This window comes from Paenibacillus sp. B1-35, assembly GCF_050474385.1.
In the GTDB taxonomy this organism is placed as follows: Bacteria; Bacillota; Bacilli; order Paenibacillales; family Paenibacillaceae; genus Paenibacillus_B; species Paenibacillus_B alvei.
In genome coordinates, this window is record NZ_JBCHVJ010000004.1 from 288,356 (window position 1) to 403,698 (window position 115,343).

94 protein-coding genes, 1 tRNA gene, 2 pseudogenes and 1 riboswitch (2 of these 98 running past the window's edge) are annotated in these 115,343 nt (G+C 46.4%); of the genes and pseudogenes, 48 read left to right on the forward strand and 49 right to left on the reverse strand.

All coding sequences use genetic code 11. The annotated features are described in order from the left end of the window. Positions 1 to 788, forward strand: the 3' portion of a protein-coding gene (locus tag ACQ5BJ_RS15560; RefSeq protein ID WP_430111591.1) for a diacylglycerol/lipid kinase family protein. 136 nt of this gene lie to the left of the window's left edge; the window shows 788 of its 924 coding nt (coding positions 137-924); the start codon falls outside the window, past its left edge; the stop codon is at positions 786 to 788. Positions 789 to 861: 73 nt separating this feature from the next. Beyond that, on the forward strand, positions 862 to 1,341 hold the full coding sequence (gene mscL / locus ACQ5BJ_RS15565) for a large conductance mechanosensitive channel protein MscL (RefSeq protein WP_005543473.1): 480 nt from the start codon (positions 862 to 864) through the stop codon (positions 1,339 to 1,341). 129 nt (positions 1,342 to 1,470) lie between these two features. Here mscL and ACQ5BJ_RS15570 read toward each other — a convergent pair whose 3' ends face one another. From ACQ5BJ_RS15570 to ACQ5BJ_RS15580, 3 genes are all read right to left on the reverse strand, one after another. Continuing rightward, complete coding sequence (locus ACQ5BJ_RS15570) at positions 1,471 to 1,782, reverse strand: hypothetical protein (RefSeq protein WP_005543475.1); 312 nt, start codon at positions 1,780 to 1,782, stop codon at positions 1,471 to 1,473. 241 nt (positions 1,783 to 2,023) lie between these two features. Next, entirely contained in the window at positions 2,024 to 2,806 is a 783-nt protein-coding gene (locus ACQ5BJ_RS15575) for a TrmB family transcriptional regulator (RefSeq protein ID WP_005543476.1), read from the reverse strand. Positions 2,807 to 3,035: 229 nt separating this feature from the next. Continuing rightward, a complete protein-coding gene (locus ACQ5BJ_RS15580) occupies positions 3,036 to 3,785 on the reverse strand; it encodes a zinc ribbon domain-containing protein (RefSeq protein ID WP_040734904.1) in 750 nt (249 codons plus the stop codon). 247 nt (positions 3,786 to 4,032) lie between these two features. Between ACQ5BJ_RS15580 and ACQ5BJ_RS15585 the strand changes: the two genes are divergently transcribed. The 3 genes from ACQ5BJ_RS15585 to tlp all read left to right on the forward strand — a co-directional run bounded on the left by ACQ5BJ_RS15585 (position 4,033) and on the right by tlp (position 7,537). Further along, complete coding sequence (locus ACQ5BJ_RS15585) at positions 4,033 to 6,315, forward strand: ATP-dependent helicase (RefSeq protein WP_005543478.1); 2,283 nt, start codon at positions 4,033 to 4,035, stop codon at positions 6,313 to 6,315. A gap of 151 nt (positions 6,316 to 6,466) precedes the next feature. After that, positions 6,467 to 7,150 carry a GTP pyrophosphokinase gene (locus ACQ5BJ_RS15590; protein ID WP_005543484.1) on the forward strand — a complete coding sequence of 228 codons (684 nt, stop codon included), beginning with the start codon at positions 6,467 to 6,469 and terminating at the stop codon, positions 7,148 to 7,150. A 162-nt stretch (positions 7,151 to 7,312) separates the two neighbouring features. Continuing rightward, entirely contained in the window at positions 7,313 to 7,537 is a 225-nt protein-coding gene (gene tlp, locus ACQ5BJ_RS15595) for a small acid-soluble spore protein Tlp (protein ID WP_163974592.1), read from the forward strand. An 88-nt stretch (positions 7,538 to 7,625) separates the two neighbouring features. Here tlp and ACQ5BJ_RS15600 read toward each other — a convergent pair whose 3' ends face one another. The 6 genes from ACQ5BJ_RS15600 to ACQ5BJ_RS15625 form a co-directional block, all read right to left on the reverse strand. Then, positions 7,626 to 8,498: a M15 family metallopeptidase gene (locus tag ACQ5BJ_RS15600; RefSeq protein ID WP_171417050.1), complete on the reverse strand. Its 873-nt coding sequence runs from the start codon at positions 8,496 to 8,498 to the stop codon at positions 7,626 to 7,628. 170 nt (positions 8,499 to 8,668) lie between these two features. After that, positions 8,669 to 10,057 (reverse strand): dicarboxylate/amino acid:cation symporter, encoded by a 1,389-nt coding sequence (locus tag ACQ5BJ_RS15605; RefSeq protein WP_197267493.1) that lies wholly within the window; start codon positions 10,055 to 10,057, stop codon positions 8,669 to 8,671. 132 nt (positions 10,058 to 10,189) lie between these two features. After that, entirely contained in the window at positions 10,190 to 10,504 is a 315-nt protein-coding gene (locus tag ACQ5BJ_RS15610; protein ID WP_430111387.1) for a DNA alkylation repair protein, read from the reverse strand. A 161-nt stretch (positions 10,505 to 10,665) separates the two neighbouring features. Further along, the gene (locus ACQ5BJ_RS15615; RefSeq protein WP_268620886.1) at positions 10,666 to 11,964 is read right to left on the reverse strand and encodes an ABC transporter substrate-binding protein; all 1,299 of its coding nucleotides are present in this window, start codon (positions 11,962 to 11,964) and stop codon (positions 10,666 to 10,668) included. 251 nt (positions 11,965 to 12,215) lie between these two features. Beyond that, positions 12,216 to 13,052: a carbohydrate ABC transporter permease gene (locus ACQ5BJ_RS15620; protein WP_430111390.1), complete on the reverse strand. Its 837-nt coding sequence runs from the start codon at positions 13,050 to 13,052 to the stop codon at positions 12,216 to 12,218. Further along, the gene (locus tag ACQ5BJ_RS15625) at positions 13,052 to 13,933 is read right to left on the reverse strand and encodes a carbohydrate ABC transporter permease (RefSeq protein WP_005543499.1); all 882 of its coding nucleotides are present in this window, start codon (positions 13,931 to 13,933) and stop codon (positions 13,052 to 13,054) included. The genes ACQ5BJ_RS15620 and ACQ5BJ_RS15625 overlap by 1 nt, the downstream gene beginning before the upstream one ends. Before the next feature lie 167 nt (positions 13,934 to 14,100). Here ACQ5BJ_RS15625 and ACQ5BJ_RS15630 point away from each other — a divergent pair, with 167 nt between their 5' ends. Both ACQ5BJ_RS15630 and ACQ5BJ_RS15635 read left to right on the forward strand, forming a co-directional pair. Next, on the forward strand, positions 14,101 to 15,987 hold the full coding sequence (locus tag ACQ5BJ_RS15630) for a cache domain-containing sensor histidine kinase (protein ID WP_430111393.1): 1,887 nt from the start codon (positions 14,101 to 14,103) through the stop codon (positions 15,985 to 15,987). Further along, positions 15,959 to 17,677 carry a response regulator gene (locus ACQ5BJ_RS15635; protein WP_430113407.1) on the forward strand — a complete coding sequence of 573 codons (1,719 nt, stop codon included), beginning with the start codon at positions 15,959 to 15,961 and terminating at the stop codon, positions 17,675 to 17,677. The genes ACQ5BJ_RS15630 and ACQ5BJ_RS15635 overlap by 29 nt, the downstream gene beginning before the upstream one ends. 168 nt (positions 17,678 to 17,845) lie before the next feature. Here the strand turns inward: ACQ5BJ_RS15635 and ACQ5BJ_RS15640 are convergent, their stop codons facing one another. The 4 genes from ACQ5BJ_RS15640 to ACQ5BJ_RS15655 all read right to left on the reverse strand — a co-directional run bounded on the left by ACQ5BJ_RS15640 (position 17,846) and on the right by ACQ5BJ_RS15655 (position 22,077). Continuing rightward, positions 17,846 to 18,979, reverse strand: coding sequence for a GerAB/ArcD/ProY family transporter (locus ACQ5BJ_RS15640; RefSeq protein ID WP_005543505.1), 1,134 nt, complete (start codon positions 18,977 to 18,979; stop codon positions 17,846 to 17,848). 29 nt (positions 18,980 to 19,008) lie between these two features. Next, complete coding sequence (locus ACQ5BJ_RS15645) at positions 19,009 to 19,248, reverse strand: hypothetical protein (RefSeq protein WP_262866383.1); 240 nt, start codon at positions 19,246 to 19,248, stop codon at positions 19,009 to 19,011. Next, the gene (locus tag ACQ5BJ_RS15650) at positions 19,248 to 20,441 is read right to left on the reverse strand and encodes a Ger(x)C family spore germination protein (RefSeq protein ID WP_005543507.1); all 1,194 of its coding nucleotides are present in this window, start codon (positions 20,439 to 20,441) and stop codon (positions 19,248 to 19,250) included. Before ACQ5BJ_RS15650 ends, ACQ5BJ_RS15645 begins: the two co-directional genes overlap by 1 nt. A gap of 94 nt (positions 20,442 to 20,535) precedes the next feature. Beyond that, positions 20,536 to 22,077: a spore germination protein gene (locus tag ACQ5BJ_RS15655; protein ID WP_430111400.1), complete on the reverse strand. Its 1,542-nt coding sequence runs from the start codon at positions 22,075 to 22,077 to the stop codon at positions 20,536 to 20,538. A gap of 199 nt (positions 22,078 to 22,276) precedes the next feature. Between ACQ5BJ_RS15655 and ACQ5BJ_RS15660 the strand changes: the two genes are divergently transcribed. From ACQ5BJ_RS15660 to ACQ5BJ_RS15670, 3 genes are all read left to right on the forward strand, one after another. After that, positions 22,277 to 22,741: a MarR family winged helix-turn-helix transcriptional regulator gene (locus ACQ5BJ_RS15660; protein WP_005543511.1), complete on the forward strand. Its 465-nt coding sequence runs from the start codon at positions 22,277 to 22,279 to the stop codon at positions 22,739 to 22,741. A 128-nt stretch (positions 22,742 to 22,869) separates the two neighbouring features. Then, the gene (locus tag ACQ5BJ_RS15665; RefSeq protein WP_005543512.1) at positions 22,870 to 23,268 is read left to right on the forward strand and encodes a DoxX family protein; all 399 of its coding nucleotides are present in this window, start codon (positions 22,870 to 22,872) and stop codon (positions 23,266 to 23,268) included. Between the two features lie 108 nt (positions 23,269 to 23,376). Beyond that, entirely contained in the window at positions 23,377 to 24,096 is a 720-nt protein-coding gene (locus tag ACQ5BJ_RS15670) for a pirin family protein (RefSeq protein ID WP_005543513.1), read from the forward strand. A 112-nt stretch (positions 24,097 to 24,208) separates the two neighbouring features. Here ACQ5BJ_RS15670 and ACQ5BJ_RS15675 read toward each other — a convergent pair whose 3' ends face one another. Together ACQ5BJ_RS15675 and ACQ5BJ_RS15680 are read right to left on the reverse strand one after the other, a co-directional pair. Next, the gene (locus tag ACQ5BJ_RS15675) at positions 24,209 to 24,883 is read right to left on the reverse strand and encodes an N-acetylmuramoyl-L-alanine amidase family protein (protein ID WP_268620880.1); all 675 of its coding nucleotides are present in this window, start codon (positions 24,881 to 24,883) and stop codon (positions 24,209 to 24,211) included. A 153-nt stretch (positions 24,884 to 25,036) separates the two neighbouring features. Then, positions 25,037 to 25,750 carry a response regulator transcription factor gene (locus tag ACQ5BJ_RS15680; RefSeq protein ID WP_268620947.1) on the reverse strand — a complete coding sequence of 238 codons (714 nt, stop codon included), beginning with the start codon at positions 25,748 to 25,750 and terminating at the stop codon, positions 25,037 to 25,039. Between the two features lie 140 nt (positions 25,751 to 25,890). On the opposite strand from ACQ5BJ_RS15680, the pseudogene ACQ5BJ_RS15685 reads away from it, so the two are divergent. Beyond that, a pseudogene (locus ACQ5BJ_RS15685) lies at positions 25,891 to 26,654 on the forward strand (class I SAM-dependent DNA methyltransferase). A 180-nt stretch (positions 26,655 to 26,834) separates the two neighbouring features. Beyond that, positions 26,835 to 28,553 carry a phospho-sugar mutase gene (locus ACQ5BJ_RS15690; RefSeq protein ID WP_430111405.1) on the forward strand — a complete coding sequence of 573 codons (1,719 nt, stop codon included), beginning with the start codon at positions 26,835 to 26,837 and terminating at the stop codon, positions 28,551 to 28,553. 177 nt (positions 28,554 to 28,730) lie between these two features. Here ACQ5BJ_RS15690 and ACQ5BJ_RS15695 read toward each other — a convergent pair whose 3' ends face one another. Beyond that, positions 28,731 to 30,587 carry a cation:proton antiporter gene (locus ACQ5BJ_RS15695; protein WP_171417041.1) on the reverse strand — a complete coding sequence of 619 codons (1,857 nt, stop codon included), beginning with the start codon at positions 30,585 to 30,587 and terminating at the stop codon, positions 28,731 to 28,733. Positions 30,588 to 30,783: 196 nt separating this feature from the next. Between ACQ5BJ_RS15695 and ACQ5BJ_RS15700 the strand changes: the two genes are divergently transcribed. From ACQ5BJ_RS15700 to ACQ5BJ_RS15710, 3 genes are all read left to right on the forward strand, one after another. Next, the gene (locus tag ACQ5BJ_RS15700; protein ID WP_021256256.1) at positions 30,784 to 31,863 is read left to right on the forward strand and encodes a M42 family metallopeptidase; all 1,080 of its coding nucleotides are present in this window, start codon (positions 30,784 to 30,786) and stop codon (positions 31,861 to 31,863) included. A 559-nt stretch (positions 31,864 to 32,422) separates the two neighbouring features. Then, positions 32,423 to 33,007: a peptide-methionine (S)-S-oxide reductase MsrA gene (gene msrA / locus ACQ5BJ_RS15705; RefSeq protein ID WP_051135073.1), complete on the forward strand. Its 585-nt coding sequence runs from the start codon at positions 32,423 to 32,425 to the stop codon at positions 33,005 to 33,007. Between the two features lie 95 nt (positions 33,008 to 33,102). Continuing rightward, positions 33,103 to 34,428, forward strand: coding sequence for an SMI1/KNR4 family protein (locus tag ACQ5BJ_RS15710; RefSeq protein ID WP_430111409.1), 1,326 nt, complete (start codon positions 33,103 to 33,105; stop codon positions 34,426 to 34,428). A 183-nt stretch (positions 34,429 to 34,611) separates the two neighbouring features. On the opposite strand, the gene ACQ5BJ_RS15715 is transcribed toward ACQ5BJ_RS15710, so the two are convergent. Further along, complete coding sequence (locus ACQ5BJ_RS15715; RefSeq protein WP_268598882.1) at positions 34,612 to 34,779, reverse strand: hypothetical protein; 168 nt, start codon at positions 34,777 to 34,779, stop codon at positions 34,612 to 34,614. Positions 34,780 to 35,678: 899 nt separating this feature from the next. Here ACQ5BJ_RS15715 and ACQ5BJ_RS15720 point away from each other — a divergent pair. Together ACQ5BJ_RS15720 and ACQ5BJ_RS15725 are read left to right on the forward strand one after the other, a co-directional pair. Next, positions 35,679 to 36,998, forward strand: coding sequence for a S1 family peptidase (locus ACQ5BJ_RS15720; RefSeq protein WP_430111411.1), 1,320 nt, complete (start codon positions 35,679 to 35,681; stop codon positions 36,996 to 36,998). Between the two features lie 27 nt (positions 36,999 to 37,025). Continuing rightward, on the forward strand, positions 37,026 to 37,484 hold the full coding sequence (locus ACQ5BJ_RS15725; protein WP_289356913.1) for a hypothetical protein: 459 nt from the start codon (positions 37,026 to 37,028) through the stop codon (positions 37,482 to 37,484). Positions 37,485 to 37,939: 455 nt separating this feature from the next. On the opposite strand, the gene ACQ5BJ_RS15730 is transcribed toward ACQ5BJ_RS15725, so the two are convergent. The 3 genes from ACQ5BJ_RS15730 to ACQ5BJ_RS15740 form a co-directional block, all read right to left on the reverse strand. Beyond that, positions 37,940 to 38,914: a diaminopimelate dehydrogenase gene (locus ACQ5BJ_RS15730; RefSeq protein WP_005543524.1), complete on the reverse strand. Its 975-nt coding sequence runs from the start codon at positions 38,912 to 38,914 to the stop codon at positions 37,940 to 37,942. Between the two features lie 121 nt (positions 38,915 to 39,035). Further along, positions 39,036 to 40,475 carry an ATP-binding protein gene (locus ACQ5BJ_RS15735; protein WP_430111413.1) on the reverse strand — a complete coding sequence of 480 codons (1,440 nt, stop codon included), beginning with the start codon at positions 40,473 to 40,475 and terminating at the stop codon, positions 39,036 to 39,038. Next, a complete protein-coding gene (locus tag ACQ5BJ_RS15740) occupies positions 40,472 to 41,179 on the reverse strand; it encodes a response regulator transcription factor (protein ID WP_367667829.1) in 708 nt (235 codons plus the stop codon). Before ACQ5BJ_RS15740 ends, ACQ5BJ_RS15735 begins: the two co-directional genes overlap by 4 nt. Before the next feature lie 328 nt (positions 41,180 to 41,507). Between ACQ5BJ_RS15740 and ACQ5BJ_RS15745 the strand changes: the two genes are divergently transcribed. Further along, positions 41,508 to 41,846: a L,D-transpeptidase gene (locus tag ACQ5BJ_RS15745; protein WP_005543528.1), complete on the forward strand. Its 339-nt coding sequence runs from the start codon at positions 41,508 to 41,510 to the stop codon at positions 41,844 to 41,846. Between the two features lie 188 nt (positions 41,847 to 42,034). Here the strand turns inward: ACQ5BJ_RS15745 and ACQ5BJ_RS15750 are convergent, their stop codons facing one another. From ACQ5BJ_RS15750 to ACQ5BJ_RS15775, 6 genes are all read right to left on the reverse strand, one after another. Further along, positions 42,035 to 43,036: an ABC transporter ATP-binding protein gene (locus ACQ5BJ_RS15750; RefSeq protein WP_430111416.1), complete on the reverse strand. Its 1,002-nt coding sequence runs from the start codon at positions 43,034 to 43,036 to the stop codon at positions 42,035 to 42,037. Continuing rightward, entirely contained in the window at positions 43,033 to 44,040 is a 1,008-nt protein-coding gene (locus ACQ5BJ_RS15755) for an ABC transporter ATP-binding protein (protein ID WP_268598886.1), read from the reverse strand. The genes ACQ5BJ_RS15750 and ACQ5BJ_RS15755 overlap by 4 nt, the downstream gene beginning before the upstream one ends. After that, positions 44,007 to 44,990 (reverse strand): ABC transporter permease, encoded by a 984-nt coding sequence (locus ACQ5BJ_RS15760; RefSeq protein ID WP_005543531.1) that lies wholly within the window; start codon positions 44,988 to 44,990, stop codon positions 44,007 to 44,009. The genes ACQ5BJ_RS15755 and ACQ5BJ_RS15760 overlap by 34 nt, the downstream gene beginning before the upstream one ends. Next, complete coding sequence (locus ACQ5BJ_RS15765; RefSeq protein WP_005543532.1) at positions 44,987 to 45,955, reverse strand: ABC transporter permease; 969 nt, start codon at positions 45,953 to 45,955, stop codon at positions 44,987 to 44,989. Before ACQ5BJ_RS15765 ends, ACQ5BJ_RS15760 begins: the two co-directional genes overlap by 4 nt. A gap of 109 nt (positions 45,956 to 46,064) precedes the next feature. After that, a complete protein-coding gene (locus ACQ5BJ_RS15770; protein WP_430111593.1) occupies positions 46,065 to 47,765 on the reverse strand; it encodes a peptide-binding protein in 1,701 nt (566 codons plus the stop codon). Between the two features lie 302 nt (positions 47,766 to 48,067). Further along, positions 48,068 to 48,835 carry an N-acetylmuramoyl-L-alanine amidase gene (locus tag ACQ5BJ_RS15775; protein WP_430111420.1) on the reverse strand — a complete coding sequence of 256 codons (768 nt, stop codon included), beginning with the start codon at positions 48,833 to 48,835 and terminating at the stop codon, positions 48,068 to 48,070. A 354-nt stretch (positions 48,836 to 49,189) separates the two neighbouring features. On the opposite strand from ACQ5BJ_RS15775, the gene ACQ5BJ_RS15780 reads away from it, so the two are divergent. Next, entirely contained in the window at positions 49,190 to 49,819 is a 630-nt protein-coding gene (locus ACQ5BJ_RS15780) for a hypothetical protein (protein WP_289356909.1), read from the forward strand. Between the two features lie 217 nt (positions 49,820 to 50,036). Here ACQ5BJ_RS15780 and ACQ5BJ_RS15785 read toward each other — a convergent pair whose 3' ends face one another. Both ACQ5BJ_RS15785 and ACQ5BJ_RS15790 read right to left on the reverse strand, forming a co-directional pair. Next, on the reverse strand, positions 50,037 to 50,144 hold the full coding sequence (locus ACQ5BJ_RS15785) for a hypothetical protein (protein WP_005543536.1): 108 nt from the start codon (positions 50,142 to 50,144) through the stop codon (positions 50,037 to 50,039). Between the two features lie 178 nt (positions 50,145 to 50,322). Next, positions 50,323 to 50,430, reverse strand: a complete 108-nt coding sequence (locus ACQ5BJ_RS15790; protein ID WP_005543537.1) for a YjcZ family sporulation protein — start codon at positions 50,428 to 50,430, stop codon at positions 50,323 to 50,325. A gap of 289 nt (positions 50,431 to 50,719) precedes the next feature. Here ACQ5BJ_RS15790 and ACQ5BJ_RS15795 point away from each other — a divergent pair, with 289 nt between their 5' ends. Beyond that, positions 50,720 to 51,550, forward strand: coding sequence for a DUF2935 domain-containing protein (locus ACQ5BJ_RS15795; RefSeq protein WP_268622702.1), 831 nt, complete (start codon positions 50,720 to 50,722; stop codon positions 51,548 to 51,550). A 1,602-nt stretch (positions 51,551 to 53,152) separates the two neighbouring features. Here the strand turns inward: ACQ5BJ_RS15795 and ACQ5BJ_RS15800 are convergent. Both ACQ5BJ_RS15800 and ACQ5BJ_RS15805 read right to left on the reverse strand, forming a co-directional pair. Continuing rightward, positions 53,153 to 53,890 (reverse strand): hypothetical protein, encoded by a 738-nt coding sequence (locus tag ACQ5BJ_RS15800; protein WP_430111425.1) that lies wholly within the window; start codon positions 53,888 to 53,890, stop codon positions 53,153 to 53,155. Positions 53,891 to 53,905: 15 nt separating this feature from the next. After that, positions 53,906 to 55,690, reverse strand: a complete 1,785-nt coding sequence (locus ACQ5BJ_RS15805; RefSeq protein WP_430111428.1) for a hypothetical protein — start codon at positions 55,688 to 55,690, stop codon at positions 53,906 to 53,908. Positions 55,691 to 56,086: 396 nt separating this feature from the next. Between ACQ5BJ_RS15805 and ACQ5BJ_RS15810 the strand changes: the two are divergent. Then, a pseudogene (locus ACQ5BJ_RS15810) lies at positions 56,087 to 56,253 on the forward strand (tyrosine-type recombinase/integrase); the annotation flags it as partial. Between the two features lie 109 nt (positions 56,254 to 56,362). Here the strand turns inward: ACQ5BJ_RS15810 and ACQ5BJ_RS15815 are convergent. Then, positions 56,363 to 56,437 (reverse strand) — tRNA-Thr (locus ACQ5BJ_RS15815). A 162-nt stretch (positions 56,438 to 56,599) separates the two neighbouring features. Further along, entirely contained in the window at positions 56,600 to 57,091 is a 492-nt protein-coding gene (locus ACQ5BJ_RS15820) for a GAF domain-containing protein (RefSeq protein WP_005543545.1), read from the reverse strand. Between the two features lie 158 nt (positions 57,092 to 57,249). On the opposite strand from ACQ5BJ_RS15820, the gene ACQ5BJ_RS15825 reads away from it, so the two are divergent. From ACQ5BJ_RS15825 to ACQ5BJ_RS15840, 4 genes are all read left to right on the forward strand, one after another. Beyond that, positions 57,250 to 58,194, forward strand: coding sequence for an alpha/beta hydrolase (locus tag ACQ5BJ_RS15825; protein WP_289356907.1), 945 nt, complete (start codon positions 57,250 to 57,252; stop codon positions 58,192 to 58,194). A 98-nt stretch (positions 58,195 to 58,292) separates the two neighbouring features. Then, the gene (gene namA / locus ACQ5BJ_RS15830) at positions 58,293 to 59,303 is read left to right on the forward strand and encodes an NADPH dehydrogenase NamA (RefSeq protein WP_289356906.1); all 1,011 of its coding nucleotides are present in this window, start codon (positions 58,293 to 58,295) and stop codon (positions 59,301 to 59,303) included. A gap of 382 nt (positions 59,304 to 59,685) precedes the next feature. After that, a complete protein-coding gene (locus tag ACQ5BJ_RS15835) occupies positions 59,686 to 60,711 on the forward strand; it encodes a carbohydrate-binding family 9-like protein (RefSeq protein WP_430111433.1) in 1,026 nt (341 codons plus the stop codon). Positions 60,712 to 60,748: 37 nt separating this feature from the next. Continuing rightward, a complete protein-coding gene (locus tag ACQ5BJ_RS15840; RefSeq protein WP_430111436.1) occupies positions 60,749 to 63,355 on the forward strand; it encodes a transglutaminase domain-containing protein in 2,607 nt (868 codons plus the stop codon). Between the two features lie 142 nt (positions 63,356 to 63,497). On the opposite strand, the gene mgtA is transcribed toward ACQ5BJ_RS15840, so the two are convergent. Further along, a complete protein-coding gene (mgtA, locus tag ACQ5BJ_RS15845) occupies positions 63,498 to 66,176 on the reverse strand; it encodes a magnesium-translocating P-type ATPase (RefSeq protein WP_430111438.1) in 2,679 nt (892 codons plus the stop codon). A gap of 602 nt (positions 66,177 to 66,778) precedes the next feature. Next, positions 66,779 to 66,948: riboswitch (M-box (ykoK) riboswitch) on the reverse strand. 258 nt (positions 66,949 to 67,206) lie between these two features. On the opposite strand from mgtA, the gene ACQ5BJ_RS15850 reads away from it, so the two are divergent. From ACQ5BJ_RS15850 to ACQ5BJ_RS15895, 10 genes are all read left to right on the forward strand, one after another. Then, the gene (locus ACQ5BJ_RS15850) at positions 67,207 to 67,935 is read left to right on the forward strand and encodes an amino acid ABC transporter ATP-binding protein (RefSeq protein WP_005543555.1); all 729 of its coding nucleotides are present in this window, start codon (positions 67,207 to 67,209) and stop codon (positions 67,933 to 67,935) included. 107 nt (positions 67,936 to 68,042) lie between these two features. Beyond that, the gene (locus ACQ5BJ_RS15855; protein WP_262866386.1) at positions 68,043 to 68,849 is read left to right on the forward strand and encodes a transporter substrate-binding domain-containing protein; all 807 of its coding nucleotides are present in this window, start codon (positions 68,043 to 68,045) and stop codon (positions 68,847 to 68,849) included. Positions 68,850 to 68,955: 106 nt separating this feature from the next. After that, positions 68,956 to 69,627 (forward strand): amino acid ABC transporter permease, encoded by a 672-nt coding sequence (locus tag ACQ5BJ_RS15860; RefSeq protein WP_268620369.1) that lies wholly within the window; start codon positions 68,956 to 68,958, stop codon positions 69,625 to 69,627. Continuing rightward, on the forward strand, positions 69,627 to 70,277 hold the full coding sequence (locus ACQ5BJ_RS15865; RefSeq protein WP_268620368.1) for an amino acid ABC transporter permease: 651 nt from the start codon (positions 69,627 to 69,629) through the stop codon (positions 70,275 to 70,277). The genes ACQ5BJ_RS15860 and ACQ5BJ_RS15865 overlap by 1 nt, the downstream gene beginning before the upstream one ends. A 109-nt stretch (positions 70,278 to 70,386) precedes the next feature. Continuing rightward, positions 70,387 to 71,640: an ATP-binding protein gene (locus tag ACQ5BJ_RS15870; RefSeq protein ID WP_268594205.1), complete on the forward strand. Its 1,254-nt coding sequence runs from the start codon at positions 70,387 to 70,389 to the stop codon at positions 71,638 to 71,640. Positions 71,641 to 71,656: 16 nt separating this feature from the next. Then, a complete protein-coding gene (locus ACQ5BJ_RS15875; protein ID WP_005543561.1) occupies positions 71,657 to 72,577 on the forward strand; it encodes a response regulator in 921 nt (306 codons plus the stop codon). Positions 72,578 to 73,349: 772 nt separating this feature from the next. Next, positions 73,350 to 75,701, forward strand: coding sequence for a ribonucleoside-diphosphate reductase subunit alpha (locus ACQ5BJ_RS15880; RefSeq protein WP_412071009.1), 2,352 nt, complete (start codon positions 73,350 to 73,352; stop codon positions 75,699 to 75,701). Positions 75,702 to 75,943: 242 nt separating this feature from the next. Beyond that, a complete protein-coding gene (locus ACQ5BJ_RS15885) occupies positions 75,944 to 76,975 on the forward strand; it encodes a ribonucleotide-diphosphate reductase subunit beta (RefSeq protein ID WP_193372981.1) in 1,032 nt (343 codons plus the stop codon). 233 nt (positions 76,976 to 77,208) lie between these two features. Then, on the forward strand, positions 77,209 to 79,077 hold the full coding sequence (locus tag ACQ5BJ_RS15890; RefSeq protein WP_430111443.1) for a bifunctional metallophosphatase/5'-nucleotidase: 1,869 nt from the start codon (positions 77,209 to 77,211) through the stop codon (positions 79,075 to 79,077). 317 nt (positions 79,078 to 79,394) lie between these two features. Next, the gene (locus tag ACQ5BJ_RS15895; RefSeq protein ID WP_005543566.1) at positions 79,395 to 80,984 is read left to right on the forward strand and encodes an FAD-dependent oxidoreductase; all 1,590 of its coding nucleotides are present in this window, start codon (positions 79,395 to 79,397) and stop codon (positions 80,982 to 80,984) included. A gap of 241 nt (positions 80,985 to 81,225) precedes the next feature. Here the strand turns inward: ACQ5BJ_RS15895 and ACQ5BJ_RS15900 are convergent, their stop codons facing one another. From ACQ5BJ_RS15900 to ACQ5BJ_RS15945, 10 genes are all read right to left on the reverse strand, one after another. Beyond that, complete coding sequence (locus ACQ5BJ_RS15900; RefSeq protein ID WP_005543567.1) at positions 81,226 to 81,966, reverse strand: hypothetical protein; 741 nt, start codon at positions 81,964 to 81,966, stop codon at positions 81,226 to 81,228. Positions 81,967 to 81,988: 22 nt separating this feature from the next. After that, positions 81,989 to 82,201, reverse strand: a complete 213-nt coding sequence (locus ACQ5BJ_RS15905) for a hypothetical protein (RefSeq protein WP_262866387.1) — start codon at positions 82,199 to 82,201, stop codon at positions 81,989 to 81,991. Between the two features lie 458 nt (positions 82,202 to 82,659). Continuing rightward, positions 82,660 to 84,129: an extracellular solute-binding protein gene (locus ACQ5BJ_RS15910; RefSeq protein ID WP_268620365.1), complete on the reverse strand. Its 1,470-nt coding sequence runs from the start codon at positions 84,127 to 84,129 to the stop codon at positions 82,660 to 82,662. A gap of 47 nt (positions 84,130 to 84,176) precedes the next feature. Continuing rightward, entirely contained in the window at positions 84,177 to 85,052 is an 876-nt protein-coding gene (locus tag ACQ5BJ_RS15915) for a carbohydrate ABC transporter permease (RefSeq protein ID WP_268620435.1), read from the reverse strand. 172 nt (positions 85,053 to 85,224) lie between these two features. Beyond that, positions 85,225 to 86,181 carry an ABC transporter permease gene (locus ACQ5BJ_RS15920; protein WP_430111446.1) on the reverse strand — a complete coding sequence of 319 codons (957 nt, stop codon included), beginning with the start codon at positions 86,179 to 86,181 and terminating at the stop codon, positions 85,225 to 85,227. Between the two features lie 159 nt (positions 86,182 to 86,340). Continuing rightward, a complete protein-coding gene (locus tag ACQ5BJ_RS15925; protein WP_430111450.1) occupies positions 86,341 to 88,038 on the reverse strand; it encodes a response regulator transcription factor in 1,698 nt (565 codons plus the stop codon). A gap of 103 nt (positions 88,039 to 88,141) precedes the next feature. Further along, on the reverse strand, positions 88,142 to 89,980 hold the full coding sequence (locus ACQ5BJ_RS15930; protein ID WP_430111452.1) for a cache domain-containing sensor histidine kinase: 1,839 nt from the start codon (positions 89,978 to 89,980) through the stop codon (positions 88,142 to 88,144). Positions 89,981 to 89,988: 8 nt separating this feature from the next. Beyond that, entirely contained in the window at positions 89,989 to 91,530 is a 1,542-nt protein-coding gene (locus ACQ5BJ_RS15935) for an extracellular solute-binding protein (RefSeq protein ID WP_430113408.1), read from the reverse strand. 259 nt (positions 91,531 to 91,789) lie between these two features. Continuing rightward, the gene (locus ACQ5BJ_RS15940; protein ID WP_430111458.1) at positions 91,790 to 93,268 is read right to left on the reverse strand and encodes a methyl-accepting chemotaxis protein; all 1,479 of its coding nucleotides are present in this window, start codon (positions 93,266 to 93,268) and stop codon (positions 91,790 to 91,792) included. A 90-nt stretch (positions 93,269 to 93,358) separates the two neighbouring features. Then, positions 93,359 to 93,928 (reverse strand): hypothetical protein, encoded by a 570-nt coding sequence (locus ACQ5BJ_RS15945; protein WP_430111460.1) that lies wholly within the window; start codon positions 93,926 to 93,928, stop codon positions 93,359 to 93,361. Positions 93,929 to 94,296: 368 nt separating this feature from the next. Here ACQ5BJ_RS15945 and ACQ5BJ_RS15950 point away from each other — a divergent pair, with 368 nt between their 5' ends. Both ACQ5BJ_RS15950 and ACQ5BJ_RS15955 read left to right on the forward strand, forming a co-directional pair. Beyond that, on the forward strand, positions 94,297 to 95,340 hold the full coding sequence (locus ACQ5BJ_RS15950) for a LacI family DNA-binding transcriptional regulator (protein WP_289356894.1): 1,044 nt from the start codon (positions 94,297 to 94,299) through the stop codon (positions 95,338 to 95,340). Positions 95,341 to 95,638: 298 nt separating this feature from the next. Beyond that, entirely contained in the window at positions 95,639 to 96,628 is a 990-nt protein-coding gene (locus tag ACQ5BJ_RS15955; protein ID WP_005543591.1) for a glycoside hydrolase family 130 protein, read from the forward strand. Between the two features lie 177 nt (positions 96,629 to 96,805). Here the strand turns inward: ACQ5BJ_RS15955 and ACQ5BJ_RS15960 are convergent, their stop codons facing one another. From ACQ5BJ_RS15960 to ACQ5BJ_RS15970, 3 genes are read right to left on the reverse strand one after another with little or no spacing between them, the layout of a single operon-like run. Beyond that, entirely contained in the window at positions 96,806 to 98,752 is a 1,947-nt protein-coding gene (locus ACQ5BJ_RS15960) for an ABC transporter permease (RefSeq protein WP_430111463.1), read from the reverse strand. Further along, a complete protein-coding gene (locus ACQ5BJ_RS15965; RefSeq protein WP_005543593.1) occupies positions 98,724 to 99,497 on the reverse strand; it encodes an ABC transporter ATP-binding protein in 774 nt (257 codons plus the stop codon). The genes ACQ5BJ_RS15960 and ACQ5BJ_RS15965 overlap by 29 nt, the downstream gene beginning before the upstream one ends. Before the next feature lie 32 nt (positions 99,498 to 99,529). Then, positions 99,530 to 100,492, reverse strand: a complete 963-nt coding sequence (locus tag ACQ5BJ_RS15970; RefSeq protein ID WP_005543595.1) for a D-alanyl-D-alanine carboxypeptidase family protein — start codon at positions 100,490 to 100,492, stop codon at positions 99,530 to 99,532. Between the two features lie 244 nt (positions 100,493 to 100,736). On the opposite strand from ACQ5BJ_RS15970, the gene ACQ5BJ_RS15975 reads away from it, so the two are divergent. From ACQ5BJ_RS15975 to ACQ5BJ_RS16010, 8 genes are all read left to right on the forward strand, one after another. Further along, a complete protein-coding gene (locus ACQ5BJ_RS15975; protein ID WP_005543597.1) occupies positions 100,737 to 100,976 on the forward strand; it encodes a hypothetical protein in 240 nt (79 codons plus the stop codon). Between the two features lie 244 nt (positions 100,977 to 101,220). Next, positions 101,221 to 101,451, forward strand: coding sequence for an aspartyl-phosphate phosphatase Spo0E family protein (locus tag ACQ5BJ_RS15980; RefSeq protein ID WP_430111468.1), 231 nt, complete (start codon positions 101,221 to 101,223; stop codon positions 101,449 to 101,451). A 173-nt stretch (positions 101,452 to 101,624) separates the two neighbouring features. After that, entirely contained in the window at positions 101,625 to 103,079 is a 1,455-nt protein-coding gene (locus ACQ5BJ_RS15985) for a helix-turn-helix domain-containing protein (protein ID WP_430111471.1), read from the forward strand. Between the two features lie 954 nt (positions 103,080 to 104,033). Further along, entirely contained in the window at positions 104,034 to 104,471 is a 438-nt protein-coding gene (locus tag ACQ5BJ_RS15990) for a hypothetical protein (RefSeq protein ID WP_430111473.1), read from the forward strand. Between the two features lie 87 nt (positions 104,472 to 104,558). Further along, positions 104,559 to 105,104, forward strand: coding sequence for a hypothetical protein (locus tag ACQ5BJ_RS15995; RefSeq protein WP_430111476.1), 546 nt, complete (start codon positions 104,559 to 104,561; stop codon positions 105,102 to 105,104). Positions 105,105 to 105,623: 519 nt separating this feature from the next. Further along, positions 105,624 to 105,884: a hypothetical protein gene (locus tag ACQ5BJ_RS16000; RefSeq protein ID WP_430111478.1), complete on the forward strand. Its 261-nt coding sequence runs from the start codon at positions 105,624 to 105,626 to the stop codon at positions 105,882 to 105,884. Between the two features lie 107 nt (positions 105,885 to 105,991). Then, positions 105,992 to 106,546: an SMI1/KNR4 family protein gene (locus tag ACQ5BJ_RS16005; RefSeq protein WP_430111481.1), complete on the forward strand. Its 555-nt coding sequence runs from the start codon at positions 105,992 to 105,994 to the stop codon at positions 106,544 to 106,546. Between the two features lie 453 nt (positions 106,547 to 106,999). Further along, entirely contained in the window at positions 107,000 to 107,263 is a 264-nt protein-coding gene (locus tag ACQ5BJ_RS16010) for a hypothetical protein (RefSeq protein WP_430111484.1), read from the forward strand. A 281-nt stretch (positions 107,264 to 107,544) separates the two neighbouring features. Here ACQ5BJ_RS16010 and ACQ5BJ_RS16015 read toward each other — a convergent pair whose 3' ends face one another. From ACQ5BJ_RS16015 to ACQ5BJ_RS16025, 3 genes are all read right to left on the reverse strand, one after another. Next, entirely contained in the window at positions 107,545 to 108,669 is a 1,125-nt protein-coding gene (locus tag ACQ5BJ_RS16015) for a sensor histidine kinase (protein ID WP_163974839.1), read from the reverse strand. Continuing rightward, positions 108,650 to 109,354 (reverse strand): response regulator transcription factor, encoded by a 705-nt coding sequence (locus tag ACQ5BJ_RS16020; protein WP_268594209.1) that lies wholly within the window; start codon positions 109,352 to 109,354, stop codon positions 108,650 to 108,652. Before ACQ5BJ_RS16020 ends, ACQ5BJ_RS16015 begins: the two co-directional genes overlap by 20 nt. A 104-nt stretch (positions 109,355 to 109,458) precedes the next feature. Beyond that, positions 109,459 to 110,334 (reverse strand): LysR family transcriptional regulator, encoded by an 876-nt coding sequence (locus ACQ5BJ_RS16025; RefSeq protein ID WP_005543615.1) that lies wholly within the window; start codon positions 110,332 to 110,334, stop codon positions 109,459 to 109,461. Positions 110,335 to 110,445: 111 nt separating this feature from the next. Between ACQ5BJ_RS16025 and ACQ5BJ_RS16030 the strand changes: the two genes are divergently transcribed. The 3 genes from ACQ5BJ_RS16030 to ACQ5BJ_RS16040 all read left to right on the forward strand — a co-directional run. Further along, a complete protein-coding gene (locus tag ACQ5BJ_RS16030; RefSeq protein ID WP_005543616.1) occupies positions 110,446 to 111,558 on the forward strand; it encodes a citrate synthase/methylcitrate synthase in 1,113 nt (370 codons plus the stop codon). Between the two features lie 569 nt (positions 111,559 to 112,127). Next, positions 112,128 to 113,393, forward strand: coding sequence for a Glu/Leu/Phe/Val family dehydrogenase (locus tag ACQ5BJ_RS16035; protein WP_005543617.1), 1,266 nt, complete (start codon positions 112,128 to 112,130; stop codon positions 113,391 to 113,393). A 272-nt stretch (positions 113,394 to 113,665) separates the two neighbouring features. Continuing rightward, positions 113,666 to 115,343 carry the 5' portion of a glycerophosphoryl diester phosphodiesterase membrane domain-containing protein gene (locus ACQ5BJ_RS16040; RefSeq protein ID WP_430111488.1) on the forward strand. 137 nt of this gene lie beyond the right edge of the window, so only the first 1,678 of its 1,815 coding nucleotides appear in the window; it begins with the start codon at positions 113,666 to 113,668; the stop codon falls past the right edge of the window.

The following is a 115,343-nucleotide window of genomic DNA, read 5'->3' on the forward strand; positions in this document are numbered from 1 at the left end:
ACGTTCGTGCACATCTAACACAATATCCCCATTCTACGATTGCAGTACTCGGCGGAGATGGAACCATCCATCGTCTACTGCCTATTCTTTTAGAAACCCAAGCTGCATTAGGAGTCATTCCCGCCGGTTCAGGCAATGATACCGCCTGGGGTTTCCATATACCTATTGAACCATTGCAAGCACTGAATACCATTCTTCATGGGCAGCGAACTGCTGTCGATCTGATACAGGCCAACAATAAGTGGACATTAACCGCGCTCGCGACAGGCTTTGATGCGGAAGTGGCAGAAGCCGTCAACGAGAGCCGCTACAAGCGCTGGTGTAATCGACTCGGTATCGGCTCCGCTGCCTATGTGATTGGCGCGCTGATCACAATGTTCAAATTCAAGCCTTCGAGAGCAACGATAACAATCAACGGTACTATACATCAATATGATAATGTCTGGTTAACGGCTATTGCCAATTCGACCTCCTATGGAGGGGGAATCCGAATTTGCCCACAAGCTGACCCTGGCGATGGCGAAGTGGATGTGTGCATCGTACACGGCTGCAGTCGTTGGACCTTAATGAGACTATTCCCAACTGTATTTTCCGGCAACCATGTAAACCTGCCATATGTTTCAATGCTGCGTGGATATGATGTTCATATTACATCATCCATTAATCGCGTTGCATACGGTGATGGGGAACGGACAGGCACTACTCCACTCCGGGCTACAATCAGGAGACATAAGCTATTCTTGCTTCAGTCAACAACAAGCTATCATCATGAATCGAAGATTGTGTAAACAAGCTGTTTCTGTATTACGTATAAGGGTAAGTATTACATGGTAATGCCTACATGAGAAAGGGGAACCATTCGTGGGAGAATCTAAAGTCAAATCATTTTTCGCAGAATTTAAGCAATTTGCAATGCGAGGCAACGTTATCGATCTTGCAGTCGGTGTTATTCTCGGCGGCGCCTTCAATAAGATCGTCACTTCTGTTGTCAACGATCTCATTATGCCGCCGCTTGGATTATTAATGGGTGGAGTAAACTTTAAGGATCTGTTCATCAATCTGAGCGATCAAGACGTAACGTCATTGGCACAAGCACAAGCCGCAGGACTTCCTGTTATCGCATACGGCCAATTCATCAGCATCATTATCGACTTCATCCTTGTTGCCTTCTCTATCTTCTTGCTTATTAAAGGCATCAATGCATTCCATCGCAAGAACCCAGAAGAACCGGCAGAAGAAACAACAAAGTCTTGCCCATACTGCCTATCGGAAATTCCTAAGGCGGCAACTCGCTGCGGACACTGTACTTCTGTACTGAGCGAATCCGAAGCGAAAGCGTAACGAACAACATACGCTGTTCCTGTTAGAGAACAACGATAAAAGGCCTTCTTGCTGCACCACACCATCCTAATGATGATGTCTGCAGGAAGAGGGCCTTTTCCTTTTTCATACGAACAGAATAGAGCCGACTTAGATTGAGCGGTTCGGCTTACTCATTAACTGTTCTGCAATCGCACGGAGCTGCATATCAGGTGTATATACTTCTTCGCCCGTGTCTATTTTCTTGATCCGAATTTCCTCCACATCGGTGCCTGCGCGATCCGGCTCGAATCGAAGCGCATCCTCATCCGCGATATGAACCTCATATCCCATCATACGCAGCATATCCTGCATATCATCCACAGTGGGCTTTTCTTTATCCGGTGTCATAACCAAGCCACGAAGCTTTGCGATATCATCAGTTCCGCGATGAACGACTTCAAAATGTACAATGCACTCCATACGATGTCCTCCTCTTGCTGTCTCTGGGCGCAGCTGTCTTCCCTCGTATCTTCTCCGAAAGAAGATCGGCGCATACCATGCATATGAGGGTTCTTCAACATACATGTGTAATTCATCTAATTACCGATTCTCCTTGCCGGTATTTACGCATGTAGATATACTACTTTACGATAAGGTGCATTGACCGGTTTCACATTTCGGTCATTTTTAGCAAGTTGTCGCAATTTAGACAAAATTAATACTAATCGAAATAGGATGAAATCACCGATTGCATCCGCTTATTGAAGGACTCAACATCTTCTGTGCCCATTTCACTTTTCCACTCGTATAACACCAGATCCTGCACGAATTTGTCCAATACAAGCCGGGTGATGGCCGCGTGCTCGGTCAACAGCGCCTTCGTTGCTGCACCTTCCCCCATGGAACCGACAAAAGCTTCCTTCCGGTCTATAATAAAGGCAAATGGCCGCGTTCGGCGTGAATCCCCGCAATTGAACAAGGACGGCATCCGAACGCTTGCATTGTCATCTGTGCCCGCTATGGACCAGAGAACCTTGACTCCTCGCGACTCCGCTAATGCCAAGTGCTCCCGTATGAGCGCAGCATCCTCTGGCCATACATCTGCAATAATCTCCAGCTTGGCCTCCTGCAATACCCGCTTCATCGTTTCAACTACGGCACGCTCGCCTTCGATACTAAAGAACGATGATTCATCGGCCTCTGTGACCGGCATATGCTCCCGAACATAGTGAAGCGAGGCATCCAAGCGCGATGCTAATATTCGTGTTAACTCTTCCGGCTGTAATGCGGTATATTGCGAGGGGTCGCCATTCCGATGCAAAATAACCCCCTGATCCACCAGCCGCTGAAGTGCAGCATATACATTGGAACGCGACACCCCCAATTTCTTGGCAACCTCATATCCCGTCATCGCGCCTTGCTCGGACAAGCTAACAATGATCTTGCCTTCCATTTCAGTAAATCCCAATGAACGTAAATGTGAAATAAGACCTTGACCTTCCATCGTACTCCTCCTGCTCTAGGTGTCTTCTTCTCCTGTAGTTCAAGGCCATATCACGAAGAAAAGAACCTCTTAACGAATCTGCGATACAAACAAAAGAGGCCGCCGTATTCCATTACGGACAGGCCTCTTTTATAGCTCTACGATACACAACCCGACACTTCTTGTCCGTGAGCTGCTGCCTGTCAACAGGCTGCCGCCAATCACTTCGAGCATGTACGTCTGTTCGTTCTTATACGAATGGCGTCCCACATCGTTCACACCATTTTGCTTCGTCATCTGCCACACTGTTGCAGTTCGAGCAGCGGCGCTGGGACAACTCTTCTTCTTTCATAATCGTAATTCTGCGTCCGCCGACCGTTACATTTAAGTCCTCTCGATCCAGATTGACTGTCCCGCCTTGCTTATTTTCGCTTTGTTCGGAAGCCGTGCTATTCTTAGAGGCTTCAGCAGTCGACTTCAATACGATCTCTTCTTCCTCATCATATTCATAGTCATGTTCGAAAGTGGGATGAACCGTATAACGTAACTGCTCCTTCGCAGCTGCCGCCTCCTCCTGCTCTTCCCGCTTCGCCTGCAGGAAGGCCATCCCAAGTTCATCAATCTCTTCTTCCTCAATTTGCGGCGGTTCTGGCAGCTTGCGTCCACATACTGAACAATAATTAGCCGTGAATGGAGCAATCTCGCCACATTCGCAGCGTTTCTGCCTGCGAAGCTCGCTTACCTTCCAATCGAGCATCTTTATATCCTCTTCAACGAGCATATTCAGCTTGGCAATTTCCTTCAAGCCTTCCTCAGCCAGTGTTAAGTCGTTCTTTTTATAAGCATCATATACGAGTTCGCCAATATCATAGACATTTTGCTTCCATTCCTTGCGCTTTGCGGCAATTTGGGCTTGAACCCGGTTCATTTCCATTAGGTTATGCGCTTTTTCCGATGCCTTGGAAGCACTATCTTTTATTTTTTGTATAAAGCGGTTCATTCCCAAGTCTCCTTTCAACTGCCAGTAGGGCAGAACTTCTCTGTTACACTTATTAACACAGACTAAGCGATAGTGAAACGTCTCTCGATAGCCATATGCCCTGTTCTTTATATGCTTGTCATGAAGGATGCCTTCAACAACAACGTATGCATGGCTCAGGCAAAACATGTATTCCTGTCCGCTTCCGTGCAGGAACATGTATAATAGCAATTATCGCTTATTTCTATCATAAAGGAGATACACCATCATGACCACTCCTTCTTCATCAGAAGCGGTCAAAGCCCAGTGGCGTTCCCGCCCATTAGGTATAAAGAGGGAGCAGCCTGTTCCCACAGCAGATTCGGCAGATCCGTTCGTAGGCTCTAATCACAATCATTCTCACCATCGTTCCGGTGGCGATTATGACTCAACTGCATCAGCAGACTTCTTTGCAGCGCTGGAGCGCCAAGGCATACGGCTGCACAACGCACAAAAGGATGCAGTATGCCACATCGATGGCCCACTTCTGTGCTTGGCAGGAGCCGGATCAGGCAAAACATCCGTGCTGACCGCGCGAGCGGCCTACTTAATGACCGTTGGCGGCGTGTCGCCGGAGTCTTTGTGGCTGGTCACCTTTACCAATAAGGCCGCGCAGGAGATGCGTATACGGCTTGCCAATCTGCCAGGCGTGACACGCGACATGGCGCGCCGGGTGCAAGCGCGCACCTTTCATTCGTTTGCCCTGAGGCTGCTGCAAGCGTATGCGCCTCCTTTCCAACTGCTGGCTGAGGAACGCAGACGCCACGGTATGATGAAGCGCGTACTAAGAGAATTGGGACTGCACGACACCCTGCAAGCCGAAACGGCACTGGCCGCATTGTCCTCGCTCAAGTCGCGCCGACTTATGCCTGCTGACTGGAGAACCACGAATGCAAGTGAATTGGATATGAGACGTGCCTTGCTTCGCTTCGAGGAACAGAAAGTCCAGCAGGGCTGCAAGGACTTCGATGATCTGCTTATCGATCTGCTGCAACTGCTGGAGGAGGACTCCAATTTGCTCGAGCGTCTTCGCCGCCGTTTCCAATATGTCCTGGTTGATGAATTCCAAGATACGACGCCAGTTCAATATGAATTACTTCAACAGATTACCGATAAGCACCATAATTTAGCCGTATTCGGGGATGATGACCAGACCATATTTACTTTCAATGGAGCATGTCATCGCTACATTACTGAATTCAAAACGCAATACCCTACAGCTAAACAGATTACGCTCGATTTCAATTTCCGTTCCACCCCCGCCATCGTCGGACTCGGCAATGCGGTTATTTCCCATAACGAGGAGCGGCTGCCAAAGCGGATGCGAACCCCGTCTGAGGCACAAAACATATCGAGAACTGTTAATACACCGAGCGTACCGCAGTATCTTCGCCCTCGTGACGCGGAAGAAGAAGCACAGGTCATTGCAGATCGTATTCATGCAGCCGTGAGCTCCGGTACACATTCATGGCGCGACTTCGCCATATTGTACCGCACTGCAAATACGAGCCGCGCATTAGTTGAATACTTCACCATGAGCGGTATTCCGTTTCGTCAGTTCGGTGCAGAGCCGTTTTTCTATGACCATAATCTTGTTCGGCCGCTCATCGATCATCTTCGTCTGTCTCTTGCGCCACGAGAGTTCGATGCGCTGGGCAGTGCTGTGGCAGCATTATATATCCCGCGGGAGACGGGTTTGCGCTACCTGCTGGAGGCAGAGCGCAGCAAGGCTAAGAAATACCCGCTTATTCATTTGCAAAGCTGGGACAAGCTGCCCTCCTTCCAACGCGAGGCAATAAAGCCGCGCATTAAGCTGATCAAGAAGCTGGCTGCCATGAAGCCTTACCTCGCCATTCGGGAGATGAGGCGTGAATTTTATGACAAGTTCACGGCAGCCGCCTCTGGTGATCGTGCAACCGCCCATCAGGAAGGGGCTGCGGATACACTCGAGGAGCTGGAATCGTCAGCGAAGCGCTTCGATACTGTCGAGGTGTTCCTAAAACATATTGACGAATTGAAGGAAAAATATGTTGCCATGCATCCTGAATATGCAGCACAGCACCAAAATGGCACAGACTTGGCTTCCGCGCATCCGGCGAGACAAACAGGAAGGCGGTCACCAGCCGCTATACGGCAAGCAGAAGAGAACGATGTGGATGATTCTGTCACCTGCATGACGATCCATCGCGCTAAGGGTCTGGAATTTCCTGAAGTTTTTCTAATCGGTGCAGCCGACGGAATCCTCCCTCATCGCACTGCCCTTCGCAAGGGAGCTCCGCCAGATCGTGCGGCTGCACTGCGAACAGGTGCAAATACGGAAGATGCACATTCCTCTCCCCCTCAACAGGCATATGACCTCAAAATGAATGATGCATTGCTGGAAGAGGAGCGCAGACTTGCTTATGTTGCCGTGACAAGAGCGCGTGAGCAGTTGTATATCAGTTCTCCAGCACTTATTCACGGACAGAAAGCCGAAGTGAGCCAGTTGCTGCGCGACGCTTGGAAAATATAAAGTTCGGTACAAATACCATAGGGTGTGTTTTGAAATCATCCCCCTTTTTCCGGTACAATAAGATCAGTTGAAATGTTTTTAATTATGAATTGCATTAAAAAAATCTACGAATAGCAGATTACGATACCGTGCTATATTGAGGGGATATTTCATGTCCAAAACCGATATGATTATGAAGCAATATGAACAGGTAAAGCAGCTGCCTACCTTATATCAGCTCGCATTGGAAGAATTGGAGACCAAGATTAAGGTTATTCAAGCCGAATGGAAAATACGCAATGGCTATCCGCCAATCGAACATATTAAGACACGTCTGAAGGAGCCGAACAGCATCTTCAGCAAGCTGCAGCGCAAAGGATACCCGCTTACATTGGACTCCATCGTGGATAAAATATATGACGTAGCAGGCATGCGTATCGTCTGTGCCTTCGTTAAGGATATTTATCTCATTCTCGAGCATCTGAAGACGCGTGACGATATTCGCATCGTGGAGATTAAGGATTATATTAAAAATCCGAAGAGCAACGGATACCAGAGTCTCCATGTCATCGTTCAAGTGCCGCTTGTATTATTCGAGGATACACGCTGGATCTACGTTGAAATTCAGCTTCGTACGCTCGCCATGGACTTCTGGGCAAGTCTTGAACACATTATTTACTACAAATTCGAACAGCAGGTTCCGGCTCATGTAACGGAAGAGTTAACCGAAGCTGCAAGAGCAGTCGATGAGCTGGATCGAAAAATGCTGGAGCTGCGCAAAGAAATATTATCGTACAATCATGAGGATTGGGCGAACACGATTCAGCGGGGCTTGCCTTGGGAGGATGCCCAATAGTAAACTCTCAGCGGCTCATCATGTCAGTTCACTGTAGGTCAAAATGGAGCTTGGATAAAACCGGCTCTATTTGCGCATCGTAACGATGACGCCGGAGAACGTGGCCTGCCATATTCATCGGCGTCCATACGATAACTGTCATGACGAAGGAGGACCACGAACATGGCCAAGCCCGATGATCGCTCTAACAATGCAGCTCGTCTGCAGAATGCCATTGACAACACATCAAGCAAGCTGCATAAAACCGAGCAGTATTTGACAGAGCATGCTGAAGAGATTAGCGCGACAGAGCGTCATGCTTTGCAAGCCAAGAATGAACGCCGTCGCCACAGCATCGAAGGGTTTGCCGCTGAGAAGCGCGACGAGCAATCGAACGCTTCCTCGTAGTAAGCCAATCGTTGACAGATGGATCGCAAAAAGAGGCGGAGCTTGAATCAAGCTCCGCCTCTCTTTATAAAATGGTTATGATTTTAAATTATTGCAATAGTTGCTCCAACGTTAGCTTGCCGTCATAGATGGCTTTGGCTGCTTCTTTGCCGACATAGCGGACATGCCATGGCTCGTACACATAACCGGTAATGCTCTCTCCATCCTTCGGATATCGAATAATAAATCCGGATTCATGAGCGTGCTCAGCTACCCACTTGCCTTCTTTCGAATCACCAAATACCTCTTCCAGTACATCGCCTACACTTGGACTCGACAAGTCCATCGTAAGTCCCGTCTGATGCTCACTCGTTCCAGGAACTGCACTCACGCGAGCGGCATATTCCTTGCCTTGCGTATCCACATAGTGATTGAACAAGGATTGCTGACGCTTGAAGGAACGATAGCCCGATACCGCATGCAGTGTAATGCCTTCATCCTTGGCCTGCTTAAACATCTCCTCAAGCGCCTCTGCTGCCTCCTTGCGCAAATGACGCTTCTCATGCGCTTCCTCGAAGGAGAACTTCACATTCGGCTCTACAAGATCCGGCGGCTCATAGCCATCAGGCAAGTAGCGCTCCTTATTGACTACAACCAGAATAGACTCTGGATTGGTAACAACAGCCTTGTCGCCCTGCTGTTCAATCGTAGAACTAAGTCCATATTCCGATTTCAGCTTGGCTGCAACTGATGCTGCGTCATCTGTGCTGGCAGAGCCTGCTTCACCTTGGCCCTCACCATTTGCTTCTCCCTGCTTATTATTATCCGGCGGCGATGTTAATGCCGGGTCGACTTGTTCTTGTCCAGATGTTACTGCTGTCTCGTCTCCGCTCTTCGGGTCTGCGCTCTGGCATCCACTGAGCAGAATCGCTGTCCCAAGTGCAAATACGAGACACTTTGCAGCCATGTTGTGTTGACTCATTGGTATTTCCCCTCTCCCAATCTATGACTAGTAGATTGAGAGTCTATTATATCGCAATAGATTGCCTATTGCGAATAGTAGAGACCGTACCAGAGCAACCCCCGTCTAACCCACGATAGGCAACGGGCGCCTGCTAGCTGTATGCTTGCTGACGCCCGAATCCTTAATTCCTATACGGTTACGGTACTGGACTTATGCTTCACTTCTTGCCCTACTTCAATATCAGCATCTTCATCCCGATTGAAGGCTTCTCGATCGAACTCGCCTTCACTTTTACCGATAAGCAGGGAGGCAACAGTCGTTCCTGTGGCATTGACTGCTGTACGCGCCATATCCACGATTGCATCGATCCCAAGAACAAGTCCAAATCCTTCGATAGGCAAACCTGCCTGAACGAGGACGACTGTCGTTGAAATGGACGCCGGCCCTGGAACACCCGCCACACCAACAGATGCTAGTGTTGCCGCTCCAACGATGAGCAAATAATCAGCAATATTGAGATCAATGCCATACACTCTTGCAATGAAGACAGCGACAATCGCTGGATAAATTCCGCCGCATCCATTCATATTAATCGTTGCGCCCAGCGGGGCAACAAAGCTTGCAATTCGATCCGATACCTTCATCCGCTTCGTGATCACTTCCAAATTCACGGGCAGTGTTGCATAGCTGCTTCGTGTCGTAAAGGCAACCGCAATCGTTGGATATGCCTTCTTGAAGAAACGAATCGGATTCACACGCGCACCGAAGGCGACAAGCGAGCCAAAGGTTACAATCATATGAATCAAGCACGCTACATAGACGGCAATAATGAACCAAGCAAGCTCCTTCAGTGTAGACAGCCCGTACTTGGCTGCCATCGACGTCATTAATCCAAACACACCGTACGGCGTTAACTTAATAACCAGCTTCGTTACACGGAACATCACATGAGAGAAGGACTGGAAGAAGGCGCGAATCGGCTGCACCTTCTCTGGATTGCGCAATCCCTCCAGTGTAATCGCCACTGCAATAAAAGCTGCAAATATAATCACCGGCACAACCTTGCCCTGTGCCATCTCATTGATCGGATTAGAAGGCACAAGATCAAGCAGCACTTGCTTGAAGGTTGGAATTTCACGCTGCTCGAAGCCCTGCGCCGCTTCTGAGCTCTGGGCGATACCGGAGCCAGGATCAATGACCACAGCAGTTCCCAGGCCGATAACAGCCGCAATCGCAGTCGTAATCAAGAACAGCGCGATCGTCTTCGTTCCAAGCTTCTTCAAAACATTTGGATCCTTCACGGAAGTAATACTCGATATAATTGCTGCAAAGACGAGCGGCATGACAACCATCTTAATCAAGCTGACATAGATCGATCCGAGAATACTGACATCTGCAGCAGCCTTGCCAAATACGGCACCAAGAGTTAAACCAAGCGCCATAGCGAGTAGTACGCGAAGTCCGAAACCAACCTTCTTCTTCGCCAACCACCATAGCAAGATCACAAGCAGCAGTGCAGCCCCCCAGCTCGCATAGACATTCCAGTCCTGCAGAGTGATCCAGTTCTGTTCTTTCATCATGACAACCCCTTCGTCTATTTTATTCTCATAATTCCAACCTGTTTTATTGGTATTATAAAAATGGGGACGGAACTCGTCAATACTTTTTTATAAGAAGGATGCTATGGGTGTAAGATATGTCTTCAAAATTCAAAGAATCCCCGTACGGTTCAGCCACATCTGATCCGCATGGATCCACCGATTCGCATATTCCTCCCAAGCCTCAGGGTATCGCTTCATCAGCCCTCCTACTGTACAGGTCGCCAGCCCATCCACCGTATCCCACCAAGAACGTATTATGATAAATTGCTCAATTCTATGTATATGTGACAAATTCAAAAACTTAACTCCACCGTCCAACAGCCCCATTGCTAGATAAGCGAACCACTCCTCCAGCTCCCATAAATATTGAGCAGCATATAAACGGAAGGCATCAATAAGTGGCTCGAGCGGATAAATATTCATAAGCGATTATCCCCAGTGCTATAATTTATAATCATTGCGAGGTACAATGAGCTATACTGCAATTCCAATGATGTAAAAGTCCTTATAGATATTCTCCGCAAAGCTGGTTCCTAAAACAACAACAAAGCGGCCTCTACCTTCGTAGAGACCGCCCATGCAACTTACTTTTTCAAATTATCCCATGCCTTCTGGAAGTCAGCGAACATTTTATCCTTATCCGACTTGCCAGCAATGTAGGCTTGAATCGCATTGCCGAATTCTTGCGTTGCGCCATCTGGGTACTTGAACCAGTTCCAGCTTAGCACTTTATTGTCTTGGCTGTACTTCACTACTTCTGCAGCAATGTCGCCAAGATCTTCCGCTGTCGCTTGAATCGTTGTCATCGCCGGGATGAACTTGAACTGCTTCGCAATGTATTCCTTGCCGATATCGGAGGATACCATCCAGTTCAGGAATGTCTTCGCTTCTTCCTTCACCTTGGAGTTCTTGTTCACAACCCAGTTGTTCGGCACGCCAACGAGAAGCTTATCATTTTTCACCGCATCATCATCTATTGGCATCGGAAGCACGCCAAGATTCAATTTCGGATCAATACTGTCAATTTGCACCTGTGTCCAGTTGCCTTGTTGCATCATAGCAGCCTCGCCCTTGGCAAACAGCGTTACTTGAGTATTATAGTCCGTTGTCAGTGGGTTCTTATTGCCGTATTTCACCGTCAGATCGAGCATCTTCACCCATTTCTCGAATTCCGAATTTCCTTGGAACTTCGCGCTGCCATCAGTGAGTGCCTTAATGAATGCATTTGGATCCGCTTGCTGTGCAAACGCCACGTTCAAGTTGTGAATACCGAGGATCCACCATTCCTGATAACCGTCAGCGAATGGAGTAATGCCTGCTGCCTGAAGCTTCTTCGCTGCATCCTCAAGCTGGGTCAGCGTTTTTGGTATTTCGGTAATGCCTGCCTTCTGAAACAAATCCTTATTGTAAATGAAGCCATAGCCTTCCAAGTTCATCGGCATGCCGTACAGCTTGCCATCCTTCGTCATTGGCTCCTTGGCAAGAGGGATTACATCCTTCACCCATGGCTCGCCAGACAAGTCTTCCAAATGATCCGCCCATGTGATCATTTCTTGATAGCCGCCATTATTGAAAATGTCCGGCGCATCGTTGCCAGCGAACTTCGCCTTCAATGCAGCGCCATAATCAGCACCGCCGCCGACTGTCTGGATATCCAGCTTAATATTCGGATAAGTCTTCTCGAACTCGCCCTTCAATCGGTTTAGCGCTTCAGCAATTTCGACTTTGAACTGAAAAATTTTAACGGTCTTTACTTCTTGACTGCCGGTTCCTTTATCGTTACCGGAGCCAGATGCACCTTCATTGCTCTTTGAACCACAGCCCGCCAGCATAACAGATACCGCCAACAGCATTAACAAAGACCATTTCGCGACTCGCTTCATTGCAAAGACCTCCCTTTGTCTGTGTACGCTCTTCATTACTGTTCGATCCCTGATCCTATCTTCTTCGTGTACCATTTCCACATTTTTCGCAAATCATACGATGGAACTGACTCACTGCTACCTAGTGGAACTAGCCATTCATCCACCATATTGCTGTTTGCACCTCGATTATAACCCCTTTCTTGCAAGCGGTTACAGAGAGAGTATTGACCAATCAGGTGGAATTCGTTGATCAGTTCTATTTGATTCGATTATCCCTTTACCGAGCCTGCTGTGATTCCTTCGATAATATATTTCTGCATAGAAAGAAAGAAGATGATGATTGGCGTAATGCCGAGCACTAGCGCAGGAAGCGCCAAGTCCCATTGTTTTGTGAACTGGCCAAAGAAGGCATAGGTCGCCAACGGAATCGTCCGCAGACTTGCACTTTGCAACATCAGCGAAGGAAGCAAATAGTCATTCCATATCCATAAACTGTTCAAAATCGCCACCGTTACGAACATCGGCTTCAGCAGCGGGAATACGACCTTCCAGAACACGCCGTAGGGCGTACAGCCGTCAACGACCGCCGCTTCCTCAATTTCAAGCGGAACTGATTTCATAAATCCATGGAACAAAAAGACCGACAGCGGAGCTCCAAAACCTAAGTAACATATAACCAGTCCCGTCATACTGTCCATCAAATTCAATGTGCCTGTAACCTTAACAAGCGGGATCATAATAGATTGGAATGGGATGACCATCGCCGCCACGAACAGCATGAACAAGGTCCGATTGAACCGCGTATTATGACGCACCATCCGATATGCCGCCATCGCGCTGGTCAACCCCACCAGCAGAACACTCACCACTGTAATGAGCAGTGAATTGGTAAACGCCTGTGGGAATTTCGTTATTTCCCACGCTTTCTGATAGTTCACCCATTCGAACGATGCGGGCCAGCTTGCCGCGTTAGACAGCAAATCCCCGAAGGACTTCACAGAATTCACTAGCAAAAAGTAGAACGGGACAAGAAAGATAAGACCTACAATGACCATCACAAATTCTAATATCAATGTTCGAACATGATATGATTTAGTCGCTCCCATTACATTTCAACCTCCTTGCTCTTCGTGATGCGCACTTGGATGAGCGTAATGGCGGAGACAATCAAGAAGAATACGAGCGCCTTGGCTGTACCGAGACCGTATCGATTATTCTGGAATGCCTCCAAGTAAATATTAAGGGCAACCGATTCGGTTGATTTGAACGGACCGCCCTTCGTCAAGGACAGGTTCAAATCGAACATCTTGAATGACCAGGAGATAGCTAAAAATAAACATACCGTTACAGCCGGCATAATCAGCGGCACAATAATGTTGCGCAGCACTTGTCCACGGGTTGCCCCATCTATTTCTGCGGCTTCCAGCACGTCTTGGGGCACATTCATCATCGCTGCAATATAGATAACCATCAAGTATCCGGCAGTTTGCCAGACAAATACGATAATAATGCCCCAGAATGCTGTTGTCTCGTCACCAAGCCAAGGCAGGTTGAAAAATTCAATTCCCGTCAAATCTCCTACTGCTGCAAATCCCTTAATGAAAATAAACTGCCAGATGAATCCGAGCAGCAATCCCCCGATTACATTCGGCATAAAGAATACGGTTCGCAGCATATTGCGCAGCTTCAGTTGTCTTGTCAAAATATAAGCAAGACCAAAGCCGAACAGGTTCGTCAATACAATGCCGACGATTGTAAAGCGTGTTGTAAACCAGAAGGCCGGGAAGAAATCTGAGTCCTTCGCAAATATTTGAATGAAATTATCGAGCCCTACCCATTTCACAGTTCCGGAAACTCCATTCCAATCCGTGAATGAGTAGAACATGCCGAGCAGGAATGGAATGATGATAATAAGGGTGAAAAAGAATGCCGCAGGTCCGATGAAGAAGACTTGCTGCAGGGCTTGAGATGCTCGTTTGCGCGACATCCGAATCTCTCCTTTTCAACAGAAGTTATAGAGATTATGAAATCTTGTTGCTTTCAGTATGCACGCGAATGTAAACGGTTACCACAGATGGTCTTGAACGAAAAGGTGGAATATATTGACCCTCTCCTTATGTAAGCGTTACACTGTGGATCTGAGGAGGCGATTGTATGAAATGGAACAGTATTCGCACCAAACTTATCTTATTTATGCTCATTGCGACCATAGTCCCGACTGTCGCTACAATGATCATTTCGTACAGCTACACGACCGATTCACTGAAGAAGCGCGCCATTGAACAGAACCATCAGCTCATGTTCCAAGGGAAAACGAACTTAGCCAATTTCATTGATAATTTGAACCGCGCCTCCTTGACCATTTATACCGATTTTGAATTTTATCGCCAACTGGACAGAGGATATGACGACTATACGTTTGATTCCTACACCTATATCACCCTGCAAAATATCGCATCATCTATGAATGGTATCTGGCAGGTATACTTCTACCGTACCGAAACGAAGCGAGCATCGCTGGTCATTCAAAGCATTCCGCGGCGCATTTACGATGCAAAGGTACATGAGGATACAGCCCGCTATACGAAGGACGGCATTCAGATGCAGCCTACGCATTTGAGCCATACGTATGGATTTTCTTCATCACCGTTCTTCTTCCCGAGTGTCCAGGTGTTCACCTTGCATCGGCCGATCTACCGCATTCCTTCCAATGAACGCTTAGGAATGCTGTCCGTTGATGTGAAACTTGATTCACTTGCTCAAATTGTGGATCAGTTGTACGTCAAGGAGCAGGAAAGCATCTATTTGCTTGATGATTTGGAGCACGTGTTTTATGCGGACGACCGGCAGCTCATTGGACAACAGCTGCAGGACAGCTGGTATGATCGAGATCAATTCAACAAACAGGAAAGCGGCCATTTCGAGCAGGATGGGGCCATCTTCATTCATGAGCGCGTCTCAACACCGCTGACAAATTGGACGATCGTGAAAAAGATACCGAAGTCGTATTTGCTTCAGGGGGCGAACCAAGCGGCAATCATTAATATAATGCTCATTGCCTTGTCCCTTATCGTCATTATCATTGCCACGATTATCGTATCTTTCCGCATTACGAGGCCGGTACGTCAGCTCGTTCGCTACATTAACCAAGTACAGACCGGGAACTTGCGTGTAGATATTCAACCCGTCAGCAATGATGAGATTGGCGTCGTCTTAAAGCGGTTCCGCAATATGATGGACATGATTAACAACCTTATTTTGCGGGAATATCAGCTTGAGCTCGCGAACAAGTCGAACCAGCTTAAGGCGCTGCAAGCGCAGATTAACCCGCATTTCATGAATAATGCGCTGCAATCGATTGGCACACAGGCGCTGCAGCATAATGCGCCACATATTTATAAACTTGTTACCGCACTGGGCAAAATGATGCGCTACAGCATGTACACGGATCAGAGTACGGCAACTGTCCAAGAAGAGATTGATCATGTGAAAGCCTATCTGCAGTTGCAGGCACAGCGATTTGAAAATACGTTCCAAGCTGTATTCGACATTGACGAGCGAACACTGGACATTCATCTGCCGAAGATGACGCTTCAGCCTCTCGTAGAGAATTATTTCAAGCATGGAATAGACCGTTCTGTACCGAGCGGACAGCTTACGATCCGTTGCAGTTGCATGCAGCGAACGGAACAACAGCAAGACGAAGCAGAGGTTCAATATTTGCAGCTTGTGGTAGAAGATAACGGGCGAGGCATGACCTTGATGCGCCGGATCGAGCTGAACGAAAAGCTTCAAGAGGTGCATCCCGAGCTGTTGGGTACACGGACAAGCCATGCCATATCACGAGATGAGTTCGTATCGGACAACGCTGCTGGCTCCTCGTCCAGTATTGGACTCGTCAATGTGCTTGCCAGACTACAGCTATTCACGGATGGCCGTTCAACAATGAAGGTGGAGGAACAGGTACCTCATGGTACTCGCATTGTCATAGAGATGGGATTGGAGCGTGAGAATGAACATGAAGGCACTGATCGTAGATGATGAGAAGCATGTGCGGGATGCAATCCGGTTGCTTGTCGCTTGGGATACGCATGGAATAGATACGATTATGGAAGCTGCAGACGGCGAGCAGGCAGTCCAATTGATTAAGCAGCACAAGCCCCAAGTAGTCATGACCGATATGATGATGCCCGCCATGAGCGGAACAGCTCTTATGGAGTGGATGAGCCGTCATGCTCCTTCGAGCAAAATCATTGCCATCAGCGGACATGATGATTTCGCACTCGTTCGCCATGCAATGCAGCATGGCGGCATGGACTATATATTGAAGCCGATCGACCCAGATACAGTGAATGCTGCCATCCATAAAGCGGTAATCGCATGGAAGCGCGAGGAGGAGAACCGCCAGTCAAGCCAGCGGCAGCGTATGCAAGCCAATGAATTCAAGCCTATGCTGGCTGAGAAGCTGTGGTCTGGGTTGCTGGACGATCCTTGTGTATATGAGGGAAATGTACGTAGGCTGCAGCAAGAGCTCCACCTGCCTGCCGCCATTACGAGCGCTCGGCTTGCAGTTGCGCGGATCAACGCGACACATGCCAGCCTGCGCGGAAGGTTCGGCGACAACAGACAGCTTCTATTCTATTCGCTCGTCAACATCGCCGATGAGCTGCTGAACGGTCACGCCTGCGCATCGAATGAACCGCGGCAGTATGCTTCTGCAAGCGGAACCGCCTTCCGCTATGGAGCCGCTTCCGATGAGCTTATCATCATTATGTGGGACTCCCCGCAACGACTGGAATCGTTCTTGGAGCAATTGAATGCAGGATTGGAACAGACCTACAAGCATCGACTGCACTTCGGGATATCGAAAACGTTCTCCCTGCCCTTAGGGATAACAGACGGGTATTCTGAGGCCAAGAGCGCGCTGATGCAGCGCAATCTGCTCATACACGGAGTTCATATCCATACTGTACAGAATAGCGCTGGTGCGGAGGAGTTGACTCGAAATGCCCCTCCTACCTTACATGGAGGAACAGGCAAGCAGATACGACTCGCCTCCTTCGAGGAAGAGTGGAGGCTCGCCCTGTTAAGCGGGCATGAAGAGCAGCTGCGGCAGGCTGTCCACGCCTTCATTCAGGCGCAGAAATTGCTGCCTCAGTTGACACCCGATATGCTCGTCGGCTGGATAAAGGAATGGGAAGCCCTGCGTGTACGTATGACTCAAGCCGCTGCTCCCGATGCTGACGCAGCCGATAAACTGCTGGTTGACTCACAAGACCAGTTGTTTATTCCATATCATTGCCCAGAATGCTTGGATCATTTCGCATGGCAGGACTGGGAGCAATCGTGGCTGTCAGCGATGAAGCAGTTGGCTTGCCTCCTGCTGCAGCAGAAGAAGGAAGCACAGCATATCATCTATGATATCGCCAAGTATGTGGAGCAGCACTATCATGAGGAGGTATCGCTGCAGGATATCGCTCAGCGCTTTTATGTCAGCCGCGAATACATTTCCCGCAAATTCAAGCAGCAGTTTGGCATCAACCTGTCCGATTACATGACGAATATTCGTATGAACAAGGCGCTTCGCCTTCTGCTCAACCCTCACCTTCGTATTGCCCAAGTAGCCGAAATGGTAGGGTACCAGGATGAGAAATACTTCAGTAAAGTGTTCAAAAAGACACAAGGCATGTCACCGAACATGTATCGCAAGCGGCAAACGAATATGCAGTAGTGAAAAAACACGACAACAAGGGCGTCCTTATGGGCAGGCTGTACAGATTGCTCATTGGGACGCCCTTTCTTATGTCTAATGTTATGAAGGAGGTACAGAGAATCAATGCCGTAGATCCGCTGCGACATTATTTCTACATTGCAGCGGCATGATTAGAAGTATGTAACTTCAATCGCTTTTTTCATCGAAATTGCGGCTTGAATCTCTTCTTTTCCAATGTTGGGCTCGTCTCCTCTTCCACCATGCGATGATCAGAAGCAACAGCGGATACAGCAGCAGCATAGTTGCAGAAAATAACGGTTCTGTGGTCATAAACAAATCCACCATGTCCTGTAAATTATCGGAAATCCAGAAACTCATCGCGATGATGAGAACGCCGATCGGAAAAATGATTGGCCGATAATCCTTTAGCCTCAGCCACTGAGCGGTTCCAAGCACAAGCACGTAATACCAGGCGGCAATTTGCACGAAGCCGCCCATTACCCACAGAACGACTACTATCGCTTCCACATGCTCAAAGAACCCTGCAAGGCTGATATAGCGAGATGCCACAAATACAGGGAAGGTAAACATCGATGTCAGCGGGCCAAATAAGAACAAGCAAACTAAATTGGTAAGTACCATGGTAAGCAGCGTAAGGATTAGCGGTGATAAGCTCCATTTTATACGGCTGCGGTTACCGATTGCATAAGGAAGGAAAAATCCGATTAGCAAAAATCCCAAAAACCAAGTTGCTGGTGTAATCGAACCTTCCAGAACAAGCCTCCATCCATTGTTCAAAATCGGAAACATCTCAGTCGCACTTAATTCGGGAAGAAGAAATAGCGGGATCGAGAGCAACAAAATCATAAACAACGGAGCAATGAGCAGGGCAAATTTGCCGATGACTTCGATTCCTCCACGGATTGCTACGGCGCATACAAATATAAGGGCAGTATTAATAACCGTCTCAGGGGTGCGAATGAGCAGGGATCCAACGATAAATTCTCCATATTCCCTTACAATGAGCCCTACATTATGCAGCAGAAAAAATAGAAATACTCCGTTCACTATCATACCGGCCCAGCGTCCAATGAGCTGGGGTGCGTATTCGACCATCGTCATTTCGGGGTAGTACCGATTTAGACACATAGCAATAAACAATGTGATAAATCCCGCCACTGAGCCGATGATCGATGTCATCCACGCATCTCGGCCCGCGATTTGGGAAGCTACCGTTGGAATCACGAGCACGGCTGTGGCGCACACCATCAAATAGGTCAGCATGCACAGCTGCGGCCAAGTTATTCGTCCTCGTTCCATACCCTTTCCAACTCCTTCTTTTAACAGGATCATGCTGGATGCTTCAACCATAACAACAGCGGCTTGTATACGAAATCAATCCATTGTCGGGGCGACGTCCATGGAGGGAACTGGCTTATAGAGATGACAACGATCCAGGCGAGCCCCCACAACACAAAAAACGCCTTTTTTTCTCTGTCACTCCGCTTGGAAAAAGTACCGATCTTCCATTCCCAGATCAAATTGATAATCAACAGCAGGCTCATTCCCGCTAGAAAATGGTTCCCCATTAATGCACACCCGCCTTCTGCTCAATGGTGCTTGTGATGCTGCCTGGCCGCTCAATCAGAGCATGTACGCGAATTTCAATTTTCATATTGGCATAAATATGATCCCAATTCGGCCCTATCTGCTCTTTCCATTGTGATGGGTACTTTCGGTGTACGCGCGCTGCGAAATCGAACACATCGGTGGACAGCTTCTTTTGTGACATTGAAATGGATTGCTTAATGATCTGTTCGATGTTCGCTTCTATCTTGGTTTCTGCTTGACGTGCTTGATCCGAATCGGATACGTCCAGCTTGGTGCTATTTTGTGTCATATCCATGAAGGCAACCAGCTTCATCCGCATTGTCAACTGCTTCCCATCCCAATACGGATCGAACGTCAACGTATTGTGGCGAACCCGAAGCGACAAACAGTCCTTTCCATCCCCTTCCTTGCATAAAGAGACCGTTAAACGCTTCTTCTCCCCCCGCAGCCACATCACGCCAATCACATCTTTACCGCCTATTTCTCCAACATAATGATCCTTTTTGAAGACGGACAGCTTATCTATCGAAGGGACACGGACACCAAGCTCGCTCGTCTTCCATTCCACAAACGGAGCAAACCCCATCGATGAATCTCCGGCCATCATCTTCATATAATCGAGCAGCGTAACATCCCATATAGAACGCGACTTGCCAAGATCCTTGAACATCTCTGCGACGTTCTGATGGAGTTGAGGCATTGACTTAAGGAAATCGCTTGCTTCCCCATCTGTAATAAATATAAGGGCATGCTCACGCGGATTCTGATATCGCAGGAAGAAGTCGAAATGTTTGAGAAGCCCCTCTTCTGCAAGCTTTTTGCTAATCACGTATACTTCGGTTTGTCCCCAAAATATATATCGTGGCATCTTATTTTGCAGCTCAAATACGGCCTCGCCAAGTGTTTTGCCATTCGCCGAAAATACAGTTGTTGAGCCACCTTTTCCACCCTCCTTGCCCCCGCTGGAAGAAGAAGAAGCTCCTCCTTCTTTAGGGACGTATACCTGCAATGTCGTCTTTATTCCCCCATCCCCGTCCTGATCCAATCCGGCAGCAAGAATAATGGAGAGCTGCTCAATTTCAGTCCGATCCCAGCAGCTTGCAAGCAGGGGCACCAGCAGACAGAGAAGAATTGTGCTGGCTATATATCGAATCATTCGAGTCAAACGCATACTCCACCTCTATTCTCCATGAGAATGATCAACCCTATAGGATTACCTACACGGCAGTATCCCGCTTCTTATTCTCTGCCTATCAAGCTACCTTCTAGGTACTGGCACCCCCTCTGCCTCTGCTATCCCCGACTTCCATTCGCGCAGATACACCACGCTCCATTTGGGTGTCCTCCGTCCATACGGGGACACGAAGAAAAATATCCTTAAGCTCTTCTTTGCGCATTGGTGCAATTCCTGACATATAAGGGATACCGAACGATCGCAATGTAAACAGGTGTGTCATCAGCAATATGATCCCCATCATTAATCCCAACATGCCCAGCATGCCCGAGAGGATCATCATAGGAAAGCGCAGCAGCCGCACAGCGATTCCCAAATTGTAATGCGGAACTAAGAATGAGGATACCCCTGTAATCGCGACAACCATAACCATCGGAGCAGAGACGAGCCCTGCAGTTATTGCGGCCTGACCAATAACGAGAGCGCCGACGATGCTGATTGCAGAACCAACCTGCTGTGGCAGCCGCGCGCCCGCTTCACGAAGCGCCTCGAACATAATCTCCATTAAGAGCGCCTCTACAAGCGCCGGAAATGGAACTTGGCTGCGGGCTTTAGCCATCGTTAATATGAGAGCAGTTGGGATCATCTCCTGATGGTAGGTGATAATTGCAACATAAAGAGATGGCCCAATTAGTGAAATCACGAGGCAAATGTAGCGCAGCCAGCGGATGATGGTGCCGAAGTGATGGCGCTCATAGTAATCCTCAGGAGATTGCAAGAACGATGCCCACAATCCTGGCGCAATGAGGGCAACTGGCGACCCATCAACTAGAATGACGATACGTCCCTCAAGCAAATGGGAGGCAGCTACATCTGGACGCTCTGTAGTAAGTAGCTGGGGAAATGGAGATGCTGGCATATCCTCCAAACATTCTTCCACATAACCGCTATCTAGCACGCTTTGCAACGACATGCCTTCCAGACGCTTCCGTACTTCAGCCAGCAATTGGGGAGCTACAATGCCTTCTATATAGGCATACCGGATTTCTGTAAGAGTCAATTCGCCACGCTTCAGCGACTCCATCTTCAACCGCGGTGTTCGAACACGCCGACGAAGCAAGGCTGCGTTTGTTTGCAGCGTTTCTACGAATCCATCCCTTGGGCCGCGTACCACCGATTCCGCAGATGGCTCTGATACGCCACGCTTGTCGAACTTGATCGCATCAATCGTAAATCCGGCAGATGAACGGTGAGGAATAAGCAGGGTTAAGCCTGCTAATATTGCTTCCATTGCCGCCTCCATCGAGTGAGTCGGCGTCACCTTCACAGCTGTAACGGTTCGCAGGATATCCTCTACCAGTACATTAGCGGAGTCAGGCTTGTCCGGATAACGCTGCTTCAGCGGTTCAATAATATGTTCGTCCAGCATCGTCGAGTCCGTCAGCCCGTCTAGATAGCATAAGGTAGCCTTCTTGCCTCCCTGTAATTCGAAGGTGTAAAAAATCACATCTTCACACTGTTGAAAGCAATCTTTTAAGAAGGCAACATTGCTCCTTCCATTGGAAGACCATTCTGCATTTTGCGGCATGCCTGCTTGTGCAGTTCCGTTATGTTGTTCTTCTGTTGTAGGCATATACTCCTACCTCCTTCGAAGTTCCCCGCACCGAACATCGACTCTGTAACGAGTCTCCGTCTTCTCCCAATATAGGTTTGCATGTACAACTGAAAATTATGAGTTGACAGTTGAAAATCATCATGATATAGTTATCTCGAATTAAAGATATTATTTTTCGAGACATTAAGTTCCTTATCGTAAAGGTGGTGAATGACAGATGACCAACCCTCGTACGGATGCATTTGATCCCGAGATTCAGCAGTCGCTAAAGCTATTCATTGTATTGTCCCGCGCCTCTAAGGCCCTTATGGACTATGCCCAGCAGGACATGAAGCATTATGAGCTTAATCCGTCCGAATTCGCGGTCATGGAACTGCTCTACCATAAGGGGGCTACCCCTATCCAGCAGATCGGCGGTAAAATATTGCTTGCCAGCGGCACGATGACCTATGTAATCGACAAACTTGTAAAGAAGGGATTCCTGCAGCGAAGACCTTGCGAGAAGGATCGTCGCGTCATCTATGCAGAGCTGACGCCTGAGGGAGAAGCTGTTATTGGCGACATCTTCCCTCGACATGCGAAGGCTCTTCACGAAGCGGTTAACGGAATGCCTTTGGAAGACAAGGAACAACTCATTGGCTTGTTGAAAAAGCTGGGACAGAACATCCCTTCACCAAAGTAGCCCTTTAAAGTAGCCCTTTTCAGTAGAGAAGGGTATCCCTTTGGCCATATATCTCGAATTCAAGACTCTCACATTACGCATTTTATTTTAAAAGTAGTTTACTTCATACCTATTAGGAGGAATATTACATGTTGGCAGATTACGGATTATTATTAATTCGTCTCGTTATTGGATTGACGATGATGGGACACGGAGCACAGAAGCTGTTCGGTTGGTTTGGCGGTTACGGTATTAAAGGGACAGGAGGATGGTTCGAGTCTATCGGTATGCGGCCTGGGCCACTTATGGCACTTATGGCTGGATTGACTGAGCTTGCTGGAGGCTTGTTGTTCGGTCTCGGATTCCTGACTTGGCTAGGCGCAGCTTTCATTGTCGGTACGATGCTTGTCGCCATTGTGAAGGTGCATGGCGCGAACGGATACTGGGTAACCTCGAATGGTATTGAATACAACGTAATGCTGATTGCTGCCGCAATTGGAGTAGCTTTAATTGGTGCAGGAGCTTTTTCTCTAGATGCATTGATGTAACCCTTTTTTCAAGAATTCGATCATTCGAACTTATTAACAACGTATACACTTACGAAATGCAATGGCACGACGATCATAACATACGAATCATAACAGGAGGACTATACAATGAATTCAACAATGAAACGTTCCATTCAACGCGCTGGCGATCGTTATCACAATGATCATGGCTGGCTGAAGACATCCTTCAGTTTCTCCTTCGCTGATTACTATGATCCAGACAATATGCACTTCAGCTCACTGCGTGTGTTGAATGACGACCATATTGCACCTGGAACTGGATTTGACCTTCACCCCCATAAAAACATGGAGATTGTTACGGTCGTATTGAAGGGTGAGTTGGAACATCAGGACAGCACTGGCAATCGCGAGATTATCGTCCCAGGCCAAATTCAGCGCATGAGCGCTGGAACAGGTATTTACCACGGCGAAGCTAATGCGTCCAGCTCTGAGCCGCTTGAGCTGCTGCAATTGTGGTTCATGCCGGAACGTCTTGGCATCACACCATCATATGAAACGCATACGTATGGATTGGAATCCATCCAGAACCGCCTGCTTCCAGTCGCATCCAATCATGCGAAGGAGCTTGGCACAGCCCATATTCATCAAGATATGACGATGTACTTGGGTCACTTCCAAGACGGTGAGGAAGTGACGATTGAACAACGCCCAAACCGCTCCCTCTATATATTCGTAATGGAAGGTGAAGTCGGCTTTGAGGATGGTGAAATGCTGAACCGCCGTGATGCAGCCCGTATTGAAAATGCTGGTTCTCTAACGCTCCAATTCAAGCCTGGGACACATGTCATGGTTATTGATTTGCCTTAATAACATTTTATCCCTGAATATTTTCTCTTTCTTGCACCCCCTTCCCTATATATAAAAAAAGAGATGCGCGATAATCGCGCATCTCTTTTTTTGTGGAAGCTAATTACTTCTTTCATGTTTCCAAATAATCAATGATACCATTGACGACCGCTTCGGCTGCTTGCTTCTGGAAGTCCTGCGACTTCATTCGCTGTTCGTCATTAGGATTGGAAATGTACCCGAGCTCAAGCAATACAGACGGTCTCGGATTTCTCCGCAGCACATAATAATCCCCAAATTGGACGCCTCTATCTCTCATTTCCATGTTCTGCTGCTCAAGATTAGCATGTATCGTATTGGCAAGCTTCTGATTACTATCTTGATAATAATAGGTCGTCATTCCTTCAGCCTCAGCCGTATCGAATGCATCATAATGGATACTCACATAGAGATCTGCTGATTTCCGTTCAGCTATGGCAACTCGTTCCTGCAAAGATACCGTGTCATCCTGTTCACGTGTTAGCACAACTTGTGCTTTTGTCCGACGCTGGAGCTCCTGTTGTATTGCCTTGGCCGTCTGCAGGGTCATCTTCTTCTCCAGCGTGCCTTGGCTTCCCAAGGAACCCGAATCTATTCCACCATGCCCCGGATCAATTACAATCGTTTTTCCCTTCAAATATTTTGGACCTTCTGGCGCCTTCATCATGGCATGCACCTCAGTTGCCCCATAGTCATACTGCATATACACATAAACGGAGAGCCCCACAGACAGGAGCACCGATAAACCTATTGTGGCTATTTTTTTCATCTATTGCATTCCTCTTCCCTTCATTCAATCTAGTAATGAAGCTAGTTTACTAGCTTCATATCAAGATGAGATAAAGGCGAAGCCAATGCAAAGAGCCACTTTCTTGGAGAAAATGGCTGATTTTGCGCTTTCCTTGTTATTGCTTCCTCTTGTTCAACTCGAAGTCGGACATTCGAATTTATATCCAATTCGTACAACAGTCGTAATTAGCTTGCCCTTATCGCCTAGCTTTTGGCGAATATTGCCCATATGCGTATTTATCGTCCGATCGTGGCCCGCATACTCATAACCCCATATTTTCACAATTAACTGTTCTCTTGTGACGACGATTCCTTGATTCTGCATTAAGTGCAGTAAGATCTCGAATTCTGTATAGGTTAAATAAACACGTTCCCCATCCACCATGACCATTCGTGAAGGGAGATGAACATAAATGCCGCAACAGGATATTACATCTTCCGATCCTTGCGCCGTTTGCTCCTGAACTGGTGATACCATTTGCCGTGGCCTGCTGTTCAGCAGCCGTTTCGCTCTAGCCATCAATAGCGGAGGGCTGTATGGCTTCGTAACATAATCATCAGCCCCTAACTCAAATCCAAGCAGCGCGTCCTGTTCGTCCTCCCGAGCAATCAGCAAAATGATGGGTACATCAGATATTTTTCGAATATGTCTGCATAAATCCCAGCCGTTCAGCCCAGGCAGCTTCACATCGATTACGACTAAATCAATGGCATGTGCTTGGAACAGCTCCAGACCTTCTTTCCCGTCTGATGATTCCCACACACGATGTCCCTCATTCTCGAAATGATTCTTCAATAATTTCCGCAATAGCGACTCATTCTCTACGACAAGTATCGTACGCTGCATCATATCTGCTCCTATAGGTGCCGCCACTCGCAGCAATCGTGTTTATGCGCACAGCTCCACATTCATTTGACACATCTTCTAACAGCAATTTACAATCCAACCATATTTATAATTATATTTTGTATATTAAGGAGGATATTATGAGCTTCACGGAATGGGATTTATCTGAATATGAAGATCCTTCATTATATGATAGGGAAAATCAGGGCTGTCCAGAACTCCCCTGCTTCTCTCATGGCTTCAAAAACAAGAATCCGGTGCAGTTCTTGATCTAGCCTGTGGAACAGGAAGACTGACGCTGCCTGTCGCTGAAGCAGGATACTCAGTGATCGGTGTAGATCTTCACGAAGGGATGCTTGAACAAGCTCGTGCGAAAGTTTCGCCAGCATTTGATATTCAATGGATTCATCAGGATCTGACGACATTAAATCTGCAATGCAAAGCACCGCTTGCCTATATGGTAGGCAATTCATTTCAACACTTCTTAACGAACGAGCTTCAAAATCGTTTGCTTCAATCGATTGACAACCAACTTACAGATACCGGAATCTTCATATTTGACATGCTCTTCCCTACTGCGGACGAACTGCTTCAGCCGCAAGTGGAAGAATATTGACGCACCATACAGTTAGATTCACATCTTCATTGCGATGTATATACGATCGCTGCTTACGATCCATTGGCGCAAATACAGCACTATACAACGATTCGCCGTTTTCGGGAGCAGGATCGTCTCGTGCGGGAACGCACAACAACCATCGATCTTCGATACACTTATCCGCAGGAGTTGTCGAGATTGCTCGAGCTTAACGGATTTGACCTGCTTCATGTGCACGGAAGTTGGTCTGCGGAGCCGCTTCAAGCCTCTTCCTCATCGATGGTTGTCATCTGCCGCAAGGCTTAGGTGCCGATACAAAAGCATCAAGTCGCTTGGTAAATCATATATTGGTTCCATTGTTCAACTGATCATACACATACAGGAAGGAACAGGAATATATGATTTTTACACATGCAGGAGGCTTCATTATCCAGTACAATAGGGTAAGTAACCATCAGGTAAATGAGTTAGAGGAGGATGTAACGAATGGACACTGCACTGCGTGCACAGCAGGCTTACGATGTGTGGTTGAACGATGCGCACATCGATGAGGCGACAAAAGCGGAATTGCAGCAGATTGCTGGCAACGAACGAGAAATTACTGACCGTTTCTATAAAGACTTGGAGTTTGGTACAGGCGGCTTGCGCGGCGTCATCGGCGCAGGAAGCAACCGCATGAACGTATATACAGTAGGCAAGGCGACTCAAGGTCTTGCGCAATTTTTGAAGGCAGAGGAAGACGCTTCTTCCGTGGCAATTGCCTACGACTCGCGCCATTTTTCTCCGGAATTTGCGCTTGAGGCAGCATTGGTTCTGGCCGGCAATGGCGTTAAGGCGTATGTATTTGAGAGTCTACGCCCTACCCCTGAGCTGTCCTTTGCCGTGCGGAATTTGAAGGCAAGCGCCGGCATCGTAGTCACAGCAAGCCACAACCCGCCGGAATATAACGGATATAAAGTGTACGGCAATGATGGCGGTCAAATTACTCCGCATACAGCTTCACGCGTCATTGCTGAAATTCGCGGCATCGAATCATTCGCCAATATTCAAAAGCTTAGCCGCGAGGAAGCCGAAGCACAAGGTTTGCTCGTATGGCTCGGCCAAGAGATGGATGAAGCATACATAAGCGCTGTAGCTTCCGTCAGCCAGAATGAAGACATCATTCGGGCATCCAGCGATTCATTCCGTGTGCTGTATACACCGCTGCACGGTACAGGTAACAAGCCGGTACGCGCCGTTCTGGATCGCATTGGATTCCAGCAGGTTCGCGTCGTGGCAGAGCAGGAGCTTCCAGACGGCAGCTTCCCTACGGTGAAATCGCCGAACCCAGAAGAGCGCGAAGCCTTCAGCATCGCAATCGAACAAGCAAAAGCTTGGGATGCTGACATTATTATGGGTACGGATCCAGATGCAGATCGCATGGGCGCAGTCGTGAAGGATGCGGCAGGCGAATATGTTGTACTGACAGGCAACCAGTCTGGTGCCATTATGGTACATTATTTGCTGGATGCGATGAAATCCAAGGGCACCTTGCCAGCAAACGGAGCGGTTATTAAAACGATCGTCACCAGCGAGCTTGGCGCAGCTATCGCTAAGTCCTTCGGCATGACAGTGTTCAACACGCTTACGGGATTCAAATACATTGGCGAGAAAATGACCGAATTCGACCGCACAGGTGAGCATGCCTTCATCTTCGGCTACGAAGAAAGCTACGGTTACCTGGCAGGCAATTATGCGCGCGATAAAGATGCAGTCATTGCCGCTATGCTCATCTGTGAAGCTGGCGCTTATTACAAAGCACAGGGAAAAACACTGTACGAAGTGCTTCAAGAGCTGTATGCCCAGCACGGCTACTATCTGGAAGGCTTACAAACACGCACCTTAAAGGGAGTGGAAGGTGTGGCCATCATTCAAGGCATTATGAACAATTGGCGCGAAGAAACGCCTACTACTGCCGGCGGTGCCAGCATTACGCTGACTGAAGACTTCGCACAAGGTCTGTACGACCTGCCGAAGGAAAATGTACTCAAGTTCCACTTAGAAGACGGCAGCTGGTTCTGTCTCCGTCCATCCGGAACAGAGCCGAAGATTAAGATGTACTTTGCAGTAAAGGGCTCGTCCAGCACAGATGCTGCGGATCGCTTGCAGCGTGTATCCGAGGACGTCATGTCACGAATAGACGCATTTATTGAAGCACAATCGTAATCATCATCCATAAATTATGGCTACAGACATCTGTCACGCCGTCCCTATGATTTTTTCTTGGGACGGCGTTGTTTATTGAGACGGCGTTGGTTATAGGGATGGGGAATAAACAAACAGCAGTTCCAGAAGCCGGCTATCACTTCCTGGAACTGCTGTTATTCATAGCGGCTGCTTTCGCTACATACTAAGCTCCAATTCCCTCTTCAATTCTTCCACATACTCGACTGAACCCGTGACAATCAAGCGATCTCCAAGTCGAAGCGCTGTATCCCCGTGCGGAACGATCGAATCCTGCTCCCGGAATAAGCGAACAAAAATAACATCTCCCGTGAATGGGAATGAACGAATCCGCATGCCGTTATACTTGCGGTTGTTCAAATTGATCTGATACAGTGATGTCTCCTGATTCGTCAGGATGCGAATGACACTTGGCGATTCAATTAATGCCTGAAGCAGCGTCTTCGCGGAGAACAATGCAGAAAATACGTCGATATCGCGATTGCGCAGCGACTGTTCCAATTGCGGTGATGCTACTGCCGCGATAACACGTTCAACTCCTGCAGCCTGTGCCCATACCGCCAGCTCGGCATTGCGACGCTCCTCGCCGGTCGCAAAGACGATAATATCCGCATCCAGAACTCCGGATCTCTCCAGCGTATGCGGAGAATAATCCGGAATATTAGCAACAGCCTGCAAGGAAGACGAATGACCATTCATTTCTTCATCGGTATCCTCTGCCGTGCGATACATGGCCGCTTCATACAGGTTCTCGTTCAGATCCCGCATGGCCAGCATCGTCATCTGGTTGGCTCCGACAAAAGCAATCTTCTTCCGTGTCTCCACCTGCTTTACGCCCGGGAAGATCTTCTTGAAGCCAATGGGTGAGATGATACTCGCAATTACAGCGACAAGGATAAGCGCTCCCGACATGCGAGCATCGATGATTTCAAGCCGCTCGCCGATCTTCGCCGCTGCAATAACAAGCGACAGCGTGGATGTCAGCAGGAACCCGGCTGCAAGAGTTGTTCGCATATCATACCAGCGTTTCAGGACGAGTGATGGCAACACCTTGGACAACAACAGCGCCAAGAACAGCAGCGGAATTAAAATGTAGATCGACGTATCGCCGAACAAGCCGAGAAGATCCATTTCCGCTCCAACCATAACGAAGAAGATTGGAATAAAGAAGCCATAACCAAAGGAATCCAGCTTTTGCACCAAATCATGGTTCGGCGACAACAGGGAAACTAGTACCCCTGCTAGGAAAGCTCCTAAAATATTTTCAGCGCCTAGTGTTTCCGACAATGCTACAAGCACCATCATTAAGGTGAAGACGGCACGAATGCCAATCTGCACTGTTCCTGTAGACAACGCTGCAAGGAACGAGCGGTTTTTGAACCGTTTGCCGACAAAGAAGAACAGCACGCCCACCGCAAACAACAAAAGAAGCAGCCAGGAATTCGTTCCTTCCTCTCCGTAAATCGCTGCAAAAACCGCGAGCAAAACCATCGTGACCAAGTCGGCAATAACGGCAACAAGGAGAATTATTTGCCCAATATTGGTCTTCATAATATGAACATCCTTCAAGGTTGGCACGACGACGCCAAGGGATATAGTCGAAATAATCAACGTCATCAAGAAGGCATTATCAATGAATCCGGCTGACACGAATAAATAGGACAGTCCCAATGACAATACGAACAGCAGCGCAAATATGATGAACGATGTCCCTAGCGGATGCGGCGCTGTTTTTCCGCTCTCAAGCACCTCACGCTTTTTGTTCCCTACAAATGCTGCGAAATCGATCTCTAAGCCGCTCAAGAACATTAGAAAAATAAACCCGAGTGTGGATAGCATAGACAGCCATTGATCCGGCTGAATAATGTCAAGACCGCTCTTCCCGATAATAAGCCCGACAACAATTTCCGCGACGACGACAGGAATAATCGCCAGTCTAAGCCGATGCAGGACGATTGGCGTCAGGAAGGCAACAACTAGGACAATAACTAATGATGTTAACGAATGATGATCCAATCCAGTTCCTCCTTACTCTAAAGCTTCATGCGTTCCCTAGTGCAACATCATGAAACAATGATTGAAAATGTACATTTTTGCTTTCCATTTCATAGATCAATATGAGCTATGACCTCTTGTTGCACGCTTGCATCCTGGATCAAATCGGTTCATACTTAAATGATGAACATGCTTTACTGATGAAAGGAGCAACCCCATGCAACAGGAAACGTTAGAACTATTCCGCACGCTGACGGAATTCCCTTCCGCTCCCGGCTTCGAACGGGAACTGCGTGCCTTGGTAAAAACCGAATTATCCAAATATACAGATGAATTCGTGCACGATGCGCTAGGCAGTGTCTTTGGCGTTATGCGCGGCGACGAGCAAGGCCCTCGCGTCATGGTAGCCGGACATTTGGATGAAGTCGGCTTCATGATTACGCAAATTACACCGAACGGTATGTTGAAGTTTCAACCGCTCGGCGGATGGTGGGGACAAGTCGTCCTAGCCCAGCAGGTTGAGGTTATTACTCCTAACGGCCCGCTTCCAGGCGTTGTAGGCTCTATTCCGAAGCATCTGCTTGATGAAGCTACAGCGAACAAGCCTGTAGATGTGAAGCATATGTACATCGACATCGGTGCAGACAGCCGCGAAGAGGCTGAACAGGCAGGCGTTCGCCCAGGTCAGCAAATCGTTCCGGTTTGCAAGTTCACTCCACTGCTTAATCCTAAAAAAATTATGGCTAAAGCATGGGACAACCGTTATGGCGTCGGCCTTGCTATTGAATTAATGAAGGAGCTTCATCGTGAGCAATTCAAGCTGCCGAACACCTTGTTCTGCGGTGCAACTGTTCAGGAGGAGGTTGGTCTTCGCGGTGCGCGCACATCTGCCAACTTGATTCAGCCGGATATCTTCTACGCGCTGGACTGCAGTGCTGCGAATGATATGACTGGAGATGTGAATTCCTTCGGCCATCTCGGTAAGGGCGCATTGCTTCGCATTCTCGATCCAACGATGATTACGCATCGCGGCCTAGTAGAGTTTATCCAAGATATTGCGGATACGTATCGCATCCCTTATCAATATTTTGTCTCCCCAGGCGGAACAGATGCAGGCCAAGTGCATTTAAGCAATAAAGGCGTGCCTTCTACCGTAATTGGCGTATGCGGACGCTATATCCATACACCAGCATCCATCGTTCATACTGACGATATTGATGCAGCCAAGGAACTTCTTGTTCAATTGGTGAAGCATACAGACCGTACAACATACAACACGATCGTGGAACGTTCGTAACGTTATTTCTTAAACCAAATCGGCTGGATGTAAACGAGGTTGTACACAAGTCGATTGCAACGAGAGCGCAGCCCTGTTCCCTGAACAGCAGCTGCGCTCTTTGTTGTATGGCCTCATTCCAGCCCAAGCTATATTGTTCATTTCGCATAATGAAGCTCGTCCAGCCCTGAGAAATAGTTCATACTGATCTCCTATTCCACTCCTCTCCCAGACTGGCTATGCATAGTATATGGGAATGTTCATATGCTCATTCACATTCTGATATGCTGTATATTCGAATCCCCTCTTCATTCAACTGCCATATCTCCACATTCAGCTAAATAAATATTCATGTGTTCGTTCCTCCTTGGCAGGTGAATCGTCTCGCGGTACACTGAAACATAAAGCTAGTGTTCCATCGATATATACTGAAACATAACGGCGTTCGCGTGGTTATGCTCTACACGCATCGGTCTATGATTTCAAATCATCCAATGCTCCATATTCATTTTTCTTCTTATAGCAGACTTCAAAAAGACAATCACATAATCTAATAACTAGAACCGGGAGGGCAACTATGATGACAACGCCTGCTGATCAATCTACATTCGGGGAGTCGAAAGCACAAAATAATAGGACGGAAATTGCCACCTTCGCTGGTGGATGCTTCTGGTGTATGGTGAAGCCATTTGACCAGTGGGATGGCGTACATCGCGTCATATCTGGCTATACAGGAGGACATATTCCGAATCCGACGTATGAGCAGGTCAAATCACAAACGAGCGGGCATCTGGAGGCGGTACAAATCACATACGATCCGGACATCATCTCCTATCATACAATGCTGGAGCTGTACTGGGCACAAATCGATCCAACCGATGAGGGCGGCCAATTCCAGGATCGCGGTGAATCGTATACAACAGCTATCTTTGTGCATAGTGAGGAGCAGCGCCAACTAGCTGAAGCATCCAAGTTGGCTCTTGCGGAAAGCGGGCGCTTCGACAAGCCTATCGTGACGCCAATACGTGATGCTGCCCCCTTCTATCCTGCAGAAGACTATCATCAAGACTACTATCGCAAGGATCCGGAGCATTATAAGGAAGATCGTGCCAAATCAGGACGCGACGAATTCATTTCTCAATATTGGATAGCAACGGATAAATAAGCGTGTTCTAGAATTGAAATCATGTTGGTTCGATATGTAATGAAACGGAGGAACGAGCGATCGATACGGAACAATTTGTGCGGGACTTTACCCAATTGGTACCACGCCAAACAATGGCCGATGGCGCGGGAGCAGAAGATTTCAAGCCTATTGAAAGCATTACAGGATACGTGCTGCCCGATAATTTCAAGCAATTATATAGCATGCATAACGGCGAACGGCCTGGCGAGCATCTGTTGATGCTAGGGTTCTACTGGTTGACCCTGCAAAATATTGAATATGAAATCCGTCTTCAACTAGAGATTGCCGCCGATTATGAGTTTGACACGATCTCGTACCAGAAGGATCATATCCAAGAGGTCACTTGGAATCCCGGCTGGATTCCGTTTGCTGCCGATGGTTCTGGCAATTTCATCGCGCTTGATCTTGCACCTGGCCCAAAAGGCACAAAGGGACAGATTATTAGCTGTGGCCGTGATGAACAAGAAATGGTCGTCATTGCCGATTCGCTGGAATCCTTTTATTCCTTTATCCTTGAGCAGTTCCAGGCAGGGCGCTGCGGTTACGATCAAGAGAATCAGCACGTTCTATGGAAAACAGGCCATTTGTTCGATGAATTGAAGGAACTTCTACTTCCCTCTGACGGTACGAATGAAGCAGATTTTACTAACTGGTGGAGTCACTTGGATGCACAATGGAAACAGGAAATCATGCGCGTCCTCGGCAAAGAACCAAGCTCCTTCACACAAATCAAGGCTGTACGTTTCTTTTTTGTATGCGACGAGGAAATTACTGACCTGTCGCCCCTCTCTACATTCAAAAACATCAGAGAATTGTGCCTGCTTCGCCAATCGATCCAAGACATCAGTCCGATTATGACTTTGGTAGATTTAAAAAAGCTTAGTCTAGCACAAATGCCGTCGATTACGGACATTTCGCCATTGGCATCGCTTCCTGCATTGCAGGAGCTCAGCTTGTATAAGTCTGGCGTATCGGATATTCAATCACTGTCCCAGTTCCCAGTTCTTAAGAAGATAGGGCTGGAAGGCTTGCAGCTGGATTCGCTGGAACCACTCTCTCAGTGCAAAAAATTGCAGGAATTGTCCCTCTCCCATATCCCTGAGTCTGCGTATGAAGTGCTCTCTCGCCTCAAAAATATGAAGCAGTTGGAGATAGAGGGAACGGTCAGAAACATTGATTTCTTAGCGAATATGAAGAAGCTCGTATCGTTGAAATTAGAAAAGGCGGAAGATGGCTGCTATGATATATTGGCGACGCTGCCGAAGTTGAAACATCTTATATGCTCCTACGAGGTATTCCAAGCTACGCATTCTCTATTCGGGCAAAAGATTCAATATACATTAATGGGCAACACGACTGAGGCTGAAATGAAGACATACCACGATTACGTCTTGAATTAAGCAGAACGACTAGGTGCCCTCGTTATGGCAGCAATCGAGTAGGAGGCTACCCATAAGTTGAGTAGCCGACCTCTGACCACCGTACGTACCGTTCGGTATACGGCGGTTCAACCGTTTGAGTGCAATTGACGCAGACGCTCGTACTGGGCAGGGAAGTCATAATACCCTGCCCGATCGAGCTTTTCATTTGTAATCGAGTGGTGCAGGATTGCGCTTCCGGCTATTCGCCAGTAGCCACGTCGGGTGTCCCCACATTGGTAAGCCTGCCACTCCTGCGTCCCCAACTTCCGCAGGTTCTGCACCTTCGTTCTCGGCATCTTCCATTGTTTCCAGATGTACATGCATCCGCATTCGTAATGGTCAACCACTTTTTTAGGACAGCGTTCTCCATATCGAGCTACTAAACATATCGATTTTCATCAACGTATTCTTTTCGCTTTCCGCGAGTATCTGTAAGCCCGAAATCAATCATTAGTTTATATCGGCGCATCCATACCTTTAACCGTCCTACATCTAACTGGGTGTTTTTCCAATATCCACAATAAGGGGTGCAATTCAATTAGGATGAGGGGGTTCTTCGTAATATTCGGCTAAGATTGATTCATGACGAGCTTGGTCAACATGACTGCTTTTTAAGTCCTTACTGCCATAAAGCTCCATAATATGCGTTTCCAGATGGATGACAGAATACCAAAGAGTTTGTCATTACCGCGCTCAAAATACCAGAATCAGCTTAACAAATACGAGATAAGCTATAAGATAAGCAGCAAGGGGAACTGCTATAAACATTGAATTCATACATATCGTTCTGAATAAAGAACTCATCTATCTAAAAAAAATCAAGACGAGAACGCAAATGTTGCGAGCGAAAACTCTCGTTTGCAGCGTGATTCTCTCGGTTTTATGTATCAAATCTATTGACAAAATCCAGTATCCTTATTTTAAAAAACTGTATACCTTTATGATTATGATCTAATATGTTAGAATATGAAATAATAGGGATATAAGCCAATAATCACCTCAATTATTTTTAAGCCAGCCCCCTTATGTTTATTCTAAGAGACACTTCACTTCTTGAGACTTTATCTTTTAACTCATCCGAGAGCTGTATGATTCAACAATCACGGTGCATCCAACTTACAGTAATCTTCAATGAAATTTTCAGTTTGAACTGCCGTTTGCATTCAATTAATTAAGTCGTGGAGGTTTCATTAAATGAAAAAAATACTAAGTGGTGTAGTTTTTTTTTCGTGTTTATTCTATTTACCCTTTCTGGGCATGCTGCTAGCGTAGTAGAAGATCACCCAATAGACAGTTCTTCAGATATCATCATTAATGAAGATGAACTTGCAAGAAACCTTGATTATCGAAAAGCTTTTTCGTTAGATCAAAATGAAGAAAATGTGCTTCGTATTATGAAACATAAAGAATATCAAAATTCTATTGAAGTTTATGGTGTTGCTTTATCAGATAAAGAATTAAAGGAGATGACTATACGTAGTAATTTGTTAAAAGAAGCAGTTGCTATAAAAAAACCGGGTAAAGAATGGTCGAAAATTTTTGCTGGGGTTTACATGGATCATGAACACGGAGGTGTTATTAATATTGGAATTGTAGATATAGAGAGCAATATGGAAATTACCAAAAAAATTAGAACTTATTTCACGAATGGAGATAGGATTCAATTCTTCCATGCTAACTTGACAGAGGAAGAGCTTGAAAACCTTCAAGAGAGACTCAATGAGTTGATGTCGAGGGGTAACCTACATATAAATTATACGGATATTTCAATTCCGAATAATAAAGTGATTGTTGGAATTGATCACTATGATGAGGAAATTATAGATAGTATTTTATCCATTGACCCTAAAAATATTGAAGTGAAGGTTGATTCCATTAAGGTTGAAGATAACACTAGGAATGCTAAAACCCGTCCATTAGTTGGAGGACTTGCTATCGATCATGATGTAGGTGATGGTTATGTTGCGACATGTACTGGAGCATTTAGCGCCAAGGTTTGGGGCCCGACGAGTAATCAAGATGTTCATTTCTACATAACTGCAGGACATTGTGGTGATATATTTTCGGAGTGGAAACAAGGTGGGAGCACAATTGGATATATGTCAAAAAGAAATTATGAAGGAAACTCAGATGTAGGGGCAATTGAAATATACTCATCAGATTCCTCATATAAGCTTTATGAAGGGAAATCATCTGACTTGGAGTTTTCAAGATACCAATCTGCATCTGACGATGTGGTTGGTGATAATGTTTGTATATCAGGCAGAAACTCAGGAAATGTCTGTGGTAAAATTGTAAGCAGAAATTTAAGCTTTACGCAAAATGGTGTACTATTTACCAATATAAGAAGCGCTACTTTTTCTGGAATGCCTGGTGATAGTGGGGCTCCTGTATTTAACCAACAGAGTCGTGATTCGGCTCATGAACGCACAATTTATGGAGTATTCAAAGGTGATGTAACTTATTCAGATGGACATAAAGAAAGAATTTATTCTCAAGTTCAGTATATCTTTTCTGATTTGAAAATTAATCAGATTATTGTCAATTAATTTTTAAAAATTAAAGGAGCAAATGATGTGAAAAAAAAATATCACTTCATTGTATTTTTTAATATTTTATTTTTGTCATTATTCATTTATGGGTGCTCCAATGACGAACCAAAAGAGAGTACAATGGTGAAAGAAAAACTTGATGGATTTGAAGTGAGCTTGGAAGCAACTCCGATAAGCAACAATCGAATCTCCATTCAAACAAAGTTGAAGTATATCGGTGAAGAAGAAATACGAATAGAGCACTCTAAACCTCTAGTATCTATCGCCTCTTCTGAAGATGGTAATGAGCGTTCTGCAGCACATTTTTTTGATGATGTGGGGTTTTCAAAAAAGCTGGTCAAGGATGAGGAATACACTTTTGATGAGCCGATTATTATGAGTCGGAAACAGAAAGAAAGACTGACGGTTACAGCATTAGCGAAGTTTAATGCGAATACAAAAAAATATAGTATCCCAATTACCTTGGTATTAGCAGAGGAATAGTCAAAAAAAGTTGTTAAAAATATGTATGATACTGTATGTGTATAATATAAAGAAGATTGCAGCGCCAACTGCGACCTTCATCCCACAATAACCGCATGAAGAGCGGTTGGCTTTTATAAGATGCGAAAGTAGACCGCAAACCTTGGTGAGGGCGGTCTACTTTTTCTTTAAGTAAGTGAGCAGAGCAAGAATGAACATTTAGGCTACGATAATATTGCAGCAGCCCGGTACTTTGCCCCTTTTCATTCCATTCCATGCATTTGCGGCATCCCGAATTACTTCAGAATGCTCCGTATTCAGCTTCGGCATCATCGGCGTGAACGCAGTAGTTACGTTGTCAATGACCTTTAGCGGAACTGCTGGACATGGAACCGCCCCTTGTAAGCGGACTGTTCGCCTTTTTCTAGCACGTCAACAAAAGGTGAGAACGTTTGTCCGCAAGGAATTCCTATATATTACAGCAATTCCTTGCGGAGCTGCTCTGGAGACTTCGGAGACAACAAGCCGAATGGAATGTCGAATACAGTGCGAGCACCGGATTCACCGCGTTTTGCCAGACGAGATACGGCACGTGCATAAGCAACGAGCACGCTAGCTGTGAACTCAGGGTTGCTGCCCAAATTCAAGCCGAACTCCATAATTTGTGACGTGCCTTCACCTGTTACGCCGCTGCGGAATACGAGACCGCCATGCGGCATTGCAGAATGGTTCGCCTTCAACTCTTCTTCACTGATGAAGTTCACGATTGTATCGTAATCTGCGAAGTAGTTCGGCATAGATTTGATTTCTTGCTCGATGCGAGCTTTATCAGCGCCTTCTTCTGCTACAACAAAGCATTCACGAAGGTGCTTCTCGCGAGTGGACAATTCAGGGTTTTCCCCTTGGCGTACCCTCGTTACAGCTTCCTCGGAAGGAATTGTGTACTGCACACCGTTCTTAACGCCCTCTACACGGCGGATCGCATCGGAGTGTCCTTGGCTCACGCCACGTCCCCAAAATGTATATTCATTGCCTTCTGGAAGCACGGATTCGAACAACAGACGGTTCAAGGAGAATACACCTGGATCCCAGCCTGTCGAAATGACAGCTACATGTCCGTTCGCTTGTGCAGCTTCATCTACAGATGCAAAATATTCTGGGATACGCGCGTGCGTATCAAAGCTGTCTACGGTGTTGAACATGCGTGCAAGTTCAGGACCTTGCTCTGGAAGATCTGTTGCAGAACCTCCGCACAAGATCATAACATCTACTCTATCTTTGTAAGATTCCGCATCGTTGAGCGAGATGACAGGAACCTCTGCTTGAATGGATTCTGGGCTGCGACGAGTGAAAATACCTACAAGTTCCATATCTGAATTTTGGCGGATCGACTTCTCTACGCCCTTACCTAAGTTACCGTAACCTACAATACCTATACGAATGGATGACATGAGGTTGCTCCTCTCTATTTCTGAAATCATGGACTAGTATAATATATAAAGCAGATTTGCACAAAATGACATAGATTATTCGCCAAACTTGTTGCATTCTGCTGCTACTTCTCTGTAGCTGTCATTTCGTAGGGAAGCTAAACACAATACGCGCTCCCCCGCCTGGCACGTGCTCTGCTCGTATTCGCCCGCCATGCTTGACCATAATCAGCTTGGCCATATACAGCCCTAGTCCTGAATGCCCTTGATATTGCGAGCGCGAGGCGTCTCCTTGAACGAACTTGTCAAATATGGAGTCCAGCATATGTGCCGGGAATCCCGTTCCCGTATCCGTAATCGACATCTGCAGTTCACGTGCTCTCCATTCTGCCTCCCAGATAATTGCGCCTCCCGCTGGAGTGAAGCGAAGGCTGTTCGCAAGCAGGTTGTCCATAAGCTGTCTCAATCGATCCCCGTCGAGGAGCAGCGTTCCCTCCGCCTGCCGATCTGCAGGTGGACGACAGCAGAATTCAATCTGCTGCTCCGCGCACATTCGGTGCATATCCTGTGCAGTCTCCTCCATGAAGCGATTAATATCAATCGGCTTACAATTCAAGCTGAACTGTGGAGACTCCATTTCTGATACCAGATTCATTTCCTGCACGAGACGGACAGCCCGCTTCGTATTCTTATCGATCGTAGACAAATATCGCTCCAGACGATCAGGGCGATTCATCCCGCCATCCAGCAAGCCTTCTACATGACCTTGCACGATCGCAAGCGGAGTACGCAGATCATGAGCCAGTGCAGCAACCATCTCGCGCCGCCGCTGCTCCATCTTCCACTCGCGCTGCAATGACAAATAGAGTTCACGCCTCATCTCGTCGAAAGCCTTCATAAGTTGTGCCATTTCAGAGGTGCCTTCATAAGAGAAGCTAAAGTTTAGATCCCGCTGCTGTACCCGCCTGGTGCCTTCAATTAACTCTTCAATCGGGCGGCTCAGCTCACGGCCAAATCTTTTGCCGAACAACCAAGAAAATAAAATAACAAAAAGAAAGGGCACAAATAGAACTCCTATAACTAGGAATCCAAAATAGGGTCTTAGCTTGGATTTCTCAGTGACACCAGCAGACAGTATATAGTTGAGGATGACCGCACCTTGCAATTCCTCCTCTTGATTTATGATCGGCAATACGTTACGGGCATGTCCCATACCTGTCATTCCACTTGCCTTGAGAAGCTGAATCAGCTCCCGCCCACCGCGTACTTTCGGGTCGGTCAGCGACCCATACACATACTTCCCTTTACGATCAACAACCGCGTAGCGCATGCCCTTCTCATCTATCAGTTGTTCGAGGCGCGCCTGATTCCCCTTATTCAGTAAGCGATCTCCTTCTGTTTCTACTAACTTACGTATGGGCGGAATTTTCTTTTCGTAGTAATTGGCCGGCCTGAATGTGCCGCTATCATAGGATTGAAGCCATATGAAGCCTCCCCACACGACAATTGTAAATACCAGACTCGCTCCAATTACCCATACAAAGTAAGTAATAAACTGACGCTTAAAGGAGTGCATCCTCATTCCTGCACCTTCCATTTATAGCCGATGCCCCATACGGTTTCGACCCAGCGGGACTGTGCATGGGCTGCTGCCATCTTCGCTCGAATGTTTTTCACATGCTCAGTTACAGTTGTATCGTCTCCAAGAGCTTCTATGCCCCATATTTGCTCATAAATATGCTCGCGAGAAAATACTTGTCCCGGATGGAATGCAAGCAGCTCCACAATTGCAAATTCACGGTTCGTTAGCGGCAATCGCTTCCCTTCGCAGCGAAGCTCCCTACCCTTTGCATCGACTATAAACACACCATATGAAAGTATCCCCTCATGATGATCCTGCCTCTGCAAATGACGGCGTTCCCTTCTCAGATGCGCTTCGATGCGAGCCTTCAACTCACGCATGCTGAATGGCTTGATCATATAATCATCGCCGCCTGCTGCCAACCCGTATATCCGATCCGCCTCACTTACTCTCGCACTAACAAATAGAATAGGACAAGTGACAATATCTCTAACCTGCCTGCACCATTCCACCCCATCCGTACCCGGCATCATCACATCAAGTACAATCATATCCGGCATCTGTTTCGTAATAAGCTGCTGAGCTTGCTCGGCATGATGTGCCGTGCGTACCGTGTATCCGGCATCCTCCAGTGAATCACGCACGAACACCGTCATTTCTTCCTCATCATCTACAAGCAATATATTGATTTCTGAACGTTCCATGCTTCTGCTCTCCCTCTTCCTTGCAGTACAAGATTGCATTTCTGTACGAGTTATCTCTATTCCTCTTCAGAAATTACTCCTGTTAATTATGATCCTCATTAAATAGGAGCCATATTAAATAGAGATCGATATTAATCATATTCAATATAAATCATGATCACTAATAAGTATGATCTCCATTAACTATACTCCCTATTAATCAAGATTTTATAAACGAATCACTGTATTATCATTCTTTCTACATACACGTTGCGTCTTCAGAGCTTTACTTACAATATGAACCCCTATCTCCGCATCTGCATATGCTGATCAAGAGGAGTTGGGCGATATGCCGCAATATCGAATTATTGTCGATCTGACTGCACGCAGGCTGTACTTGCTGGATGGCGACACCGTTGTCCGAGAATATCCTGTTGGTATCGGCAAAATGCTCACACAAACCCCCACAGGGGAATATACCATCATTAACAAAGCCCCGAACCCTGGAGGGCCGTTCGGCGCCTTCTGGATGGGGCTGTCGAAACCCCATTATGGCATTCATGGCACGAATGATCCTGCTTCTATCGGCCATCTCGTATCTCACGGCTGCATACGCATGTACAATGAAGATGTTCTGCAACTCGCTGCATTGGTTCCTATTCATACACGGGTCACGATACGACCATAGTGCCTACTGTGTGAACTGTATTATCCCTAACAACCGTACCTTCCCTAATAAAATAATGCCCCTTTCCTGCTGCAGAGAAATAAGTTCTCGTAACGCAGCAAGAAAGAAGCATTATTCACAATAACCCCATCAGCACTTTCTCGTATTTCAACATTCGATACTCTAACTCGATTAAGTTCTGAGTTTTTCTATTGAGCCGCAATAGAAGTTGGATCTGCCTCCAACGGAAAATGGCAGGCTACTTGCTGATCAGAGCCAATATTCACTAACTCTGGTGATACAAGCTTGCACTTCTCTTGCACAAATGCACACCGCGGATGGAAGCGGCAGCCCGAAGGCGGGAACGCCGGAGAAGGCACATCCCCCTGAAGTACGATTCTTTCCTTCTTATGGTGCGGGTTCGGTCTAGGAATCGCTGACAGCAGCGCTGCGGTATAAGGATGCTTAGGGCTTGCAAACAGTTCCTCTGTGCGGGCTACCTCAACTAATTTTCCTAAATACATGACGCCGACTCGATCTGAAATATGCCGTACCACATTCAGACCATGTGCAATAAAGAGGAAAGTAAGGCCAAGCTCCTTTTGCAGCTTCATGAGCAAATTCAGCACTTGAGACTGAACCGACACATCTAGAGCAGATACGGCTTCATCCGCTACGATAAAGCTCGGATTAAGCGCAATCGCCCGGGCGATGCCTATCCGCTGACGCTGACCGCCAGAAAACTCGTGCGGATAGCGGTTACGTCTAGCTGGATCCAATCCAACCAGTTCCATCAATTCGACTACACGCTTATTAATCTCTTTAGAAGATGCCTTATGATGCACGCGCAGCGGCTCTCCTATGATGTTCTGGATATGAATGCGTGGATTCAAGGATCCGAAAGGATCCTGAAATATAATTTGCATATCCTGCCGCAGCCGACGCAGTTGCTTCGTATTCATATTTTGTATTTGCTTTCCGTCAAAAAAGACAGCTCCGCTTGTTGGCTTCTGCAATTGGAGAATGGCTCTGCCAAGTGTTGATTTGCCGCAACCCGATTCCCCAACAAGACCAAACGTCTCCCCTTTGTTAATAGTGAAGGTTACATCATCTACGGCCTTAACGTGGCCGACTACTCGGTTGAAGAGACCTGTCTTGATCGGGAAATACTTCTTCAGGTTGCGAACTTCAATTAATGATTGATCCATCATGCTCGCTTCACCTCGGATTGTCCGTCATTATCGCTGTGGTACAACCAACATGCCACCTGATGATTGCTCCGGATTTCTCCTAACGCAGGTTCGTGCTGTCGGCATTTATCCTCCACCTTCGAACAGCGTGGATTGAAGCGGCATCCCGAAGGCAGGTTGTTAATTCCCGGAATTGTCCCTGGAATCGTGTATAATTCCTCGCCTCTTGCTCCTTCCAAGCCTGGAATCGACTGCAAGAGACCAATTGTATAAGGATGAGAAGGATGGTCAAATATTTCTTCTACGCTTCCTTCCTCTACAATTTTACCGGCATACATAACCGCGATGCGGTCAGCCATTTCCGCGGCAACACCCATGTCATGGGTAATGAGCACGATCGCCATGCCGAGCTCCTGTTGAAGGCGCTGCAGCAAATCCAAAATTTGTGCCTGCACCGTTACATCCAACGCTGTCGTCGGCTCATCCGCAATGAGCAGCTCTGGTTTGCATATGAGCGCCATCGCGATTACAACCCGCTGCCGCATACCGCCTGACATCTCGTGCGGATACTGCATGGAACGCATATCTGGATCAGGGATTCCAACCATACGCAGCATGTCAATCGCCCGCGCCCAAGCTTCCTTCTTGCCTATCTTCTGATGAAGCTGCAAGCTTTCCGCGATTTGATCTCCGATCGTAAATACCGGGTTAAGCGCCGACATCGGATCCTGAAAGATCATCGAAATCTTTTCCCCGCGAACGTTAATCATTTCCTTTTGCGATTTGGCTGACAGATCTTCGCCATTAAAATGAATGCTGCCTTCGAAAATGGTTCCTCCTGCGTAATCAATTAATCGCATAATTGAAAGAGAGGCGACACTTTTACCGCTTCCGGATTCCCCTACGATACAAAGTGTCTTGCCCTTTTCCACGCTAAGGGATATTCGATCTGTTGCCTTCGCAATGCCCTGCTCTGTCACAAAGCCTGTCGTCAGATTTCGGACTTCAAGAAGTTTTCGCGCCATTGCCGCATCCTCCTACGTGGAATTTTCTCTTTCTTGCGTGGGTCAAACGCATCACGGATTCCGTCTCCAATAAAATTGACCGCCAGCACCACGATAAAAATGCATGCTCCTGGATAAAGCGCTTGCGTTGGATCAACCAGCATAAATTGCTGCGCATTGCTCAGCATCAAGCCCCAGCTCGTATCAGGAAGCTGTACCCCTAAACCGAGGTAAGATAAGCCTGATTCAGCAAGTATCGCCCCGCCTACCATTAAGGTAGCGTTTACGATAATAGGAGCCGTCGCATTGCGAAGCAAATGCCTGCCGATAATCCCCCAACTGGACACACCGATCGCCTTGGCAGCTTCTACATATTGCATTTCCCGCAGCTGAAGGAATGTCCCTCTCACAAGCCTTGCCGAGCCCATCCAACTCGTAAAGCTTAAAATCATGATCATATAGCTGAACTTTGCGCCAAAGATAGCCAGTACCAAAATATTCAGGAACAAGGTTGGAATAGAGTTCATAACGTCAACGAGTCTCATAAAAATCGTATCGATCCAGCTGCCAAAGTATCCAGAAATCGAGCCGATAATGGTTCCAATTACAACAGAGATAAAGGCAACAGAGAAGCCCACCGATAACGATACTTGGCTGCTGTAAATAAGCCGTGACAAGATGTCTCGTCCCAATTCATCCGTTCCAAGTGGATGACCAGGACTGCCCGCTGGCAAACTTGACTTCAACATATCGATCGCGGCTGGGTCATATGGGGCAATATATTTGGCAAATACAGCAATGGCGACAAAGAACAATAGAACGATGGCTCCAGCCACTGCAAATGGATTGCTCATAAATTTCTTCCATGCCATTAAGGTCATACTTGTCGGCTTCTCCGACTTAGGGTCAATCTCTCTCGTCTTGCCGCGTCCAGGCTCGAGCTGAGCATCCTCCAAACTCGTTACACTCATGCTGATGCGCCCCCTTTGCCTATTTGTACACGCGGATCAACAATCGCGTACAAAATGTCTGCAATCAAGTTGCCAAGGACAACGATAACCGTTGTAATTAAGGTAATCGCCATAAGCACCGAGTATTCCCGTGACACAGCCATATCGACGAACAGCCGCCCCATTCCCGGCCAGTTAAACACACTTTCTGTAATGGCTGCTCCCGCTATGAGTATCGGCAAATCCAGACCAAGTATAGTAATGATTGGGATAAGCGCATTCCGCAGAGCATGACGGGTAATGACTCTTCTCTCCTTCATTCCCTTCGCTCTCGCGGTTCGAATGTAGTCCTGTCCTAGTACCTCAAGCATGCTGGATCGGGAATATTTCACATAGGAGGCCAGGAATCCTAGTGTAAGAACGGTGACAGGCAGGATCAAATGCATGAATAAATCCTGAATATCGCCTTCCTTCCCCATCGTATACATGTCGGATAAGGGCAACCAGTCCAACTTAATGGAGAAAAAGCTTTGCAAGAGAATACCGAACCAGAATGTCGGCATCGCAAACCCAATATAAGAAATTAATGAAGCAGTCTGATCAGATAGCCCATACTCAGCCGTACTATTGTATATTCCCCACGGGATCGCAATGATTAAGGCCAGCAGCCATGCAACTCCCATCAGAACAACGGTATTCTTCACCGTAGGCCAGAGTATTTCACTTACCGGCAGGTTATTCTTGAAGGTATGTCCTAAATCACCCTTCAGCAACCCGCCCACCCAACGAATATATTGAATATAAATCGGCTTGTCTAAGCCGAGGTTCTTCGCTTGAATTTTGCCTGCTTCCTGAGACAGTCCCGGCGAAAGAAAAATTTGCGTTGGTCCACCCGGTGCCGCGTGGATAAGTCCAAAGGTTACGATGGATATAAGAAATAGCACCAAGAGTGACTGCAATATACGGCGGATCAGATACTCCGTCATGGGAATCCTCCTAAATCATCGTGTGATATATAAGCACTCTCATACATAAAAGAGAGAAGGGGCAAGTACCCCTTCCCCTCATCTTGCATATTCAAATATGCTCGGTGCCTTATTCTACCCACCAGTTAATCATGCGGAACATGTATCCATATGCGAGTCCAGGTTCAGGTCGGTCCTCTTCCGCATATTTCACCCGAGGGTTCAAGCCCTGTGGTGTACCATATTGATACATGAATACATAAGGAAGATCCGTTGTGATTTCTTTACCGATCTCTGCGTATACCTTCTTGCGCTCGTTCTGATCAGCGACAGAGTAGCCTTTTACCCACAATTGATCAATTTTCTCGTTTTTATACCAGCCCGCGTTTTGGTTCGGCGGGAAGAATTTCGAGGAGAAGATGCTCTCCGCGTTCGGATCTGGATCATTTAACGACCATGCCGCCAAGACCGCTTGGTATTTACCCGGATTAATGTTCTGTTCCTGCCAAGCAGCGAAGTCAATGCCTCTCGGTTTCACTTCAATGCCCACATCTTTCAGGTTTTGTTGAATAACAGCCGCAACCTGCTCACGGCGACTGTTACCTGTATTGTATTGAAGTTCAAAGGAGAACTTGCTGCCGTTCTTCTCCAAGATGCCGTCAGTGCCAGCTTTCCAGCCATCTTCAGCCAACAGCTTTTTCGCCAATTCTACATCATAGTTATATACAACAGCCGTTTCAGCCGGATCAGCCCATGATCCAGGCAGGAATGGCGAGTTCAACAGCTTGCCCGTTCCCTTAAGAATATTGTCAACCATGCCTTGGCGGTTAAGCGCGTGAGCAATCGCCTGTCTTGTTTTCTGTCCGGCAAAGAAGCTTTCTTTATTGTCAAAGTTCATTTTGTTAAAGTTGAAGCCCATGTATTCGTATTGTGGTCCTGGAGCTAATATGACTTTGAGGTTATCGCGAGCTTGCACAGCTGCGAGTTGGGTGACTGGAATCGCTGATACAGAATCGATATCTCCCTTGATGAGAGCTTGCACTTCTGTATTTTGATCTGCGTAGATTTTGTAGATGACTTTCTGGATGTGAGGTTTTTTCGCTCCCCAGTAGTTCGGGTCTGCATCGAAGCTTAAAAATTGCTTTTGCTTCCATTCTGTCCATTTCCATGGACCGTTTGTTACGGTTTTCTCTGGTTTGGAACCGTATGGATGCTTTTTCAATTCTGTAATCGGAACATCTTTCAGGATGTGATAGGGCACTGGCTGAAGTCTAAGAGAGTAGAGGAATGGGGCAAATACTTGTTTTAACTTGATCTGAACCGTGTGGTCATCGATCTTGGTGACGGTGTCAACATGTTCGAATTGGCTAATTCCTGGGGAGCCTGCTTTTGGGTTGCGAACTGTATTAATAGTAAAAATCAAATCATCAGCGGTTACAGGTTTGCCGTCGCTCCATTTCGCTTCCGGCTTCAATTTGACTGTATAGGTCTTCGAATCTTCGCTGATTTGAGGAGGTTCAGCGGCCAGAGACCACGGTTCAACGACTACGTTCGCTTGCCGATCAAGATCGTACAGGCTGGAAAAGATCAAGTTGATAGCGTCTCCAGAAGAAGTGTCACTAGTGAATAACGGGTTGGATGACACGATATCGGAGAAAGTACCTAATGTGATCGTGCCTCCATCCTTCGGCGTCAGTGCCGTATTGTTGTCCTTCGATCCTTCCGTTTTCGCTGGTTCGGCAGTTTTCGGTTCTTCTTTAGGCGGATTCGCCGTATTGCCGGAACCTCCGCACGCTGATAACAGCGATCCCATTAGTACCAAAAGCAGCATGAATGAAATCCACTTCTTTTGTGCCACATAATTCCCCTCTCTCATTTTCGATTTTTTTGTGAAGGATATATTTTCCTACACATTGTATCACCAGAATCATTGCGCAGGTAGTAAAATGATGGAAAATATTTATAATTACCGATTATATTTTTCATTTTATTGATTACTTTTTTTAATTAGACTATATAGAAAGAAAAAAGAGGCGAAATCCGCCTCTTTACCACTTTACCCCAGTAAATCAACCTTTGGTATACGAGTTGCTTACAACTTCTATCTGCCGCTTCAACGAATGCCCTTATTTCTTACACTTGGATGCTGACGCTTCTATCATTTCCATTCCAAGTCACTTTCGCACCTATCGATTCAGCGATTGCCCGCACAGGTACGTAGGCGCTGCCATTTATAATCATATTCGCAGTTTGAGGAATTTCATTGAGATATGCGACCTTGCTCGTATTATCCCATCGAACAGGGAGACCCAAGGCAGAAGCAATATCACGAATTGGCACGTAGACAACATTGTCCTTCATAATCCCCTTCGTTGCTTCATGACCATTTACAATAATTTTGATTCCATTTTGAGCTTGAAGCTGCTGTACTTGTCCCTTGATCTGGTTTATAAATTGATCCCAGTATGGCAAAATCTCAGAAGGGCACTGCTTGCCTGACCATTTCTTGTGCGGCACGACCTGATCGATGGTTAGCTTGTCGCGCAAAAGCAAACTTGCCACGAGCCACGCAGCGTTATTCCATGCCACGTCTTTGTTCATGCCCGTATACATACATACTTCAATGCCGAGGCTTGTTAAGTTGCCTGGTCCATTTCCATCTCCCGCATGCCATCCCTGTTCGTTCTCACGCAAATGCTGGTAGATATCCTTATCATCCACGGTATAATGCCAAGATGCTTGTCTTCCACCGCTTCCATCTAGTATATATCTCGCGTGCGATTCGGCTGTGCCGCTCAAGTTGTCCGTGTTGTGGATCGTAATCCATTGCGGAGCCATGGGCTTGTTCGGCTTGTTCGGGCTTCCATCTGGAAGCAACCTTTGTTGAATGACGATGCTCATCGTTCATCAGCTCGCTTCTGCATAGTGTACACATAGAAGACCTGCCAAGCGTGCTGTGAAAGCTGATCTATCACCAAAAAGCGTTCAAATCCGTTGAACGCTGCTTGGATTTTTGCCGTTTATGAATATCATGTTCGTCAATTCCCCTAGTTCAACGAGCCGTCGCAAAAATCTTCTATAGTAAAGAATATGTACAATGCTAGAATCTTGGCTCTGGCAATCGCCTGAGGGAAATGCTTGTTTTGGTTAAAATTTCACTTTTATTAGGCTCCGGCCCAAAAGGAAAATGATACAATGATTTCGTGCTTTCAAGGTGTTTACTTCATGTGAATTTATTATTTAGGAGAGATACATATGGATCATGAATGGATACTAGAGCAGGAAACGCCTAATACCGGAAGAAAGTCACTCTCTACCGGCATCTTCATCATCTCTATCTTTGCAGCATGCTGTGCGATCGGCATGTCTATTTTTACTTTGGCACATAGTAAGAAGGCGAATGATACAGCAGAGAAACTGCAGCAATCCCTCTCTAAGTTGCAAGAAGACTATGAGGAACTAAAAAGAACCAGCAGCAAACAAGGCTTTACAATCAATCAGTTGCAGAACAATCTCTTGTATGCAAATATCCAGCACGACATGGAGGAGTCTGTTGCATCCGAGCATTTGATATTGGATAAAATCTACTTTGATGATATAGCCTATCGCAAAGGAACGAGCGGTGCGACCATAGATGTTCGTAATCAGCCTGACTTTGCAAATAAATATTCAGGATCCGGTAAATTCTCTATATCAAACAAGGAATTAAGCACTGTTATAACCACATTCATGGAAGCAGCCGAGGAGCACTATGCATGGTGTTTGGATAAGTACAGCATGGAGGCCGTCGCACCAGATTGGAATGATCTTACGCACACGATCTCCGTAAACAACTACGAGATTGGAACGTATCACAACGGTGTATTTACGCCTCTTAAAAAATGAGTCATGTTATAGAAAAAGCGCGATCTCCGATTGCTCGGAAACCGCACCGTTATCCGACATTACATACTGCTGGAGGGATTTGAATCTCCAGTCCACGGAGCCGTGGGGCGCCCCCCTCAACGGCCCTTTTTGCTTACCGGCGTTCCGATTCGACACCAGTAGATCAAACATAAACGCAATGTAAAGATACGGGGCTATGAAATGAATCGATTAAATGCTAAAAAACAAATGCACGAGAAACGATAACCAACAAGATGAACAAGACCAAGATTACACCAAGAGAGGTGAAACCTCGAAATCCACAACCTCCAACAACTTCACCCATATGAGTTAGCCTCCCTTCGTTAGTTAGCACATATACATAATATAGGAGTTACCTTCATTCTGACTCAGCTATGTCCTATACTGAAATTAATTAGGCAGTGTTAAGCGTTCAGATATAAATTTGATATTCATGGGCTGCGCCAATGACGAGCATTGCTGATTCAGATCCTTCAAATCAATTAAATAAAGCAACTACAAGCTACGATAACCAACAAAATAAACAGAACCAGTATAACGGCTGTAGAAGTAAAATGATGATGATGACGGCGATGTTCAAATTCACCCATTGAAATAGCCTCCTTCCGCTAGTACATTCATATCATATTAGGGTTGTTAAATATTTGACTCGGCTGCGTCCTATTCGCGTAGAAATAATTCGAGCAAAGAGTTTATGACTACAAAAAAGAAGTCGTGAAGACAAGCAGCACAAAGTAAAGGGACAAGCCATATAGGTTTGTCCCTTTACTTGCATGCGAGAAGAAGTACACCCCGGTTCATGCGCTGCCTAAATCATAAAAATGATTTGTCATTATTATATATAAACAAAACGGCGTTTTTTACCTGGGAGGGGTGCTTTTGTCAAACGGATTTGTCATTCGTTCATTAGACGAAATCAGATTTTGGTCTCGAATCATGAAAGAGCATTCACTTTTTTTAAAACTAGGCTTTAGGTGTGAAGATACTCAGCTCATTCAAGAAGCGAATCATTTTTATGCTATTTTTGAATCAATTGAAGCCAGGTCTCACACCTTTGATGCTGAAGCAGATCCCCAGATCATTCTAAGATTCAATGCGGAAGTGCATTCAGCGGTCTCCCATATTTGGGCATTCAAACGAAAGGTCCTCGGCTTAATTTTACATTGTCAGTTGCCGGGACAGAACAATTTCCCTCTGCTTGTAGATCACGTCAGCAGAGAGGCTTTTTACTTTAGAAATCGCCTTGAACAACTCAATACTGGTAATTTAGACCCCCTACCAGATGCGATTATCAATGAAAATGTTTTTTTCTTAAGAATAATGGCGGATCATGCCAAGTTTATCGGTCATCTGCTCGATCCTTCTGAACGTAAGCTTGTTGAACAAGCGCAACAATTCAGTCATGAATTCGATCAGTTATTATTTCAAGCAAGAGACTTGGATTCCATGCGGCCTCAATCTCAAACGGCTCCACTTCTCGACCAATTTTTAGATCAAAATAGAGTTTCCGTTAAATCATTACGTGATTTCAAGAAAACAGCTCGCGAATTAATTGAGGCATGTCGAATAAAAAGCATCATTCATCCACTGCTCGCCGATCATGTGTTCCGCGAAGCAGAAAGATTTCTGGTCATTATTGAAATGTTTGAAAGCACACTCACAGGAACTCCGGTGTCACCCCAACAAATGATGGAACTTGATGGACATTAAATCTATGCAATGCTTGCGCGGAATCGACGATTTGGCCATAGTCCATACGATCATTGTTGAAAAAAATATGGGATAAGCACTCCATCCGATTGAGTTAGCGAGTACAATAGTCTAATAAGCAAAAATGAAGGGATCACGCATAAGATCGTCAGCCTTCATTTTTTTGTTTATGCCGACTTATTACAAGTCTGCATGGACATCCTCATCCATGAAATATAGTCCCGCAGGAATGTTTGAATCCGAACAACGTCCGAATCGCTAACCTGTCGAGGCACGTCTGTCCGGACAAATACAAACAAGCTCGCAATTGTATTCGGTACTTTTGATCCTTGATCCTATTACTGTTCTCGCCCTCTTCCCTCTCTGTCACATCACCCAAGTTAAGATCCCCCGGCCAGAGGGGAGAACCATCAATACATTCTTATTAATTTTATGTACAAATATCATTTCTGCAGTTTTTTCGGTTTTGTTGCCTGGTTGAACTACAAAACAGCAATTGTGAATACTACGAACAAGAAGTAATGCAAAAGGGACAAGCCATATAGGTTTGTCCCTTTTCTTCATGCGAGTATACCCCGGTTCATGCGCTGCCTATATGCAGCCGTGTGTGCGTCCCCGCCTTTTTTTATGTTTCATGCTATCACGCGAATACCGTCATGTGGTACTCAACTTTGTATCAAGGTACTTTCCATACATGTTCACTTTACGATCAATATCCCTTAATTTGCTTATCCTGTTTAAAAGCAATTGATGATTGTTAAGTTAAACGAGCGTGGCAGTGAACCTTGTCTATTAAATGAGGTTCACTGCCAGAAACTATTTTTAGCGGTGTCTTCTGTGCTTTCTACACTTAACTATTACTTTTTGTCCAGGTCTGAGGATCACAACAATCACCTTTTTATGACGATGTACCATGCAGCATCCCCCCCTTCGAAGAAGAGTTAATACATAATATGCAGGTCGCTAAAAATGAAGTGTGCTAACAAGCAAATGAAATGTCTCAATTTTATTCAATTAGCTCCAATCGCGAACGAGCCGTTTCTCCTTCCTACAAAGCGGAAAACCCCACTTTATTAGACTAAAGGTTAGAAGAATGTTAGAATTCAGCCCTAAAAAGGGAAAAAGCGCGATCTCCGATTGCTCGGAAACCGCGCCGTTATCGACATTACATGGTGCTGGAGAAGGGAATTGAGCCCCCGACCCACGCATTACGAATCGTTTACCGATAATCCTCGTTAATCCCAGATGGTCTTCTATGCGGCTTTAGCTGTGTGTTATTCATTTGAAGTATTTGGCCACATAACCATCATAAAGCACAAGTCTAAGAACTTATTATCTTTAAAATCAAATATGTAAGCAACATCCCTTTCGACTATATACAGTTAGCGTAAGCTTTATGGGTGCACCAGTTGCCGGGAGTCTTTTGATACTGACAAAGTAAAATTCCCCCTTCACGATTTGCCGGATTTACTAACACCTCCAAAAATAACAATCAGTAATCCGATAAATCCAAAAATCAAAGCTACTAAATCCATTCCTGATGTGCACAACTTAAACAAAATTGAAAAAAGAATTATACCAATACCTACCATAAATCTTTTCCTAAAAAACACTGAATTTAATATAGGTTACAGGACGGTATACTCTGTTATTAACGTAAACATCCCCGTTTTCACTAAAGGAAGTAGCCCAGGAAGTTCCACTAACTTTCATTCCTGCAAAAGATGCTCCAGCTACATTATCTTTTATGGGTTGAGATTGCCATGATCCTGAAGTAGAACTACCCGATACACCTGGGGGCCATGATACTGTAACACCTATTCCACTTACGGAAATATTTTGATTTAATACTATGTAGCTCGCATTTCCGCTACCGTTCCAAGCCGAGGATTGACCTCCTTCAAAATTGTTATCCCAGTTACCGGCAGTATTTATTTTCCATGCATATGACATTGCATTACCATCTGTTTGAGTATCATTTTGATACTCCGATTCTCCCGGCAGTAAACCAACCGGCTGAAAGACTGCCCCTGTATCGCCAGTTAATTTATTTATATACGACATGGCCGCCTGTCGGTATGAAGGATCTTCCACATCAAAACCGTATACTGTAACACCGTTGTCATTATATTGTTTAAGCGTGAATTCTTTGCTTTCAGTGCTTGTTGTTGCTAAACTTCTTGTTGTTTCATTTGTTGCTTCATTCGTGACTGTAAGCCGAACCATTTCTTCTGAAATTAGCTGAGTCTCATTGGTGTCAGTGCTAGCAAAAACTGAACCCGGAACCATCAAAACGGTACCTAAAGCTAATGCTGATAACGTCTTAGAAAATTTCTTCAAAATAATCATTCCTTTTCATTTTTGATAGATAACCTTTTGCAGAAACAGCGCATCGTAGGTACTTCGGAAACTTACTACGTCCTCAGTGGCATCACCTCCTTTAAATAGGCCAGATGTATGTTGTGCATTAATCAGTGTGTCTCCCACAATTTTTATTACATTATTTGGAATCTTATAATCCAAATCCTGCAAAAGATTTAATGCCTTACTCTGTACATGCAATTTATTACTCAAATCAAGGTCATTAAGATGTACTATATTACTAATTATCTCGTTACATAAAGGTTTGATTTCATCCCGATCCGGATTAATTAAGTTTATAAATGTAGCGAGTTCAATTAAGTTCATAGTATTTTGAGGCACGTTGTCGATTTCAGTAAAACTATCAATCATTTCATCTACTTGTGTTTTACTAAATGACCAATTTCGTTCTAAAATTTCTAAAGCACGTATAATAGCATTGACATATGGCAACTTCTTTGCTGTTAAAGTTTCTTTAGCTAATATATCATCCATGGATGAAAATAATCCGTCTACTAGTTCTTGCTTTTTATTGTCTATGATGTGCAACAAATTATGTTTCTGCAGTAATTCCAAAAAGTTATTTATGACTATTGGATCGCTCTGCAAAATATCATCTCTTTTTTCATAGAGATACAAATCAATACTATTAGGAGATTCTATTTCTAAAACATTGGTTATTGCATCTACAAAATAGGTATCAACAAAGTTCGATTCAGTATATCCTGGGGTAATGTATGTTGATTCATCCAGCAAGAATGAATTATATACATCGAATACATCACTGAAATTCGGACTGGTTTTAAAATCATAACCTGCTAATTTTAAGGAGTATATTGCAGCATATAAGCCTAAGGGATCATAGGCCTGTATGACTCCATCTTTAATTTCATTTTCATCAGTGATACTGTCTATTATTAGATCGTGATAATCTGAGCTATCGATATTCAATAATAAACTAAAATCCAAATAATCCATTAAATATATAGGTAAATAAACTTCATTGCTTTTAATTAATTCTGCTATATTGTCTAAATCATTCTCAAACATAGTCTTTACCATATCAGATGATATTTTTGATAACTCTATGTGATGAGATTGCATCAATTTCATCATCATTACATAAGCGCTAGAATTTTTTCTAGTAATAGTATTAGGTTGTAGCAACTCTGTCGATGCTTCTTTTAACCATTTGTCAACAGATTTTGTTTTTAAATTTAGCAATGCAGCTACTTGCTCAACTAAAAATGTTGGATACACATTTTCTGCATATATTTCACTGTTATTACTATTAGGCAAACGGTAACATCCAATTCTATCGTCGTACAAAGAATCAAAATACTTAGAGATATTCTCCTTTGCTAAATCAGATATACCTTCTAAATCATTAACTAGCATTACTGTGGTAAAAATATCTGTAAGATCCATCGCTGATTCATTTTCAAATTTCCTCAAAAAATCTGGTGTCATTGTTATGTAATCATCAATAGAAATTAACCCCGAATTTTTTTGGGCTTCACGAATATAATATGTCGCAAAGGAACTGATTTGACTAGAATATTCAGCATTCGCAAATCTATACCCAAAATCCGACATTTTACTGCGCTCAATTTGCTCGACAATTCCTTTTGTATTTATAGTTAATAGTTCTGGCAAAATGTTACCGCTTTCATAACTAAATGAGTTTAATTTTGCAGTACAACCAACAAGAGATAAACTTAATAAAAATAAAACTATTCTAAAAAAATGTTTATTACTATTTTTTCGAGCATATCCCATTGTGTTCACGTCCCTATTTGCATTCTTCTAATAAGATTACTTACTGCTTTAGTAAGCACCAAAACAGTAGAACTGAACCATAAAAAATCTCACAGCCTTACTCCCAATTCTGAATATATTAAATAATCTATACCAAGCTTTAAAGCTTTAGTTAATATTTCTTTTAAACAAAAAATAGAGGAGATTAGCTCATATAATGAACTAACCATCCTCTATTTACGTTACTTAAATTAACCCGGTCTAATACTTTTTTTCTTCAAACATCAAAAACTCAAGAATGAAGCTGCACATAAGGAAAATATCGAAATCGAAGGTACGCCCGTTAACCAAAGGAATCTGATGCGCAATTATTATCGAATCATAAAAGAAATCTAAAAAGATCATCCGGACTTCCCTAAAATACGATTCCATGATCTTCGGCATACTCATGCCACACTATTACTCAAGGCGGAAATACATCCAAAAATTGTTCAGAACGACTAGGCCACTCTTCGATTAATGTTACCTTGGACACATACTCGCATGTACTACCAAATCTTCAAGAAGCCGTACTTAAAAACTAAAACTTCACTTTATTAGACTAAAGGTTAGAAGAATGTTAGAATTCAGCCCTAAAAAGGGAAAAAGCGCGATCTCCGATTGCTCGGAAACCGCGCCGTTATCGACATTACATGGTGCTGGAGAAGGGATTTGAACCCCCGACCCACGCATTACGAATGCGTTGCTCTACCCCTGAGCTACACCAGCAAATTTTGTTAACACCAAATATTATAGAGAAGTTGAAAATTTGTTTCAACCCTAAAATAAAATTACCTATATTTACTATATGGTGCTGCAGAGGTATTCTAGAACGATAATCCGCTCCTTCATGCAGCACCATACCCTATTTTACGCATCCACTCATATTTTCTATAGTTTGCTTTCGGCTAAAATAGCGCTCACCAGTTGCTCCAACGCTTCCTGATCCTGTTCGTTGAAGCGATCCGTAATCGGGCTATCGATATCCAACACACCGATGCACTTGCCCTCCTTCATCAGAGGGACGACAATTTCAGAGCGTGAAGCCGCATCACAGGCAATATGTCCGGGGAATGCATGGACATCCGGAACGATTACTGTGCGCTGTTCCTTCGCTGCTGCCCCACATACTCCACGTCCAAGTGGAATTCGAACACATGCCGGCAGCCCTTGAAACGGCCCAAGCACAAGCTCCCCTCGCTCATCATCCATCAGATAGAATCCAGCCCAGTTAATGTCCTTCAGCCCCTGCCATAATAGCGCGGACGCATTGGACAAATTTGCAATAAAATTCGGCTCTCCTGCAATTAATGCGGACAGCTGCCCAATAATAACCGGATAATCCTTATCCCGCTCGCCTGTATAAAGTGTTTGTGTGAACATCTGACCGCCTCCTATTTTCGTATTTGTAATGTATCATACCATAGTCAGGCGATTTCGGCGCAACGCCCTGTTCAGAAAATAACGTGGCTTTCGTTTCAAAGCTCTCGATATAATGTAAGTAAAGGATAACGGAACAATAGCCGATAAGGAGGCTTCTCATGAGAACGAACACCTTTCACTTTCTAGATGAAGAAAACGTGCGTATTCACGTCTACCACTGGTTGCCCGATGAAGCCATTGAAATCCAAGGCGTTGTACAAATTGCTCACGGAATGACTGAAACCGCGCTTCGTTACGAGCGCTTTGCCGAGGAACTTACTGCCGCCGGGTATGTGGTATACGCCAACGATCATCGCGGACATGGCCGCACAGCAGCTACTGAGCAGGACTTAGGCTATATCGGCGAGAACGGCTTCATATGGATGGTGCGCAATATGGCGCAGCTCACTAAGATAATCCGCGAACAACATAGCAATCCCCCACTGTTTCTGTTCGCGCACAGCATGGGGTCTTTTCTGGCACAGCAATATATAACAGAACACGCGGACTTGATTGATGGCCTCATCCTATGCGGAAGCAACGGCCCTCGTGGCCCGGAACTGCTCGCAGGCGTCAGTGTCACGAAGCTGATTGCCTCGATGAAAGGCTCCCGCCATCGCAGCGCCTTCATTGATAAGCTGGCTTTCGGCAGCTTCAACCGTAAGTTCCAGCCTGCCCGCACACAGGTAGACTGGTTAAGCCGAGATCCGAAGGAAGTAGACAAATATGTGGAGGATCCATACTGCGGATTTCTGAGCACAGTAGGATTTTATCGGGACTTTTTCAAACTGCTGCGCAATATTCATCGCCCTGAAGTCATGAGCCGTATTCCGAAGCAGTTGCCTATACTGCTCATTGCAGGCGACGATGATCCGGTAGGCAATTATGGCAAAGGTGTGCGCAAGCTGGCAGATCAATATCGGCAACTTGGTCTGGAGCAAGTGGAATGCAAGCTGTATGAAGGTGCGCGCCATGAACTGCTCAATGAAACGAACCGGGATGAGGTTACGGCGGACTGCCTTGCATGGCTGCAACGTCAGACCCTGAGTTCGGCTGACTCCTAAAGTTTCGCTAGTCTGTCATTTGTACCCACAATCTGGATCAGCGTATAATAGACTTGAGTCATGATTTAGTCCAATGGAGATGGAAGGAGATTTTACATATGTCACGCTTGTTTGAACCGATAACAATTGGAGGGGTTACAATCCCGAATCGGATTGCCATGTCTCCGATGTGCATGTATGCATGTGATGACGAAGATGGCAAAGTAACAGACTGGCACCTGATCCACTATGCCTCGCGTGCAGTTGGGCAAGTCGGATTGATTATCGTAGAAGCCACTGCCGTCACACCAGAGGGTCGAATTAGTGCTCGTGATTTAGGAATTTGGAGCGACGATCATATTGATGGGCTGCGCAGGCTCACTGATCTAGTGCATTCCCACGGCAGCAAGATCGCCATTCAGCTTGCCCATGCAGGGCGCAAAGCTACTGTTCCCGGCGCAATTGCTCCATCGGCGATTGCGTTCAGTGAAGACTACGCAGTACCAGAAGAGATGTCGCAGGAGCAAATTCGCCGGACGGTGAAGGCATTTGCCGAGGCTGCCCGCAGAGCAAAGGAGGCCGGCTTCGATATCGTCGAGATTCATGGTGCCCATGGCTACCTGATCAATGAATTCCTCTCTCCGCTCACGAATCAGCGGATGGATAGCTATGGCGGGAGTACCGAAGGCAGATATCGCTTCTTAAGCGATGTCATTGACGCTGTTCGTCTCCAATGGGATGGGCCGGTATTCGTGCGCATTTCCGCGAATGAGTATGCGGATGGAGGCAACACACTAGAGGCTTATATTGATTATGCGCGCCGCATGAAGGATCAAGGTGTCAACCTCGTTGATTGCAGCTCTGGTGCAGTTGTACCGCATCCGATAGACGTATTCCCTGGATATCAAGTGTCTTATGCTCATGCAATTCGACAATCGGCAGGCATTGCTACTGGAGCCGTCGGTCTTATTACCGAGCCAGCTCTCGCAGAAGAGATTGTCCGAAACGACCGGGCAGATCTCGTTCTTCTTGGACGCGAGCTGCTGCGTGATCCATACTGGCCGCTGCGCGCCGCACGAGCGCTTCGTTCTGAACTGCCGAAGCCGAAGCCATACGAACGCGCTTGGTAGGATGCCAGATTCACAGATCTTCTCCTGCTTTATAGTTGAGGCATTTCTCGCTTAGTAGGCTGCCTTCTTCACGATTAGATTTTATAGGGCACTACTTTATACTTTATCTATAACACCAGATCGAACATATAGTTGTAGTTGCGAAGAGAGAGTATCCTTAACGGATGCTCTCTTTTTTCGTTATTGAATAACGGGTCGAAGAGCAGCTTTTACAAATTTGAGATACCGATAACTTTTTTTCGCTGAAAATCGTGTTTTCCTATTGAATATCCCATTATATCCATCTAGTATAAGGATAAGTTTTCTCTTCATTACCAGATTTGCGTATTTTGTGTGTTCTCCAACACCTACCACATGCATTCATCTAGAGGAGGATGGAACGATGGACAGAAGCAGTGTTCCCGAACCAAATATCGTGTTCGACCCGAAGCATTACATTTGCCACCGAGCCACAGAACCACTGCAGCTTGATGGACGATTGGACAAGTCTTTTTGGGTTCATGCCCCTTGGACAGACGAATTCGTCGACATCGAGGGAGACTTGAAACCGCTGCCATTTAAGCAGACCCGGGTCAAGATGCTATGGGATGACGAATATTTCTATTTCGGTACCGAAATGGAAGAGGAGCAAATATGGGCAACATTGACGGAGCGCGATTCCGTCATTTTCTATGATAATGATTTCGAGATATTCATTGATCCAGATGGCGACACCCATAACTACTATGAGTTCGAAATGAATGCCTTCAACACGATCTGGGACTTGCTGCTGCCCAAACCATACCGTGACGGCGGACCGCCTATCAATGGTTGGGACATTCGCGGCATTCGCACCGCTGTCCATATTGATGGCGAGGTCAACAATCCGAATGCAGTCAATAAGGGTTGGAGCATTGAAGTCGCAATGCCTTGGAGCGTATTGAAGGAATGCGCGCCCGAAGGACGTATGCCGCAACATGGCGAATATTGGCGCGTGAACTTCTCCCGTGTTGAGTGGCGTACTGAGGTAAAGGACGGACAGTACGTCAAGATGATCAACCCGGATTCGAACACCCCTTACCCAGAGTATAACTGGGTATGGAGCCCGCAAGGCATTATCAATATGCATTATCCAGAGATGTGGGGCTTTGTTGTCTTTGCAGGCGAAGGACAACCAGCACCTTCCTTCCAATTGCCGCAAGACGAGCTGATCAAGTGGGAACTGCGCAAGATCTATTACCGTCAGCGCCAGCATTTTGCGAGCCACGGCCGTTACGCTTCCAGCTTATCGGAGTTGGCACGCGAAGAGGTTTGGCGCATCGAACCTGTGATTGAAACGACAAGCGGTTCCTTCTTACTATCTGCCAAATCGCATGATGGGCAACAATGGATTCGCATTCAGGAAGACGGGAAGGTATGGCGCGAATAGCATCGCAGACTAACAACACATGGAGCTGATGAATGAGATGACGAGCACAATTGGCTATGCAGATGATACATTGCTTCAACAAATCGAAGAGAAGTTTCAATATAAAAAAAAGCTGGCTAAGCACCGGGAAGAGGAACTGTTCAGCGTATTGAATCAAGAATTGACCGACAAGGAGCGTCTGCTCCTGAAGTATTTGTATGCCTACATGCCCATTCACGATCTGGCGGATTATGACGGTGAATTCTTCCTAGCTCATGTGCGCCGTACGTTGGCTACGCGTCAAGAGATGCCTTGGGGCAAGCAGATTCCAGATTACATCTTCATGAACTTTGTGCTCCCCTATCGCGTCAATAACGAGAATATCGACGACAACCGCGAAGTGATCTACCATGAGCTAGTCGATCGGGTTAAGGATAAACCGATGATGGAAGCGATTCTGGAAACGAACTATTGGTGCCATGAAAAGGCAACTTACGTTGGCACCGATCAACGTACTGTCTCGCCATTAACGCTGGTTCGCACCGCTCTCGGCCGCTGCGGCGAACAATCGACACTGGCCGTTGCTGCACTGCGCAGTGTCGGTATTCCGGCACGCCAATGCTACACGCCGCGCTGGGCGCACTGTGATTCGAACCATGCTTGGGTAGAAGCTTGGGCAGATGGAACCTGGTACTTCCTTGGCGCATGTGAGCCAGAAGCACGCTTGAACGAAGGTTGGTTCAAGGCTCCTTCCCGCCGTGCCATGCTTGTTCATACACGTGTGCCCGCAGATTACAACGGCCCGGAAGAAACCTGCTCCAGCCATCCGTGGTATACGGAGATTAACCTGCTTGGCAACTACGCTCCGCATAAAACCATTACGATCCGGGTTGTCAACGAGCAGGGAGAGGCAACTTCGGCAGAGGTCCACTTCCAAATGTACAACTTCGCCGAATTCTACTCTGTAACGACACTGCCGACGGATGACAATGGACAAGTGGCGTTTACAACTGGATACGGCGACCTGTTGATCCATGTCCGCAATGCGCAGGGATATGGCTTCCGCCATATTACCGTTGGCGATGCAGATACATTTACCGTAACACTCCAATCCGAGCTGCAAATTCACGACATGATGGAGTTTGACATGGCACCGCCTCCTGAGATACCAGACAAGAGCGAGAATCGGATGACAGATGAAGAACGACAGGCAAACGACCGCCGTGTTCAACACGGAACGGCAACGCGCGCAGCTTATGAAGCCACCTTCATGAGTGAAGCAGAAGCGAACTCATTGGCCGGTAAGCTGTCCTTGGCGGCGGATCGGGTATGGACGGTGATTCGCAACGCGCGCGGGAACAGCCATGAGATTGCTGCCTTCCTGGAGACCAACATACCGAAGCACGGTGAATGGCCGCTTCGTCTGCTCGAAGCGCTTCATGAGAAGGATACGCAGGATACAATGAACGAGACACTGACGGATCACTTGGAGGGAGCTCTTTCTTATCTGGAACAAGTGAAGGATGAAGATCTGTTCACCGCTTATGTGCTCTGTCCGCGCGCTCATTATGAAATGATTAAGCCGTATCGTACATACTTCCAAACGAATCTGACTGCCGAAGAGAAGGCAGCCTATGCAGCCAATCCGCAGCGGCTGGTCGATCGTTTAGCGAATGACATTACGATTGAGAGCCGAATAGACCGCTATAACGGCATGATTACACCAGTCGGCGTGTTTCAATTAAAAAAAGCCGATCGCTTGAGCCGAGACATCTGCTTCGTAGCAATGGCACGCAGCGTCGGCATACCTGCACGCCTCGAACCGCTGAATATTCGTCCGCAATTTTGGCAGAACGGCATCTGGCAGGACGCAGTGTTCCATGGTGATGCCACAGAACCTGCAGCATCTCGACCGGCAGAACCGTCGAATAATGCGGAAGCCGCGAGCGGTGCGATTGTATTTGCACGCAGTGAAGGCGAGCAAGAAGCTTCCTATTACTTGAACTTCACGATCGCTCGCTTTGAGAACGGCACTTATCGCACCTTGACGTTCCCATATGGCGAGAAGGATATGTACAATAAGCCTTACGAGGTATTGAGCGGCAACTATCGGATGACGACCGGAACACGTCTTAGCGATGGAACCGTGCTCGTGCGCCTATCCTTCTTCACCGTACATGCCGGCGATACAACAACCGTACCTGTCGTATTCCGCAAGGAGGAAATTCATGTTCCGATCCTCAATACAGTATCGGCAGAACAGTGGAGCCGCATGACCGATAAGGTGAGCCTAGACATTACGGAGCAAGGGCTCGTCCTTGCATGGCTTGATCCAGAACGCGAGCCATCGAAGCATCTTGCGCGTGAACTGCGCGAGTTGAAGATAGAGCTCGATCAGTGGGGGGGCCGTATTGCGCTTATGGTTGAAAGCCAGCGCAATCGCAGCGAATTCAAGCTTGAGGGTATGCCGGAGCATACAACGTATAGCGTAGATGAGGATGGACTGTCCTTGCAGGCACTTCTTCCCTCCCTTCCAGAATGGAACGGTCAGGAATATCCGCTGGTTGTAGTCATGGATCAGCAGCACCGCATCCGTTACCAGCTCCAAGGCTACAAGCTTGGCACTGGTTCGGATATTTTAAAGACTGTGTGCAACATGCAGTAGGCAGCCCAAGGTTCCCATTTTCATTTCATACTGTTAAATAAGATAAGGAGGCTGTACGCTTCATGGTGCAACCTCCTTCTATTTTTGCGCGCATTAAGTCCTTACATCATTCCTTGCATTGTTGGCCCTTGCATCTCAGCTCTTACAACCAGTCGTTGAAGCGGCGAATGTACCATTTCTTGACGGACTGCGTCAGAATACAGTACCCCAGCAAAATCGCAGCAAGCCATGGGAAGTAGGACATTGGCAGCGGTACCAGACCAATGCTCTCACCGAACTCGGAGAACGGAATCATAATGCCCATCAGCATAATAAGCACCGTCAACAGCATAACAGGCAAGCTTGCCCGACTCTGGATGAACGGCACTTTCTCCGTACGGATCATGTGGACGATCAAGGTTTGTGACAGCAGCCCCTCAATGAACCAGCCCGAATGGAACAATGCCTGATCTGCTGGCGTATTTGCGGCAAAGACGAACATCATCAATCCATACGTGAGAAAATCGAAGATCGAGCTTGTCGGACCGATGAATAGCATAAAGCGGCCAATCGACTTCGCATCCCATGTGCGCGGCTTTTTCAAAAATTCTTTGTCCATGTTGTCCCAAGGAATCGACAACTGCGACATATCATAGAACAGGTTCTGCACGAGCAGGTGCAGCGGCAGCATAGGCAGGAACGGCAGGAACAAGCTTGCTCCCAATACACTGAACACATTCCCAAAGTTCGAGCTGGCCGTCATCTTGATATACTTAATCATGTTGCCGAACGTGCGGCGCCCCTCAATAATCCCTTGCTCCAGTACCATAAGCGATTTTTCAAGCAAAATGATATCTGCTGATTCCTTCGCAATATCGACCGCAGTATCTACCGAAATACCGATATCTGCTTCCTTCAAAGAGATCGCATCATTAATTCCGTCCCCCATAAATCCGACAGTATGCCCCTTCTCCTGAAGCGCACGGACGATACGCGCCTTCTGCATCGGATTCAGCTTCGCGAAGACAGTTGTCTGATCAGCCAGTTCCGCAAGGGCCGTATCATTCAAATCATCAATTTCCTTGCCGAGCACGATACGCCCTGTTTCGATGCCAACATCACGGCACACCTTGCGCGTTACCGCTTCGTTATCTCCTGTCAGCACTTTCACCGCTACGCTATGCTCAAGCAAGGCCGAAATTGCTGGCGCCGCACTACCCTTCGGCGGATCAAGAAATCCGATGTATCCCGCGAACACGAGACCTTGTTCGTCAGCAGCACTGTAGGATTCCTTGCATGTTCCATCCCGCATCAGCTTAATGGCTACGCCGATAACACGAAGGCCCTCCTCGTTCATTTCATTTGCTTTGCGCAGCAGTTCCTGCTTCATGTCCTGTCCCAAGCCAAAGACATTTTTTCCATCCAACATGGAATCGCATATGGACAGCATCTCTTCCATAGCCCCTTTGCAGACGAGAAGATGCTCGCCTTGTTTTCTGGACAGCACCACTGACATTCGTCTACGGTTGAAGTCAAAGGGAATTTCGTCGACCTTATTGTAATCATGATCGATGCTTGCAAGGTCGTTCTCCTCCGCCCGCTCGACGACGGCACGATCAAGCAGATTGCGCAGCCCTGTCTGATAGCGGCTGTTCAAGTAAGCATACCGCAGCACCTGTTCGCTTTCTTCTCCATGGATGTTCAGATGCTTCTCCAAAATAATTCTATCCTGCGTTAAAGTCCCTGTCTTATCTGTGCACAGGACATTCATCGCGCCCAAGTTCTGTATCGCATTAAGCCGCTTCACAACCACCTTCTGGCGCGACATTGCCATCGCACCCTTCGCGAGATTCGACGTCACGATAACAGGCAGCATTTCCGGTGTAAGCCCGACAGTCACAGATAATCCAAAAAACAGTGCACCCCACCAGTCGCCTTTCGAGAACCCATTAATGAAAAAGATAATTGGCACCATGACAAGCATAAAGCGAATAAGCACAAAGCTGACACTGTTGATGCCGCGCTCGAAGCTAGTTATTGGCCGAGCCCCAACCAGGCTGTGCGCCATCGCGCCGAAATATGTCCGTGCTCCAGTCGCAATAACGACTGCTGTCGCAGATCCGCTTACCACCGTCGTCCCCATGTACCCCATATTATCGAGCTCTAGCGCCTGCTTCGTTTTCTTAACACTCTTCATCCGACGCTGTTCAGGCATGACGCCAATATCGCGCTTTTCTACTGGCATTGCTTCACCTGTCAGCGCCGATTCCATGACAAGCAGATCCTTAGCCGACAGGAGCCGGACATCTGCTGGAACCAGATCGCCTGCAGCAAGCCTGATCATATCGCCCGGAACGAGCTGCTCCATGTCTATTTCACGGCTTTGTCCGCCGCGTATGACAGCAGCAGTCGTCTTTACCATCGCCTTCAGCTTCTCTGCCGTGCGCATAGAGCGGAATTCCTGTATAAAAGTGATGATGATGCTGATCGTTACCATTGTCGAAATAATAATGACCGCCTCTGTATCCTCCGTTAGTGCAGAAAAAACATCCAAACCGAGTAGTACCAAAATAAATGGGTTCTTAAAACATCTCAGCAGTTGAATATACCAAGCAGGCGGCTTCTCATACGCAACTTGATTGTGGCCGAATTCCTCCAAGCGGCGCACAGCCTCCATCTCATCCAAGCCGTAAGGCTTCGTCTTCAGTTCCTCCAGCACATCATCAACATGAGCCTCCGATGTCTCGATTAAGCGCTGCTCCAGCTTCGCATTAGTCAGATCCGCATCTTTGCGGGACATGACATTCCATTTGCGTTTCCCTTGATTGACCTTCATTTCCATGTGAATTCCTCCTTCTTGTGCACCAAAATACGCAAAAAGACCTCCCTGTCTACAGGGAGGTCTGCATGACCCGAACCGTGATTTCCTTGCTGTCACTGCATACGCATACTTGTTCCGCACCAAAAGGGGGAATCCCTCAATTCACGGGTGGTTACACTTGCCTGCGAGGATGCTTCCTTCAACCGGGGCAGGAATACAGCGTGCATATGCACACACGATTCCCTTCAATGCCAGCATGAAATGACCTTGAATTCTCATTCGAGGCTCATTCGCCCACAAGTAAACACCCGTTACTGTACCGTGGATACTTTTCATCTGCTGATCAAAGCACTCGTCCAGCACTTCAACCTATTCGCATGAAAAAAGAAGCCACCCCATTTATTAGTGTCGGCAAGTGAATAGCGCATAGGAAAGCAAGGAAAATCCAGGTTCTCCCGTTCCAAGGTTTCACAATGCTATGCAGTTGTGTCTTCGGACTCGGGCTTCCGTCCATGCGTAATCACCGCCTTCTCATTTCTGTTTGCAAATCATACGAAAAAACCCTTCGGCTCGCCGAAGGGTTACGCATGCGCAAATAAAGAACTGGGATATTGCCTATCCCGTTCTAGCCCTCCTCGTCGAGCTTCAGCACTATACAACGTAAAGGTTACATCCCTTAGCCACCTTAAGAAAAGCCTTAATCCGACAATTCCTGTTCTACCCATGGGCATCTCTCGATATTTCTGGGCAGTGGCCTCTGTTCGTATAGGAGCCTCACCTAACAAAGCTTGGTTTGGTTTTCCTCATACAATGTATTACGGGCACTTCTAGTTTGTCAACCGAAAAACGCAAAAAGGGAAATTTAGGCATCCCTACGCAAATAGATTATATCACGGAAAACGTCGCCCCTCCCCCCATTTTCATGCAGAACAAATAAATAAAACTTCAAAAATTTTTTGCATCAATTTTGTCGGATTCGGTCATTTTCGGTGATTTCTCTATTAGGCTGATTGCTATACCGATTCCGCTAGGCGGCGAAAGGAGGAAAACCATGATCCATTTTCATCAAATCAACAAGCATTACGGCAGCTTTCATGTACTCAAGGACATTAATTTAACGATCAATCAAGGCGAAGTCGTCGTCGTCATCGGACCAAGCGGCTCGGGGAAAAGCACGATGGTTCGCTGCATTAATCGACTCGAAACCATTACCGATGGCGAGCTGATCGTCGACGGTATACGCGTAAATGACAAATCCACTGACATTAATCGACTGCGCCGAAATATCGGCATGGTATTCCAGCATTTCAACCTGTATCCCCATAAAACGGTGCTGCAAAACATTACGCTTGCACCTATGAAGGTAGCCGGCATGTCCAAGCAGGAAGCGGAGGAAGCGGCGAGACTTTATTTGGCCAAAGTAGGCATTGCCGATAAAGCCAATTCCTACCCTGCCCAATTGTCTGGCGGACAGCAGCAGCGCGTTGCCATTGCAAGAGGCCTTGCAATGAAGCCTAAAATTATGCTGTTCGATGAGCCTACATCAGCATTGGATCCCGAGACAATCGGCGAGGTGCTTGACGTAATGCGGACACTTGCGAAGGAAGGCATGACAATGGTTGTCGTCACTCACGAGATGGGCTTCGCCAAAGAGGTAGCCGATCGCGTCGTGTTCATGGATCAAGGGCGAATTGTCGAGGAAGCAGAGCCGACCGCCTTTTTTACCAAGCCGCGTGAAGAGCGTGCCCAGGCATTCCTCAGCCGGATTTTGAACCACTAAGCGATAGGGAACTATCACTCTACGTTGCACATGATTTCTCCGCTGTCAAACCCGATGACCCTTCGAACCTTTTGGACTTTTTTAAACTATGAAAAGGAGCGTGTCACATGAAACGTTGGATGAAACTGATGAGCATGGCAATAGTAGCCGCATTTGTTGTAAGCGCTTTATCCGCATGCGGCAATCAAGCCTCTGAAGGCGAAGGAACACTCGCCAAAATTAAAAGTAGAGGGAAGGTTATTGCCGGCGTTAAGTACGACCTAAATCTCTTCGGCCTGAAAGACCCTGCTACCGGCAAAGTGCAAGGCTTGGACATCGACATCGCAAAGCAAATTGCGAAAAAGGTGCTGGGCGACGAAGATGCGATTGAGTTCATGGAGGTCACATCCAAAACTCGCATTCCGATGCTGAAAAACGGAGACATTGACTTCATTATCGCCACGATGACCATTACCGATGAGCGCAAAAAGGAGATTGATTTTTCCGATGTATATTTCACTGCCGGCCAATCCCTGCTTGTCCCTGCTGACAGCCCTATCAACTCCATTAAGGATTTGACCAAGGATTCCAAGGTGCTCACTGCCAAAGGCTCAACATCCGCCAAAAACATCCGCGAATCTGCACCTGACGCTCAAATCCTCGAATTTGAAAACTATGCAGAAGCATTTACAGCCCTGAAGGCGAAGCAAGGCTCCGCGTTGACGACCGACAATGCGCTCCTGTACGGCATGGCCAAGCAGGACAACAACTTCCGCGTCTTGGATGAGACATTTACAGAAGAGCCTTATGGCATCGGCATCCGCAAGGGCGACACAGAGTTCATCAAAGCGGTCAACGATACCTTGAAAGAGCTGAAGGAAAACGGGGAATACGAAAAAATGTATGAAAAATGGATCGGCAAAAAGCCAAATTAACAGGCGACATGTTCGTACGACTGAGTTGAGGGGATAAGCGCTGGGCTGCTCGTCTCCTCTTTTTGATTCCAAAATCCAAAAGACGATAAACGAGGGAGGAACATGTATGGTTATTAACTTTTCGATTCTTAGCGAGCATTTGGATCGCTACCTGGCCGGGCTAGGGGGCACACTGGCCGCCAGCCTGATTTCGCTCGTGGCAAGCTTTATCCTCGGCGCAATTATTGCCGTATTCCGCATCACTCCCTTCAAGCCGCTGCAATGGATTGGCGCGATTTATGTTGAATTTTTCCGCAATATCCCGCTTATGCTCATCGCATTTTTTACGCTGATCGCCCTTCCTCTTCTAACCGGGGCTGTCCTCGTACCATTCGCGGCAGGGCTCACAGCACTGACCGTATATACTTCCGCCTTTATCGCAGAGGTCATTCGCGCAGGCATTCAGGCTATACCTAAAGGTCAAATGGAGGCAGCCCGTTCTTCCGGACTCACCTATGTTCAAGCAATGTGGCATGTCATCCTGCCTCAAGCCGTCAAGGTCGTCATTCCCCCGCTGGGCAACCAATTTTTGAATTTGGTGAAAAATTCGTCGATTCTTACGGTATTATCGGCATCGGACTTAATGTATCAGGCAGATCTTATTAACTCTGACACATTCGACACATTCAGCACCTACATGTTTGCCGGATTATTTTATTTGCTGCTTACCGTTCCGCTCAGCTTCGGCATTCGTTACCTTGAGCATAAGTATCAACCTGTGAAAGGAGTGCGGGCATAATGGATTTCATCGGGGCGCTATCCTCTGCCAATTTGCAATTTTTGCTGAAGGGATTCCTCATCACCATCGAGGTCGCTTTGCTGTCCATCGCTATCAGTTTTATTATCAGCGTATTGGTCGGTACTGTTCGCTATGCCAAAGTGCCCATTCTCGGCAAATTATTCGCTGTGCTGGTAGAAACCATCCGCAATCTGCCGCTGCTTCTGATTATCTTTTTTATTTATTTTGCGCTACCGCAAATTGGAATCAAGCTCGATAAGTTCACCGCGGCCGTAGTCGCGCTCGTTATTTTTGAATCGGCCATGATCTCCGAAATCGTGCGCGGAGGACTGAACTCGGTTGAAAAAGGGCTCATTGAAGCAGGACGCTCCTCTGGACTGACGAAGACGCAAACGCTGTGGCATATCGTACTCCCTATCGCACTTCGACGGATGGTGCCGCCAATCGTCAGCCAATTCATTTCACTCTTGAAGGACACTTCACTAGCTGTCGTTATTGCCCTGCCAGAGCTCATGAATCACGTCCAAATTATTAACGGGCACAATATTAATTACGTTATTCCGACATTCCTATTTGCAGCCCTGTTGTATTTTGTCGTTAATTACCTGCTTTCCCTTGCTTCACGCAGACTCGAAAATAAGCACACCTGAAAATGGATAATTTAGGAGACAAAATACTCCCTTTTCCGGTACGATAGAAGAGAAGATGTCTTGACCCTATTTTCGTCGACGAAAACGGAAAGGAGCCGTTCTTATCAGCTTGCGCGACCAAAGGCTGCTTATTTGGAGCATCATTTTATTGTCCACGGGACTGCTCGGTGAAATGAAGATCACCCCGTTCGGCGATGATTTTCGATTTTCACTCGGCATTATGGCTTATTTTTTCGGATTGCTGTGGTTTTCGGTACCCGTGCTTGCCACGGGTATCTCAGTAGGGGCATTCGTTGTATTATTCCGGATTTCACTTGGATTACTGCTGTATGACACCCCTGTCCTCACCGGATTTACACAGCATATGCCCGTATTTTTCTACTATGTCACATTCGCAGCCATCATCTCGCTGCTCAAAATCAAGGCGAATGTAGAGTATCATGTTAAGGTTGCTTTGTACGGCGCGCTTGCAGATATGGCATCCAATGTGGCAGAACTGATCGTTCGCATTGCCTCCGGCGCTCCAGCCAGCATGAGCTATCATGAAGGTCTGCTTATTATTCTTGTCGGGCTGCTGCGCAGCTTCTTTGCCGTAGGTATGTGCAATATGCTTGCGATTCGGCAAGTGCGGGCACAGGCCGAGCAGCGTCGGTTGGAGCTGGAACGCCTAATGATGATTAATTCGGATTTGTTCGAAGAAGCGTTCTATCTCCGCAAATCGATGTCCCATATTGAAGAAATTACGCGTGAGAGCTACCAACTGTATCAATCGCTCAAGCAGAGGCTTTATCCAGATGCAACACAAGCTCTGCAGATCGCCAAGCATGTACATGAGCTTAAAAAGGATTCCGAGCGTATCCTGTCTGGCCTATTTAAAATCATTCATCAGGAGCGCATGCTCTCCAAACGTATCCAGATCACGGAGCTATGCGCCATGGTCGTAAGAGCCAATACCAATTACAGCCTGCTGCTCGGAAAGCAAATTCAATGGGGCCACTGTTGCAACATCAATCTGTCTACCACCGAGATCTACCCGCTTCTCTCTGTGCTGAACAACATCGTATCCAATGCCGTTGAGGCGATCCCGCATGATGGGAAAATCGACCTACAGGTCGATCTTCAGGATGATTCCATCCTGTTCGCTGTCGTCGATAATGGGCCGGGCATCTCAGCAGACGATCTGGAGCTGATCTTCCATCCCGGATATACGACCAAGTTCGATGCCGAGGGAAACTCTTCTACAGGCATCGGCCTATCACACGCCACTGACATCGTCCAACTGTTCAAGGGCGACATTGACGTGACCAGTGCACCTGGGTACACTTGTTTTCACATTCGAATTCCTGTAGAGCGTTTAACTTGAAGGGAGGTTGTTCGTTTTGTTAAAATTTTATCTGGTTGAAGACGACCCTGCCGTTCGGAAAATGCTAATACGCATCATTGGTGAAAGTGGTCTTGGCGAAGTAGTCGGAGAAGCCGACGATGGTTCCTATGTATCGCCGGCGGATATTAGCCATGCGGATATCGTTATCATTGACCTGTTAATGCCAGGCCGTGATGGAATTGAAACGGTAAAGTCGCTGCGGGAGAATGATTACAACGGTCGATTCATCATGATTTCTCAGGTTGAAAATAAGGAAATGATCGGAGAAGCTTACCAGCAAGGGGTTGATACTTTTATTCAAAAGCCGATCAACCGCTTAGAGGTGCTGGCTGTCCTTAGACGGGTATCCGACCATTTGCTGCTCGAGAAATCCATGAAGTCCATTCGAAATTCGCTTCGCTCCCTCGAGGTACTAGGAACGGGAGCCCTGCATGCTCAGCAGGAGTACGCTCCTGTACATCAAGAGAAGCTTATCGAGCAGCGAGCGAGATCCCTACTCCTGCAGCTTGGCGTTGTTGGCGAAGCAGGGGCTTCGGATATGATTCGGATTGTGAGCTGGCTCAAAACTCAAGAGCAGGAGCAACAGATCCTTCAAGATTTGCCTCCGCTCAAAACGATTTATGAACAAATCACATTGCGCGGCCAAGCTGCGGGAGAGCATCTCAAGCGGGATGTCCGTGCAACAGAGCAGCGAATTCGACGCTTGACATTGCAAGCGCTTACCAACTTGTCTTCTATCGGGTTAAGCGATTACGGCAACCCTACTTTCGAGTATTTTGCCGCTCGCATGTTCGACTTTCAGGAGGTTCGGCTCCGCATGCGAGAGCTGGAGACTTCCTGCAAATCGACATCCTGCAAAATAAATTTAAGGAAATTTCTATATGTATTTTATATCGAGTGCTCTTCTACTTCGTGATCGGATAAGTGGCAAAATGTGAAATGCACATGGAAACATGGAATGCTGGGCACACTTTCCTTCCCATGCGTACATGCAGCCAGTACATACGAAATTCGATGTAATATATCTGGCTGCTGCCCCCTATCCTTCCTGCATTCGACATCGTTCGCGATCAAGAATTGTCCACTGTACAAGGACATTCAGCGCCCTAACTTCCATAGAATAGCCGCCTGTCTTATCCTTCTTTTTTCGGCATGATCTCGTACCTCAAAAAATTTTTTATCCCCCGCCTTCATCCCTTGGACAAGCCTGCTAATAAGGAAAACCGCCATTCTCGCACCTCGCAAACCATGACAATTATCACCTTAAGCCTATTTACTTGCCCAATATGTTGTAGTATATTTACGTAAGAATATCTACATGTTGTGATTATTAAGAAATTGATATGATAAGCAGGAAAGTGCAAACAACCTCGAAGACAGCCACACAAGACAACCCTTGCGCTGTATTCGAGGTTCGTTTTTAGAGCCGATTCACGAATCGCTGGATAAATGGCAACTTGTCTAAGCCATGTCGGAAGATCGAGATTGATGAAGGTGTGCGTCCTTGTCTGGCGCACGCGTTGTTCTTATGCGCTCGAACAGAAGAGTGCTCCATTTCAGGCGTTTTGCCAACACCCTTTATGTTGGATACATACTCAGCACTCGACGAGAAGCTTCCCTTTTGCGCGATTCCGACACATATAGCGAGGCTCCATCCCAAATCGATATTCGAGGAGGAATATTTACGAATGCAGACGACAACACCTATCGTCCATACTGTTCATAAACCTAACAACCGCTCCTTGGCATTCGATGCTAACCGCATCATGCGCTATGGCGAGAGAATGATGGCACCATACCCCCAGCTTGACCGGGATCGGTGGCACCGCGGCGTATTATCCAAGCTGCGCAGCAGCAGCGTACAGGCTTCTGATATTACCCAAGCGAGCATCATGACGGCATTAGAGTTGGTGACGAAGGAGGAGCCAGACTGGAAGTTCGTTGCTGCACATTCCTTATTAACGAAGCTCTATAAGGAAGCTGCCCTCCATCGCAACTATAAGGCTTATCCAGATAAGCCCTATGGGGATTTCTACAAGCTAATTACTCGCCTATGCGATCTTGGCATCTACCGTCAGGAATTGCTTGAGGCATATACGCCTGAACAGATTCGAGAGCTTGGTCAATCCATTCAAGCGGAATATGATCAAATCTTTGACTACATCGGCCTGCTGACATTAGCAGAACGATATCTCGCAACTGACTTCGAGGGCCGTACGATGGAATTGCCGCAGGAGCGCTACATGATCATTGCCATGTATCTGATGCATAAGGAGCCTGCAGAGCGCCGGGCAGAGCTGGCGAAGGAAGCCTACTGGGCGATGGCCAATCTCTATATGACCGCCGCTACACCGACCATGGCGAATGCCGGGAAGAAGGTTGCCGGCCAGTTGTCCAGTTGCTTCATTGACACGGTGGATGACTCACTCGAGGGGATTTTTGAATCGAACACCGACGTTGCCCGCCTGAGCAAGATGGGTGGCGGCATCGGCGTATATCTAGGGAAAATTCGCGCCCGCGGCTCCGATATTCGCGGACATAAAAATACGAGCTCAGGCGTTATCCCTTGGATTCGCCAGTTGAACAATACCGCCGTCAGCGTCGATCAATTAGGTACGCGCAAAGGCGCTATCGCAGTATACTTGGACGTCTTCCACAAGGACATTCTCTCCTTTCTCGACTTGAAGCTAAACAACGGGGACGAACGCATGCGGGCCCATGACATTTTCCATGGCGTGTGCTTGCCGGATCTGTTCATGGAGGCAGTTGAGAATCGGGATGACTGGCATCTGTTCTGCCCGCATGAAGTGAAGAAAATCATGGGCTGGAAGGACGAGAAGGGGCGCTCTCTCGGCTTAGAGGATTTCTATGATGAACTGCGTGGTCAAGGACAGTTCCGCGATAAGTATGCCGAAGCAGTCGCGAACCCAAGCCTGCCGCGCATTACACTGCCAGCGATTGACATTATGAAGCGCATCCTCAAATCTCAGCTAGAGACCGGCACACCTTACATGTTCTACAAGGATGCGGCTAACCGCGCCAATCCGAACAAGGCGCATGGCATGATTTATAGCTCCAATCTGTGTACGGAAATTATGCAAAACATGTCGCCTACTCTGATCGAACAAGAGGAGCTGACCACGCAGGATGGACAGTCCCGCATTATTATTAGCAAGCTTCCTGGCGATTTCGTCGTCTGCAACTTGAATTCCATTCATCTGGCACGCGCAGTGCGCGCCGATGTCCTAGAGCGGCTTATTCCGATACAAGTTCGCATGCTCGACAATGTCATCGACATCAATCGAATCGAAGTGCTGCAAGCGCAGCATACGAATCGACGCTATCGCGCCATTGGCCTTGGCACCTTCGGCTTGCATCATCTGTTGGCCTTAGAAGGCATCGCATGGGAATCCGAAGAGGCTGTACAGTATAATGACACTCTCTATGAGAAGATCAACTACTTGGCAATTCAAGCCAGCATGGAGCTTGCAAAGGAAAAAGGAGCATACCCGCTCTTTGCCCAATCAGAATGGGAGAACGGCCGTTATTTCTCCGAGCGGGAATATACGACGGGCACCCGAGAAGGCAAATTCGTAACGACCGAGCAGTGGCGTGAGCTGGCTGCACAGGTACAGGCGAACGGAATGCGCAATGCGTGGCTGATGGCGGTAGCACCGAACGGCTCAACTTCCATTATTGCCGGCTCTACGGCCAGCATTGATCCGGTCTATGATCTGCTCAGCTATGAAGAGAAGACGACCTACAAAATCGCGAACCCCGCTCCAGATCTATCGGAGAAAACGATCTGGTATTACAAGACAGCTTTCCGACTTGACCAGAACTGGTCAATTCGAATGGCCGCTGCTCGCCAGCGGCATATCGATCAAGCGCAAAGCTTTAACTTGTATGTGCGTCCCGATATTCGCGCAGTAGAATTTCTATCGCTGCATCTTCATGCGTGGAAGGCAGGACTGAAATCTACGTATTACGTACGCAGCCAAGCATTGACGGTCGAAGAATGCGAGGCTTGCAGCTCATAATAAGAAACGTTGAGGTTAAGCTCTCTTAAATGAATAACTCATCATCAGAACGCCTGCCTGTCCATGGCTAGGCACTGGTACCGAAATAAGAACATAAGATCTGGAAAGGCAGTAAGTACAATTGCAACATGCGCCTGCTTACTGCCTGACAGATTCGCCATAAATGGTTTGGTTTCATAGAAAGTGCATGGGAAATAGGGAGTATAGAAAGGAAGAGTCTCATGACGTTGTTAGATCGCGAGCTGAGTCGTCAGCTCATCTTCAATACAGAAGCACCGAACAAGTCTACTCGTATTATTTTAGGGGAATGCTCCGGTATATTGAACTGGGACGATATCCGTATGCCGCATATGTATAAATTGTACAAAGTGCTTCTGCAAAATCATTGGATTGCAGATGAAATTCCAATGGCTAAGGATGCTCAGCAATTTCCGCTGCTGGATGAGCAAGAGAAGCATGCGTTCAAAATTAATATCTCGCTTCTAGCTGTGCTCGATTCCATGCAAACCATGTTCGTTGGTGATGTGAAGAACTATTTTACGGACTCCTCGCTTGAGGCCATCTCGGCTATCATTGCACAGCAAGAGGTCGTGCACAATCAATCCTATTCCTATGTGCTGTCCTCGCTTGTGTCGGAGCAAGAACAGAAGGACATTTTCGAATATTGGAAGCATGACCGCGTGCTGCTCGAACGGAACCGATTCATTGCCGACATTTATCAAACATTCCGGGATAATCCGACACCGCAGACGTTCTTTGAAGCGCTCGTTGCGGATTTGATTCTGGAAGGAGTTTTCTTCTATAGCACGTTCGCTTTCTTCTATAATTTGGCCCGAGATCAGAAGATGATGGCAACAAGCCAAATGATTTCGTACATTCAGCGTGATGAGAACCAGCACTGCTACTTCTTCGGCGAGGTATTCAAGCAACTGCTCGCAGACTTCCCAGAGCTGAACACCGATGCGAACCGCCAATTCGTATACAATACGATCGACCGTGCCGTACAATTGGAAACGAACTGGGCGCATTACACCCTTAAGCAGGTTCGCGGCATTGATCTGCGGGAGCTGTCGGATTACATTAAGCATATCGCGAACCGCCGCTTGAACTTGCTTGGCATGGAGAAACTGTATGAAGGCGTAGACGTGAACTGTATGCCTTGGATTAAGCCATTCTCAGATGAAGCCTTGAATGCGACGAAGACAGATTTCTTCGAAGCGAAGTCCCGAACTTATGGCAAGGTGGGAGACGACAACGGTTTTGACGAGCTATAAGTTACGTTCTAAGCTACGGCTTGATTTTTTCGGACTCCTACAAGAACCGCCACATCCTTCACAAGGGTGGAGGCGGTTTTCAATTTTCTGCCTCTCGCATAGTCAAGCAGCTGAAATTTACAAATTCTTATGTTGCAGTTAACAATCTCCCAACCCCCATATCCTACGATACCTATATATCTCATATCTATTACATAGACATTTCAAATATGGAGCAAGCATGGAGGTCCGTTATGAACAAGAAAAAGCTAGGTACAGCAGCAGTTCTGACCACATTGATCAGCGCCCTATTTGCTGGATCATTATTCGCAGCACCATTGAATCCGATTAATCATGTGGATTGGATGCAGTCGAAGAGCTACATAACCGGGTCGAATGACGGTCTCGCACTCGATCGTCCCATTACGCTCGTTGAAGCAGTCGCGATGATTGCACGTGTACAGGACAAAGAAAGGGAAGTCAAAACAGTTGACCCCGCTATCAAGGGCTGGGCATCCAAAGCGCTCACTTGGGCAAAGCAGCAAAACGTCATTGATGCAGTGCTGTGGAAGGAGCTTCACCATCCGGCAAATGCCGCTGCTCTTCAAGCTGTAGCGAAGAAGGCGGGACTGAACTTGGAGGTATCCGGTGATACCGTAACACGCGAAGCGTTCTTTACAGCCCTCGGTAATGCCATTACCACGCATATTACGATTGGACATACGAACGATACGCACGGACATATGCTGGAAGACGCCAAGGCCAAGGAAATGGGCTATGCCAAGCTGGCCACCTTAATGAAGGATCTGCGCGCGGAAAACCCGAATTCCATGGTGCTTGATGCTGGGGATATGATCCAAGGTACGATATACGTGAACCTGTCCAAAGGGGAAACCGCGACAAAGCTGGCAAATGCGCTTGGATATGACTTCATGGCTTCCGGCAACCATGAATACGATTTCGGCTACGAACAGCTTGCAAGGTTGACCAAAATGTTCAAATTCCCCGTCCTTGCTGCGAACGTATTCGACGCACAAGGCAAGAACCTGCTGCAGCCGTACGTCATGAAGCAGTTCGGAGATAAGAAATTCGCCATCCTTGGCCTAGTAACCGCGGACACGCCGATTGTCACTCACCCAGACAACGTCAAAGGCTTGACGTTCAAGGATCCGATTGAAGTTGCGAAGGAATGGGTGCCGAAACTCCGCAAAGAAGCTGACCATGTCATCGTCCTCTGTCATACCGGGCTGTCTTATGACCGCGAAATGGCCAAACAGGTTCCAGGCATCGATATCATCGTAGGCGGACATACGCATATACCGGTTGATCAGCCTGAACTCGTCAACGAAACGTATATTGTACAAGACTGGGAATACGCCAAGTCGCTTGGCCGAGTCGATCTCTACTACCATGGCAAGGATCTGGTTCATTTTTCAGGCGGACTGATCAAGTACGATGAAGCTACAAAGCCAGATTCAGAAGTGGCCGCGATTGTAGAATCATTGAAGAAAGAAACCGACACCTTGTTGAATGAAAAAATCGCTACTGCAAGCGTAGACCTTGACGGCGATCGCACCAGAGTACGGAAGCAGGAAACGATTATGGGCAATCTGGTTGCCGATGCGATGCTCTCTCGCACACGTACCATGCCTGGTTTCGAGGCGGATCTCGCTATTACGAACTCAGGCGGTATTCGCACAACGATTATGAAAGGCGACATTACGAAGCGCAACCTGTATGATGTGTTGCCATTCCCGAACACGTTGGCCGTAATTGAAGTGAAAGGCAGTGAGTTGGTAGCAGCCTTGGAAAATGGCGTTAGTGAAATTGATGCCGGCTCTGGCCGCTTCCCGCAAGTTGCTGGCTTGTCCTTCTCCTTCGATATTAAAAAGCCAAAAGGAAGCCGCGTATCAGACGTGAAGGTTGGCAACAAGGCAGTAGAGGCTGACAAAACGTACCGTGTAGCTACGAATGACTTCTTAATCGCCGGAGGCGACGGTTATGCCATGTTCAAAGATAAGAAGTCACTGGACACTGGCGTTACCCTATATGAAGTCGTAGAACAATACTTGAAAGAAAAGAAAGATATTACAGCGAAAACCGAGCAACGCATTAAGCAGTAATGGCATAATTGCGAATTCTATATGGCATGACAAAATCCCCCCCGAAATAGACACGCTGGCGAGCACCTACCTCTTCTCGCGTAGCGTGTCTTCTTGTATCGACCAGTATCAATCTCCGTGCTTCTTTCCCTTACCTATATGAGGTTTATCCATTCTTATGCATATCTTGCTCCTATCCCATTCCTAAGCATCTATCGTGTCAAAAAGTATTCAAACTACCAACAATAGCAATCAAATTATATGGGATAGGTATTGTTTCTTCCCTATACTAAATGGTGTAAATAATAATTGGAAAATATTTCGAAGGAGCTGATCGAATGTCACCCTCACCGAAATACGAGAAGCATGCCGACCTCATTATCATTGGAGGAAGCATGGGAGGCTGTGCAGCTGCGCTCTCTGCTTGCCGTTTAGGCAAGACAGTCATTCTTACGGAAGAAACCAGCCGTATCGGCGGTCAATTGACAAGTCAGCTTGTCCCGCCAGACGAGCATCCGTGGATAGAGCAGTTCGGCTGCACGCAGACGTACAGACAATTACGCAACGAAATACGTCGCTACTATCGGGAGTATCTACCCCTATCTATGAAGGCGCGGTTGAATCCGGAGCTGAATCCTGGGAGCGGCCTCGTAAGCCGTCTCTGCCACGATCCGCGTATCGCGCTGTTCGTATTGGAATCGATGCTGTTCCCTTATGTGCACAATGGGCAGCTCACGATGATTACACAATGCCAGGCTACGAGTGCAGAAGTTGATGGCGACCGCATCGCAGCAGTAACCGTTCAAGATGCGGAAGGCAACTCCATTCACCTGACGGGTTCCTACTTCCTTGATGCAACCGAGTGTGGGGATCTGCTCGCTCTCTCAGGCACAGAATACGTTACGGGTGCAGAATCCCAGCGTGATACGGATGAGCCGCATGCTGTATCCGGGGATCCTCAGCCGCAAAATATGCAAGGCTTCACCTACTGCTTCGCTGTTGATTACATGAAGGATGAAGATTATACAATTCCAAAACCGGAACGCTATGATTTCTGGAGCCAATATCGACCTTCGTTCTGGCCGGATCGTTTGTTAAGCTGGACTGCGGTCAAGCCAACAACGCTGGAGCCGATCACCTATTCCCTCTTTTGGGAAAAAGGGAAGTTTCCGCTATTCCACTATCGGCAAACTACGGATCCTTCCCTGTTCGATGTATCTTCAGGAGTGCTTCCAACGCCAGTGTCCGTCATCAATTGGCCGCAAAATGATTACTGGCTTGGCTCGATTATTGATGTCAGCGAAGAAGAGAAGCAGCGCCATCTATTCGATGCAAAGCAGCTTAGTCTGTCATTACTGTACTGGGTGCAAACAGAGGCGCCTCGCCCAGACGGAGGCGCAGGCTATCCTGGGCTGCGATTGCGGCCCGACATCGCCGGCACGGCAGATGGATTTGCAATGTATCCCTATGTCCGGGAATCCCGAAGAATACAGGCGGAGTTCACCGTATTGGAGCAGCATGTTGCTACTGATTGCCGCCCCGATAAGACCGCTGAAATTTTCGCTGATTCCGTAGGCATTGGCTGTTATCGAATTGACCTCCATCCTTCAACCGGAGGCGACAACTATATCGATATTTCTTCTTTACCGTTCCAAATACCATTGGGCAGCTTGCTCCCGGTTCGCATGAACAATCTGATACCAGCCTGCAAAAATATCGGCACTACTCATATTACCAACGGCTGCTATCGCTTGCATCCGGTCGAATGGAACATTGGGGAAGCTGCCGGCGCCTTGGCTGCATATGCGCTGAATCAAGGAATATTGCCGCGTGCTGTAAGAAGTGACGCGCAGCACCTTGCCGCATACCAGCAGCAGCTCAAGCAGCTCGGCATTGTACTGCAATGGCCTTCTACAAGACCTGTATAAGCAGCCAAGGAAGAATCGCATCGGTTCTTCCCGCAGCATAGGAACCAGGACTTAATCAACCTAATGACATAAATAAAAGAACCCTCCAGAATTCAAGTTTTGGAGGGTTCTTTTATTTAAATAATTTTGATATTATTGGCTTAAATCGGGAAAAAGAGGCAGTTATGGACTAGAGTTTCTTTTTGAGTCTTATCTTTTATTATCTTCATCCGAGTCCCCAGAAGGCCAGCCAACCTCTTTATTAATTATATTCTTCGACTGGACCACAACGATAAGGTTGGCAAACCTGAATTGTCGAAGCAGTATCAATAAATTCAGTATAATCATGATATTTATAATAGTGGTGGTCTTTCCTAATGGTTAAAATCGCATAATAATCACTTGGCCTATCTTCTTTAGTGTATGTTTTTGTTATCCAATAGGCTCTCTTTGCCTCCAGAGAAAGATAATAACCACCAACACTTACAAGTACTCCTAATATTTTTCCACCTACAGGTCCGCCTATAAAAGAAGCAAGTACACCTGCTATTGCAGAGGCAGTGGCATATTCTATCTCAGTCGAATTCTTTTCTGCTCCTTTATATTCAAAACCATCTGCTGCTATCTGTGCATCAGCAAAAAAACCATTTTCTTCTTGAATGGGTTCAACTTCTTTAATTGCATAATTCACTTGTCCGGTTTGCAGGTTTTCATACTTTACTTTATTATCATCTACTTTTGTGATTTTCAACTCTTCTTTTCCATTTGAATCTGTTGCAATATAGTAATTGTCGTATTGAAATAATGTAGAACCATCTGTAAAAGTGACAGAATTACTGGTTGTGCTTTCAACTAAGTCTAAGAGGCTTTTAGCTTGATCTATTTGTGATACTGGCAGTGGAGATTGTAAATTTTCCCGATCCTGAGCGAAGGCTGGAATTGAAATGGATGTAGAGAGCAGAACTCCTGCAAAAAATGTTTTGGCAATTTTTGATTCTATCATTTTTTCCTCCATTCATTCTTTTTCATTCTTTCTTTTTTCTGAAGAAATCGAACAAATCGAACTTGATGACATAATCAAAGAGGAAGGTAATTACAACAGCTCCAAGTGGAATCATTGAGTATACCCATAGCGGATTATTTGGAGCTTCACCAGGGGGTGCATCAGTTAAAATCACAAAAAGGACAATACAATAAATTATGGCCAATACAATACCTGTTACATTTCTATTTTTCATAGCTGTATTTCACCTCGGATTCACTTAAGAAATTCAAAGTATTGTAAATAAAGTATAACACTTACCAACAAAAAATGGAATAGTTTCTATCTTTTTCAGTGGCGATATTTGTTCCTATATGTACCAAAGCTAGGATTTTGTGCAACAGCCCAGCCCCCAGGCCGCCGTATTCGGCCAAATTCAGCCTTGGGCGGCGATTTCGCTTCCGTGGAACATCAAAAAAACGGGCGAATCGCAACATTTACGATCTCTCGTTTTCTTTGTATTTCTTTGATTCATGTATTAATCCATTTTCCTTCAATGAATGAAATCACTTCTTCGGTCGATGAACTTCCTTCCTCATCGAATTCTCGTTCACATCGTGAGGACGCAAGCTTCCCCATCATCCATAAAAGGGGATGGCCCTTGAATCTCGGGCCATCCCCTTTGCTTGTGTACACAGGTCTCAGTTTTCATGTTTAACGCTTCGCATACCACTCATTTGCTGCCTTCACCATATCCGCGCCACCCTGTGCATGCCATTCCGCTAGGAACTGGTCATAATTGTCGAGCGATTCCGTTCCGCTAATATAATTAATGAACGTATCTTCTTGATATTTATTCAAGCGCTGTACGTTTTTCGAAATATCCGGCAGTGGAGGTGCCGAGCCAAGCGGATCAGAGACCAGCAAGCCCTCCGCATTTTTTTGGAATGTGTTGAAATAGCTTTCTACAAATGGGTTCTTCTTCAATCTAGCCTGCCAATAAATCGGATAGTTCTTCTCATCTACTCCCGTCAAGAAGGCGCTTGCATTTGTGCGCTCATCCGAGAACTTAGGCATAACAGGCGAGTAAGATCCGTTCTCAAACTTGTGGTGCACTCCTTCCTCACCAATGGCAATGCCTTTAAAAATATCCTTGTCGAACTTCATGTCGAGCCACTTTATCGCATCTTCCTTATGCTTCGCGAACTTCGGAATTGCAATGTAGTAATTAATTGTATTGCCCGGCGTTCCAACGCGCGCCTTACCTGATTTGTCCTTCAATACAGGCACGATCGCAAGCTTCGCATTTGGGAAGTTCTTTGCAACGGCATTCTCCAGGTTCGGTGCAATCCACCATCCCGGACTGTACATCGCAGCCTTGCCGCTAGCCATCTTCTCTATCGATTTGTCCGCCGTATTAATGCCCCACTCCGAGTCAATAAGTCCCTCTTTGTACAGTGTATTCATAAACTTCAAGTATTCCTTCATCTCCGGAGTCTCTACAGCATGAATGATTTTACCATCCCGCTCCAGCCATGGTGTCGTTAAGCCAAATACACTGGCGATGTCAGGATGTACAGGAACCTTGCCCCCTGTCAGGGGTATCACATTCTTTTTTTCCTTAAATGCGCGCAGCACCGTTACCAGCTCATCTAAATTCGTTGGCATCTTCAAGCCCAGCTCATCCAGCCAATCCTGACGAACTACGAGGGCATTGGATGAGGTTCCGCCTCCGCCCGTTTCAGGAATCGCGTAAATTTTGCCGTCATAGCGGGCGCCGTCCCAGGATTCCTTGCTGATCACCTGCTTCATGTTTATTCCGTACTTCTCGATCAGATCATCCAGCGGCTCTAGCGCACCGGACGATACGAGCTGATAATATTGAGCTGACGCCAGCTTCATTACATCATAAGATTCCTTATTTGCCATGAGCAGGTTCAGCTTCTCGTCTGCATTCTCCGCCGGAAGCATCTCATACTTGACCGTATATCCTGTCTTCTCCTTCAAGTATAGGGCGACCGGATCACCGTTCGGCTCAAAGCGATCGAACTGCATCAGCTGTCGCAGTTGCTTGCCGCCTTCCCCTTCTTCCGCACCTTTCCCTGATCCCCCGCTGTTACAGCCAAGAAGCGATAATACCATAACGATTGAAATAATCGAGAACCAAATCTTTTTCTGTTGCATGAACATACCTCCACTCTTTTTGATATCCCCGCAATTTCTTCATGGCGTCACCCTTTTACAGAACCGATCAGTACCCCTTTCACGAAATACTTTTGCAGAAACGGATACACAAGCAAGATAGGCAAAGTAGCGACAAGAATCGAAGCAGCCTGAATGGCCTGAGGCGTCGTATTCATGACAGCATCAATGTTGGTCACATGGCCGCCATCCTGATACGTAATATTGGAATGTGCCAGCAGTTCCTTCAAGTATAATTGCAGCGGCTTCAGTTCTGCGGTGTTGATGTAGATCATCGAGGCAAAATAATCATTCCAGAAACCCACTGCAAAAAAAAGCGCAATGGTTGCGAATACCGGCAATGATAATGGAACGGTAATGCGGAATAGAATCGTCAGATTAGAGGCCCCATCCATTTTGGCGGATTCCTCAAGTTCATCAGGCAGCGATTCAAAGTAATTTTTAATAATAAGCATATTGAACACGCTAATCATGCTCGGCAAAAAGAGCACCCACAGCGTATCAATCAAGTTCAGCCGCTGCATCAGCAAATACGTGGGAATAAGGCCGCCGCTGAACAGCATCGTGAACACATACATCAAAATGAAGAACTTGCGTCCGCGCAGGCGAGGCTTAGACAAGGGGTAAGCAGCTAATGCAGTCATGAGCAGACCCAGAGCTGTGCCCGCTACCGTAATCGTGACTGATACGAGAAAGGCATTCATAAATTGAGAGTCGTTCAATACATATAAGTACGTGCCGAACTGAATGTCCACCGGGAATAGGGATACACTCCCTGACATGACCGCCTCCTCACTGCTGAGCGACTTGGCAAGCAAATTAAGAAACGGGAACAATGTCGTCCAAGAGATAAGGGCAAAAAAGAGATAGTTCAGCACATGGAAGATTCGTTCTCCGACCGACATACGAATTGCGCTTCCCGTTCTTCTTCCCGCAGTCAATGAATGTCTCACTTTATGCCAAACCTCCTTTCTTCATGCATTCATGTTCAATAGTGTGATAAGTCGACCATTCAACCCCACAGAATTTGGAGTTTTTGATCATCTGCAGCCGCTTCTATGCTAACCAGCTTCTTCTTTACCAGATTCCTCGATTCAGGAAGCGGCGGCTCAAATAATTCCCGCCAATGATCAATACGAAACCAACGATAGATTCGAACAGCCCCACAGCAGCAGAGAAGCTGTAATTCTGCTCGCCTAAGCCTGTGCGATATACATAGGTGCCTATGACATCCGACACGTTGTAAACGACAGGATTGTACATGACGAGAATTTGCTCCGTTCCGGCCTCCAAAATATTGCCTAGCCGCAGGATGAACATCAGCAAAATGACGGGAACGAGCCCTGGCAGCGTAATATGCAAAATCTGCTTGAACTTGTTCGCCCCATCGATCTTCGCTGCTTCATACAGTTGCGGATCAATAGAGCTTAACGCAGCCAAATATACGATGGTGCCCCAGCCCGCTTCTTTCCACCCTGCCGTTCCGACGAGCAGCCAGCGGAAGACACTGTTGTCGAGGAAGAACTTGATCGGCTCTCCTCCCAGCCATTCGATCATCCGGTTCACAAGCCCCCCATTGATAGACAGCAGATCCATGAACAGCCCGCTCACGATAACCCAAGACAGGAAGTGCGGCATGTATATAATCGTTTGTACCGGGCGCTTGAACCACATTTTCGTCAACTCATTCAGCAGGATCGCAAGCAAAATCGGCAGTGGAAAGAGAAGTACGATTTTCAGAACCGAGATTACGATCGTATTCCAGAACACCTGTGCAAACTTCGGCGATTGAAACAACCGTTCGAAATGCGCGAATCCTGCCCAAGGACTCTCCTCAATCCCGCTAAAAATGTTGAAATCCTGAAAAGCAATCACGACGCCATACATTGGTGTGTACTTGAACAGGAGTAGAAAGGCGATACCAGGCAAAAGCGCAATGTATAAGTCCCAATCCTTTCGAATGTCGCTCCACAGCTTCCGCCTGTACGATCGCGAAGACGAGCGAGGAGCATTGTCCAATTCCAGCCTATCCATAGCTCCCATCCTTTCTGTGGCATGAACACTTGGCATGCATTCTTTGCTGTATCTGCTTCTAGCCTACGGTATCCATCCTCATTCGAACACGGGAGAGCCATGACTTCTTCTGGTAAAATGATTTCCAAGCGCAGGGCAAGAGCAGCTAACTACACACCTTTATCCCCGTTTCCAATCACTAGGCGTAACTCCCCAATATTTGCGGAACACCTTCGTAAAGTAGCTCACATCGCGGAAACCTGCCGCTTCCGCCGCTTGATAGACCCTCTCCCCTTGAAATAGCGCCTCCTTCGCTCTCTCCATACGACGCGTAAGCAAATAGGAAGAAAAGGGCTGATCCATCTCCTGCTTGAACAGCCTGCTCAGATACGAAGCATTGATATACAGCCGATCGGCCACGTCCTGCAAAGTCAGCTCGGTGTGAAGCTCGCTTTCGATCAGTTCCTTCACCTCCGCGACCAAGCGATTTCCGCTGCGCCTGCGCACCATACTGGCTTCCATACTCATTCGCCGCATAACACGCCGTATCCACTCACTCCATTCCTGCTTTGTCCGCAGTTCAGCTGTATGACGGAACCATCTTGCATCCTCTCCCATAACTTCCGACATCGACCAGCCCTGCTTGCGCAGCCAGATCATGATCCACGATTGCAGATACATCGTCTGTTCCTTGAACGCCTCTGCCTCTGGAATGGCGCATACCGCCGTGATCCAAGCCTCTGCCTGCTCCATGGCAAGCTGTTCTTCCGCCGTGTTCCAAGCGATGTCTAAATCACGTTCCCATTGTTCGCTACAGATCGCGACGGATGAGGATTTTCCCTGAGCAGCAATTCTATGATTGCGGTACGGAATTACAATATCGCCCCCATGAACAAATCTCTGACTAAGCGCAAACTCCGCTTCCTTATATAGCCGCGGTACATCAACGAGCCCTCCACACGCCGAACTAATGCCGGCACTGGCTGTCAGCTTTAAGGAAGTCTTAATATATTCCAGCATCTTGCCTGCCAGCGCATGAATCCCAATCATCATATCTCCGTCTGACATCCCGCCAAGGCTGGCCGTCGATTGCGCAGCTTCTGTCATAATGCTACTGCCGCCGTCCTCAGGTTCAGGGCCAGATACAGATGGGTAACGAAATAAGAGGGCCAGCGGCCTGCCTGCCTCACGACAAATATGTATAGAACCATACTCTATTCCCGTCATCGCCTCCTCCACAACTTGGCCGACCGCAAAATGCATCAATCCGCGATCCCCGCCGAATGCCTGTACCCGTTCCTCTGGATAGGGATCGGGATCGATCACCATCACGACGTAGCGTTCATTGTTCTTTAAAACGACGCCGAGCTCTGCCATGCGTTCCATAAATGCTGCTGTCGACAAGCTCCCCTCCATCCCTTGCCGCAATATGCGCTGACGCAATATCGGCAGGTGGCTGTTCCATTGCTGGCGCAGCATGTCATAATCATGCTTGCGCTGAATATCCTGACGCCGCTCAGAGACAGCACTCACAACCGCCTGCAGGATAGCATCCTGACCCGCCGGCTTCAGCAAATAATGCTTCACGCCCATAGATAGCGCTTCTTGAGCGTATTGGAAATGATCATGGCCGCTGAGCACCACCGCTTTTACCTCGGCATTCCATTCCAGCGCTTGCCTTACCAAGGATAAGCCATCTCCGTCCGGCAATTGAATGTCCACCAGCATAATGTCCGGCCGCTTCAACTGCATCCAGCGCTTCCCTTCCTCTGCCGTAGCCGCTGCCATCACTTCTGTGATGCCTGCCCGCTCCCAAGATATCAGTTCAGTCAAGCTATGACGAAGCCGCAGTTCATCCTCTACAATTAATAAATTCATCTCTTGCTTCCTCCTTCCACACCGAGTGCGAAACATGGTGATCTATCTAGTATCAATTGATCGTGAATTCGATAATTCAACATAGCCTAGCCGTAATGCCTGATTAACCTGCTGCTTCTGTCCAAACTCCGGCTCTACCCTTGTACGGCTCTGACAAAGGGAGAACGAGCGTTACGGTTGTTCCTTCCCCCGGTACGCTGGAAATATGGATATGCGCTCGAGGCCCGTAATTTAGGCGCATCCGTGCCGCAACATTGCGGAGCCCGTATCCAGACCCTGCTTGATTGCTCACCTTTAGCCCCTGCTCTGTCGGCTCCCGCAATACAGCAGACAGCTCCGCTTGCAAACGCAAGCTTACGTCCTCTGTCATACCGGTTCCCGAATCGATAATGGCAATGATGAGGCATCGTCCCCTTTCTTTTTCTTCGACACGCACCGCAATCCGCAGCAGCATCTCCTCTGCTTGTGATGATTTCTCCAACCCATGGATGATTGCATTTTCCACGACCGGCTGCACAAGCAGCTTCACAAGAGGAATTCCTTCTGCTTGCGGTTCGACTTCATACTCGATGCGGAATAGATCCATAAAACGGATTTGCTGAATACGTATATAAGCATGCAAATGCTCCAGACATTCCTTAACAGTGAGTACATCTCTGCCTTTGCTTAGGCTTAATCTGAAAAACCGCGACAAATGAAGCACCATCTCGGAAATATCCTCCGCCTCTGCGTGCTGAGCCATCCAATATATCGAATCTAGTGTGTTATATAAAAAGTGAGGATGAATTTGAGATTGAAGCAGCTTCAATTCTGTATTGGCTAGCCGCAGACTCTGTTCGTAGTGATCATGAATGAGGTGTTGCTGCTGCGATGCCATGTGATTGAATAAGTCCGTGACGAGACCGAATTCATCCTGCCGATTTGAGTTCAGCCTGACATCTAGTTTGCCAATCGTAATTGCTCTCATGCCGCGAGCAAGCTTCCGCATAGGAGCCGCAATGCTCGTATAGATGCTGTAAGCCATAACCAGCGCCAGCACAATGCTTAGTACGATCATGAACACGGCGTAATATTCCAGTTGATAGGACTGTGCGAACAGCTCCTTTTTGGGCTGAGACAGTGTAAGCGTCCATCCGTAGTAAGGCGAGGCAGCTTGGATCAGCACATGATCGCTTGCTTCCGCGCGGCTCATGTAATCTTGATACGACTGGGGGCGTTCAGCCGTCCCTGTTACCCATTTCCCATCTGCCGTATACAGATGAAGTTCGGCCTGCGGCGAGGGTGTAACAGAACGTATATATTGCTGTAAGCGCGCCATGTTCAAGCTAATAATCAGTGCATGCCGTTCCCGGTTCGGGTTGTAAATATCCATCGCCCGCACAACCGCCAGACTATCTGCGCCGAATGCCTGCCCGAACGGCTTTCCCGCTCCGATTCGTTCATCCGGTTGGATGAATACGATGCCTGTTCCCATTCCATTCAGCAACTGGCGCAGCCAAATGCGCTCATCTGCGCGATCAACGGGCAGCACACCATGCAGTGTGGAAATCACCGAATTGGAATGGTCGTGATATACGGCAATTTGTGAGAACATTGGATGAATCGACAAGAAGTTGGACAGCTTATGCTTCATGTCCGCGAAAGCCATGATATCATTCCCCTTCAGCTCCCGCTTGGCGTGCGTAAGCGCCTCGTTCATCTCCGTATCGGTTGATAACATTGCGGACAGCTCTTCCACGTTCTGCAGCACGAGCTCAATGTTGTCCATTAGCGCATGCATCGCACTTTCTGTACGAGCGGTCGTTTCGGATAACAGCAGCTCCTGAGAACGCTTGTTGGAGAACCATCCGGTCAGCAGCAAGGGAATAAGAATTAGCACGAAATAAATGGTCAGGCGCCACTGGATCCGCTGACGAATTTGATTGCGTACATATTTCAGCATAGTCGCAGTTACCTCCCGCCTTCTTGATTACGCCCAGAATGCCCATTGTAGGGCTGGCTCTGATTGTTCATCTGATTCCAGCTAAAGTGATACCAGTCATTGGCTTCTTTCGTCATTTCTCGTCCGCCTTCATCCATCCATTCCGATACATACCTCTCGAAGTCTTCCAACGGTCGATTGCCAAGTATGATGTCGATGAGCATGTCATTCTTTTTCAGCAAAAGCGGAGCATATCGAGTCATAGCTGGTGTGGGCAAGGAACGGAAAGCACTTGTTCGTGCATTTATGGAAGCAAAGCGAAGATTATCGTACAGACGGTATCCAACACCTAGTGAGTCAAGCCGGGATTGGGTATAAGCCTCATCTGGAATATCTGCCAAATTGGCATAAAGTCCGCGATAATGATGCTGAGTATGACGTTCCATATCGGTTACACGCTTCCCATTTTCCCACCTCCATACCTCTCCTTCGATTCCCAGCTTGAGCGTATCACGTCCCTCTCCGGCAATATAGTTAAGCAGTTGCAGCACTTCTACCGCGTGCGAGCTGGAAGCAGGTATAACCTGATAGCTACGGACTGGCGGCAAGGCGTAGGTCCCGCTTCCACCCGGCCCCTTGGGGAAGGGAATCGAAATCCATTCTGCCCGCGAATCTCGGGCCTTGCTCTTCTCCAATACGCTGCGGGTATCGTACCACGTCCCTGTGAACAGCCCCAGCTTTCCATCGATTACCTGCTTCTCTATACCACGCTGCGTTTGAATCGGGAAGAGCGGATCAGCGAGTCCCTCCTGCACCATCGTTCGCATAAAGGCAAGTGCTTCTTTCATCTCTGGCTGCACATTAGAGTAAACCAATTGACCATTACGCTCCATCCATTGATCAAGCTGTACCCCAAAAGCGCCGAACCAAGGAGAAGTGCGCCCCAACTCCTCGATAAAGCTGATACCAAATGTATCGTGTAAACCATTGCCGTCTGGATCAAACAAAGTGAAGGCGCGCATCACACTCATCATCTCCGCAAGTGTAGTCGGTGGTGTAAGCCCCAATCGATCCAGCCAATCCTTGCGAATATACATCATTTCCAATCCTTGACCCTCATGCAGACTCGGGATAGCATAGACTTGCCCGTTAAAGGACACCTGCTCCCATATGTCAGGCGGTATGCGCTCCTTCAGCTTTGGCGCATATCGGGTAATCAATTGGTCAAGCGGCGTCAGCATTTGCTTGCGGGCATAGTACGATACCCAATTGGCATCTGCAATACTAATCAGATCTGGCGTATGATTCGACATCATCATGACTCCGACACGATCCTCATATCGATGCGAAGGGGGAATGATCATCTCTACGCGCAGGCCCGTCTTGGCTTCGATCTTGGATAAATACGGATTGTCATTCTCCGTAAACGGTTCAGGAAAGCCTATGCCAAGGCTGTTCAAGACAACTGTCACTTTAGGCAGCAGGGATCTCTGTGCCGCAAATTCAGACTGGGCAGTACCCCCACTGCACCCGACCAGTACGAACAGGCATGCAACAAGAATTCCTGTCATTCTGATGGTACCCCTGTAGGGCAGCATCGTTCGCTGAACGACTGCGGCCCAGTTATTTGTAAGCGTATACAACAAATTGTTTATTTTTATCTTTCTTCTAACACCCATCTGCTGATTGTCCAATAGGTTCTTACCTCCCCTTTTTATACAATCCGCTTTAGTACCTGCCTGCTGAGGCTAGTACTTTGCCGCTTTCCCTTAATCATACAGAAAAGGCCTATCAGATTGTATTCTCTGATAGGCCTTTTTTTCCATTTGTTTATTCTTCTTCAGACAAACGCTTCAAATCACTCACATGCTTGTCCAACCGGTTGTACCCCTCGACCAGTACCTGAATATCCATATGCTGCTGCTCCATATTCGCCAATACCTCTTCGACAGAGGCCATGTGCTCCTCCGTGCTGTTCGTAATCGTAACAACACCTTGTGCCATATTGGAATACTGTGTCTGGAGGTCACGAACCGCCTCATGCATCGCTTCCGATTGACGGTTCACCTGATCGGTATTGTCCGTGATCGTGCGCATAATCTGCTCCACTTGCCCCGTAGCCTCTACACTCGATTTCACTGCAGATTGACCGCGCTGTACTTGCTCTGCCGCGACACTAATCTGAGCTTGTATCGCTTCCAGTATCGACGCAATATCCTCTGTCGCCTTCTTCGCATGATCAGCCAGCTTGCGTACTTCTCCCGACACAACTGCGAAGCCCTTGCCGTGCTCGCCTGCGCGAGCCGCCTCAATCGCCGCATTCAGGGACAGTAAATTCGTTTGTGCAGAAATATCACTGATTGTGCTGACGATGTTACCAACCTGCTCAGTCTGTGCATTCAAAGCATCCATAACCTGTACGGTCTGTTCCACTGTGCGCTTCACCCGATCAATCTCTCCGACAAGGGTATCGATTTGACCGCTGCCCTGTTCCGCCAATTGCAGAGTAATCGCTGCTACCTGCTCCAATTGATTCGTCCCAGTTGCTACGTGGCTAACTGAACGCTCCACAGATTCGACAGAGCTGCCGATGTGCTGCAAGCTAATCGTCTGCTCCTCAATGCCAGCAGATATTTGCGCGAATGTCTCCGTAACCTCGCGAGAGATTGCTCCTGTCGACTCCGCACGCAGCTTCTGCTCATGACTGAATTCATTAAGCATCGTAACAGAAGACTGAATTTGGCCGAGCAGTCCAACGGCCTGCTCCTTCGACTTCAATGCTTCCGTTCCCCGCTCTACGACTTGGCGCTGCAAATTCTGACTGAACACAGCAGAGGCGCTGAGCGCAATCGTAACGAAGAGCAGATACATAAGCAGGTACAGAAGCGGTTCCCGCGTGAACAGCTTCTCATGCAGGAAAGGATCATAGAACAGATACACCGTCATCAGCATGCTGACAACTCCAGTGAATACGATAGGACGATAGTTCTGATATAAGGTCATTAAGCTGATGACGACATAGAACAACAAGTACGTGCTTAATATCGGATTCGGATCCGACTTCATCAATAGTAGAACGAGAGAACACAGAAATACCGGAATCAGATACATCACATACTTTACACCAATGCGCTTGTAGGTTAAAAACGTCGCTAACCCGCAGGCAACTGCACCAAAACCAATTAGCACATAAAGCATCGTACCGACAATGCCCGCAGCCAAGTCTCCGATGATGCCGATTGCAAGCATTGTCCATATGATCTTGACAAACAACCGATTGCGCCTGTCAAGAATCGTTAGTTCATTCACGCCATCTACCAACTTTCTATGTATCGAGTGATCGTAGTTAACGGCTTGTCCGGCTGATTCCGTTAACTTCCCTGCCTACTAATATATCGGTTAACAAGTGACGGGAGTTGAGCTTCCCCTTACTTGTTCCTGTTCTGAAATGAACCAGTCAAACTTAGCAGAATTTCGCCATATTTCCCCCACATGAATAAGGGTAGGAACTACGTCATCTCCCTTATAAAATGTCTTCTTTCCAATCTTTCGCATAGGAACATGGAAGGATACGCGCAATGCTCGCGCGAATACCGGCTCCAGCAGACATGCGCAATGCACAATACCATGCTTGTGCGAATAATGGACAATCGAGGAGAGCAGACGGTCAATATTATGACCACGATACTCTTTCAACAATGCTACCTTGTCCACTTCCGCCACTTGTTCTGGGGCGTTCATCACCTCCGGTTGTTCGGCAAACGGCGCAACTTCTTCAAGCTTACATGACCTCTCTCTATACAGCGTCAGCTCGAATGTGCCTACAGCCATGCCTGCTTCGTTAAAGACAATGACTTGCTCCAACGGATGCGCTGATGACTCCAGCTCGAAGCCCTTCTCTTTCCAGACCGTAGTCCAAATGGATCGATACAGCTGCAATTGTTGTTCGCTTTTCACCGAAATGTGCATCTCCCTGTAACTCCTTTGTATGTATGTAAATATTTATGTATTCTTGTTATCGGTCACAGGTAAATCCATAATTAAATTGAAAGTATTATAAGCGTTGAAAACAGAAAGGTATTTTCTGAAATCTATACGTCTAATTTCCATTGTAAAAACGTTCGTCCCTTATGCCAACTCTTCTATTTAAAATTCGTACTAATGTCCCAATTTTATATGAATATTTACTCATATTTTAATTAAATTCATTTGGTATTGACTTTCATTTGTTCATCTTCATACTTGCAACTTTACATTTGTCATAAATGTAAACCTCCTATATACTTGTAACAACGTTAACTTAGACGCAATTCAATCGTAATCGGAGCGATGCATAGATGTCACAATCCAAAGTAACTCAACAACATATTGCCGACGCGCTGAATTTATCCCGCAATACGGTATCAAAGGCACTGAAGAACGACCCCAGCATGCGCGAGGATACGAAGCGCCGTATTATGCAAAAGGCCGTTGAGCTCGGCTATACAAAATTCCATCAGCTCGAGGCAGACGAGGATACTATTCATTCGGCCAATCGCATCGTATCCTTGCTTACTCATTCGGATTATATGGGCAACCATTATTGGTCTACCTTTATAAAAGGATTGAATACAACATTAAAAGAAGCTGGCTATTCGCTCGCGATGACAATTATTGATATAGAAGAGGAACGTGAACAAAAACTGCCTTCCCTGTTCGCACAGCAAAAGCCTGCAGGTGTCATTATGATCGGGCCCTTCCTGCGCGAGTATTATGAGCTTATTGAGCGTTCCGACATTGCTTCGCTATTCATCGACACGCACGCTGACTTTAACTTCGGCATGCTGGGCAGCGATGTTATGCTCGTGGACAACGCATACAGTGTGTATGCCCTCACCCGAGATCTCATTGCACGTGGACATAAGGAGATTGGGTTCGTAGGCGATATCGGCTCTTGCCTCAGCTATCGAGAGCGCTGGGAAGGCTTCAAGCGTGCAATGAATGAGGCGGGAATAGCCCTCAACGAATCCTGGTGCATTATCAATTCCATGAAGCGACATTATTTTAATGAAGAAGAATTGACAGCAGCTTATTCTCAAATGAAGCATAAGCCATCTGCATTTGTATGTGTGAATGACAACATTGCCGTCGATTTCATGCAGATCGTAAAAGGCAGCGGCATGCGTGTACCTGAAGATATCTCTATTACCGGATTCGACAACATTGCAGAATCCATGCTTGTTCATCCATCCATTACGACCGTGCATGTGCCTAAAGAAGAGCTGGGAATGCGCGCTGGAGAGCAGATTGTATGGCGCATTAATCACCCGCACCGGCCGAAGGAACTGATTCGCATTGGAGTGAACCTGGAATGGCGCGATTCAGTGCGCAATTGGACGTAGTTTACATTTGCACACTATGTAAAGAATAATGACATCATTTTGCACATCAGTTTGCATGGAAAATGCACAATAATCACTTGACATTGTAACCTTTGTGTTTTACTCTTTAGGTATTCGGAAACGCTGTCATCGCGTTCTGTGAAACAATGATACATGCTGTATCAAACCAGTCAGTTGACACTGTACACGACATCAATAAAGAACAAGGCTCTCACCTATTCTTTTGGTCTCAACTTCCGTCTCCTGCACCTGAACAGCATAGGTTCCATACTTAATTACGTAAAGCGAGGTTTGCATCATGAGCCAAATTAAGATCATCGGTCCAGATATCCCGAACATGCCTTGGGAAGAACGCCCTGAAGGACATCGTGACGTATTGTGGCGCTACAGCCAGAACCCAGTAATTCCACGCGATTTGCTGCCGAACTCCAACAGTATCTTCAATAGTGCTGTCGTTCCATTCGAAGGCGGATTCGCTGGCGTATTCCGCTGCGACGATCGCAACCGCTACATGCGCTTGCATGCAGGTTTCAGTAAAGACGGCATCAACTGGGACATCAATCATGAGCCGCTCACATTCGAATGTGACGATCCGGAAATCGGCAATTTTATTGAAGGCTACGACCCACGCGTATGCTGGATCGAAGACCGCTTCTATGTAACTTGGTGCAACATCTACCACGGCCCAACAATCGGCGTGGCATACACATATGACTTCAAAACATTCCATCAGCTTGAAAATGCATTCTTGCCTTACAACCGCAACGGCGTAATGTTCCCGCGCAAAATTAACGGCAACTATGCAATGGTAAGCCGTCCGTCCGATACAGGCCACACACCGTTCGGCGACATCTTCTATAGTGAAAGCCCAGATATGGAATTCTGGGGCCGTCACCGCCACGTAATGGCTCCAATGGGCGGCTGGCAAAGCAAGAAAGTTGGCGCAGGCCCAATTCCAATCGAAACAAGCGAAGGATGGCTCATGATTTACCATGGCGTACTGAACTCCTGCAACGGATTCGTTTACGCATTCGGCGCAGCTATTCTCGACTTGGATGAGCCTTGGAAAGTAAAATACCGCAGTGAACCTTACTTGCTGCAACCTTCCACATTGTACGAGTGCGTAGGCGACGTGCCTAACGTTGCATTCCCTTGCGCATCACTTGTGGACGCAGCAACAGGACGCATCGCGATTTACTATGGCGCGGCTGATACCGTTACTGCACTTGCTTTCGGTTATGTCGATGAGATTGTTGACTTCGTGAAGAACAATTCTCGTGTAAAATAAGTTATATTGTTAGCGAAGACTGCTGAAGGGCAGCCATACTTTACTAGTGCTCTTCCTTTCTTTGCAACCCCAAATACCTATGATAAAAATCCCCTTGCATCCAATCGCGCTAAGCGATTGTGCAAGGGGATTTTGCTTCATTTTTTTGCTTCATTTTCTCATTATTTGCACATCTGCTCACACCATTGCTCCGCGCAGTTGCTGTACATAGCGCCAGCGAATGACGAGGAAGTATATGATTTGAACGATAGAGAAGCAAATGAGCACTTTCATCGTGCTCTCCCCTACCGAGAAACCAACTAGCTGCTGCAGCGCAGCAAAGGCCACCCCGCTATGCACAATTGCAATGATAAGAGGCAAAAAGAACATGACCAGCAATTGACGAGTAACGACGCGGTTCAGTTCCCTGCGAGTCAATCCCATCTTGGACAGCATCTCAGTCTGCTGCTGATCTCTATTGCGATCCGTATACAGACGGAAATACAAGAAGCTTGCTGCAAATGTAAAGAACACAACGCCAATAAGCACACTCACCAGCAGCAACAATCCGTTCGCCTGCTTGGCTGCTACCCATTGCGGATACAGCGCCCTGAACTGAAACTTCTGCTCCTCGCCATGCTGTCCTTCTTGGCCAGCATGAAGCTGCTTCATTAATTGTTCAGTTGCATCGCCTAGCTTGTTCCAATGCTCCATGGCAAATCCATAGACTGTATAAGAACCTAGACCCGACTGATCCTGATCTGGAATCTGCTCATAGGCGTCATCGGTTACTACAGCGAGCTGTATAATTCCATAATCCTGCGGCAGCACTTGATAAGGTACAGCCTTCATAATTTGAAAAGCAAATCGAGCATGCCCCTCGTTTAACTGTATGACTTCTTGAAGTTCTTCCTTATTATAGATTCGTTCCCCCATGACCGAAGTAGGCACAAGGAACGCTTCATTGTCGCCAGCCAACTCCTCCTTCTCATAGCCAAGCGCGGAGGCAAGCTTGTTATAATCCGACAGCTTCATTACCGTTACAACATCACTGGCATTTTTCAATGCTGCTGCCCCCACACGATATGACAGCTTCGAATGATCAAGCTTCTGTTGAATAGCCGCTATATGCTCCTTCTCCTGCTTATTCCCTGAGTACGAATAATACGTAAATGCATATGGGTTTGTCATTTCGGCTAAGCCCTGATTGCCAATCGCCGTACACGTTCCAATGGCAGTAAACGCCACTGCAGAAATAACAGCAACAATGAAGAATAACCGCGAGTTATCCTTTAACCGATACCCAAGCTCAGAGAGCGTCAAGAGATTCGTCTTATGAAAATAGAGCCGCTCCCTGCGCTTCAGCATGCGCAGCGCATATACTGCAAGCTGCGTGAACAAAAAATAGGTTCCTGTTACGGTCAGTACCACTCCCGACAGAAGCTGCAGGAAGGAATAGCTGACACCTGTCGCAAAGGAAAATACCGCAGCATATCCTGCTCCAATCAGCAATATCGCAAGCAGCGACAGCCACACCGATGCCTTAGGCTCCGGCTTCGGCTTGTCCGACCCTTTGAGCAAATCAATCAGCCGGTTGATTCGAACCATTCGAGTTGTCACGACGGAAATAATCAGGAAGAGAACAAAGAAGGCAATACCAGTGGTCACAATCGCTTTCCAGGGTATATAGAACGCCAAGCCTCCATCTATCGCCAGCAGTTCTGAAATTGCAGATAAGATCAGCTTTGAGAAAATGACGCCGAGCAGAACACCCGCTATAATAGAACCGCAGCCGATCAGCATATTTTCCATGAAAACCAGCTTGCGGAACTGATTTGGCGACATTCCATGTATGATCAGGATCCCGAATTCCTTGTTCCTTGTCTTTAAAAATGAACCCACCGAATATAAGATGAAGAAAAATGAAAATACGACGAGCAGCACCTGCGATACACGCAGCCCCATCATCCCAAGCATACTTAGCGTCTCGCTTGATGAGCGGATATTGCCGTCCAATTCAGGATGGAACAGGAGCAGAGAATAGGTAAAGAACATAAGTACAGAAAAGGAGCTGCTCCAAAAATGTGCCGCGTACATCCGCTTGTTGCGAGCGATATTATGAAAGGCTAGTTGCGAGAATGTCATTCGGGTTACCTCCAATCACAGACAGCACATCCATAATGCTGCGCATGAACATAGATCGACTGCCTCTCCGAGTTATTTCATGATGCAAACGACCATCCTTAATGAAGATAACGCGATCACAATAGCTTGCTGCCATCGTGTCATGCGTCACGAGCAGCATCGTCGTTCCCTCTTCCTTGTTCAGCGTATACATCGTATCCATCACATCACGTGATGATTTCGAGTCGAGATTCCCCGTCGGCTCATCCGCAAGCAGCAGCTTCGGCTGGTGAATAATTGCACGGGCGATTGCTGCACGTTGAGCTTGGCCGCCAGAAATCTCGTAGATGCGCTTATTCAGCAATGCGGTGATCCCCAGTCTTTCCGCCAACGCTTGAGACTTGCGGTGCAATTGTTCTACGCCCACGCCATCCAGGGTCAAGGGGAGCACAATGTTTTCCTTCACGGTCAACGTATTTAATAGATTAAAAGACTGGAACACAAAACCCAGCTCACGTCGGCGGAACAGCGCCAGCTTCTCCGGTGATAATTGAAATGGATTATTGCCCTGAATCAAAACCTCTCCCGATGTCGGCGCATCAATCGTTGCAATCATATTCATCAATGTCGTCTTTCCGCTCCCGGAGGGCCCCATAATCCCAACAAATTCCCCCTCCTCAATCGCAAGATTGATAGTGGACAATGCCTGATAAGATACCTTTCCTTCGTATGTCTTACTAAGATTTTTTACTTCTACCATAGCCATCTTATATTCAACTCCTATAAACGAGATTCATTTCATCCTGCATATTGGGCAAATCCATAATCGAGAAGCTCTCTTGCATCCGTCCAGACGCTGTTCGAGCCAGAGTGCAGCACAACCGTAATAATTCGGTGCCCCTCTCGCTCAGCAGCAGAGACCAAGCAATATCCAGCCTCGTCAGTAAAGCCTGTCTTAATGCCTGTCGAGCCTTCGTAATAATATTCACTACCCTGCTGCAGAAGTCGATTCCGATTCGTATACGACTTCATCAACTCTTCCATATCCGAGTTGACCAGCTTCACATCTGCTGATGTTTGACCGACAATGCTGCGGAACAATTTGCTCTTCATAGCCTCCTTCGCAATTACGGCCAAGTCATGCGCTGAGCTGTAGTGATTTGCATGGTGGAGTCCATGCGGATTCATGAAATGCGTGTTGCGAAGATCAAGCTCCTCTGCCCGCTCATTCATACGCTGAACGAACACGCGGATAGCTTCCTCCTCCTGTAAAGAGGGATTCGATTGAAGCTGACGCCCTAACTGAACAGCAATTGTTCTTGCCGCATCATTTCCAGAAGGCAGCATCATCGCCTCCAGCAAGTCCCTCCATGACAATAGCTCTCCAAGGCGCAGCCCTGCTGAACTCTCCCCAGGATTTGCGAGCAGCACTTCTTTCCCTACCGTTACTTGCTCATTCATGTCGGCCATCTCAATGGCCAGCAGTGCAGTCATTATTTTCGTCGTACTTGCCGGTTCCAGTCGCTGATTATCATTCATTCCATACAGTACTTCGCCCGTATCTTGATTCATCACGACAGCAGCATGAGCATCAAGCGTTCCTGAAGCCAGAACGTTCTGCCCAGTCACGGTATGCACACCATCTGCCACAAGCTTATTTATCCTATGTTTGATTTGCCCAGAATAAGGCTGCATCGCGAACCATATGCCTGCAGCTGCAATACATCCAACGAGCATCCATTTTTTCATGTTTAATTTCACATGTATCCACCCTTATCTTGTCATCACGCACTCGCGTCTCTTTATGCGGTATAGGTATAAGATAAAGGAATGGATTTAATAATGTGCTAAGTTGAGATGAAGATTCATGAATGAAAGATGAAGAAAATATGAAGTTGAAGCTGGCACATCCAGACTAGACTTTAGTAGGGGGCATTATTCGAACAGAACCTTTATAATGGAGTTATGGTTGTGAAAAATGTAACTTAATGAGGAGGTATGCCTTGTGAAACGCAACATCTTAGCCGCTGTTCTCATCTTAGGAGGAAGCCTCTTGCTTGGCAATACGGTATACGAGGGACTTGCAGATGCAGGAGAATCGAATTCCCGCACAGTACCGGATCGCGGCATGCACGATTTGAACGATTCTCGCATGCCGCATATGCAGCGTGCACACATGCAGGGTTCCATGGATGGTTCGCATATGGATATGCGGGCATTTAATAAATCGGACAATTGCCAGTAATATATATGGTGTCTTTGAAGAAGGGGCTGTACCACAAGTCATTACACTTATGGTACAGCCCTTCCTATTTCGCCAAACCGATATCCGCTGGCAAAATGATAGGCTATTGGTTTTCTCCCTTTTGAGAGAACCTGCTAAATTTTTTTAAGTATGAAATTGTTGCGAAATAAACCAGAAATAAGTCGAATTTACCAACTCCATCTATAATCAAGCTTAATATGAAATTTATGGATGAGGTGTGAAAATGATCCGAAGATACTTGGGCGCCGCTGCTCTTGAGCCTTTTTATTTTGTCTACGACAAATCGACCTGTTTAAGTGAAAAAATTGAGATGACCCGACAGAAAATGATAAAAGCTGCCAACGAAAAGGAGAGTTTTACGGACGAAGCTGTTGTACGGCTGAGTCAAGAGTTGGACTACTACCTTTTGGAATATCAGAAATGTAAATTGCGCAAACAAAGCAAGGCTGTGTAATGCTGCCTATATACCACATCCCTTGTCGTCCCCTAATTGAACATTTCTTTAAGAGGGATTGTAGATAACAATCTTATTGGATATGCGAGGGGTAAATGATAATTTATGTAATATCAATACCGCAGAATGTTTACATGATTTTTACGATATGGTAAAATATAGGATACGAACTGTTGAAGGACGGTGAAGAAGTGAGTACCGTTGCTGCGAAGCCAAAAAGCTTGGGGGAGCTCATACAGTACCATCGGCTAAACAAAAACATAAGCTTATCAAAGCTGCAGGAAGCGGTCGGTTTGGATAAGGGCAGCTTGTCGAGAATTGAAAGAGGAGAAGTCAAACGCCCGGATTTTCATATCCTATTATCCATTGCTGCTGCATTAGATATTCCCCATCATGACATCGTAGAACTGTACATCGGGATTGGCCATAAATCCGAAGTGATCTTCTCTATTTTCCAGCATGAATTGGCGACACTTGAGCATCCGTTGCTCATATGCAAAATAGCTGCCAAGTTTCTTGAATCGCCAAGCGAAGACAGCTACGATCTGGTAGAGAAATTGTATCGAACCATCGAATCCATCGAAAATTCCGCCATTCAATTATCTTTGTATCATCTCATCATCGATTACTCACGATCCCACGGAATTATGCCCTATATTGCCAAGGGATTGTATCGAAAATACATGATCGAACGTAATGATTTCAGCAGATTGAAAGAAACGTATCAATCAGGGAAAAATGTGTTGGACTATGTTAATTTTTTGAGTGATAAAGAAAAAATAATAGCTCATTATAGCCTAGCAGTGCATGCCTATAATCTTTTGTTGTATGAAGATTGCATAAAACTCTGTTCCTATGTCCTAGAGAATGACGCACCTCTCGGTGAATATAAGGCAAATGCCATCTTTAGTATTGCTTGTTCATACCACTACTTAGGGCAATATAAAAAAAGCCAAAGTTATCTGAACGAATACAGTAAATTTCCGTTCTCCTACGTACCCGATAATGCTAAACTGATGACGGGAATAACAAATGGGAAATTAGGCCATACAGAATTAGCCATTTCACAATTACAGGAATATTTAGATAGCCCTTCGGCCTATAATCTTATATATGCAGTAACTGAGTTGTTTCATCTTTACCTTTCTATACACGACTTCACTTCAGCAGTAGAACTCTTAAAGCATGAAGACTCAATGCTGGAGAGCATTAATGATAAGTGTACAACTCCATTTAAGAAGTCAAGATTGGCCTATTTTTATTTGCTTAAAGGAATTATGATGTTTAATACACGACGATGCGAGGAAGCTTTTAATTGTTTTATTGAAAGCACATGTGAATATATGGATATTGGAGTGCACGATAAAGCACTAGTAAGTTTGTTGCATATTCAGCAATCCGTAATAGATAATAATCCCCTTCCAAAATCCGAACTTGTCCAAAAAATTAACTCGTTGCATGAACAATTATGTAAGAAAGCTTCAAGAGACCCCGACCTTGTCAGTAAGATGGTGGCTGCGTTAAGCTGGGCTAGGATTGAAATACCAGATTGGTTGATGACAATGTCAATGACTATGTCAACAAGCGGTATTACAATTCAAGAACTTCCAGGCTTTCGCGCAAAGTAATCTGGGACAACTGTATATTTTAGTAGATATATATCTTACTGTATTAAACGCCGGACATGGCGTTTTTTGTTTTTTATATAGCATGAAATCGTTGCATAATATTTATAAATAAGTCAATTATACCAACTCTATCTATAATTAAGCATAAGGAACAAATATGAATGGGATGTGAAAATAAAACCGACGGGAATTGATTAAGGTTGCTAAAGAGTTTGCAGACGAAATTGTTGTAAAATTGATTAAATAGTTTCGTTTATTCTAGAAAGTAATACTTGAGTCGTCATTCGGTTCCAAGTATGGCGATGGGCAAAAATTCTTTGCCAGCGGTGCCCTCTATGACCAATCCTTATCTACGAATCGTTTCCTGTAGAGCTACCGCTACTTCGGCAGTCAGTCGTTTCGTCCATTTGAACTAACAGTAAATCTGCTCTTTTACGTTTCAAATAGCCAGAAGAAGACTCTCAGCCGAATCCTTTGCAAAAGCGGACATACTTCACGGTTTGTCCCTTCAAAAGCGTAGGCGTTTGGACTCTATATATTCCTTCTTACACAAGATAATCCGATTACGAGATGAACAAAATTAAATTAGGAGGTTGTTTCAAGGATGCTATATCTTAGTCATGTTAGCATTCTTGTTTCAATAATATAGAGTCGATTCCAGATGAGCATAGGCAGGCAACACTGAAAATCGACTCCGAAGCGCTCCTTCCTTTGCTTTGCAAAGAAAAACAGCTAGGATCAGTATAACATCAACCATGTCTTTGTAATAGGATTGGATCGGGCAGTCGTTATATTGAGGAGGGATGCCCGATCGTTTATAGTGTTCAAAATTAAGCGATTTCTTACAGTTATTTATCTTTTGTACGCCAATCAAGCATGCATTTATTAATTTGAATTGGCTCTGTAAGTTGCATCTCCAGGGAATTTTAATCATATTATTAGGGAGGAGATTTTTTGAAAAAGGTAATGGTTACAGTACTTTCTTCAGTTATTCTGACAACGGCAGTTGCACCTTCCATTTCAGCAGCAACAGTTGCTCCAAAACCAGTCGCTTATTCTATTGTTGCACAATCTGTTCCAACGACAGTGACTTATCAAGGTTCTCAGGTAAGTGTTCAGTCTCTTCCAACTTCAATGTTGAAAAAACTGATTGTGAATGGGCTCCGTTATGGTGGAGAGCTTCTTGGAGAGCTTCTTGGAGATCTTCTAAAGATAATCAGCAAGGATGGGGCGGACTGGATCAAGGGAAATTCAAGCAAACTCGCCGACTTTTTGGATAAACTTACGGAATGGCAGACAGTACCGATTCAGATGGGACTTGTCGCGCTTGGATTGGCTCCGGGAGACGCTCTCATTATAGCCGAATGGATTGTCCTCTTTATCGGACTTTAAGTTCACAAACCATATGGGACACAGTAGAGCAAATAACAGGTTCTACTGTGTCCTCTTACACTTTTATTGGTGAAGGTGGAACCAGAAATGATCTATTTGCTTTTTGTTCTAGTTATCTTTATCGGTTTCTTACATCTTGTGAATTACGTTGTCAGTCGCGAGGACAACGACCCCAAGCCGCCTTTTAAAGTAAAGCTGTGGCTCGTTCCGGTATTGGCACTTCTATTACTCACAATCGTTTCATTGTTGGCTGGATTATTCACAGTATTATTAATCGGAATAGGAGCATTGAACCAAACACTTTCATTTCCAAATCGTTATGCCGCATTTACGGTATCGATGTACATAATCCTCTTGTTTCTGCTCGTGGAATCGTTTATACATCCGTTCATATATGCAGTATTATATGCCTTTTTTAAAAAACAGCCTACTCGAATGATGAGTCTCATTGTCAATGTGATTGGAGATACGTTAATTATTTACTTTGTCTTTAACATTTTCCCGTATGTATCCATTTCAGGGTTGGATACGGCTTTTTATATCTCCGTTCTCCTCTCCATTCTTGGTCAAATATGCATCGGGTTTGAGTACTGGATTAAGAAATATATGATTAAGAAAAGGAAGGGCGATTAACGAGGACATTTTCTTGGTCAATTATTAGTGATGCCTATAGTATCTTTTTATAGTACAGTGTCAGAGTTCTGGCTTTGCTAGTTTTAGAGAACATTCAACAGATGAAGTCTATGTAGAGGCCAACAGAAGTGAAAAATAGATTAGTACTTGCAGTACCTTATGTTATTTTTTAGCCAGCAAATATTCCATTGATTCTAGATATTTTAATTGGAATTATAGCGTGATTTCGCTTTACTATAGTATTATTCAAGATAGTGACATGGTGAATATCAATAATCTAACACATATTGCCACTCATGAATTTGATCATACATTAGGCTTAAGTCATATAACAGGAATTAGTATACACTGTATTTCCACAATCACTATCCTCATCAACTTTACTACAAACATACGTACACACCAATGTAGCCACATAGAGCAATTATCATGAGGAAGCTCATTTAAGTTTCTTTAGACTAACTATCAATTGCTTCCCGCCCGTTTCTTTTAATTCACAAATTTGGGAAGGTTTCATTCTTGAAAAAGTTAATGATGCTTTTCTTTTCAATGGGCGTAGAGTATCCGAAATACCGAGACCCACAATCGGGAATCATTTTAATCGAATCTAATGCAAATCTACCTGTAAACCCACAAAAGAGAGGACATAGATATAGAGAAGACCTCATGGAGCACTACGAAAAAAACTATGGGAAACCAACAAGATTTAGTTGGAGTGATGTAGAGATTCATCATATGACGCCTCTTAAATCGGTGGAAGTAATGGAGTTTACAACTTAATTCCTCTTTGGAAAGGAAGGGTAGGAAGCAACGGTGTATTAGGTCACAGGACTGTACACGATTGGTGGGACTACTATTAAAATACTTAATTACAGGAGTGTGCAATCTTGGATTCTATAAAAGAGTTGCTGCAATCATTTGAAAATTATTCAAGGAAATTTACAAATGAAGAATTAAACATCTTTACGGTAAATGGAAGCAGGGAGAGTTTAATAAAATGGAATCCTTCCGTTTCAGAAGATGAACTGAATCAATTCATCAAAAAAAATGGATGGTACTTCCCTTCTGATTTAAGGGAGTTTTACCTTCTTCACAATGGAGGCGTTTTGTTCCAACATCCATATTACGGTGGAGGAATAAATATTTACACTTTAGAGGACATACAAGGCATAAGCGACGGTTCCAAGAAACTACCCAAGCATTGGTATCCTATTGCCAGGACAGACCTCACAACAGGGGATATATGCATTGATTCTGAAAGATGTCGCTCGGGGCAGTATCCATACATGTTTTTTCTAGGCAGCATAGATCAACTTGACGAGGCAATTCCAATACACACCGACTTTACCACGTGGCTAACCAGACTGTTTATCTGCCAAGGTGAAGAATATTGGGTATGGGATTATGAAGACAAGTTAACGTTTAAGTCTTCAAATAATTAAAGATTATAGTCAAATTTATAAAAAAAAGACGCTTCCATCCTCAAAAATACAGTCGGTTTGGAGGCGTCTTTACACTTTGGAGTGAACATAATTTGAAAACGATTAAAACGTTGCTGCAATCGTATGAAGACTATACAAAAGCATACCCGAATCAAGAGATAGTCGCATTTACTTGTAACGGAGACGTGTCAAAAGATCTTGTGGAATGGCGGCATATATATTGATTCAAATAGGTGTAAATCCAAGCAATATCCCTACATGTTTTATCTGGGCGGTATAGATCCGATTGATGAAGCAATTAAAATTCATTCTGATTTTACTACATGGTTAGCCAGACTTTTAGACTTTCACGGAGAAGAGTATTGGGTATGGGATTATGATGACCGATTGACATTTAAGTCCTAACAAATTTGATAAGTTAAAGGGCAGGCTATCGAATTAGGAGTGATCCCTTTGTTAAACAACGGGTTGCCGTTTCTAAGTGTTACTATGCTGCTCCTATTTTACGCGCTTATTGCTGTAGGAGTTATCCTGCTGATTTTTAAACGCTCAAAAAGACCTAATTTGCTTAGTGCATTATTTTTACTTGCAGTAGCTGTTGTTTCAACAGGATTCTTGCTATTTTCAAATAAGAATCTTCCATTTGATATCACAATAATAGGAAATCTAATCTTAATGGTTATTATTGCTTTTACTGTTTTTAAGAATAGAAAATAGAAACCTTCTATTGGAGAAAATAAATTAACTTATTTCGGTAATAATATGTTGAAATCTTTAGACATGTTTATTAGCATTTATGGTTTCCCGTTTTGGGATTGGATCTCCGATCAATAAATGTAAAGTAATTATGAATTGAGCAATAGACAAAACAAAGGACGTAATACTGCAATAGCAGAATTGTTATTCGTTCTTCAACATGTACAGTATTCGTCCCAGCCAGACATTTTTCGCCAGCATATTGTTGCATTTCATAAAACATGTCTTATCGGATCATCCTATCAGACGGCCCCTTCTTGTCTCTCTGGAGGTGTCGAACAGCATGGCAGCTCCACGACAAAGTAAGTGCCTTCCTGATTGCTTATCGCTTCAATTGTGCCTCCATGCAGCTCCACGATCGTCTTGGATATGGCAAGACCTAATCCAGAGCCGCCGGAATGTTCCGATCTTGATTTCTCCACGCGATAAAAGCGATCGAAGATGTGCGGCAAATCATGAGTAGGAATAGGCTCCCCGCTATTGTGCACAGAGATCATAATCCGTTGCCCCCGCTTGCGAAGGAATATTCCCACTTCGGATCCGCGCGGCGCATATCGCATTGCATTCGTTAGCAGGTTGTCGAACACCCGCACCAGCTTGTCCGGATCCGCCTCGATCCAATACTGATCCTCATCACTATGCATGGAGATGGTCAGACCCTCCTGCTCCATCGGATAGCGATAGTGTACACACAACTGGCCTGCCATCTCTACAATATTGAGCGGTCTCGTATGCAGCGTCATTCCACCGTTCATGCGGGTATATTCGAATAGGTCATTGATCATAACATGTAAACGTTGAGCCTTCTCATAAGCAATATTTGTATAATGCCGCAGCTCCACTTCATCCCTGTATCGATCCTGCTCAACCAAGCCTAAATACCCCATAATAGAGGTTAAGGGTGTACGAAGATCGTGGGACACACTGGTAACGAGTTCATTTTTGGTGCGCTCTGCAAGGCGCTCTTCTTCTAATGACAGCTTAATCTGCTCGGCCATTCGATTAATGTTATCAGCAAGCCTGCCAATTTCATCATCCGAGGCAACGGTGCAGCGGGCATCAAGATTGCCATCAGCCATACGCTGTACGGTTGCCGTAATTTGCTCCATACTTTTGATCAGTCTGCGATTCAATAAGAAATAGATGCCGACGAACAGGGCAAGCCCGACTACGATCAGCGGTCCAACAACCCCAAACAGCCTTTCTAAGAACCGAAACAGATCGTTAAGCAGCTCGATATGAAAGTAACTATACACAAATAGGGCAAAGCCTAGTAACAGGTATGCAGTTATAGATGCTAATATTATGCTAAACATAAATGTGAACAGCATCTTCCACCGAATACTTCTATACCATGGTGTCTTCAATCTTATACCCTACTCCCCATACGGTCTGAATAAGCTTGCCCCCGCTGGATTCCAGCTTGTCCCTAAGCTTGCTAATATGAACCGCCACCGTATTGTGCGATCCATTAAAGTCTTCCTTCCATACTCGTTCGTACAATTCTTCCGCACTGAATACCCTGCCCGGATGACTCGCCATTAAATAGAGAATGTCGAATTCCACACTTGTTAGATGGATCGGCTGCCCATCCACCTTCACGGAATGCGTCGCTTTGTTAATGTCCATCGCCTGAATGCGAATCACATCCAATGGCTGCGCTTGGGATTGAAGCTGTGAATTCAATAAATAAGCACGGCGAAGAAGCGATTTCACACGCGCAACCATTTCAAGCGGATTGAACGGTTTCGTCATATAATCATCCGCCCCGGTCATGAGGCCCATGATTTTATCCATATCCTCAGATTTCGCACTGAGCATCATGACCGGCGTCGCTTTCTGCTCGCGAATTTTACGACACACAGCCAAACCATCCAGCTTAGGCATCATGACGTCAAGGATGACGAGATCAATCGATTCCTGCTCAAGCACCTCCAGTGCCTCCAAACCATTGAAAGCCTTAATTGTATGATAGCCTTCATTTTTTAAATAAATATCGATTAAGCCTGCGATCTCCTTATCGTCATCCACAATTAATATATTGGTCACAATCGGTGTCCTCCCCGTTCCCTGTCACTCCACTATTCTTGGCACTAGCATACCGTTAATGACGACTCTGTTCAAATCCATATTAGTAAAGTCAGGCTCATGCCCACTTATATAAATCCCCGGAAAAACTCTAAAAAGCGACGACCCTCCGTTACATCATGCTTCATAATGGCATATGTTCTTGCTGTTGGCAGCACCAATTCCGGGCAATCCACCTGAAGCAATCGGCCTTCCGTTCGTTCACGGCGAATTGTAATTTCAGGCAAGAAGGAAATGCCCAACCCTTCTTCGATAAACCGCTTCGTCACATGAACTTGGGTAACCAGCATAGTGCGAATATATCGATACCTCGTTTGAAGCTCCTGCATCAACGGTTCCCAATATTCCGGATGATTATAAGTAAGCAGCATATGCGTCGCCAGCAAATCGCCTAAATGAAGAGGGGCAGCACTTTCCGCATCATACCCATCGTGAGGTGCGACCAGCACCACCTCATCTTCCCCCAATATATCGCAGGTAAGCCGTGCATCGCTTGCCCATAGGCGGGACAGGCCAAGATCCACCTGATCCTGCAGCACTGCATCGGCAATCTGCTTCGATTCCAGCACTTGAACTTGAACTTCCACGTCAGGATTGGCGCTTACATAGCGATTCAGCACATGGGGAATGAGATAAGCCGCTACGAGCGGAGATACCGCAAGATTCAATCTCCGGGAATAGCCCTGCTTGAGGCGATGCAGTTCCTGCAATCCTTCCTCATGTACAGACAACAGATGCTTCGCATGCGGAAGAAATCGGCGTCCCTCCTCTGTCAGCTCTACTCTACGCCCAACCCGCTTGAACAAGCGCGAACCCAAATATTGCTCGAGCTGCTTAATCTGGATCGTGACTGTCGGCTGAGAGATGAATAATTCCTCTGAGGTGCGGCGGAAATTTTCATGCGCAGCTGCATGCACAAACGTTTGAATCCACTTCAAATCCATTGTAATCAGCTCCCATTGATTAGGATTCCCTATCAAACCAATAAAAACGTTTCAATATTTTTAATCAAATGCCATGTATATAATAATACATAATAAAGGAGGAGGGAAATGATGGTTGACAAGGGATTAAAGGGTGTTGTTGCTGCGGAAACCGAATTGAGCTTCATTGACGGAAATGCCGGTATATTGCTATATCGTGGTTATGATGCAAAAGAGCTTGCTATTCGACATTCCTTCGAGGAAGTGGCTTACTTGCTCTGGTACGGCTCTCTGCCGAACTCAGCAGAATTGCAATCCTTCAAGGCAGCCTGGGTACGCTGCAGACAGCTTCCTGAGCCTGTCATCCAATGCTTGAATCAGCTTCCTTCAGACATGAACTTGATGAGCCAGCTGCGCACCGCAGTATCTGTACTAGGAACGACAGTATACGAAGGCGCTCCACACGTCGAGCAAGCGATGGCGCTAACAGCGGTAATGCCTGCCATTATCGCGAATCTATATCGCAAGAAGAATGGACTGCCCGTCTGGGAGTCGATTCCGTCTAACAGTTCTTTGAGCCATGCGGCTCATTATTTATATTTACTTACCGGTGAGGTTCCATCCGATATTCATGCCAGTGCTCTAGAAACGTACATGATCCTTACGATGGAGCACGGACTGAATGCCTCTACCTTCACTGCACGCGTCATTACCTCCACGGAGTCGGATATGGTATCCGCATTAACAGGAGCGCTCGGCGCAATGAAGGGGTCGCTTCATGGCGGAGCACCATCCGGTGTAACCGAAATGCTAGAGCAAATCGGAACTGCTGATTGCGCGGAAGACTGGCTGCGCGGACAATTGGAGCAGCATCGTCTGTTGATGGGATTCGGACACCGAATTTACCGGACACGCGATCCACGAGCAGAGGCATTGAAGATGCGCATTGCACAGATGGAGGAAAGTGATCACTGGCTGGATCTGGCCCAATCCGTTGAGGACACTGCCGTACGATTGCTCGATGAATATAAGCCGGGCCGGAAACTATATGCGAATGTTGAATTTTATGCAGCAGCCATTATGCGTGCTATCGGCTTGCCTAGTGAACTGTTCACACCAACCTTCTCGGCCAGCCGCACGGTTGGCTGGACTGCCCATATGATTGAGCAGGCAAAGGATAATGTCATCTACCGTCCTGACGCCAAGTATATCGGTTCTTTTCCTGCTACCGAATACGTATCCTAACGAATTTATTAATGGTTTACAAGTTTCAATACTCGATTAAGAATATACGAGGCGCCGCTTCTGTCGGATTCGAATTACCGACAAGCAGGCGCCTCTTTTTTCATACAAAAAAGCCGTATTTCACCAAAAGACGAACAATCACAAATTTGGACTATCTTCATTCGTATCCCCCAAAACTACAACTCCCCTCTGCCCCCATGGTTGAATTAACCAGTGTAACTTTTTAGACTTGGTCAGATTGTACTCTTGGAATAGACAAAACAACATATATTTTTCTATTCACCACCCTTATAATTCATGGGTTTATGAGCAAAATATCTATGAATACACACAGTATATGTACACTCATAAAGGACACAAAAATGACGGGGAATTGTTAAATTTTTTCTATAAAAAGGTTTTATGACCATAAAAGATTATATTAATGTAATAAATTTTATCACCCTGTGTAAAATCTTCTTTTACGGAAACGGTCGTATTTGCGACAATTCGTATTTCAAAAAGCGCACATTGTCAGTATAATGTGTGAAAAGTGTTCCTATATTGCAGAGAGGTTAGGTGGAAGTCCTATGGAAACCATACAACGCGAACAAACAGAAGTACTTAACCCATATGAAATCGTTAAGAGGCAAATTGATACTGCTGCTGCTAAATTGCAATTGCCGGAGCATGTAACAGAACTACTGAAAAGACCAAAGCGTGTTCTGTCGGTCAGCTTTCCGGTTCGAATGGATGATGGCTCCGTTCGTATCTTTGAAGGCTATCGCTCGCAGCATAACGATGCAGTAGGACCAACAAAGGGCGGCATTCGCTTCCATCCGGATGTAACAATTGACGAGGTAAAAGCACTTTCCATGTGGATGACATTCAAGTGCGGCGTTGTTGGCTTGCCATACGGCGGCGGCAAGGGCGGCGTTATCGTTGACCCACGCACATTGAGCAAAGGCGAGCTTGAGCGTCTAAGCCGCGCATTCATGGAGGCAATTGCCGACATCGTAGGCCCAGAGCGCGATATTCCAGCTCCAGACGTATATACAACACCACAAATTATGGGCTGGATGATGGATACATTCAGCCGCTTGCGCGGACACAACTCCCCAGGAGTCATTACAGGCAAGCCAATTATTATTGGCGGCTCCCAAGGTCGGAACGCAGCAACTGCACAAGGTTGCGTATACGCGATCCAATCCGCATTGGAAGATATTAAGCTGCCAATCGAAAAAGCAAAGGTAGCCGTTCAGGGCTTCGGTAACGCTGGACGTATTGCAGCTCGCTTGCTTACAGATCTGGGCGCGACAGTTGTCGCAGTCAGCGATTCCCGCGGCGGTGTTTACGATGCAAATGGCCTTGATTTGGATCGAGTAGAGCAGTTGAAGGACGAAGCAACAATCCTGGACTACGGCGCAAGCTACCATATCAGCAATGAGCAGTTGCTTGAACTGGACGTTGATATCTTAATTCCGGCTGCATTGGAAAATGTCATTACGCAGGAAAACGCACCGCGCGTTAAGGCACGCATCATTGCAGAAGCCGCAAATGGCCCAACAACACCTGAAGCGGATGCAATCCTGAATAAAAACGGAACGATTGTTATCCCTGACATCCTGGCGAATGCCGGCGGCGTAACCGTATCGTACTTCGAATGGGTACAAAACCTGATGAACTACTACTGGAGTGAGGAAGAAGTTCTTGAGAAGCTTCAAGTGAATATGGTGAAATCGTATAATGCTGTTCGCGATTTGGCAAAAGAGTACGGTACAGATCTTCGTACGGCTGCTTATATGATTTCGCTTCAGCGCGTTACTGAAGCTATGCGCGCAAGAGGCTGGGTATAAGCAATTTAGCCACAGACAGCCTAATGAACGATAACCCGGAATATACAGCCCTCTTACCTTCTGCTTGAAGTGAGAGGGCTGTTCCTTTGTTTCCTAGCATATATTTTCTATCGTCAACATGTATTGAGTCTATTCATTCCACGCACAATATCAACTATATTTTACTAATTAAAACTGGCCGTTTTCATCCCCAAGTGTTGGTAACAACCGAAGCTTCGTCTATAATGAATACTATAGATTAACGATACTGTATCTAAAGGAAAACCGAAATCATGAATGCGAAGCATACCAAAAAGCACCGTTCCCGCTTCATCCCCTTTCGAATGACACGGGATATTGTGAAGGTGTGGAAATATGCGTATCGTCCCTTCCTCCTATTTGAATTGGTGTATAAATTGTTGACGATAGGCGTATTCATCCCGCTGCTCACTATACTGTTCAACAAAATACTCGATGTTGGGGGCTTCAATGCAGCCGCCAACCATGACCTGCTGCGCTTCGTGTTCAGCAGATATGGCCTAATCAGCCTCCTGCTCATGGCACCGATCGCAATAATGCTCATCTACACCGAGCTCGCGGTTCTCGTCTACATTGCCTATTATGGAATTCTGGAAAAGCGAGCACGAATTCGGCCTGTATTGCTCAAGGCGATTTCTCGCCTTCCAGGCTTATGGCGCATCGGGATATTCGGTCTCGCTCTCTATTTGCTGCTGCTGTTCCCTTTGCTTGACGCTGGCATCGGCGGATCACTGCTGCCTAATGTAACGATACCAAACTTCGTTACCGGAGAGCTGATGAAGACAAGTATTGGAACGATCGCCCTGGTCATTGTTGCACTGATTATCCTTGTTCTGAATTTGTTTTGCATTTACGCCCTTCCGATTATGGTATTAGAGGGGAAAAATCAATTTTGGAACGCTGCTCGCAGAAGCGGCCGATTGTTCTGGCGGAGCAAGTGGTCTTTAGTTAGAGCAGTATTAGAATGGGCCTTCATTTTCCTAATCCTGTTCATTCTGCTTATCTGTTTATTTATTTTCATTGGAATGATGCTTCCTGATGGAGGCGGCGAGTCTACCTTATTCATCACATTCGGTATAATGCTCAGTCTAGGCTTGTATATCGCTACCCTTGTCATGACGCCGCTGTTTATTACCGTTATTACATTGTTGTACGTACGTTATCAAGGTGTTCACAATGTGAACATCGATATCGATGGAGTTGATGCATCAGTATGGGAAGGCCGCGATATGCGGCGCTCACTCCTACGGCGGTACCGTTCAGCAGTGACTACTTTCGGGCTGCTCATTTTGATCGCTATCGGCTGGGGTGCAACCACCTTACTGACTGATTGGGGAGAAGCCAATGATAAGTTCATTATTATGGCTCATCGGGGCGCTGTTACCTCCGGTGTGGAAAATACGATGGGGGCCTTCGAAGGAGCTATTCGAGCAAGGGCCGATTATATTGAGCTCGACATTCTGCAAACGAAGGATGGCAAGCTTGCCGTCATCCATGATGAGAACTTGAAGCGGCTGTCCGGCAAAAATGTGAATGTGTACGACCTCACTCTCGCTCAGTTACAGCAAATTCCGCTGCGCGTTGGAGAATTTAGTGACTACGTGCCATCCCTTGACGATGTACTGGAGCGAACAAAGGGAAAGATCAAGCTGAATGTAGAGCTGAAAACACATGGGCATGAGAAAAACCTTGTTCCTATCTTTGTCGACACGATACGAAAACATAAAGCCGAAAAACAAATTATCGTGCAAAGCCTCGACTATGAGCTCGTACAGCAAGTGAAGAAGGCTGCACCAGACTTAACGGTTGGATATGTTATTTTTGCAACCTTCGCTCCGCTCAATCGATTCGAGGCAGACTTCTTCGTCGTAGAAGAGTCATTCGCTCGACCTAGGCTGATTCGCTCCGCGAAGATGAGCGGCAAGCCTATTT

What these genes read in the sequence shown, in the direction of transcription:
- ACQ5BJ_RS15855 (WP_262866386.1), top strand. Translation starts at nt 68,043, where the DNA reads ATGAAACGTTGGATGAAACTGATGAGCATGGCAATAGTAGCCGCATTT.
- ACQ5BJ_RS15935 (WP_430113408.1), bottom strand. Translation starts at nt 91,530, where the DNA reads ATGACAGGAATTCTTGTTGCATGCCTGTTCGTACTGGTCGGGTGCAGT.
- ACQ5BJ_RS15620 (WP_430111390.1), bottom strand. Translation starts at nt 13,052, where the DNA reads ATGGGAGCGACTAAATCATATCATGTTCGAACATTGATATTAGAATTT.
- ACQ5BJ_RS15780 (WP_289356909.1), top strand. Translation starts at nt 49,190, where the DNA reads ATGGATCATGAATGGATACTAGAGCAGGAAACGCCTAATACCGGAAGA.
- ACQ5BJ_RS15660 (WP_005543511.1), top strand. Translation starts at nt 22,277, where the DNA reads ATGACCAACCCTCGTACGGATGCATTTGATCCCGAGATTCAGCAGTCG.
- ACQ5BJ_RS15925 (WP_430111450.1), bottom strand. Translation starts at nt 88,038, where the DNA reads ATGAATTTATTAATTGTAGAGGATGAACTGCGGCTTCGTCATAGCTTG.
- ACQ5BJ_RS15850 (WP_005543555.1), top strand. Translation starts at nt 67,207, where the DNA reads ATGATCCATTTTCATCAAATCAACAAGCATTACGGCAGCTTTCATGTA.
- ACQ5BJ_RS15640 (WP_005543505.1), bottom strand. Translation starts at nt 18,979, where the DNA reads ATGGAACGAGGACGAATAACTTGGCCGCAGCTGTGCATGCTGACCTAT.
- ACQ5BJ_RS15745 (WP_005543528.1), top strand. Translation starts at nt 41,508, where the DNA reads ATGCCGCAATATCGAATTATTGTCGATCTGACTGCACGCAGGCTGTAC.
- ACQ5BJ_RS15915 (WP_268620435.1), bottom strand. Translation starts at nt 85,052, where the DNA reads ATGTCGGTCGGAGAACGAATCTTCCATGTGCTGAACTATCTCTTTTTT.
- ACQ5BJ_RS15645 (WP_262866383.1), bottom strand. Translation starts at nt 19,248, where the DNA reads ATGGGGAACCATTTTCTAGCGGGAATGAGCCTGCTGTTGATTATCAAT.
- ACQ5BJ_RS15615 (WP_268620886.1), bottom strand. Translation starts at nt 11,964, where the DNA reads ATGAAGCGAGTCGCGAAATGGTCTTTGTTAATGCTGTTGGCGGTATCT.
- ACQ5BJ_RS15965 (WP_005543593.1), bottom strand. Translation starts at nt 99,497, where the DNA reads ATGGCTATGGTAGAAGTAAAAAATCTTAGTAAGACATACGAAGGAAAG.
- ACQ5BJ_RS15880 (WP_412071009.1), top strand. Translation starts at nt 73,350, where the DNA reads ATGCAGACGACAACACCTATCGTCCATACTGTTCATAAACCTAACAAC.
- ACQ5BJ_RS15995 (WP_430111476.1), top strand. Translation starts at nt 104,559, where the DNA reads ATGATCTATTTGCTTTTTGTTCTAGTTATCTTTATCGGTTTCTTACAT.
- ACQ5BJ_RS15790 (WP_005543537.1), bottom strand. Translation starts at nt 50,430, where the DNA reads ATGGGTGAATTTGAACATCGCCGTCATCATCATCATTTTACTTCTACA.
- ACQ5BJ_RS15805 (WP_430111428.1), bottom strand. Translation starts at nt 55,690, where the DNA reads ATGGGATATGCTCGAAAAAATAGTAATAAACATTTTTTTAGAATAGTT.
- ACQ5BJ_RS15730 (WP_005543524.1), bottom strand. Translation starts at nt 38,914, where the DNA reads ATGTCATCCATTCGTATAGGTATTGTAGGTTACGGTAACTTAGGTAAG.
- ACQ5BJ_RS15890 (WP_430111443.1), top strand. Translation starts at nt 77,209, where the DNA reads ATGAACAAGAAAAAGCTAGGTACAGCAGCAGTTCTGACCACATTGATC.
- ACQ5BJ_RS15835 (WP_430111433.1), top strand. Translation starts at nt 59,686, where the DNA reads ATGGACAGAAGCAGTGTTCCCGAACCAAATATCGTGTTCGACCCGAAG.
- ACQ5BJ_RS15760 (WP_005543531.1), bottom strand. Translation starts at nt 44,990, where the DNA reads ATGAGTGTAACGAGTTTGGAGGATGCTCAGCTCGAGCCTGGACGCGGC.
- ACQ5BJ_RS15920 (WP_430111446.1), bottom strand. Translation starts at nt 86,181, where the DNA reads ATGGATAGGCTGGAATTGGACAATGCTCCTCGCTCGTCTTCGCGATCG.
- ACQ5BJ_RS15785 (WP_005543536.1), bottom strand. Translation starts at nt 50,144, where the DNA reads ATGGGTGAAGTTGTTGGAGGTTGTGGATTTCGAGGTTTCACCTCTCTT.
- ACQ5BJ_RS15820 (WP_005543545.1), bottom strand. Translation starts at nt 57,091, where the DNA reads ATGTTCACACAAACACTTTATACAGGCGAGCGGGATAAGGATTATCCG.
- ACQ5BJ_RS15655 (WP_430111400.1), bottom strand. Translation starts at nt 22,077, where the DNA reads ATGCCTACAACAGAAGAACAACATAACGGAACTGCACAAGCAGGCATG.
- ACQ5BJ_RS15955 (WP_005543591.1), top strand. Translation starts at nt 95,639, where the DNA reads ATGAGCCAAATTAAGATCATCGGTCCAGATATCCCGAACATGCCTTGG.
- ACQ5BJ_RS15575 (WP_005543476.1), bottom strand. Translation starts at nt 2,806, where the DNA reads ATGGAAGGTCAAGGTCTTATTTCACATTTACGTTCATTGGGATTTACT.
- ACQ5BJ_RS15945 (WP_430111460.1), bottom strand. Translation starts at nt 93,928, where the DNA reads ATGCACATTTCGGTGAAAAGCGAACAACAATTGCAGCTGTATCGATCC.
- ACQ5BJ_RS15905 (WP_262866387.1), bottom strand. Translation starts at nt 82,201, where the DNA reads ATGAAAAATAGAAATGTAACAGGTATTGTATTGGCCATAATTTATTGT.
- ACQ5BJ_RS15605 (WP_197267493.1), bottom strand. Translation starts at nt 10,057, where the DNA reads ATGAAAGAACAGAACTGGATCACTCTGCAGGACTGGAATGTCTATGCG.
- ACQ5BJ_RS15690 (WP_430111405.1), top strand. Translation starts at nt 26,835, where the DNA reads ATGGACACTGCACTGCGTGCACAGCAGGCTTACGATGTGTGGTTGAAC.
- namA (WP_289356906.1), top strand. Translation starts at nt 58,293, where the DNA reads ATGTCACGCTTGTTTGAACCGATAACAATTGGAGGGGTTACAATCCCG.
- ACQ5BJ_RS15895 (WP_005543566.1), top strand. Translation starts at nt 79,395, where the DNA reads ATGTCACCCTCACCGAAATACGAGAAGCATGCCGACCTCATTATCATT.
- ACQ5BJ_RS15755 (WP_268598886.1), bottom strand. Translation starts at nt 44,040, where the DNA reads ATGGCGCGAAAACTTCTTGAAGTCCGAAATCTGACGACAGGCTTTGTG.
- ACQ5BJ_RS15585 (WP_005543478.1), top strand. Translation starts at nt 4,033, where the DNA reads ATGACCACTCCTTCTTCATCAGAAGCGGTCAAAGCCCAGTGGCGTTCC.
- ACQ5BJ_RS15650 (WP_005543507.1), bottom strand. Translation starts at nt 20,441, where the DNA reads ATGCGTTTGACTCGAATGATTCGATATATAGCCAGCACAATTCTTCTC.
- ACQ5BJ_RS15665 (WP_005543512.1), top strand. Translation starts at nt 22,870, where the DNA reads ATGTTGGCAGATTACGGATTATTATTAATTCGTCTCGTTATTGGATTG.
- ACQ5BJ_RS15930 (WP_430111452.1), bottom strand. Translation starts at nt 89,980, where the DNA reads ATGCTGAAATATGTACGCAATCAAATTCGTCAGCGGATCCAGTGGCGC.
- ACQ5BJ_RS15700 (WP_021256256.1), top strand. Translation starts at nt 30,784, where the DNA reads ATGCAACAGGAAACGTTAGAACTATTCCGCACGCTGACGGAATTCCCT.
- ACQ5BJ_RS15740 (WP_367667829.1), bottom strand. Translation starts at nt 41,179, where the DNA reads ATGGAACGTTCAGAAATCAATATATTGCTTGTAGATGATGAGGAAGAA.
- ACQ5BJ_RS15570 (WP_005543475.1), bottom strand. Translation starts at nt 1,782, where the DNA reads ATGGAGTGCATTGTACATTTTGAAGTCGTTCATCGCGGAACTGATGAT.
- tlp (WP_163974592.1), top strand. Translation starts at nt 7,313, where the DNA reads ATGGCCAAGCCCGATGATCGCTCTAACAATGCAGCTCGTCTGCAGAAT.
- ACQ5BJ_RS15770 (WP_430111593.1), bottom strand. Translation starts at nt 47,765, where the DNA reads ATGCTGCTTTTGGTACTAATGGGATCGCTGTTATCAGCGTGCGGAGGT.
- ACQ5BJ_RS15670 (WP_005543513.1), top strand. Translation starts at nt 23,377, where the DNA reads ATGAATTCAACAATGAAACGTTCCATTCAACGCGCTGGCGATCGTTAT.
- ACQ5BJ_RS15775 (WP_430111420.1), bottom strand. Translation starts at nt 48,835, where the DNA reads ATGAGCATCGTCATTCAACAAAGGTTGCTTCCAGATGGAAGCCCGAAC.
- ACQ5BJ_RS15625 (WP_005543499.1), bottom strand. Translation starts at nt 13,933, where the DNA reads ATGTCGCGCAAACGAGCATCTCAAGCCCTGCAGCAAGTCTTCTTCATC.
- ACQ5BJ_RS15680 (WP_268620947.1), bottom strand. Translation starts at nt 25,750, where the DNA reads ATGCAGCGTACGATACTTGTCGTAGAGAATGAGTCGCTATTGCGGAAA.
- msrA (WP_051135073.1), top strand. Translation starts at nt 32,423, where the DNA reads ATGACAACGCCTGCTGATCAATCTACATTCGGGGAGTCGAAAGCACAA.
- ACQ5BJ_RS15900 (WP_005543567.1), bottom strand. Translation starts at nt 81,966, where the DNA reads ATGATAGAATCAAAAATTGCCAAAACATTTTTTGCAGGAGTTCTGCTC.
- ACQ5BJ_RS15910 (WP_268620365.1), bottom strand. Translation starts at nt 84,129, where the DNA reads ATGCAACAGAAAAAGATTTGGTTCTCGATTATTTCAATCGTTATGGTA.
- ACQ5BJ_RS15960 (WP_430111463.1), bottom strand. Translation starts at nt 98,752, where the DNA reads ATGACATTCTCGCAACTAGCCTTTCATAATATCGCTCGCAACAAGCGG.
- ACQ5BJ_RS15950 (WP_289356894.1), top strand. Translation starts at nt 94,297, where the DNA reads ATGTCACAATCCAAAGTAACTCAACAACATATTGCCGACGCGCTGAAT.
- ACQ5BJ_RS15765 (WP_005543532.1), bottom strand. Translation starts at nt 45,955, where the DNA reads ATGACGGAGTATCTGATCCGCCGTATATTGCAGTCACTCTTGGTGCTA.
- ACQ5BJ_RS15715 (WP_268598882.1), bottom strand. Translation starts at nt 34,779, where the DNA reads ATGCGGATGCATGTACATCTGGAAACAATGGAAGATGCCGAGAACGAA.
- ACQ5BJ_RS15580 (WP_040734904.1), bottom strand. Translation starts at nt 3,785, where the DNA reads ATGAACCGCTTTATACAAAAAATAAAAGATAGTGCTTCCAAGGCATCG.
- ACQ5BJ_RS15750 (WP_430111416.1), bottom strand. Translation starts at nt 43,036, where the DNA reads ATGATGGATCAATCATTAATTGAAGTTCGCAACCTGAAGAAGTATTTC.
- ACQ5BJ_RS16035 (WP_005543617.1), top strand. Translation starts at nt 112,128, where the DNA reads ATGGAAACCATACAACGCGAACAAACAGAAGTACTTAACCCATATGAA.
- ACQ5BJ_RS15840 (WP_430111436.1), top strand. Translation starts at nt 60,749, where the DNA reads ATGACGAGCACAATTGGCTATGCAGATGATACATTGCTTCAACAAATC.
- ACQ5BJ_RS15865 (WP_268620368.1), top strand. Translation starts at nt 69,627, where the DNA reads ATGGATTTCATCGGGGCGCTATCCTCTGCCAATTTGCAATTTTTGCTG.
- ACQ5BJ_RS15735 (WP_430111413.1), bottom strand. Translation starts at nt 40,475, where the DNA reads ATGAGGATGCACTCCTTTAAGCGTCAGTTTATTACTTACTTTGTATGG.
- ACQ5BJ_RS15590 (WP_005543484.1), top strand. Translation starts at nt 6,467, where the DNA reads ATGTCCAAAACCGATATGATTATGAAGCAATATGAACAGGTAAAGCAG.
- ACQ5BJ_RS15610 (WP_430111387.1), bottom strand. Translation starts at nt 10,504, where the DNA reads ATGAATATTTATCCGCTCGAGCCACTTATTGATGCCTTCCGTTTATAT.
- ACQ5BJ_RS15860 (WP_268620369.1), top strand. Translation starts at nt 68,956, where the DNA reads ATGGTTATTAACTTTTCGATTCTTAGCGAGCATTTGGATCGCTACCTG.
- ACQ5BJ_RS15980 (WP_430111468.1), top strand. Translation starts at nt 101,221, where the DNA reads ATGATCCGAAGATACTTGGGCGCCGCTGCTCTTGAGCCTTTTTATTTT.
- ACQ5BJ_RS15825 (WP_289356907.1), top strand. Translation starts at nt 57,250, where the DNA reads ATGAGAACGAACACCTTTCACTTTCTAGATGAAGAAAACGTGCGTATT.
- ACQ5BJ_RS15630 (WP_430111393.1), top strand. Translation starts at nt 14,101, where the DNA reads ATGAAATGGAACAGTATTCGCACCAAACTTATCTTATTTATGCTCATT.
- ACQ5BJ_RS16030 (WP_005543616.1), top strand. Translation starts at nt 110,446, where the DNA reads ATGGTTGACAAGGGATTAAAGGGTGTTGTTGCTGCGGAAACCGAATTG.
- ACQ5BJ_RS15675 (WP_268620880.1), bottom strand. Translation starts at nt 24,883, where the DNA reads ATGAAAAAAATAGCCACAATAGGTTTATCGGTGCTCCTGTCTGTGGGG.
- mgtA (WP_430111438.1), bottom strand. Translation starts at nt 66,176, where the DNA reads ATGGAAATGAAGGTCAATCAAGGGAAACGCAAATGGAATGTCATGTCC.
- ACQ5BJ_RS15600 (WP_171417050.1), bottom strand. Translation starts at nt 8,498, where the DNA reads ATGAGTCAACACAACATGGCTGCAAAGTGTCTCGTATTTGCACTTGGG.
- ACQ5BJ_RS16025 (WP_005543615.1), bottom strand. Translation starts at nt 110,334, where the DNA reads ATGGATTTGAAGTGGATTCAAACGTTTGTGCATGCAGCTGCGCATGAA.
- ACQ5BJ_RS15635 (WP_430113407.1), top strand. Translation starts at nt 15,959, where the DNA reads ATGAACATGAAGGCACTGATCGTAGATGATGAGAAGCATGTGCGGGAT.